Annotated in this window: 108 protein-coding genes and 1 pseudogene (1 of these 109 running past the window's edge); 72 read left to right on the top strand and 37 right to left on the bottom strand. The window is 45.5% G+C overall.

Features of this window, described 5'->3' with window-relative positions:
* Together ilvA and AC6CIF_RS24860 are read left to right on the top strand one after the other, a co-directional pair.
* Positions 1 to 192, top strand: partial view of a threonine ammonia-lyase IlvA gene (gene ilvA, locus AC6CIF_RS24865; protein WP_498201941.1) — the final stretch only. The gene continues 1,101 nt to the left of window position 1, outside the view; the window shows 192 of its 1,293 coding nt (coding positions 1,102-1,293); its start codon lies off the left edge, out of view; it ends in the stop codon at positions 190 to 192.
* Positions 193 to 206: 14 nt separating this feature from the next.
* Entirely contained in the window at positions 207 to 794 is a 588-nt protein-coding gene (locus AC6CIF_RS24860) for a GNAT family N-acetyltransferase (protein WP_498201940.1), read from the top strand.
* Positions 795 to 948: 154 nt separating this feature from the next.
* Here AC6CIF_RS24860 and AC6CIF_RS24855 read toward each other — a convergent pair whose 3' ends face one another.
* A complete protein-coding gene (locus tag AC6CIF_RS24855) occupies positions 949 to 1,917 on the bottom strand; it encodes a hypothetical protein (protein WP_498201939.1) in 969 nt (322 codons plus the stop codon).
* A 314-nt stretch (positions 1,918 to 2,231) separates the two neighbouring features.
* Between AC6CIF_RS24855 and AC6CIF_RS24850 the strand changes: the two genes are divergently transcribed.
* The gene (locus tag AC6CIF_RS24850) at positions 2,232 to 5,390 is read left to right on the top strand and encodes a stalk domain-containing protein (protein WP_498201938.1); all 3,159 of its coding nucleotides are present in this window, start codon (positions 2,232 to 2,234) and stop codon (positions 5,388 to 5,390) included.
* Positions 5,391 to 5,771: 381 nt separating this feature from the next.
* Complete coding sequence (locus AC6CIF_RS24845) at positions 5,772 to 6,677, top strand: AraC family transcriptional regulator (RefSeq protein WP_498201937.1); 906 nt, start codon at positions 5,772 to 5,774, stop codon at positions 6,675 to 6,677.
* Positions 6,678 to 6,702: 25 nt separating this feature from the next.
* Here the strand turns inward: AC6CIF_RS24845 and AC6CIF_RS24840 are convergent, their stop codons facing one another.
* Positions 6,703 to 7,515: a hypothetical protein gene (locus AC6CIF_RS24840; RefSeq protein ID WP_498201936.1), complete on the bottom strand. Its 813-nt coding sequence runs from the start codon at positions 7,513 to 7,515 to the stop codon at positions 6,703 to 6,705.
* 412 nt (positions 7,516 to 7,927) lie between these two features.
* On the opposite strand from AC6CIF_RS24840, the gene AC6CIF_RS24835 reads away from it, so the two are divergent.
* From AC6CIF_RS24835 to AC6CIF_RS24825, 3 genes are all read left to right on the top strand, one after another.
* Positions 7,928 to 8,161 carry a hypothetical protein gene (locus AC6CIF_RS24835; protein ID WP_498201935.1) on the top strand — a complete coding sequence of 78 codons (234 nt, stop codon included), beginning with the start codon at positions 7,928 to 7,930 and terminating at the stop codon, positions 8,159 to 8,161.
* 254 nt (positions 8,162 to 8,415) lie between these two features.
* Positions 8,416 to 9,246, top strand: a complete 831-nt coding sequence (locus AC6CIF_RS24830; protein WP_498201934.1) for an alpha/beta hydrolase — start codon at positions 8,416 to 8,418, stop codon at positions 9,244 to 9,246.
* A 103-nt stretch (positions 9,247 to 9,349) separates the two neighbouring features.
* Positions 9,350 to 10,135, top strand: coding sequence for a DODA-type extradiol aromatic ring-opening family dioxygenase (locus tag AC6CIF_RS24825; protein WP_498201933.1), 786 nt, complete (start codon positions 9,350 to 9,352; stop codon positions 10,133 to 10,135).
* A gap of 172 nt (positions 10,136 to 10,307) precedes the next feature.
* On the opposite strand, the gene AC6CIF_RS24820 is transcribed toward AC6CIF_RS24825, so the two are convergent.
* Both AC6CIF_RS24820 and AC6CIF_RS24815 read right to left on the bottom strand, forming a co-directional pair.
* Positions 10,308 to 10,520: a hypothetical protein gene (locus tag AC6CIF_RS24820; protein ID WP_017690673.1), complete on the bottom strand. Its 213-nt coding sequence runs from the start codon at positions 10,518 to 10,520 to the stop codon at positions 10,308 to 10,310.
* A gap of 157 nt (positions 10,521 to 10,677) precedes the next feature.
* Positions 10,678 to 11,220 (bottom strand): DoxX family protein, encoded by a 543-nt coding sequence (locus AC6CIF_RS24815; RefSeq protein ID WP_498201932.1) that lies wholly within the window; start codon positions 11,218 to 11,220, stop codon positions 10,678 to 10,680.
* Positions 11,221 to 11,557: 337 nt separating this feature from the next.
* Between AC6CIF_RS24815 and AC6CIF_RS24810 the strand changes: the two genes are divergently transcribed.
* The 4 genes from AC6CIF_RS24810 (at position 11,558) to corA (ending at position 15,840) form a co-directional block, all read left to right on the top strand.
* A complete protein-coding gene (locus tag AC6CIF_RS24810; protein WP_498201931.1) occupies positions 11,558 to 12,634 on the top strand; it encodes a DUF3048 domain-containing protein in 1,077 nt (358 codons plus the stop codon).
* A 316-nt stretch (positions 12,635 to 12,950) separates the two neighbouring features.
* Complete coding sequence (locus AC6CIF_RS24805) at positions 12,951 to 13,568, top strand: DUF47 domain-containing protein (protein WP_076215091.1); 618 nt, start codon at positions 12,951 to 12,953, stop codon at positions 13,566 to 13,568.
* Between the two features lie 14 nt (positions 13,569 to 13,582).
* Positions 13,583 to 14,572, top strand: a complete 990-nt coding sequence (locus tag AC6CIF_RS24800) for an inorganic phosphate transporter (RefSeq protein ID WP_076215088.1) — start codon at positions 13,583 to 13,585, stop codon at positions 14,570 to 14,572.
* 308 nt (positions 14,573 to 14,880) lie between these two features.
* On the top strand, positions 14,881 to 15,840 hold the full coding sequence (gene corA, locus AC6CIF_RS24795) for a magnesium/cobalt transporter CorA (protein ID WP_036668386.1): 960 nt from the start codon (positions 14,881 to 14,883) through the stop codon (positions 15,838 to 15,840).
* 292 nt (positions 15,841 to 16,132) lie between these two features.
* Here corA and AC6CIF_RS24790 read toward each other — a convergent pair whose 3' ends face one another.
* Together AC6CIF_RS24790 and AC6CIF_RS24785 are read right to left on the bottom strand one after the other, a co-directional pair.
* Positions 16,133 to 17,221 (bottom strand): DNA alkylation repair protein, encoded by a 1,089-nt coding sequence (locus AC6CIF_RS24790; RefSeq protein ID WP_498201929.1) that lies wholly within the window; start codon positions 17,219 to 17,221, stop codon positions 16,133 to 16,135.
* Positions 17,222 to 17,353: 132 nt separating this feature from the next.
* On the bottom strand, positions 17,354 to 17,989 hold the full coding sequence (locus AC6CIF_RS24785) for a tyrosine protein kinase (protein ID WP_498201928.1): 636 nt from the start codon (positions 17,987 to 17,989) through the stop codon (positions 17,354 to 17,356).
* A 452-nt stretch (positions 17,990 to 18,441) separates the two neighbouring features.
* Here AC6CIF_RS24785 and AC6CIF_RS24780 point away from each other — a divergent pair, with 452 nt between their 5' ends.
* Together AC6CIF_RS24780 and AC6CIF_RS24775 are read left to right on the top strand one after the other, a co-directional pair.
* A complete protein-coding gene (locus AC6CIF_RS24780; protein ID WP_017690665.1) occupies positions 18,442 to 18,732 on the top strand; it encodes a YerC/YecD family TrpR-related protein in 291 nt (96 codons plus the stop codon).
* A gap of 1 nt (position 18,733) precedes the next feature.
* Positions 18,734 to 19,519 carry a sirohydrochlorin chelatase gene (locus tag AC6CIF_RS24775; protein ID WP_498201927.1) on the top strand — a complete coding sequence of 262 codons (786 nt, stop codon included), beginning with the start codon at positions 18,734 to 18,736 and terminating at the stop codon, positions 19,517 to 19,519.
* A gap of 146 nt (positions 19,520 to 19,665) precedes the next feature.
* Here the strand turns inward: AC6CIF_RS24775 and AC6CIF_RS24770 are convergent, their stop codons facing one another.
* On the bottom strand, positions 19,666 to 20,235 hold the full coding sequence (locus AC6CIF_RS24770) for a TetR/AcrR family transcriptional regulator (protein ID WP_498201926.1): 570 nt from the start codon (positions 20,233 to 20,235) through the stop codon (positions 19,666 to 19,668).
* Positions 20,236 to 20,403: 168 nt separating this feature from the next.
* Between AC6CIF_RS24770 and AC6CIF_RS24765 the strand changes: the two genes are divergently transcribed.
* Both AC6CIF_RS24765 and AC6CIF_RS24760 read left to right on the top strand, forming a co-directional pair.
* Positions 20,404 to 21,330, top strand: a complete 927-nt coding sequence (locus AC6CIF_RS24765) for a ketopantoate reductase family protein (protein WP_498201925.1) — start codon at positions 20,404 to 20,406, stop codon at positions 21,328 to 21,330.
* Positions 21,331 to 21,401: 71 nt separating this feature from the next.
* Positions 21,402 to 21,818, top strand: a complete 417-nt coding sequence (locus AC6CIF_RS24760; RefSeq protein WP_498201924.1) for a DUF4395 domain-containing protein — start codon at positions 21,402 to 21,404, stop codon at positions 21,816 to 21,818.
* A 104-nt stretch (positions 21,819 to 21,922) separates the two neighbouring features.
* On the opposite strand, the gene AC6CIF_RS24755 is transcribed toward AC6CIF_RS24760, so the two are convergent.
* Positions 21,923 to 22,639, bottom strand: coding sequence for an NPP1 family protein (locus tag AC6CIF_RS24755; protein ID WP_498201923.1), 717 nt, complete (start codon positions 22,637 to 22,639; stop codon positions 21,923 to 21,925).
* Between the two features lie 525 nt (positions 22,640 to 23,164).
* Between AC6CIF_RS24755 and AC6CIF_RS24750 the strand changes: the two genes are divergently transcribed.
* Together AC6CIF_RS24750 and rlmD are read left to right on the top strand one after the other, a co-directional pair.
* Positions 23,165 to 24,046, top strand: coding sequence for a diacylglycerol kinase (locus tag AC6CIF_RS24750; RefSeq protein WP_017690659.1), 882 nt, complete (start codon positions 23,165 to 23,167; stop codon positions 24,044 to 24,046).
* 28 nt (positions 24,047 to 24,074) lie between these two features.
* The gene (gene rlmD, locus AC6CIF_RS24745) at positions 24,075 to 25,820 is read left to right on the top strand and encodes a 23S rRNA (uracil(1939)-C(5))-methyltransferase RlmD (protein WP_498201922.1); all 1,746 of its coding nucleotides are present in this window, start codon (positions 24,075 to 24,077) and stop codon (positions 25,818 to 25,820) included.
* Between the two features lie 128 nt (positions 25,821 to 25,948).
* On the opposite strand, the gene AC6CIF_RS24740 is transcribed toward rlmD, so the two are convergent.
* Positions 25,949 to 26,887 (bottom strand): ketopantoate reductase family protein, encoded by a 939-nt coding sequence (locus AC6CIF_RS24740; protein WP_498201921.1) that lies wholly within the window; start codon positions 26,885 to 26,887, stop codon positions 25,949 to 25,951.
* Positions 26,888 to 27,037: 150 nt separating this feature from the next.
* Here AC6CIF_RS24740 and AC6CIF_RS24735 point away from each other — a divergent pair, with 150 nt between their 5' ends.
* Positions 27,038 to 27,619, top strand: a complete 582-nt coding sequence (locus AC6CIF_RS24735; protein WP_498201920.1) for a TetR/AcrR family transcriptional regulator — start codon at positions 27,038 to 27,040, stop codon at positions 27,617 to 27,619.
* 109 nt (positions 27,620 to 27,728) lie between these two features.
* Here the strand turns inward: AC6CIF_RS24735 and AC6CIF_RS24730 are convergent, their stop codons facing one another.
* The 3 genes from AC6CIF_RS24730 to AC6CIF_RS24720 form a co-directional block, all read right to left on the bottom strand.
* The gene (locus AC6CIF_RS24730) at positions 27,729 to 29,492 is read right to left on the bottom strand and encodes a leucine-rich repeat domain-containing protein (RefSeq protein WP_498201919.1); all 1,764 of its coding nucleotides are present in this window, start codon (positions 29,490 to 29,492) and stop codon (positions 27,729 to 27,731) included.
* 284 nt (positions 29,493 to 29,776) lie between these two features.
* Entirely contained in the window at positions 29,777 to 30,655 is an 879-nt protein-coding gene (locus tag AC6CIF_RS24725) for a GNAT family N-acetyltransferase (RefSeq protein WP_498201918.1), read from the bottom strand.
* 283 nt (positions 30,656 to 30,938) lie between these two features.
* Complete coding sequence (locus AC6CIF_RS24720; protein ID WP_076215046.1) at positions 30,939 to 31,145, bottom strand: DUF2536 family protein; 207 nt, start codon at positions 31,143 to 31,145, stop codon at positions 30,939 to 30,941.
* Positions 31,146 to 31,529: 384 nt separating this feature from the next.
* Between AC6CIF_RS24720 and AC6CIF_RS24715 the strand changes: the two genes are divergently transcribed.
* On the top strand, positions 31,530 to 32,504 hold the full coding sequence (locus tag AC6CIF_RS24715) for a tRNA dihydrouridine synthase (RefSeq protein WP_498201917.1): 975 nt from the start codon (positions 31,530 to 31,532) through the stop codon (positions 32,502 to 32,504).
* A 112-nt stretch (positions 32,505 to 32,616) separates the two neighbouring features.
* Here the strand turns inward: AC6CIF_RS24715 and AC6CIF_RS24710 are convergent, their stop codons facing one another.
* On the bottom strand, positions 32,617 to 33,672 hold the full coding sequence (locus tag AC6CIF_RS24710) for an ankyrin repeat domain-containing protein (protein ID WP_498201916.1): 1,056 nt from the start codon (positions 33,670 to 33,672) through the stop codon (positions 32,617 to 32,619).
* 255 nt (positions 33,673 to 33,927) lie between these two features.
* On the opposite strand from AC6CIF_RS24710, the gene AC6CIF_RS24705 reads away from it, so the two are divergent.
* Both AC6CIF_RS24705 and AC6CIF_RS24700 read left to right on the top strand, forming a co-directional pair.
* Complete coding sequence (locus AC6CIF_RS24705; RefSeq protein ID WP_105602096.1) at positions 33,928 to 34,497, top strand: SF0329 family protein; 570 nt, start codon at positions 33,928 to 33,930, stop codon at positions 34,495 to 34,497.
* A 114-nt stretch (positions 34,498 to 34,611) separates the two neighbouring features.
* The gene (locus AC6CIF_RS24700) at positions 34,612 to 35,778 is read left to right on the top strand and encodes a cobalamin-independent methionine synthase II family protein (RefSeq protein ID WP_076253801.1); all 1,167 of its coding nucleotides are present in this window, start codon (positions 34,612 to 34,614) and stop codon (positions 35,776 to 35,778) included.
* Positions 35,779 to 35,969: 191 nt separating this feature from the next.
* On the opposite strand, the gene AC6CIF_RS24695 is transcribed toward AC6CIF_RS24700, so the two are convergent.
* Together AC6CIF_RS24695 and AC6CIF_RS24690 are read right to left on the bottom strand one after the other, a co-directional pair.
* Positions 35,970 to 36,548 (bottom strand): GNAT family N-acetyltransferase, encoded by a 579-nt coding sequence (locus tag AC6CIF_RS24695; RefSeq protein ID WP_498201915.1) that lies wholly within the window; start codon positions 36,546 to 36,548, stop codon positions 35,970 to 35,972.
* Positions 36,549 to 36,589: 41 nt separating this feature from the next.
* Positions 36,590 to 37,351, bottom strand: a complete 762-nt coding sequence (locus AC6CIF_RS24690) for a TVP38/TMEM64 family protein (protein WP_498201914.1) — start codon at positions 37,349 to 37,351, stop codon at positions 36,590 to 36,592.
* 159 nt (positions 37,352 to 37,510) lie between these two features.
* On the opposite strand from AC6CIF_RS24690, the gene AC6CIF_RS24685 reads away from it, so the two are divergent.
* Together AC6CIF_RS24685 and AC6CIF_RS24680 are read left to right on the top strand one after the other, a co-directional pair.
* Positions 37,511 to 38,203: a response regulator transcription factor gene (locus tag AC6CIF_RS24685; protein ID WP_340902105.1), complete on the top strand. Its 693-nt coding sequence runs from the start codon at positions 37,511 to 37,513 to the stop codon at positions 38,201 to 38,203.
* On the top strand, positions 38,196 to 39,539 hold the full coding sequence (locus AC6CIF_RS24680) for a sensor histidine kinase (RefSeq protein WP_498201913.1): 1,344 nt from the start codon (positions 38,196 to 38,198) through the stop codon (positions 39,537 to 39,539). Before AC6CIF_RS24685 ends, AC6CIF_RS24680 begins: the two co-directional genes overlap by 8 nt.
* 129 nt (positions 39,540 to 39,668) lie before the next feature.
* Here AC6CIF_RS24680 and AC6CIF_RS24675 read toward each other — a convergent pair whose 3' ends face one another.
* Positions 39,669 to 41,204 (bottom strand): carboxylesterase/lipase family protein, encoded by a 1,536-nt coding sequence (locus tag AC6CIF_RS24675; protein WP_498201912.1) that lies wholly within the window; start codon positions 41,202 to 41,204, stop codon positions 39,669 to 39,671.
* Between the two features lie 81 nt (positions 41,205 to 41,285).
* Here AC6CIF_RS24675 and AC6CIF_RS24670 point away from each other — a divergent pair, with 81 nt between their 5' ends.
* Positions 41,286 to 42,095: an AraC family transcriptional regulator gene (locus AC6CIF_RS24670; RefSeq protein ID WP_498201911.1), complete on the top strand. Its 810-nt coding sequence runs from the start codon at positions 41,286 to 41,288 to the stop codon at positions 42,093 to 42,095.
* 2 nt (positions 42,096 to 42,097) lie between these two features.
* Here the strand turns inward: AC6CIF_RS24670 and AC6CIF_RS24665 are convergent, their stop codons facing one another.
* A complete protein-coding gene (locus AC6CIF_RS24665; protein WP_498201910.1) occupies positions 42,098 to 42,301 on the bottom strand; it encodes a hypothetical protein in 204 nt (67 codons plus the stop codon).
* The gene (locus AC6CIF_RS24660; protein WP_498201909.1) at positions 42,302 to 43,465 is read right to left on the bottom strand and encodes a glycoside hydrolase family 27 protein; all 1,164 of its coding nucleotides are present in this window, start codon (positions 43,463 to 43,465) and stop codon (positions 42,302 to 42,304) included.
* Positions 43,466 to 43,979: 514 nt separating this feature from the next.
* Here AC6CIF_RS24660 and AC6CIF_RS24655 point away from each other — a divergent pair.
* Positions 43,980 to 44,687, top strand: a complete 708-nt coding sequence (locus AC6CIF_RS24655) for a DNA alkylation repair protein (protein ID WP_498201908.1) — start codon at positions 43,980 to 43,982, stop codon at positions 44,685 to 44,687.
* Between the two features lie 96 nt (positions 44,688 to 44,783).
* Here the strand turns inward: AC6CIF_RS24655 and AC6CIF_RS24650 are convergent, their stop codons facing one another.
* Both AC6CIF_RS24650 and AC6CIF_RS24645 read right to left on the bottom strand, forming a co-directional pair.
* Positions 44,784 to 44,987, bottom strand: a complete 204-nt coding sequence (locus tag AC6CIF_RS24650) for a putative holin-like toxin (RefSeq protein ID WP_498201907.1) — start codon at positions 44,985 to 44,987, stop codon at positions 44,784 to 44,786.
* Positions 44,988 to 45,265: 278 nt separating this feature from the next.
* Entirely contained in the window at positions 45,266 to 45,841 is a 576-nt protein-coding gene (locus AC6CIF_RS24645) for a TetR/AcrR family transcriptional regulator (RefSeq protein ID WP_339786290.1), read from the bottom strand.
* Between the two features lie 199 nt (positions 45,842 to 46,040).
* Here AC6CIF_RS24645 and lpdA point away from each other — a divergent pair, with 199 nt between their 5' ends.
* The 4 genes from lpdA to AC6CIF_RS24625 all read left to right on the top strand — a co-directional run bounded on the left by lpdA (position 46,041) and on the right by AC6CIF_RS24625 (position 51,021).
* The gene (gene lpdA, locus AC6CIF_RS24640; protein ID WP_498201906.1) at positions 46,041 to 47,444 is read left to right on the top strand and encodes a dihydrolipoyl dehydrogenase; all 1,404 of its coding nucleotides are present in this window, start codon (positions 46,041 to 46,043) and stop codon (positions 47,442 to 47,444) included.
* A gap of 221 nt (positions 47,445 to 47,665) precedes the next feature.
* Positions 47,666 to 48,298, top strand: a complete 633-nt coding sequence (locus tag AC6CIF_RS24635) for a biotin/lipoyl-containing protein (RefSeq protein WP_076215007.1) — start codon at positions 47,666 to 47,668, stop codon at positions 48,296 to 48,298.
* The gene (locus AC6CIF_RS24630; RefSeq protein ID WP_498201905.1) at positions 48,282 to 49,454 is read left to right on the top strand and encodes an ABC transporter permease; all 1,173 of its coding nucleotides are present in this window, start codon (positions 48,282 to 48,284) and stop codon (positions 49,452 to 49,454) included. Before AC6CIF_RS24635 ends, AC6CIF_RS24630 begins: the two co-directional genes overlap by 17 nt.
* A 364-nt stretch (positions 49,455 to 49,818) precedes the next feature.
* The gene (locus tag AC6CIF_RS24625; protein ID WP_498201904.1) at positions 49,819 to 51,021 is read left to right on the top strand and encodes a DUF4317 domain-containing protein; all 1,203 of its coding nucleotides are present in this window, start codon (positions 49,819 to 49,821) and stop codon (positions 51,019 to 51,021) included.
* 146 nt (positions 51,022 to 51,167) lie between these two features.
* Here AC6CIF_RS24625 and AC6CIF_RS24620 read toward each other — a convergent pair whose 3' ends face one another.
* Both AC6CIF_RS24620 and AC6CIF_RS24615 read right to left on the bottom strand, forming a co-directional pair.
* On the bottom strand, positions 51,168 to 51,380 hold the full coding sequence (locus AC6CIF_RS24620; RefSeq protein WP_498201903.1) for a hypothetical protein: 213 nt from the start codon (positions 51,378 to 51,380) through the stop codon (positions 51,168 to 51,170).
* Between the two features lie 78 nt (positions 51,381 to 51,458).
* The gene (locus AC6CIF_RS24615) at positions 51,459 to 52,406 is read right to left on the bottom strand and encodes an AraC family transcriptional regulator (protein WP_036606012.1); all 948 of its coding nucleotides are present in this window, start codon (positions 52,404 to 52,406) and stop codon (positions 51,459 to 51,461) included.
* Positions 52,407 to 52,577: 171 nt separating this feature from the next.
* Here AC6CIF_RS24615 and AC6CIF_RS24610 point away from each other — a divergent pair, with 171 nt between their 5' ends.
* From AC6CIF_RS24610 to AC6CIF_RS24570, 9 genes are all read left to right on the top strand, one after another.
* Complete coding sequence (locus AC6CIF_RS24610; RefSeq protein WP_498201902.1) at positions 52,578 to 53,597, top strand: glycoside hydrolase family 88/105 protein; 1,020 nt, start codon at positions 52,578 to 52,580, stop codon at positions 53,595 to 53,597.
* Between the two features lie 13 nt (positions 53,598 to 53,610).
* Entirely contained in the window at positions 53,611 to 55,791 is a 2,181-nt protein-coding gene (gnpA, locus tag AC6CIF_RS24605) for a 1,3-beta-galactosyl-N-acetylhexosamine phosphorylase (protein WP_498201901.1), read from the top strand.
* Between the two features lie 210 nt (positions 55,792 to 56,001).
* Positions 56,002 to 56,850 (top strand): GNAT family N-acetyltransferase, encoded by an 849-nt coding sequence (locus AC6CIF_RS24600; RefSeq protein WP_498201900.1) that lies wholly within the window; start codon positions 56,002 to 56,004, stop codon positions 56,848 to 56,850.
* A gap of 199 nt (positions 56,851 to 57,049) precedes the next feature.
* On the top strand, positions 57,050 to 58,852 hold the full coding sequence (locus tag AC6CIF_RS24595; RefSeq protein WP_498201899.1) for a cache domain-containing sensor histidine kinase: 1,803 nt from the start codon (positions 57,050 to 57,052) through the stop codon (positions 58,850 to 58,852).
* Positions 58,853 to 58,863: 11 nt separating this feature from the next.
* Positions 58,864 to 60,438 carry a response regulator gene (locus AC6CIF_RS24590; RefSeq protein ID WP_498201897.1) on the top strand — a complete coding sequence of 525 codons (1,575 nt, stop codon included), beginning with the start codon at positions 58,864 to 58,866 and terminating at the stop codon, positions 60,436 to 60,438.
* Positions 60,439 to 60,613: 175 nt separating this feature from the next.
* A complete protein-coding gene (locus AC6CIF_RS24585; protein ID WP_206537064.1) occupies positions 60,614 to 62,287 on the top strand; it encodes an extracellular solute-binding protein in 1,674 nt (557 codons plus the stop codon).
* A gap of 136 nt (positions 62,288 to 62,423) precedes the next feature.
* Positions 62,424 to 63,398, top strand: a complete 975-nt coding sequence (locus AC6CIF_RS24580; protein ID WP_498201894.1) for an ABC transporter permease — start codon at positions 62,424 to 62,426, stop codon at positions 63,396 to 63,398.
* 15 nt (positions 63,399 to 63,413) lie between these two features.
* On the top strand, positions 63,414 to 64,313 hold the full coding sequence (locus tag AC6CIF_RS24575) for a carbohydrate ABC transporter permease (RefSeq protein WP_036668326.1): 900 nt from the start codon (positions 63,414 to 63,416) through the stop codon (positions 64,311 to 64,313).
* Positions 64,310 to 65,887 (top strand): glycoside hydrolase family 43 protein, encoded by a 1,578-nt coding sequence (locus AC6CIF_RS24570; protein WP_498201892.1) that lies wholly within the window; start codon positions 64,310 to 64,312, stop codon positions 65,885 to 65,887. The genes AC6CIF_RS24575 and AC6CIF_RS24570 overlap by 4 nt, the downstream gene beginning before the upstream one ends.
* Positions 65,888 to 65,996: 109 nt before the next feature.
* Here the strand turns inward: AC6CIF_RS24570 and AC6CIF_RS24565 are convergent, their stop codons facing one another.
* Positions 65,997 to 66,941 carry an alpha/beta hydrolase fold domain-containing protein gene (locus AC6CIF_RS24565; RefSeq protein ID WP_498201890.1) on the bottom strand — a complete coding sequence of 315 codons (945 nt, stop codon included), beginning with the start codon at positions 66,939 to 66,941 and terminating at the stop codon, positions 65,997 to 65,999.
* Between the two features lie 194 nt (positions 66,942 to 67,135).
* Here AC6CIF_RS24565 and AC6CIF_RS24560 point away from each other — a divergent pair, with 194 nt between their 5' ends.
* From AC6CIF_RS24560 to AC6CIF_RS24550, 3 genes are all read left to right on the top strand, one after another.
* Entirely contained in the window at positions 67,136 to 67,465 is a 330-nt protein-coding gene (locus tag AC6CIF_RS24560) for an ArsR/SmtB family transcription factor (protein WP_017690603.1), read from the top strand.
* Between the two features lie 166 nt (positions 67,466 to 67,631).
* Positions 67,632 to 69,407 carry a SulP family inorganic anion transporter gene (locus AC6CIF_RS24555; protein WP_498201887.1) on the top strand — a complete coding sequence of 592 codons (1,776 nt, stop codon included), beginning with the start codon at positions 67,632 to 67,634 and terminating at the stop codon, positions 69,405 to 69,407.
* A gap of 167 nt (positions 69,408 to 69,574) precedes the next feature.
* A complete protein-coding gene (locus AC6CIF_RS24550) occupies positions 69,575 to 70,564 on the top strand; it encodes a phosphotransferase (RefSeq protein WP_498201885.1) in 990 nt (329 codons plus the stop codon).
* A gap of 119 nt (positions 70,565 to 70,683) precedes the next feature.
* On the opposite strand, the gene AC6CIF_RS24545 is transcribed toward AC6CIF_RS24550, so the two are convergent.
* The 3 genes from AC6CIF_RS24545 to AC6CIF_RS24535 all read right to left on the bottom strand — a co-directional run bounded on the left by AC6CIF_RS24545 (position 70,684) and on the right by AC6CIF_RS24535 (position 73,825).
* Positions 70,684 to 71,673, bottom strand: a complete 990-nt coding sequence (locus AC6CIF_RS24545; protein ID WP_498201883.1) for a DUF4003 family protein — start codon at positions 71,671 to 71,673, stop codon at positions 70,684 to 70,686.
* Between the two features lie 72 nt (positions 71,674 to 71,745).
* Entirely contained in the window at positions 71,746 to 72,111 is a 366-nt protein-coding gene (locus tag AC6CIF_RS24540; RefSeq protein ID WP_498201881.1) for a DUF6713 family protein, read from the bottom strand.
* Between the two features lie 34 nt (positions 72,112 to 72,145).
* The gene (locus tag AC6CIF_RS24535; protein ID WP_498201879.1) at positions 72,146 to 73,825 is read right to left on the bottom strand and encodes an AraC family transcriptional regulator; all 1,680 of its coding nucleotides are present in this window, start codon (positions 73,823 to 73,825) and stop codon (positions 72,146 to 72,148) included.
* A 232-nt stretch (positions 73,826 to 74,057) separates the two neighbouring features.
* Between AC6CIF_RS24535 and AC6CIF_RS24530 the strand changes: the two genes are divergently transcribed.
* Together AC6CIF_RS24530 and AC6CIF_RS24525 are read left to right on the top strand one after the other, a co-directional pair.
* Positions 74,058 to 75,047: an ABC transporter substrate-binding protein gene (locus AC6CIF_RS24530; RefSeq protein ID WP_498201877.1), complete on the top strand. Its 990-nt coding sequence runs from the start codon at positions 74,058 to 74,060 to the stop codon at positions 75,045 to 75,047.
* Between the two features lie 89 nt (positions 75,048 to 75,136).
* Positions 75,137 to 75,725: pseudogene (locus AC6CIF_RS24525) on the top strand (hypothetical protein); the annotation flags it as partial.
* On the opposite strand, the gene AC6CIF_RS24520 reads toward AC6CIF_RS24525, so the two are convergent.
* Positions 75,635 to 75,862, bottom strand: a complete 228-nt coding sequence (locus tag AC6CIF_RS24520; RefSeq protein WP_498201959.1) for a hypothetical protein — start codon at positions 75,860 to 75,862, stop codon at positions 75,635 to 75,637. The pseudogene AC6CIF_RS24525 and the gene AC6CIF_RS24520 overlap by 91 nt on opposite strands.
* 61 nt (positions 75,863 to 75,923) lie before the next feature.
* Here AC6CIF_RS24520 and AC6CIF_RS24515 point away from each other — a divergent pair, with 61 nt between their 5' ends.
* On the top strand, positions 75,924 to 77,453 hold the full coding sequence (locus AC6CIF_RS24515) for an alpha/beta hydrolase family protein (RefSeq protein ID WP_498201875.1): 1,530 nt from the start codon (positions 75,924 to 75,926) through the stop codon (positions 77,451 to 77,453).
* Positions 77,454 to 77,479: 26 nt separating this feature from the next.
* On the opposite strand, the gene AC6CIF_RS24510 is transcribed toward AC6CIF_RS24515, so the two are convergent.
* Positions 77,480 to 78,463, bottom strand: coding sequence for a MerR family transcriptional regulator (locus tag AC6CIF_RS24510; protein ID WP_498201873.1), 984 nt, complete (start codon positions 78,461 to 78,463; stop codon positions 77,480 to 77,482).
* Positions 78,464 to 78,676: 213 nt separating this feature from the next.
* Between AC6CIF_RS24510 and AC6CIF_RS24505 the strand changes: the two genes are divergently transcribed.
* Both AC6CIF_RS24505 and AC6CIF_RS24500 read left to right on the top strand, forming a co-directional pair.
* Positions 78,677 to 79,579: an SDR family oxidoreductase gene (locus tag AC6CIF_RS24505; protein ID WP_017690578.1), complete on the top strand. Its 903-nt coding sequence runs from the start codon at positions 78,677 to 78,679 to the stop codon at positions 79,577 to 79,579.
* Positions 79,580 to 79,835: 256 nt separating this feature from the next.
* The gene (locus tag AC6CIF_RS24500) at positions 79,836 to 80,831 is read left to right on the top strand and encodes a cysteine peptidase family C39 domain-containing protein (RefSeq protein ID WP_498201871.1); all 996 of its coding nucleotides are present in this window, start codon (positions 79,836 to 79,838) and stop codon (positions 80,829 to 80,831) included.
* Positions 80,832 to 80,901: 70 nt separating this feature from the next.
* Here AC6CIF_RS24500 and AC6CIF_RS24495 read toward each other — a convergent pair whose 3' ends face one another.
* Entirely contained in the window at positions 80,902 to 83,424 is a 2,523-nt protein-coding gene (locus tag AC6CIF_RS24495) for a transglutaminase domain-containing protein (protein ID WP_498201869.1), read from the bottom strand.
* 304 nt (positions 83,425 to 83,728) lie between these two features.
* Between AC6CIF_RS24495 and AC6CIF_RS24490 the strand changes: the two genes are divergently transcribed.
* Both AC6CIF_RS24490 and AC6CIF_RS24485 read left to right on the top strand, forming a co-directional pair.
* Entirely contained in the window at positions 83,729 to 84,148 is a 420-nt protein-coding gene (locus AC6CIF_RS24490) for an ester cyclase (protein WP_498201867.1), read from the top strand.
* A gap of 129 nt (positions 84,149 to 84,277) precedes the next feature.
* A complete protein-coding gene (locus tag AC6CIF_RS24485; protein ID WP_498201865.1) occupies positions 84,278 to 86,650 on the top strand; it encodes a GH36-type glycosyl hydrolase domain-containing protein in 2,373 nt (790 codons plus the stop codon).
* A 139-nt stretch (positions 86,651 to 86,789) separates the two neighbouring features.
* Here the strand turns inward: AC6CIF_RS24485 and AC6CIF_RS24480 are convergent, their stop codons facing one another.
* The gene (locus AC6CIF_RS24480; protein WP_076214944.1) at positions 86,790 to 87,416 is read right to left on the bottom strand and encodes a response regulator transcription factor; all 627 of its coding nucleotides are present in this window, start codon (positions 87,414 to 87,416) and stop codon (positions 86,790 to 86,792) included.
* Positions 87,417 to 87,581: 165 nt separating this feature from the next.
* Here AC6CIF_RS24480 and AC6CIF_RS24475 point away from each other — a divergent pair, with 165 nt between their 5' ends.
* From AC6CIF_RS24475 to AC6CIF_RS24440, 8 genes are all read left to right on the top strand, one after another.
* Positions 87,582 to 87,698 (top strand): lariocidin family lasso peptide, encoded by a 117-nt coding sequence (locus AC6CIF_RS24475; RefSeq protein ID WP_433748117.1) that lies wholly within the window; start codon positions 87,582 to 87,584, stop codon positions 87,696 to 87,698.
* Positions 87,699 to 87,794: 96 nt separating this feature from the next.
* The gene (locus tag AC6CIF_RS24470; protein WP_076214942.1) at positions 87,795 to 88,064 is read left to right on the top strand and encodes a PqqD family peptide modification chaperone; all 270 of its coding nucleotides are present in this window, start codon (positions 87,795 to 87,797) and stop codon (positions 88,062 to 88,064) included.
* A complete protein-coding gene (locus AC6CIF_RS24465) occupies positions 88,061 to 88,525 on the top strand; it encodes a lasso peptide biosynthesis B2 protein (protein WP_076214939.1) in 465 nt (154 codons plus the stop codon). Before AC6CIF_RS24470 ends, AC6CIF_RS24465 begins: the two co-directional genes overlap by 4 nt.
* A complete protein-coding gene (locus AC6CIF_RS24460; protein ID WP_498201862.1) occupies positions 88,522 to 90,528 on the top strand; it encodes an asparagine synthase-related protein in 2,007 nt (668 codons plus the stop codon). Before AC6CIF_RS24465 ends, AC6CIF_RS24460 begins: the two co-directional genes overlap by 4 nt.
* Positions 90,529 to 90,574: 46 nt before the next feature.
* On the top strand, positions 90,575 to 92,524 hold the full coding sequence (locus tag AC6CIF_RS24455) for an ABC transporter ATP-binding protein (RefSeq protein WP_498201860.1): 1,950 nt from the start codon (positions 90,575 to 90,577) through the stop codon (positions 92,522 to 92,524).
* Positions 92,524 to 94,326 carry an ABC transporter ATP-binding protein gene (locus AC6CIF_RS24450; RefSeq protein WP_498201957.1) on the top strand — a complete coding sequence of 601 codons (1,803 nt, stop codon included), beginning with the start codon at positions 92,524 to 92,526 and terminating at the stop codon, positions 94,324 to 94,326. The genes AC6CIF_RS24455 and AC6CIF_RS24450 overlap by 1 nt, the downstream gene beginning before the upstream one ends.
* Positions 94,327 to 94,340: 14 nt before the next feature.
* On the top strand, positions 94,341 to 94,802 hold the full coding sequence (locus tag AC6CIF_RS24445; RefSeq protein ID WP_498201858.1) for a GNAT family N-acetyltransferase: 462 nt from the start codon (positions 94,341 to 94,343) through the stop codon (positions 94,800 to 94,802).
* Between the two features lie 23 nt (positions 94,803 to 94,825).
* Positions 94,826 to 96,034 carry a clostripain-related cysteine peptidase gene (locus tag AC6CIF_RS24440; RefSeq protein ID WP_498201856.1) on the top strand — a complete coding sequence of 403 codons (1,209 nt, stop codon included), beginning with the start codon at positions 94,826 to 94,828 and terminating at the stop codon, positions 96,032 to 96,034.
* A gap of 88 nt (positions 96,035 to 96,122) precedes the next feature.
* Here AC6CIF_RS24440 and AC6CIF_RS24435 read toward each other — a convergent pair whose 3' ends face one another.
* The gene (locus tag AC6CIF_RS24435; protein WP_498201855.1) at positions 96,123 to 96,890 is read right to left on the bottom strand and encodes a GNAT family N-acetyltransferase; all 768 of its coding nucleotides are present in this window, start codon (positions 96,888 to 96,890) and stop codon (positions 96,123 to 96,125) included.
* A gap of 149 nt (positions 96,891 to 97,039) precedes the next feature.
* Between AC6CIF_RS24435 and AC6CIF_RS24430 the strand changes: the two genes are divergently transcribed.
* From AC6CIF_RS24430 to AC6CIF_RS24420, 3 genes are all read left to right on the top strand, one after another.
* Positions 97,040 to 97,702: a M48 family metallopeptidase gene (locus tag AC6CIF_RS24430; RefSeq protein ID WP_498201853.1), complete on the top strand. Its 663-nt coding sequence runs from the start codon at positions 97,040 to 97,042 to the stop codon at positions 97,700 to 97,702.
* 140 nt (positions 97,703 to 97,842) lie between these two features.
* Complete coding sequence (locus tag AC6CIF_RS24425) at positions 97,843 to 98,229, top strand: iron chaperone (protein WP_498201851.1); 387 nt, start codon at positions 97,843 to 97,845, stop codon at positions 98,227 to 98,229.
* A 42-nt stretch (positions 98,230 to 98,271) separates the two neighbouring features.
* Complete coding sequence (locus AC6CIF_RS24420; protein ID WP_498201849.1) at positions 98,272 to 98,805, top strand: isochorismatase family protein; 534 nt, start codon at positions 98,272 to 98,274, stop codon at positions 98,803 to 98,805.
* A 184-nt stretch (positions 98,806 to 98,989) separates the two neighbouring features.
* Here the strand turns inward: AC6CIF_RS24420 and AC6CIF_RS24415 are convergent, their stop codons facing one another.
* Entirely contained in the window at positions 98,990 to 99,070 is an 81-nt protein-coding gene (locus tag AC6CIF_RS24415) for a putative holin-like toxin (protein WP_373888078.1), read from the bottom strand.
* A gap of 96 nt (positions 99,071 to 99,166) precedes the next feature.
* The gene (locus AC6CIF_RS24410) at positions 99,167 to 99,454 is read right to left on the bottom strand and encodes a DUF6809 family protein (protein ID WP_076253750.1); all 288 of its coding nucleotides are present in this window, start codon (positions 99,452 to 99,454) and stop codon (positions 99,167 to 99,169) included.
* 142 nt (positions 99,455 to 99,596) lie between these two features.
* On the opposite strand from AC6CIF_RS24410, the gene AC6CIF_RS24405 reads away from it, so the two are divergent.
* The 4 genes from AC6CIF_RS24405 to AC6CIF_RS24390 all read left to right on the top strand — a co-directional run bounded on the left by AC6CIF_RS24405 (position 99,597) and on the right by AC6CIF_RS24390 (position 103,533).
* Positions 99,597 to 99,806 (top strand): helix-turn-helix domain-containing protein, encoded by a 210-nt coding sequence (locus AC6CIF_RS24405; RefSeq protein ID WP_036605982.1) that lies wholly within the window; start codon positions 99,597 to 99,599, stop codon positions 99,804 to 99,806.
* 198 nt (positions 99,807 to 100,004) lie between these two features.
* Positions 100,005 to 101,588, top strand: a complete 1,584-nt coding sequence (locus AC6CIF_RS24400; RefSeq protein ID WP_498201847.1) for a glycosyltransferase family 39 protein — start codon at positions 100,005 to 100,007, stop codon at positions 101,586 to 101,588.
* A 4-nt stretch (positions 101,589 to 101,592) separates the two neighbouring features.
* Positions 101,593 to 102,141: a hypothetical protein gene (locus AC6CIF_RS24395; RefSeq protein ID WP_498201845.1), complete on the top strand. Its 549-nt coding sequence runs from the start codon at positions 101,593 to 101,595 to the stop codon at positions 102,139 to 102,141.
* Between the two features lie 405 nt (positions 102,142 to 102,546).
* A complete protein-coding gene (locus AC6CIF_RS24390; protein ID WP_498201844.1) occupies positions 102,547 to 103,533 on the top strand; it encodes a phosphotransferase enzyme family protein in 987 nt (328 codons plus the stop codon).
* A 143-nt stretch (positions 103,534 to 103,676) separates the two neighbouring features.
* Here the strand turns inward: AC6CIF_RS24390 and AC6CIF_RS24385 are convergent, their stop codons facing one another.
* Together AC6CIF_RS24385 and AC6CIF_RS24380 are read right to left on the bottom strand one after the other, a co-directional pair.
* Positions 103,677 to 105,917, bottom strand: coding sequence for an S-layer homology domain-containing protein (locus AC6CIF_RS24385; protein ID WP_498201843.1), 2,241 nt, complete (start codon positions 105,915 to 105,917; stop codon positions 103,677 to 103,679).
* 235 nt (positions 105,918 to 106,152) lie between these two features.
* Positions 106,153 to 106,755: a hypothetical protein gene (locus tag AC6CIF_RS24380; protein ID WP_498201842.1), complete on the bottom strand. Its 603-nt coding sequence runs from the start codon at positions 106,753 to 106,755 to the stop codon at positions 106,153 to 106,155.
* 217 nt (positions 106,756 to 106,972) lie between these two features.
* Between AC6CIF_RS24380 and AC6CIF_RS24375 the strand changes: the two genes are divergently transcribed.
* From AC6CIF_RS24375 to AC6CIF_RS24365, 3 genes are read left to right on the top strand one after another with little or no spacing between them, the layout of a single operon-like run.
* A complete protein-coding gene (locus AC6CIF_RS24375) occupies positions 106,973 to 107,449 on the top strand; it encodes a GyrI-like domain-containing protein (protein WP_498201841.1) in 477 nt (158 codons plus the stop codon).
* 25 nt (positions 107,450 to 107,474) lie between these two features.
* Positions 107,475 to 107,924: a hypothetical protein gene (locus AC6CIF_RS24370; RefSeq protein ID WP_498201840.1), complete on the top strand. Its 450-nt coding sequence runs from the start codon at positions 107,475 to 107,477 to the stop codon at positions 107,922 to 107,924.
* Positions 107,921 to 108,361, top strand: a complete 441-nt coding sequence (locus AC6CIF_RS24365) for a tetratricopeptide repeat protein (protein ID WP_498201839.1) — start codon at positions 107,921 to 107,923, stop codon at positions 108,359 to 108,361. Before AC6CIF_RS24370 ends, AC6CIF_RS24365 begins: the two co-directional genes overlap by 4 nt.
* A 113-nt stretch (positions 108,362 to 108,474) precedes the next feature.
* Here AC6CIF_RS24365 and AC6CIF_RS24360 read toward each other — a convergent pair whose 3' ends face one another.
* A complete protein-coding gene (locus AC6CIF_RS24360; RefSeq protein ID WP_047840578.1) occupies positions 108,475 to 108,879 on the bottom strand; it encodes a CBS domain-containing protein in 405 nt (134 codons plus the stop codon).
* A 177-nt stretch (positions 108,880 to 109,056) separates the two neighbouring features.
* Between AC6CIF_RS24360 and pbp4 the strand changes: the two genes are divergently transcribed.
* Positions 109,057 to 111,144 (top strand): penicillin-binding protein PBP4(5), encoded by a 2,088-nt coding sequence (gene pbp4 / locus AC6CIF_RS24355; RefSeq protein ID WP_498201838.1) that lies wholly within the window; start codon positions 109,057 to 109,059, stop codon positions 111,142 to 111,144.
* A gap of 107 nt (positions 111,145 to 111,251) precedes the next feature.
* On the opposite strand, the gene AC6CIF_RS24350 is transcribed toward pbp4, so the two are convergent.
* Positions 111,252 to 112,007 carry a class I SAM-dependent methyltransferase gene (locus AC6CIF_RS24350; RefSeq protein WP_498201837.1) on the bottom strand — a complete coding sequence of 252 codons (756 nt, stop codon included), beginning with the start codon at positions 112,005 to 112,007 and terminating at the stop codon, positions 111,252 to 111,254.
* A gap of 278 nt (positions 112,008 to 112,285) precedes the next feature.
* Here AC6CIF_RS24350 and AC6CIF_RS24345 point away from each other — a divergent pair, with 278 nt between their 5' ends.
* From AC6CIF_RS24345 to AC6CIF_RS24325, 5 genes are all read left to right on the top strand, one after another.
* Positions 112,286 to 112,702, top strand: a complete 417-nt coding sequence (locus AC6CIF_RS24345) for a VOC family protein (RefSeq protein WP_498201956.1) — start codon at positions 112,286 to 112,288, stop codon at positions 112,700 to 112,702.
* 151 nt (positions 112,703 to 112,853) lie between these two features.
* Positions 112,854 to 113,030: a hypothetical protein gene (locus AC6CIF_RS24340; protein WP_498201836.1), complete on the top strand. Its 177-nt coding sequence runs from the start codon at positions 112,854 to 112,856 to the stop codon at positions 113,028 to 113,030.
* 36 nt (positions 113,031 to 113,066) lie between these two features.
* A complete protein-coding gene (locus AC6CIF_RS24335; RefSeq protein WP_498201835.1) occupies positions 113,067 to 113,243 on the top strand; it encodes a hypothetical protein in 177 nt (58 codons plus the stop codon).
* 195 nt (positions 113,244 to 113,438) lie between these two features.
* Positions 113,439 to 114,038 carry a TetR/AcrR family transcriptional regulator gene (locus AC6CIF_RS24330; protein WP_498201955.1) on the top strand — a complete coding sequence of 200 codons (600 nt, stop codon included), beginning with the start codon at positions 113,439 to 113,441 and terminating at the stop codon, positions 114,036 to 114,038.
* A gap of 33 nt (positions 114,039 to 114,071) precedes the next feature.
* A complete protein-coding gene (locus tag AC6CIF_RS24325) occupies positions 114,072 to 115,292 on the top strand; it encodes an MFS transporter (RefSeq protein WP_498201834.1) in 1,221 nt (406 codons plus the stop codon).
* Positions 115,293 to 115,343 lie beyond the last annotated feature (51 nt).

Genomic DNA, 115,343 nt, shown 5'->3' with positions numbered 1-115,343 from the left:
CTAGGGAAAAATGATGATATCACTCGGTTTGAATATACGAAAAAGCATGATAAGGAAAATGGCCCTGCCTTGGTGGGCATCGAGCTGATGTACAAGGAAGATTACCAACCACTCATTGAACGCATGAACCGGAAAGGTATCGCCTATACCGAACTGAACAAAAATCTAAATCTGTTCAACATGTTAATCTGATGAATCATTCCAGTATGCAATCAGACCACCAAGAAACATCTCCTCTGATCAGACCTGCGCGCATAGAAGATGCAGATCAGGTCATTCCGTTACTGTATCAGGCGATAGGGGATATAGCTTACTCGCTAGCGGGTGAGGCGGATCATGAGAAGGCGATGCAGATTTTGCAGGCGTTTTATGTGCAGGAAAACAATCGGATTAGCTACCGTCATGTGACAGTGATGGAGCAGGATGGGCTGATTGCGGGGATTCTGGTAGCCTATGATGGCGGTGAAGCAGATCGTCTGGACCAGCCGATTCTGAATCGAACTGGACGAAGCCGGGATGAGAAGTATGCTTTGGTTAAAGAAACCCGTCCGGGGGAGTATTATCTGGATACTCTCTCGGTAAGTGAAGCTTATCAGGGGCAGGGCTTCGGCCGGGCACTGATGGCTGCTTTTGAGCAGCAGGGCAGAGATCTGGGTCACTCGCAGGTATCCCTGATTGTAGAACGGGACAATGGCCGTGCGCTAATGCTGTACGAACGGCAGGGATATGTCAAAGACGATGTGATTGTCATCGCTGGACATGAGTATAATCATATGGTCAAACCGATTCAATAGTGCAGGGAGCTGACGGGTTGAGTCAGTTTTGACTATAGAAACAAAGAAGAAACCGCCATAGGGGCGAATCCTGTGGCGGTTTTTGGTATGGTGATATGTTGGATGGAACTTAGCATGAACTTGAACCGGATATTAACCATGGGAGCGGATTAACTCAATAATTCGCATAGTCGCTGACCGGCACATTCTGTTCCAGCCATTTCTCGACAGCAGCGGTTTTCTCGAATTTGGCTTCGTTTACGATGTCCATGAACTTTTCGAGTTTGGTCAGGAAGGCACTGTCTTCGGATGAGTTACGTTGTAAGACAGCTTTGTAACCTTTCTGGGCATTGGCAGTCATTTTGTTCGTTTCATAGTCAAATAAAGGCGTATTATTCAGGCCATAAAACGTATACAAGGTATAGTTATTCATCAGGTTCTTCACCTGTTGTACCCGATTGGACTTGGGATATTCGTTCAGGAATCGTTCCTGATTCATAGCGCGATTGAGTATCTCCTGATAGCCAATGACGAGTGCACCATCGTCCGCGGCAAGGTTACTGGTTTCAACTGCCATGATATTAATGTATTGTTTGATGTCTGGTTTCACGTACGAAGTATATTTCTGAAAAGCCATATAATTCATGATCGGATAGAGGGAACCTTCCAACATAACCAGGCGATAACCGCTATCCCGTGCCTGTTGAAGTAGTGCACGCAGATGGGTGTCTTTGGTGCGCGATATGAGCTGGGTGAAGCTGTCATTCCACTTGTAGGCCTTGATCATCTTGTCCTGAACATTAGGTACAAGTAAGCGGTCCGTCATGGCTGTTAGCGCCTTATTGCGGGCATTCTCCAGTTGTAAGACCATCAGGGTTGCATGATGAGTGGTGACTTGATTGATATGAGATTCGAGATAAGTATCCGCGGCAGGCAAGCCGTTCTTTTTGTAGAGCATGGACTGAAATGTTTTATATATCGTTGTTGAACTGGCAGTTGTGACTTTGGTATCTGTACTGGAAGATGCGGCAGCAGCAACTCCGGATAATGGACCGACAGCTGTTTGGAGCAACATGAGGATGGCCGTAACTGTAATGAAGGTGCGCATGCCTTTACGATTGGCAGATTGGAACAATGATGTCATAGATATGAACCTCCCGTAGTTGAGAAAATGATAGGTGTTGTTCACTAGTCACTATACATTAACCCAATTGGTGCAGAATGTGGTTGCGGAATGGTGACAAATTCTTCTGTTATTTTTAACTTTTGGAGGGTGGAAGATAGAGGGAGATTTCTGCGAAAATATTTTTTGTACAACTGGAAACCTTTGAGCTTATCAGAACGTCTTAGTTGTGCATAGGAAAATACAGGAATAATGAAATGAACAGCGAATCTATTTCGATGTTAACTAATTGCGAGAATGGGGATATGGATATGAGGAAAGCGGGAGGAAAACAAGTGAAGAAGGTAATGTCAGCGCTGGCTGTATCGGCCATGCTGATGTCCGCACTTCCAACGTCGGTTATGGATGCAGCTGCGAGGATCAGTATATATATTAATGATGCAGAGTTATCATCTGCTCAGGCACCTGTGATGAAAGGTGGACGCGTGCTCGTTCCGCTTCGGTCCATTTTTGAAGGATTGGACGCGAAGGTATCATACACGAACAGAACCAAAACGATTGTTGCAACTCGCGACGATCAGGAAGTTACTTTGAAACTTGGTTCCAAAACGGCATACATCAACGGGGAAGCGATATCGCTGGATGTACCTGCAAACACGATTAAGGGCAACACAATGGTTCCAATTCGCTTTGTCAGTGAAGCTTTTGGAGAGAAAGTATTCTGGAACTCGCGCAATCAACGTGTAGATATCAAGACAACGGCAACGCCACCAGTGGATGAGACACAATATGCTGCATGGAACATCTACGGTTCGGTATCCGGAAGTAACGGAGATGGTCGTGACTTGACCGTGAGCTTCACACGTCCAACTTCAGAGAAGGCGGTATCTGCTTACCGGATTATGCTGGTGAAAACTCGCGATGTGAATAGCTTCACGGAGTCCTCAGCCACTGCCGTACCTTCTGCGAACTATACATCGGTTACACCGAATGGCAACAACCCGAAACTGACACTTAACGCGCAGACACGTGACGTGAACGGGGATTTGCTTAACAGCAATGAAACGTATCGTCTGTATGTACTGACTGTTGGTAACAGCAGCAATAATTATAAAAATGCATTGAACTGGTCTTCCCAAGCATTGAAGCTCAATAATGTGAAATCCACAGTACAGGCGGTTACAAGCCTGCGTGCCGCAGATATTAGTGACTATGGCGATGGCCGCGATCTGGAGATTAACTTCACGCAGCCGAGCACAACATCGAACATTACGTATTATCGTGCATTTGTTGTTAAAGCGAAGGATTCTTCTGCATTCAATCTGGCTGCAGCGAACAAAGTGTCCAGTTCGAACTCCACGATCATATACAAAGGCAACACGGCTGCGGTCAAAAGCAAGCTGACTTCTTCGACACGGGATACGTCCGGCGAATTGATCAAAAGTAACACAGCGTATGTGGTCTACATCCTTTCGGTAAGCACAAATACAACAACAGACAGCAAGCTGTCCGCAGCATCATCTTCACTTACGCTGTCGGTGAACACAGCAACGTCTCCGGTAATTACACAGGTGAAGGATAACTCGGATTATGGAGATGGTCGTGATATTCAGGTGACTTTCAACCGTTCATCGGATGAGTCCAAGGTGGCGAATTATCGCGTCTTTGTGGTGCGTAACTCGGTTGCCAGCAGCTTTAATCTGACAACGGCAAGCAATCTGTCCTCCAGTCTGTACTATACGGTGAACAAAACAGGCAACAACATTACAACGACTTTGCCTTCATCCATGAAGGACACAAGCGGTTATAACGTGACGAATCTGCAAGATTATCGCATCTTTGTGATGGCGGTGGGCAATCAGCAAAATGGATACACCAATGCGCTGTCAACTTCCTCCACTGTGCTGAGACTAACAACGAACGGTAACGCGGGAATTATTAGCAACCTGGCTGTTGCGGATATTAGTGACTACGGTGATGGGCGTGATCTGCGGGTTTCTTTCAACAAAGCTGCGGATGAATCCAGAATCTCTGCCTACCGAGTATATGTAGTTCGTTCCGCTAATGTGGGCAGCTTCACACTAAGCGCAGCTAATGCGTCGAACAACTATACACAGGTGAACAAAACGGGTGGTAACCTGTCCGTTACGCTTCCAAACTATGCGGTAGATACGAATGGTTATACCATTACCAATAACGTTGCTTATCGGGTATTCGTGCTGTCGGTGAATAACAACGGAAACTCCAGTCAGAATGCTTTGTCTGGTTACTCTTCCCAAATTACACTGTCGGCAAACGCGGCTGTAACCGCTCCGAGCAGTGTGATGCCATCTGATATTGGGGATGCTGGAAATGGTAGTGATCTGCGTGTGAGTTTTAATAAATCCGCAGATGAGACGAATGTGAATCATTATCGGGTGTTCGTAGTGAAGGCGGGCAGCGCGTTTAATTTGAACACAGCGAATGCATTGAACAGCGCGTATTACAGAACCGTCAATAAAACGGGAGCTAATCAGAGTGTTACTTTAACAAGTATTTCAAAAACAGTGGATAACGAACCGATTCGTAATGATGTGGCCTACCAAGTATATGTGATGGCTGTGAATAACAATGCTTCTCTGGCGAATGCATTATCGTCTGCCTCCGGAACAATTACACTGACTTCGAATGCCACTGTAGAGGCAGTGAGCAAGGTAGAGGCAACTGTGAAAGATGCATCGCAAGCTGCAGGCAACGTAACTGATATAACAGTTAAATTTACGAAGCCTGGTAACGAGACAGGCATTAAACGGTATGTGCTAATGGTTGTGCCTGCTGCAACGGCATTTGATCTGAATGCAGCCAAAACAACTGCAAATTCAAATTATGCAACAGTTGTTACTACTACTCCGACAGACTTGCCACTTTCATTGAAGGATAGCAATGGCGGTGATATCAAAGCAGGAGTTTCATACAAGGTGTTTATACTATCGGAATCATCAGATAGTAAACGGGAATCCAATTTGGCATCGTCCCCTGCTTTTACAATTAACGCAAAAAATCAGGCACCCACACCTGTTGAGAAGGTAACGGGTGTAAATGCAAGTGTAACGGAGAATACAATCAACTTAAGTTTCACTAAGCCAACTAATGAGGCAGGCATTGCTCGTTACGATGTGTACATTGTTAAAGAAGGGGGCGGTACAGGTACTTCTGGTACAGTTCTAGCTACAGTAAGTACGGGTACTGCTCCAGGGACAGCAACAGTGGGCATTACAGCTAAGGATTCAGATAATGTAGATTTTGGAGCAGGGAAATACCGGGTATTGGTAGTCGCAGTGGCTGACACAACGTTAAATACATCAGTCACTTCTGAAGGGACTTTGACCATTCCGCCAGTTTCTTCTGGTGCTGATCAGGGAAACGACAATGCAGGTACATCCTCTAATCCGGATAGCGGAGCAAGTGCTTCCGGTGGTACTGGTGCGCAAGCATCTGCTGGAAATACCCCATAAAACAAAGTTTAATGCATGAATCATACATCATCTTGATAAGAGTGACAGAATTAGTGAAGGGCACGGAATCGATTCTAAAGAAGCGTTAGCGTTCGCCTTTGTCTCCGAATTTCTACCTTTTAGAAATTAATGACGAAAATTTGGAGACAACAGCGATCGAAGGAACGATCCGTGACCGGAACGACCACTCAGTGAAGAACAATCTATTATTCAGTAAAGTAACATGTTAACTCCCTTTCTAAACGAGAAGGGGAGTTTTATATTTCCATTTTGAAAAATCTTGTCGCCAAAAAGGTTCCTTAGACCATTGCTGGAACAGGACAAACGGATGGATAATAGAAGGAATAAGCTAGAAGCCTATGAGCCGAAAGGAATGATGGAATGCTTGCATTTCGTTTGACGGGCCTGCCGGATTCCCGGTTGCCGCTGTACCTGTATTGTGTGGGCACGCAGGAAGAGAAAGTTCTGCATAGACCGGATGGATTTCCGGTGTATCAGTTGTTTTTGTCACATGGTGGTGAAGGGCAGTTAAAGGTAACGGGAAAAGGGATATGGACGATGGGAGCAGGGCAGTTATTCATCGTGGAACCCGAAGTTGCGCATGAGTATGTGCCTCATTCCAAATCCAAAGGAGAACTGGGTTATATCGGTATTGGCGGTGCATCGGCTGGATCGGTACTACAATGCGCGGGTTTGATTCAGAACGAGCCGTACCATATCTCCGGTTTTGAAATCATCTGGTCACGCATGACCAATCTCTGGCATGCGCTGGATCAAGGAGCAATGGAGATGTGGAACACATCAACCCTGATCTACCAGCTTATTTTGGATATAGCACAATCGAAAATTCCATCTGTTGCAGGTATTGGCGGTGATGAATCATCGATGGCACAGGGCGGCACTGTAACACGTTCCAATCGAGAGTCCGATCCGAGCAAGGATGCACTTGTCCGAGCAGTAGCATTGATGCATACGCACTACCAGGATGACCTGTTATTGAAGCATGTTGCTGACGCAGTGGGTTATTCGGTGCAGCATCTCAACCGACTATTTCACCAGCATTATGGCGTGACAGGGCATCAATATATGCAGCGATTACGTTTGCAGAAGGCTTCAGAATGGCTGGACAAGCATCCAAGAGCAAGTGTACGAGAGGCGGCAGAGACCGTAGGGATGGAAGTGAACTATTTTATCCGGATGTTCAAGCGGGAGTTTGGAGAGACACCGGGCAAAGGAATCAAACATCGGAACCAGCTCCAAATGGAAAAAGACCTCACGAATTCGTGAAGCCCCTTAATCGCTTATATACGTGTTATGCTGTTTTCTTTTGTCCAAATAAAGGCCTTACCGTTGCAAGTCCAACAACTCCGATCACGGCACTCACCCACGGAGCCAGTGCAAATACCGGAAGTTTATCACGCAGTGGATACCCGACAAACAGCACGAGTACCACGACCACGATGTAGATGACGATCCCCCGAATATTGACCTTAGGTATCTTATTTCTGTCGGCTCCTTCATCGTCCGGTCGTTCAGCAAGGCGGCGAAGCATCTCCACCAATGCGATCCCGCCAACTGCCGCAACGATCAGAGAGAACAGACTGATGTGTTGAAACGGCTCCGTATCTCCGCCAGTCCAACCCACGGACAATCCCACACATCCTTGAATCAACATGACAAAAGACAAAGCCGCCCAAGCGATCATGGCATACCACTTTGGTGTCCGTTTCACAGGCTCTGGATTCTCGGTTGGCTGTGGTTCTACAGCGTTAGCTTTCTTTTTCGATGAAGCTGTTGGACTATTACCGCGGGTTGGGCTGGATTTACCCAGCTCAACGGCAGCCGTCTTCTCCGGTGCTGTATTTGTTATCCCGAGCTGTGCATGGATGTCTTGTTCCAGATCAGGTCCGTATAACTCGCGAGCGGGTTTGTTATCCCGTTGAGCCTGTACGATCGCTTTTCCAGCGGAGAGTATCCACTCTTCCTGTGTTCTCTCGTCCACTGGCGCATGACGCGCAATTGTGCTGATCTCGTCATACAGTTTAACATGTTCAGGAGTCATTCGACTCATCTCAGTTATTTGCCGGTTCTGTATTTCTTTAAGCTTCTTATAGGAAATCCCCAATGATTGCTCCCCCTGTCTACACACGTTCTGATCTTCCAATTGTCTGAAGACCCTGACGGTATTTTAGTATACGGGAAGGGCTCACGTTTCGCAAAGTCATTCCTTATAAAAAAGCTGCTCATGGTGGACCCATATCCATACACAGGCCAGTATAACACAGGTGCATAACAGCACCAGTTTACCGTGATGTTGAATCCATTCCAGTAGATGTTCCATGAATTCATTCCTTTCGGCAGAAGGATTCCGAGGCATATGCTGCCTATGTTTGTTCGTTTATTTTCCCCTGTTCATGTAAAAAAATACCCTCAGACCTCCCAGATCTAACGATTGTGTGAAGGATGCATAAAGAGCAGCCGATTCCATCACAATAGTAGCATTTCCAACAGAAATCCAAGATTGGAGTGTGCTTGTTATGGATAAACAAACAGAATTGACGCGGAAGCTGCTACTGAACAGCAACTCCCGTGGAGTCGTGGACGAGGTTGTATCCTTTGAGGAAAATCTGGAGGATACGGAGTATGCAGAAGAACTGACAGATGGCAATTTGAAGGGAAAAAGTTTCTGGGACAATAGTGATTCGGGTCATGAACATGAATGGAATGGACGGGTGGAGACCCACGAGATGTTCCGTAGAAGCTACGAATAACGATCCTGCAACACTTGGTTAGAATTCCAAATGATATCCGGGCCAGCTGTCATCAGCGTGGCTCATTTTTTTGCGGTCATCAACCGATAAAATGTAGAATAACAGTCGACGTAGAAAGGGTTCTTACATACGTTGACTTGAAGGTTACGGGATGATAATATATGAATAACATCTTAATACAAACTAAACTTATCGGATTATATATATTTAATAAATAAAGCTCAACAGGTTAAGCGTGGAAAGGGGAAATCGGTATGGAACGTCAGATCAGTATCCGTCATGGACAGGAAGAATTAACAGCCACGATTCATTATCCGGTTGTGAAAGATATCAAGGAGGAGAAGAGTCAGCAGCGAGTCCCTCTGGCGGTCATCTGCCACGGCTTCGTTGGTAGCCGGATCGGCGTGGATCGTTTGTTTGTAAAGACTGCACGGGAGCTGGCTGAAGACGGTTATCTGGTCCTGCGTTTCGATTATATCGGTTGCGGAGAGAGCAGCGGGGAGTATGGAGTGGAGGGACTGGAGTCCATGGTGCTGCAGACTCGTTCGGTGCTGGATTACGCGGTGAATTGCAGTGATGTAGATCCTACGCGTGTTACGCTGATTGGTCATAGTCTGGGTGGTGCCGTTGCATTGCTAACTGCTGTACGTGACAAACGTGTCAAAAACCTGGTGATGTGGTCCTCCGTGGGTTATCCATTCAATGATATCGTGAAGATTACGGGACGGGAAGTATACGATGAAGGCGTGAAACTGGGTGCGGCTGATTATCTGGGATACAAATTCACACCGACGTTCTTCGAGTCTCTTGCTGAACAACAGCCATTCCAGGAAGCAGTTAAGTTTAGCGGTGATGTTCTCGTTGTGCATGGCACGTCAGATGAGATTATTCCTGTAGACTACGCATTCCTGTATCAAAAGGTATTCTGGATGCGCCAAGAGGGCCGCTGTGACAAGGAGATCATCTTCCAGGGCGATCACACCTTCTCTTCAGGTAAAGAGCGGGAACAGCTAATTACGCGTACCAGAGAGTGGCTGGGTGAACGTCAGAAGATCGAGCAGGATTGGCAGCACTGGATGATATAAGTGACAGGATTACAACTGTTTGGGAATGTCAGCTTGGAAAAGCGCCTTCTTAGGGGTAAAATAGAGGAGTAAGCATTCTATCCGTGTCTGGAGGTTGGCAGCAATGACATTACCCGCACTTTTCATTGCGCATGGTTCTCCCGCTCTGGCGGTGGAGAGCAATGACTACACTCACTTCTTGAACCAGCTTGGAGACAGGCTGCCGGCTCCGAAAGCCATTGTTGTATTTACGGCACATTGGGATTGTCCTGAACCGTCCGTGACGATGGATGATACACATCAGACCTTGCATGATTTTTACGGATTTCCTTCTACGATGTATACGATGGAATACCCTGCATCTGGGCAGCCAGATTTAGCGAACGAGATATGTGCTTTGTTCACCCGCAGCAATCTGGCACATCAGCCGATTCGTGGCCGAGGGCTGGATCATGGCGTATGGGTACCATTGCTCCATATGTATCCTGAGGCTAATTTCCCTGTGATCGCTGTATCTGTAGACTCGCTGCGTACGCCGCAGGAACAGTATGATATTGGCCGAATGCTGGAACAGCTGCGTCATGATGATGTGCTGATCATTGGCAGTGGTGGAACGGTTCACAATTTGCGATTGCTGGGCAATACGGATGAACCGCAAGAGTGGGCGGTGGAATTTGATAACTGGATCGGGGAGCGGTTGCAGCAGTGGAACACAAGAGAATTGTTTCAATATGAGAAAAAAGCCCCTCATGCACGCACGGCAGTTCCGTCGTATGGTACAGAACACCTTGCACCTTTGTTCTACGCCATGGGTACAGCGGATATGTCCCGATCAGCGAAGCGTCTATTCCAGTCTTACCCTTATGGAACACTCAGTTTGAACTGCTGGCAGTTTGGAGACGGCGTGTAACTTGGAACAAACAACAGCCTGATTATGGTGCTTGAAGCCAGTTTCGTACGGATAACATAACGTGTATTAATGCATACAATTACAATATATAAACAAAAGAAGGTTCCTGTACACCCTTGATGGGCTAAAGGAACCTTCTTTCAATACGAGGACTTATTCATGTAATAGGTCTTTATTTGCGGATTTCGAACAATTCACAGTCTGTACGCGAATGATAAGCGAGCTCACTGACACTGGATTGTACCACTACGGTGTTGCTGTCAAAACGGATAATGATGCCACCGGAGTCAATCTGGTGATTATCTTTGAAAACTCGAACCTTATACTTCATATTCATGGCTTCCTGGAAGTCCGCATCGGTCTCAAGACGTCGCTGGGTCGGCATATCGTGTACTCCTTTGATGTTCAACTTTATATTCATCATAATACGATTTTCTGTGACAGGGCAAGTCAGGCGGGGGCATCCGGGCTAATTTTGGAAAGCAAAAAGCCCTCCTCTCCAGGGGGATTGGGAGCAGGGCTGAGAATCTATGAATGATTGCTTAAGCTGTTTTTTGAGTTGGGCTAATCGTTGGTGTGTCTTTAGGCTGATTGCCTTTGTTGTTACGAGTGAACAATCCGCGAAGGTAAGGCAGTACCCAGTGATCCAGACCGATTTTACCTGCATTTGCACCAGCAACGACAATGAAGATTTCCATTACAACCAGTTGAGCATTCGTGCTTACTGTTCCCGAGAAGAGGAACGCGAAGTTCATGACCATAGCCATCAATGCTGCCAGTGTAGTGAAGCAACCAAGGATGAGACCCAAACCTACAAGGAATTCACCCAATGGGATAACGAAGTCGAACAGTCCTGCGTTTGGTACTGCGAATTTCTCAAGGAACGTTCCCCACCATGCTTGAACTGCTGGATGATCACCCGTTGTTTTTTCCAATGCCCCTGCAAGGAACCCGCCAGCTTCGAATCCGCCAGTCAATTTGCTCCATCCGTGAGTCATCCAATCATAACCGATATACACCCGAAGTACTGTCAAAATCCACATTGCTACTTTGTTTTCTCTAAGCCATTGGTTTGTGCTGAACATATGAACCACTCCTTCATGGAATTTAGTGTGTGTTGTTTTTCTTTTTCTAAGTGATCACCTTTGATGTCTTTATTGTATAGTCCAAGAGCCATCTTGTTTGTGATTAAAATCACAATCTAGTTTAAATTTTAAGTAAGGTTTGAGAAGTTCACATTTAGGACATATTTTTCTCGCAAATCGCTGTTTCAAATGTGGATTACACGCTGTATCAAGGCCTTCTGGGCGCAGACAAATCGGGTGGGGTGTGATTAAATGGAAAGAAATACGTGAAATGGTTGCCCACATGAGACATATATCACAACTTAGAACCAGGCCATATCGTTCAGGAGGTCCTATATTGAAGCTTTTTAAATGGAACAAAGCAGCATCGGCTGCATCCCTGTTTATTCTCTCATTGAGTCTTGTTGCCTGCCAAAACCAGGAGGCGACTCAAATGCCAATTCAACCAGAACCTGCTCCCGCACCTGTGCAAGAAGAACAGAACGTGGAGGAAACCAACACGTCTCTCTATACAGCACCTCTGACAGGTCTGCCTGTAGATGAAGCGATTACGCGTCGACCACTCGCCGTAATGATTAATAATGCACCAGCGGCTCGGCCCCAATCGGGTCTGAGTTCAGCCGATATCATTCTTGAAGTCCTCGCTGAGGGAGGCATTACCCGTTTCATAGCCATCTTCCAGAGTGAAGGTGGTGCTGAGACGGTTGGACCTGTTCGCAGTATACGCCCATATCTGATTGAGCTCGGTGAGAGTTATGATGGAGTACTTGTTCATGCCGGAGGCAGTCCGGAGGCGTATTCTATTTTGCAAAGGCAGCAGAAACAGCATATGGATGAAATCTCGAATGGTGGACCTTACTTCTGGCGTTCCTCGGATCGTAAAGCCCCACATAATCTGTATACTTCAGCGGACAAGCTGAGGGAAGGGGCAGATATCAAGGGTTATAGCCATGACTTCAAGTCTCCCGTATACATCTATAACGAAGAAGGCGCGACATCTGCAGGAGAGGCAGTGAAACAATTTGATATCCATTATTTATTGGATAGTTACCGGGTGACGTATGATTATGATGAAGTTAGCGGACGATATATGAGAATGGTGAATGGCAAGGCAGATCAGGATCTGGATAATGGTACTCAGCTTGGCGCAGCGAATATCATTGTGGCAGGTGCAGATCACAAGGTGCTCGATAGTGTAGGTCGGTTGTCCGTTAATTTGGAACAGGGCGGGGAAGCCATGTTGTTTCAGAAGGGCAAGATGATTCGTGGGCAGTGGGTGAAGAAGCAGGGGGATATTATACGATTTGTTCAGGGTGGTAATGAAGTTGCTCTTGTGCCGGGTAACACCTTTATCAGCATTGTTCCCAATCAACCGGAATTTTCCAGTCACGTGAAACTGGCTGTGCAGCAATAAAGGATGTAATGAAAGAAAACAATGAAACATGTATCCATTTTGTCGTCGAAAAGGCATTATATTTGTCCTTAGCGTGAAAAGTAGAATCGTGTCGATTCTGAATTTTGATGTCGAATTGTAAACGCAGTGTAAAATCTTGACTTGAATTTACCATTATTCCAAATAATTAAGATTCATTTCAGATTAATGTGATAAGAATATAAAAAATGATCACACCTTTTGTACAAACCATGAAACAAATATGATAAGATATCAAAGGTTGTCATTTCATGTTTCATCGGTTATCAGCAATTTTTCTCGTAAAGGGGATAGAGCTATGAAGCTTAAGAAGAAGAAGGATATATTTTTTGAGACACTGGAGAACATGGCAGATACGGTTGTTCAAGCGGCAGATTATTTCTCCCAGCATGTTTCCAACCTTCAGGATGTGACTCTTTTCGCTAATGAAATGAAGAAGTACGAGTCGAAATGTGATGATTACGTGCATACGATCATTACAGAACTCAACAAAACATTTATCACGCCGATCGAACGCGATGATATCATGGAGCTGACAACAACACTAGATGACGTATTGGACGGACTCGAAGCAACGGCTTCCCGTTTCTATATGTACCAACTGACGGATCCGGACGAATTTATCGTTCAGTTCTCTGAAATTTTGCGCCAATCGGCTTACGAAATTCAGAAGGCAATCCATCTGCTGTCACAGAAAAAATTGCTGGCCATCCGTGAATACACCATTCGTTTGAATGATCTGGAAAACCAGGGCGACGAAGTGCTGCGCATGTGTATCAAACATCTCTTCGCTACCGTGTCTGATCCGATTGAACTGATCAAACGTAAGGAAATTTACGAGCGTCTTGAGACAACAACGGATGCTTGTGAAGACGTGGCGAACGTGCTCGAATCCATCATTATGCGTAATTCTTAAGGAGCCAGAGAATAATGGAAACAACGATTTGGGTATTAGGTATAGTCGTCTTCCTTGCACTGGCGTTTGACTTCATCAATGGTTTTCACGACACGGCCAATGCCATTGCCACTTCGGTATCAACACGGGCACTAACGCCACGTCGCGCGATCCTTTTGGCAGCGGTGATGAACTTTGTCGGTGCGATGATGTTTACAGGCGTTGCGAAGACGATTGGGGGGAGTGTGACCGACCCCACCACGCTGGATAACGGGATAGAGGTCGTCATAGTCACCTTGATATCAGCGATTATCTGGAACCTGGTTACATGGTGGTTCGGTATTCCGTCCTCATCCTCACATGCACTTATTGGAGCCCTTGCAGGTGCCGTACTCGTTGGCGCAGGATCTGATAAAGTGAAATGGAGCGGATTCATTGATATCGTCGGAGGTTTGTTATTATCACCTCTGATCGCATTTGCCATCGGTTATGTGGTCATGACGATTCTCAAATATATTTTCGCCAAACGCAGTCCGCATAACGTGAACAAAGGTTTCCGTACGGTACAGATTTTCACGGCAGCACTGCAAGCATTCACGCATGGTACGAATGATGCACAGAAAGCGATGGGGATTATTACGTTTGCTTTGGTTGCAGCAGGTGTGCAGGATAATCTGGATGTTCCGCTGTGGGTTAAAATCTCAGCAGCAACTGCGATGGCTCTGGGTACATCCATTGGTGGTTGGAAAATCATCAAAACGATGGGTACCAAAATCTTTAAAATTGAACCGATCAACGGATTTGCCGCCGATCTGTCAGCTGCATCCGTTATTTTCACAGCAACGTTGCTTCACCTTCCAGTGAGTACAACGCACGCGATCACATCAGCTATTCTGGGTGTGGGCTCCGCGAAACGTTTCTCTGCGGTGAAATGGGGACTTGCTGGACGTATTATTATTACGTGGTTCATTACGATTCCGATTACTGCTGCACTGGCAGGATTGTTGTACTGGATTATTTTCTAAAAAGAGAAGTTATCCCGAACGAATTCGGAGTTACCAGACAATCTGTTCATAACTGTGTGAATATTGGGATATGTGGATAAATATACAACCAAAATCAAGAGACGCCTGTGCATGAACGTGTGGACAGGCTGGATATGTGGATAGCCATCCGTGGAATGATAAACCAAAAAGAAGATATTCCTGTGGATACAGGGAACTGTGGATAGGGAAATGAGAGAAGCCAACAGGGTTGGCTTTTTTTGTTGTCGAGTTTGAAGGTACCTGTGTACAATAACGTAAAGATACAGGACAAGGATGTGATCTGATTTATGATTCGTACACTCGCCATTACACGAGAACATCAAGTCTCCGTTAACGTACCACTTACACAGCTGGATCTGAACGATTACGCCTGGGTATGGGCGGATTTTAACCAGCCAACGGAAGAGGAAAGCCGTTTGCTGGATACATATTTTCATTTTCATCCATTAGCCATAGAGGACTGTCTGCATGTATTGCAACGGCCCAAGCTCGATTATTATGATAATCTGCAGTTTCTTGTACTGCATGCACTGAACCCGTCCACACTGGAAGCCGAGGAGGTTGACTTGTTTCTCGGATCAAACTTCTTGGTGTCTTTTCATCATGGCGTATTGGAGGAAGTGGATGAAGCGTGGGAACGCTTGTTGCACCATGCACATGAACGAACCATCTGGGCGCGAGGTCCGGTGGCAGCAGCCTATACGGTGATGGACAAGCTGGTCGATCATTATTTTCCGTCCTTATTTGCGATTGAGGATGAACTGGCTGAACTGGAGAACCGGGGTGGACAAGAATCGGTGGAAGACTTGATGAACCAGGTGTTTGATCTGCGGACTCGATTGCTGAAGCTTAGAAGAACCGTAGTACCGATGCGGGATCTGCTCTATCGGGTGGTGAACTCCCAGCATGTGCAGCGAACAGGTGAACATACGGCTTATTTTACCGATATCTATGACCATTTATTGAAACTGACGGACATGATTGAAGCCGATCGGGAGATGACCGCTGACCTGCGCGACAGTTATATTTCCCTGAACTCCAACCGGATGAATCAGATCATGAAGACACTCACGGTGATTACGACTGTATTTATGCCGCTCACACTGATCGCGGGTATTTATGGCATGAACTTTGCCTATATGCCTGAGCTGCAATGGAAGTTTGGTTATGGTGCGGTGCTGCTGTTAATGTTTGTGCTTGGCGGGAGCATGGTGGCCTGGTTTGTAAAACGGGGCTGGTTTAAGTGAGAATCGTACGCCTTACTGCTCCGTATGCAGTTCCATCTTTCGGTGATAAGCGCACGGTATTGCGAGCAGATCATCAGAAGAAGATTGCGTAGCTGAAGCAACGTTGTTTACATATGAAAAGGGCCACTGGACAAGGATCTCAGGCAGGAATGGAATAACCTGTCTGAAGATGATTGCCAGGTGGCCTTTCTGATTCTTCTATTAGAAGTACTAGAGGTATTGAAAGTATTCTATCCACATGTGAATAAGTTTTTGCTGAAACGAGCTGTGTATAACTTACGACGATTTCCTGTTACTCCACTTCAAGGATAAAAGAAGTTGTAGCTGCTTCTTTGCCATTCACAACAATGGTAAGCGTATGCAGACCGGCATAATATTTTCTCGTTGTGATGACTTTGAAAGATTGTTTGGTGGCTACCTTGGTTCTGCCTGTCGGGTACATTTTATCGGAGCATTTGAACCGTTTGGGGGCCTGTTTGCCGTTTGCCTTCATATAACCCATCTCATATTCAATTCGCAGCATCTGTGACTCGCCGCTCTCATTAACGACATCAAACGAAAAATGAAGATCCTCGCCAATGCTAATCGTATCCTGGACAAGCTGAAGCTGCTCAATGTGAATCGAATCCTGCTCGTTATAACCAAAAAGACTTAGTGCTTTGCTATGTCCTTTCTTCAGTAATGACCTGCTGGCATGCCGGACAATCCAGTCTGTGTGTACATGTTGTCCGTACCAGGTTGTGGCCAGATCCATAACCAGTTCAGGGTGGTCCTTGGAGATGTCATTCAGATGATTGGCGACACTCTTGCGAACATAGAGGGACTCGTCCTGTTTCAATGCATGGAGAATCGGAAGTACAGGCGTTGGATCAGTGATAAAGTTCTGGAGTTTCGCACCCCAAGGCAAACGTGGCCGGCTGCCCTCACTGGCAAGTCTGCGGATATGCTCGTTGTTGCTCTCTGCCCACGCCATCATATGTTTCATCGTTTGGATTGGATAATGTTCAATAAACGGGCGTACCGCGAACTCCGAGCTGGAATAAGGTGTGAAGAGGGTCAGATACTTCATGGATAACTCGTAATCTTCCGGGTCAAGTCCGTTTACTTCGATAAAATCCGGTACAAACAGATATTCAACGCCTCTCATCGTAGGAGCGGCTTGTTCGATAATATGTAATGCTTCCTCATAATTGTCCGGCAGTACCTGGGTCAAAGCCAGTGTGATTCTGCGAATGCGCGCTTTGAATTCCAACTGTTCCCAGCCTTCAGCGAAAACCAATTCATGAAATTGCTGTGTATCCAGCTTCGGGTAGAATTGACGCAACTGTTCGCCGGTCCGATCGATTAATGCGGGAGTGTATTTGTCTTTGATAAGTTCCATGGTCCGCCTCCTTTAGTTACTATCCAGTATACCTCAAATTACAGAAATAAGAACGTGAGTTCCTGAAATTTATTTGTATACGGATGAACGGTGTTAAGGCACCCACCTTCTGTATGGGGGTGCCTGAATTTTTTAACCTTTGCGACTTTTGGGACGGCGCTTGTTGGAATTGGATTTGCGGCGGACTGGAGTTGTATTGCGGCGACGTGTAGCATTCGTTGTTTTGTTCCGACGTTTGTTTTTACGTTTCCGGGGTGGCGTATATTCTTCATAGTCTGCATCAGCTGCGCTGTTATTCGATTTTCCTTTTCCAAAAGGCAGAATGCCCATAACAAGTTTCATCATCGGAGCCATCTGCTGGATCCCACCAACAACCTTCTGCATTTTGCCTATTCCACTCATGATTCCATCAATGCCGCCGAAGCGGTCGATCATTCCTTTTAACTCACCGATGTTGGCTAACGAAAAGCCGGAACTGCCAGTAGCAGGCGCCGTTACCGGAGCTGGGGGAACAACCTGAGCTGCACCTCCATAAAAGTTCCCGCCAGCCACACCTTGCCCATAGGGTACAACTGCAGAAGCTTCGACTTCACCGAAGCCCGGGTAATGGGGCTCTACTCCAGGGTACATCGGTTGAATCTGGGTTTCATTTAAAGACCGCGGAACCACACCGGGAGGGATATAGGCAGAAGTATGTGCCTGCCGATGAGCATGAGAAGACGGACGCTGCCTTGGTGCTGGCTGGCGGTGATAATAATGCTGTGGCATGAACGATCACGTTCCTTCTATTGGATTTCGGAATTGCGTTCCATGAGTTGTATGACAGATGTACATCATAGACCCTTGTGGAACTCCCTTTTGTTATACTGTATGTCATTCGCGGAGAGACGGCGTAGGCGGGTATCCCGGAAAACGGGATATTTGCGGATTTGGGCGCATGTATGATGGCAGGTTCACGAAGAGTAAAATGCAGTTTAGACACAAAATTGTAACATTTAGGAGGATTGAAATCCTACATAAGTAATCGGATATATACAGGTGAAAACTGGGAAATAGCGCGGTAATTTCGCCCGCTGTACGCGAGGGGAGGACAATGGTACCTTTTGTAAGCGGTAACATGTATTTTTATTCTGTAGTGCGTGAAATCGGTAACGCTTGAAATACCAACTCAGGGTGAGTACAATGTAGGTACACAGTAACCGCTAGGGGATGATGATGAAATGCAGCTGAAAAAGCTAAATGATAAAAGCATTGAACAACTATTCGAGGCTATTTTGACGCTAAAAGATATTGAAGAGTGTTATGTTTTCTTTGATGACCTCTGCACAGTTAACGAGATCCAATCCATGTCCCAGCGGCTGGAAGTGGCTCGTATGTTGGGTAAAGGCAATACGTATAACCAGATTGAAGCAGAAACAGGTGCGAGTACAGCTACAATTTCACGTGTGAAACGCTGCCTGAATTACGGCAATGATGGTTATAAAATGACGCTGGAACGCCTGGGACGCTAACATGAAGAAGCCGGGTGTACTCATCATCAGTCACGGTTCACAGGAGCAGACCTGGGTGGAATCCGTCGATGACGCGATCTCCCGGTTGAATCTGCCTGTTCCATTACCGGTTGAAGCCGGTTTTCTTGAACTTGTGGAAGGACGCCTGATCCAGGACGGTATCGACCGACTGGAAGCACAAGGCGTAACCGATATTCTGGTCGTACCTCTATTTGTTTCGTCCGGGAGTACACATGTGGATGAAATTGAATATGCCATTGGTGCAAAGGAAACACCTGATCGCGAAACGGATCTGGAACCGTTCGATGTAAAGGCTCGGGTTCACTTCGGTTATCCAATGAATAGCGATCCGGATATTGCCGTGATGGTGTGGGACAAAGTCCGATTACTGTCGCAGCAACCGGAGGAAGAAACGATTCTGCTGGTAGGCCATGGTAGTATTCATGATGGTTTTCGCGAGCGTTGGGAAGCCGGAATTTCTTCCCTTGCAGAGCGTGTGCAGGAAGTTAGTGGTGTAGCCCATACGGATTATGCATTGCTGAATCCGGAGAGTGTGTACGACAAAGTGAAGTACTGGAGCGAAGAGCGGGGGAACCGAGTCATTGTGGCGCCGCTGTTTTTGAGTGCCGGTTATTTCACGAGGAACGTTATTCCGGGTCGGCTGCAGGAACTGAGCTATGTGTACAGTGGTGAGACGCTGTTGCCACATCCATTGCTTGGGCAGTGGCTGGAGCGTCAGATCCAGATTTTGCTGGAGAGATGTATTGAGGTTAAAGCTTCTTCTTGAAGTGATCGCTTTGGCATAGGTGTGTAATCACTTCGCTCGCAGTAATGTCGCATCAATTGATTTGAACTCCATAGCTTCATAAACAATCAAACCACGTCGAAGGACGTGGTTTTTGTTTGTTGTAGATCACTTGAGCGAGGATTAGTTTATCCATTAATGGGTGCGTGCAATTGCAGATGTAGCTCCAGTAAACTTATTAATTGGTCAACGATCTCCTCAGCCGGATAAGGCATGGAATTCATAATCCACCACTCCAGAAGACCGACTGCAGCGGAAGCAAGAAACTGTATGGTGATCTCTTTTTTCATACCTTCCTGGATACCGCAGGCATCCATCTGTTCCTCCACCCCCTGGACCAACAATGTCATCAACTTACTACGGAATGCCGGAATACCTTTTTTGGTTAGAAGTGTGGTATAGGTAGAGGCATGCTGTTCCAGATAACGGAAGGTTCGGAGCAACGCATCCTTCGTCGTAACGGGTGTTGTAGTAGAGCTTTCGATCATACAGGTATCCAACAATTGCTGCAAATAGGTCTCAATGCATTGATCCAACAGATCGAACTTGTCAGCGTAATGCAAATAGATGGTTCCTCGGTTTACATTAGCCCGATCAGCAATATCGTTTATCGTAATTTGTTCAAAATTCTGTTCCTCCAGTAACCCCACAAAAGCTTCAATTATCGCCTTTCGTGTCTTGAGTACTCGTCTGTCCATGGCCCCTCCTATGATGGTTTTCAACAATAAGGAATCATTCGTTGATTATTCAACAAAAACGGATATTTTAACGATTGAAGCACAGTAGGTGCTTTGTTACTCTTATTTTATCAACACATGTTGATAAAACAACGATTATTTATAAACTATGAAATTGAGGGATAACCAATGAAGATATTAGTGTATGGGGCGGGGGTTTTGGGCAGTCAACTGGCACACGTTCTGGTGCACGGCGGCAATGAAGTCACCATTCTGGCTAGAGGGAAGCGGGCAGAGGAGCTGGAGAAGGATGGAATCGTCATCCGGCATGTTTTTCAATTCAAAACGACAGTTGATCCGGTTCGGGTAGCCAGAACGTTGGAAGTGGATGACCAATATGATCTGATTTTTGTTGTCATGAAATATAACGATTTTCCTTCAGTGTTACCTATCCTGGCAGAGAATCAGAGCAGTAATATTGTGATTGTGGGTAACAACGCAGATGCACGAAGCATGCAAAACTTTTTGGAGGAAAACAGCAGGGTAGCAAAACGGGTCGCGTTTGGATTCCATGTGAGTGGAGGGAAGAGGGAAAAGGACCGAATGTTATCGATCGGTGGAGGTAGCGGACAAATGGTAATCGGCAGTCTGGATGGAGAGATAGGCTTTAAACCTTTGCTGGATCAAGCTTTCCAACATGTGAAATACAAGTTGAATGTTCTGAGTGATATTGATGCCTGGCTGAAAAGCCATATTGTGCCCATTCTGATGCTTAATGCGGTGAGCTTTAATGAGGAGCGTGAGTTGATCAAGTTGGACGGGAACAGAAAGCAAATCCAACATATGATTGGGGCGATGGATGAGGGCTTTAGCGTACTTGAGGCTATGGGCATAACGATTATACCGGAGATTCAGGCTAAAATGATCCGCAAGCATCAACGGATGTTGTACCTTCTGTTGAAGATCTATAGCATGCTTCCGGTTCATAAGCTGGTCGCGGGTTCTTTTGGAGAGATTGAGGCGTTAAATAATGCATTTGACGATTGGAAAAAGACAACAGGAATCTCGACTCCCCATTGGGACGTGCTGAAAAGAGATTTTACTATCCTTAAATGAAGTGTTGCTCATTAACCCAATACGGACTACAATAAAACCAACTAATAAAATGGGGATAAGAAGATATACAGATGCGGGAAGTGCCCATGCGTTATGTGAAAGCAAATCAGGTCGGTATTGTATTGTTTGTTTTACTCTCGTTTGTGTTCAATCCAATTGTAGTTCTGGGAGCGCTGTGGAGCATTCAGGTGGTTGGTCTGGCTTCCAGTGGCAAACTTAATCTGTTTGTGCAAATTGGGAAAGCTGTGTTGACTGGTAAAGGTACAGAGACGCAGGCGGTGGAGCTGCAGCGATTCAACAATATTCTGGCCGTGCTCTTCCTGTCTCTGGCACTCATCTCGTTCTCGCTCAGCTGGGTAGCTGCAGGTTATGTATTCTCCGTCATGCTTCTCGCGGCTGCAAGCGCGGCACTGCTGGGTTATTGTGTAGGCTGCACCATCTATTTCTGGTATAAACAGCTGCGTGCAGGCAGAAAAATCGGATTTTGAGGTTGGCTGAAGAAGTGATACAGGTATCCGGAATACTACGATAGCTTCATAACGAAATCCCCCTCAAGTGAGCTGTTCACTTGAAGGGGATTTTCTTTTTTATCTTATCTGAACCAGGCTTTGTTTAAATTGTTGGTGAAATAGTTATCGTTGAAAGGCACGTTGGCGCTACCGAAGTCCGTCGTGTTGAGTGCATTTCGTGCCGCAGAAGTCAGATCGTCCCATCCGATCAAAGGCTGAGTTCCACCCACAGCGTTGGTGACCCCAAGCTCATGGTTCAGCGGCCAGGTACTATTATAGGAAATCAACGGATGGTTACCTTGTGTATTGTTATTGCTCGGTGTAACTTTGGTAAACTGGCCGTGACCGGAATATGCGATAGAGAGGATTTTGGAATTGGCAGCTGCCGGATTATCAACCCACACGACGATTCCTTCCCAATCATGACGATGGCCGAGTCCAGAGGAAGGGGAATCTTTGGGGAAATACCACGAATACATGATAGCCCACACCCCATTGTGCCATGCGGAGCGGGAGTAGATCTGCCCTGTATTTGAGCTACAGTTCCCGTTCGATGACCCGGACGTATTCAAGCCAGCGCTGGTATTGCCCTGTTGATCCACTGCGGGAAAAGGGACACAACCATGATAGACTTTTAGAAAAGGCTGAAAACGCTTGGCTGCTTGTTGTGTCACGGTGACTGGTGAGACTTCCTGAAATCCGACAACCTGATCATGATTAATTTCTGCCGCTTCAACAGTGGTAACCCAAGGAATACAGGCCATAAGCGAAACCATGAGCATTAATACGATTTTTTTCATTTACACTTCTCCTTCAAGGGTATGATGTGGTGCTAAGTAGAGGGTGCACTAAAACTATATTGGAAAAAGATTTATATTATTTATCTTTTTATCTTAAGATTTGTAAATTTGTAGCATATCTATGTCATAATCATATAAAGATCATCGAAATCGAAGACTAATTCCTGTCCAAGCGGGCAGAATGGTTGATTAATGAGACTATTTTACATAAAAGGTAGTGGGGAAGATTCAGGAGTGGTGCGTGAGGTTTATTGGGTAATAGGCAGATGAGTGGGTACGGATATGTTAAAATATACTTATACATTACAGACTAGGACATCTTTACATTTGATGATATGATAGGAGTTAAAGGCTTTGGAATGAGACGGAATTCCTGATGCATAGATATAGGTAAGACGAAAGATTAGAGCAGAATGAACGCAAGTTCATTATTGTGTAAAAAATATGCCCTTTTGTGGACTGATGCAACGTAAGAATATGAGGTCGTTTAGACTCATGGATAATGTGGAATAGGTGGCGTATGAGATGAAAAAAGCTCGTTTAATATATAATCCGACCTCAGGCCGGGAAGAAATGAAGAAACGTCTGGCTGATATTTTGCAGCGTTTGGATCAAGGTGGTATTGAAGCTTCATGTCACGCAACAACGGGTGAAGGTGACGCAACCCGGGAAGCTGAACTGGCGATTGAGCGCGGATATGACATGATTATTGCTGCTGGTGGCGATGGCACGTTGTACGAAGTGATTAACGGTATGGCTGAGCGGGAGAACCGTCCTCCGCTGGGTGTGTTTCCTTTGGGAACAACGAATGATTTTGCACGTGCACTCGGCATTCCGAGACAGTGGGAAGATTACGTGGATCTGGTCATTAACCAGCAGCTTCGCCCGCTCGATCTGGGCAAAGCGAATGATAAATATTTTATCAACATCGCTGGTGGTGGCTCATTAACTGAACTGACCTATGAAGTACCGAGTCGTCTGAAAACGATGATTGGGCAACTGGCCTATTATATGAAGGGTATTGAGAAAATGGCGAGCCTGTCTCCACAGGAGCTGATTATTCGCGCCGACGGTCAGGAAGAGATCCATGATGAATTCATGTTATTCCTCATCGCCAATACCAATTCGGTCGGGGGCTTCGAGAAGTTGGCTCCGGGTGCAACCATTGATGATGGTCTGTTCGATGTGATCGGTGTCCGCAAGTGTAATCTGGCCGACATGATCCGCCTCGTAACGCTTGCGCTGCGTGGGGAGCATCTTAACGACAAGAAAGTGGTCCATTTCCAGACGAGTCATATGGAAGTTACGTCCCCGGGATATGTGCAACTTAACCTCGATGGAGAGTTGGGCGGCACGCTGCCAGCTACATTTACGAATTTGCGTCATCATCTGATGTTGTATCGTTAAATACTAAAAAGAAAGAAGTGAATGTACGTTGTCTAATACGAACCGCAGCGGTCGTGGAAAAAACCGCCGGAATTCGGCTGCCTCTCAGGGGCAAGGGAACGCTTCAGCGTCCCGTCAGCCAAGTCAATCATCTCGTCCATCTACACGTCAGCAGGGAAAAGAGGTGCGGCCACAAGGCGCATCTCTTTCTGCCGTTCGTCCAAAAGGGAGAGCGCGGGAATCTGCACCAATCGAAGGACTGCCCGTTAGTAAAAATGAAGAGACGGTCATCGACATCATTGGCATGAATCATGACGGTGAGGGTGTAGGTCGTGCGAATGGATACACGCTCTTTGTGCAGGGTGCGCTTCCAGGTGAAACCGTGCGTGTGCGCGTGATGAAAACCAAGAAGCAGTATGGCTACGCCAAATTGCTGGAGATCGTGAAAGCAAGCCCGGATCGTGTGTCCGCGCCATGCCCGATCTACGATCAGTGCGGCGGCTGCCAGATCCAGCATATGAGCTATGCCGGACAGCTTGCGTGGAAACGCCAGTTGGTAGTCGATAATTTGCAGCGGATTGGCAAGCTGAACGTGATAGTGGAGGATGCAGAGACGTTGGCATCCAACGCGCTGGATGATAAAGAGGGCGCCGAACAGCGCGTGCAGAATGACGCTTCAGTTGATGAGGCGAATGAAGCACAAATGATTGGAAGTAATCGTATTCGTTTCCTTCTCGAAGGTGTCATGAACGAAGAGGATACAGAGCAGGGCATTCGTGTGCTGCCTACGATGGGTATGGACGAGCCATGGCGCTATCGGAATAAGGCACAGGTGCCGATTGGTGTGACCGAGGGTGGTCTGGTAGGTGGTTTTTACGCTAAAGGAAGCCATCGGATCATCGATATGGAGACTTGTCTCATTCAGCACGAACATAATGATGAAGTGGTTGCGAAGGTGAAGGAGATCGGCAGTCATTTTGGAATTAGTGCCTATAACGAAGAGACAGGACGCGGCTTGTTGCGTCACGTGGTCGTGAAGAAGGCGTTCCGTACAGGTGAGATGATGCTTGTTCTGGTTACGAATGGTCGAGACATTCCGTACAAAGACGAATGGATTGGCAGTATCCGTGAAGCGATTCCGCATGTAGCGAGTATCTGCCAGAATGTGAACAAAAAACAGACCAACGTCATCTTTGGCGATGAGACCCGCGTACTGTGGGGCCGTGATGTAATTTATGATTATATCGGTGATGTGCAGTTTGCGATCTCGGCTCGTTCGTTTTATCAGGTGAATCCGGTGCAGACGGAAGTACTGTATGGGAAAACGGTAGAGTACGCAGGACTGAGCGGCAAAGAGACGGTAATTGATGCCTATTGCGGCATCGGAACGATCTCTCTTTTCCTCGCGCAACATGCGGATCAGGTGTATGGGGTAGAGATCGTGCCTGAAGCGATCGAGGATGCGCGGAGCAATGCGCTCTTGAACGAGATGCGTAATGTGAAGTTCGAAGTTGGCGCATCCGAGGACGTTATTCCACGCTGGAAAGAACAAGGTATCGAAGCAGACGTGATCGTTGTCGATCCGCCGCGTAAGGGCTGCGATCCACGCTTGCTGGAAACAATCCTGGAGATGAAGCCGGAGCGCGTGGTGTATGTGAGTTGTAATCCGAGTACGCTGGCACGCGATTTAAGAGTACTGGAAGATGGCGGTTATCGGACGGTTGAGGTAACGCCGGTGGACATGTTCCCACATACGGTCCATGTGGAGAGTGTAGCGATGTTGGTTAGGGTGTAGTGTTTTGAAGCTACATTTACCTGTTTTAATAAATAGCTGCTTTGCCCGAAGCTTCTAAAGCTCGGGCTATAGTTGTTATAACCATTACTAGAGTTGATGTTGGTCTGAATAATATCAAGTTTTCCAGTTTATCCGTTTTTAATAGCTGTGTGTTGTTCAGTGTTTTCTAATGCCAAGGTAAGACGTGGCAAAGGTATACCTAACTTTTTGGCTTCTCTCACAACTTCAAGTACTGCAAAACTGGACTTACTATTATTGTATTCAATGAAAAGTCGTGGTAAGTTGCCCTTTGCAAAAATAACCTTGTTAAACAGCGTGCCGATAAGTGCCGGTGGGATCTTGGTCAACAGTAGAGTAATCCCGTCCATCTTTGCGCCTCTTGCTTTAAGAACAGGCTTCATTTCCCGCATACTCTTGCCTACATTTGCGAATGAGTCACTATGATTCAAGAGTGCTGGGAAGCTTCCCCGTTTTAACACCTCGGTCTCCATCGCCGCATTCATGGCATAGTGATTCCATAACCAGCTTTGCATATCCTTGATCCAATTGATTTTAAAATGTGCGCTTTCAAATAGTTCTTTGACCTTGTTGTTTATCTGTTCCGTGCCTACCCGTGGTTTTTCCAAAAATATCATTTTTAAAAAGCCGCCCCTAAGCTTATTGTCCTCAATGCCGCCTCCTGCTCCTGGGAACCCAAAGACAACATTGTTCATAGACAAGGGCAAGATCGATGATTTTAAATCTTGCCAAATATTATTGAATATTAGGATCGGGGTGTTACCAGCGGTAGTCGATAGTAATTGTGCTGCTTCGGGAAGTTGCTCCGTGTTGACACTCGCAATAATGAGATCGTAATTTGGGCTTATCTCCTCATGCAGCTTGACTTTCCAGCTTTCCTGGATTAACTGTTTCCCTCTTCGTGCATCCCACATTTCAAGCGCTATATGACTTCCGAAGCTTTCTTTTCTCCCTTTTCTAACGTAAAACTCAACGGTATGCCCTGCCTTCTCTAAAGCCCACGCGTATTGGGTCGATATTACACCTCTACCGAAAAATAAAATTCTCATCTTAGCCTCCTAATAATCCATATTCATCCCTTGTTGATGATCCAACAACGTGTTGTATAATGTTATTGTATTGATTCACTATACGGTCATCAACCATCAGATTATTAATATCTGTCGGATAATTGATCGAACAGCAAACGGAGGCAAATAATGAAAAAGCAACCTGAAATTACGGATAAAACAAGGCAGACATTCATAAATGTATTCTGCGATTTATATAGCCAAAAACCAATCGGAAAAATATCCATTCAAGAGATTGCTAACCAATCAGGATATAATCGGAGTACATTTTATCAATACTTTACAGATATCTATGAGTTGTTGGACTGCGTTGAAGAGCGTGTTTTGAAATCCATTAACGAGGAGATGGCAGGTAGAGAGTTTTCTACACATACGTTCCAGGATGCACTTCAATGCTTGGAAAATGCAGAGGACATTTCAGTTCTGAAAGCCCTCTTGGGCGACTATGGTTCTGTTCATTTTGTGGAACGCTTGAAAAGAGAAATTCCCTTTGAGCGATTGATTGTGGATTTTCCAACAGATGATGTCTTGGCACCATATATCATCGAGTTTTACATATCAACATTAATATCTATGTTTCGTCTTTGGATACACAGAGACAAAGATCTATCGTCAGAAGAATTGGTCAAGCTGATCGATAGTCTATTTGCAAAGGGGATAACACCGTATCATATTTTTGGCGCGGTCAATCCGCAGCGTTCTGGAGTGTAGCGATGTTGGTTAGAAGCTAAACATAGACATAAGGGGTTCGAGAATTGATACATGATTCTCGAACCCCTTTTTTGTCTTTGTTTCAATATCATCCATTAATTATAGTAGTCTAATATACGTGCACACCCGTGCCAAGCACGGATTTGTTTTGTACGGAATTTCCGGATAGATATACCTTTTGCAGATTAGGCAGCTGACTTAGGGCCTCGATATTGGAAATAGCATTGTTCTCGATATGAAGCTCTTCTATGGCCTGCCAGTTGCTCATGAATTCTAAAGAATCCAAATTGCTATCCTGCATGGTGAAGGAACGCAGAGCGGACATTTTGGCAAAGTAAGGCATCATTTGATCAATTTCAGTAACAGAGGTATTGTTCATGCTGAAATATGGCTGGTCTAAGATCAAATGTTCAAGTACGCTGTTCTCCGCGGCCTTTTGTTCAAAATTGAGTCTGCACTCGGAGCACATCAGAGATTTGATCTGCTTCAAACGAAATAAGGCGTCGCTTTCCTTGAACAGTGACGAGTCGTAAATGTTTAAGGTCTCTAGGCGGGACAAGCCGTCCAGGGCGACAAGATGGGTTATTTCACTGATCTCCCAGAGGGAAAGCTCCTTCAGCTTCGGAAATTTCCCCAACGCCGTCAAATTTAACTCTCCGCTTCCGCCACGGAGCGTCAGACTGGTTGTAGCCGGGGCCTTTAGCCCGGGGAGAAAGGAGCTTGGAATTTCCACTCGCTCTACTTTAGGCAGTGTCAGCGCTTCTGCATTCTCGTAGTAGCCGGACAACGTTAATTCCCGCAAAGAGGACAGGCTATTGATAGTCTTTACCGAACCAAGTTGACTTAGAGAAGCCAGGCGTAGTGTAGTAATGGAGTTTTTGCCGGTCAAGCGCTCCAGGCTCGAGATGTTTACATTTTCAATATCTAGCGTTTGTAGAGCAGGCATATTTTGCACAAAGTCGATGGACTTTACATTCGTTAAATAGGACAACTGAAGCTCCTGAAGCTGGGTCAAGGCATACAGCGGCTGCAGGTCTGTGGTTTCACTGTACTGTATAGACAAGGATGATAACCCGGTCATGGACGACAACCATCCGAGTTCATCGACAAAGGTGAGCGACAGGGACTTGATTGGCAATTGGTTTAACAAGTGAAAATCTGTTACGGACTCATCCACATAGGTAATGGATAAAGAGTTCAGATTGGGGAATTCCAGCAACATAGCCAATTCCTGATTGCTGCGAAGCTGAGTGGTAAGCTCCGTAATTTTAGACTTGTCGCCAAAGTAGCCCGAAAATGTACTAAAGGATTCGTTAAAAGCGCCACCATAACTTTTTAATCCGGGCATATGGGCCAAAGTGGTTTGGTCCGTCTGGGATATTTCATAGGTATTCGTCAGGTCCAATGCCGTCAGTCCCTTAAAAGCTTCAAAATCACGCTGATCAATCCGCTGGCTATTCAGTTTCTTGTCCTGAGTAATATAAGTGATCTTCTCGGCCTGTTCATCGCTGAAGGGATCGGAGAGGCTATATGTAAACTTCCACTGATCATTCTCCGAATGCTCTACGGTTAAATAGCGAATACGAGCCAATTCCTCCTCTGTTGGCAAGGCAGACCCTTTATCAAAGATATCTCGCAAAAAGGAGAGCAAAACCTCGCTTTCAGGCATCTTTCGTACAGGCAGATTGGCTTCTGTTTTTGGATAGGTGGAGCTGTTGCTATAATAAAAATATGTACCGATCGCGCCAGTTAGGACTAACATCAGTATCAGCATTACCTTTACGGAGGCAGTCTGCTTCAGCGGTGCTTTAGGGGGCGTTCCATGGTAATGATTAATAGTCTGGTCTACGTAATAGACATGATTTTGCTTCAATAAAAGCTCTGTTTCACAATAGGGACACTTTAAAACCTCATCCTTCTTGTATTCAATTCTTCCGTTGCAATTGGGGCAGTTTAGCGGGATAAACGCCACGAATGTCCCCTCCTTCATTATGATGGTCATAAGATTATGCTGAACGGTCATCTGATTTCATTATACCTTGTGAATTTACGTTTGATGAGAGAAAGAAGTTTCACATAACGAAGGAGCAGGGAAATCCTGCTCCTTTTTGATCTTTTTTTAATATGGTCAGGTGGTAGGTCTTATTAAATAAATCATCAAGCAATAGATGTAATCGGATGTTTAACGTGCAGAGGGTAGAGATGTTCACCATGGGTTCTTACAAATAAACCTTCATTGGTGATCGAACTTTTTAGATCAAGACCGTGATCATCTGGAGTGAAATGAAAGGTTATTTTCTCCGTATCTTCATCTGCAATCTTATCCAAGATATCTTTCATATTCATTTCTTTTAAGCTAATAACGTCGAAGAGCTCAATATGATTGTCTTCTTTCTGATAAATAACAATGACGTTTTCGTTTTCCAAGTAATAAATATCATCACTAAAGACATTCAGGCAATAAAACATGAGTATTCCTTGAGCATGATGGGTTGCGAAATGGCGAGAAACAGGTAATCTTTCCGATGCAAATTTTTGAATAAGACGTAGATCCTCCGCGTTAGTAAAATCAAGTTTCTGAACGTTCGCAGGCTCAGGTGATTTTTTTGCCGTATAATCCATTGAAAAAAGATGTTCTTCCACAGGCTTGAACCCAAACTTGGGGTAAAAATCAAGCACCGATTCATTGGCAAAAAGGTACATGTAATCGTACTTGTTCTTGTATTCCTCTAAAACTTTGTTCATTAAACGTGTAGAGAGTCCTTTCCCCCGATAATCAGGATGTGTCATCACCGTGCCGATTTGAATCGCTTTTTTCTTCTCGCCGTGAATGATGAGCTCAAGGATGTTAACAGAAACGTTGGCAATAACCTGGTCTCCATCGACATATGAATAAGGGATGTAACGCTCGCCCCAGTATCCTTGTCGATACCAATCTTCAAAATTGATCTCAAACGTGTTGACAGCAAGCTCGAAAAAACTCTTGCGCAGTACTTCATTGTTTTTATAATTCTTCATAAATATTAATTCTTGCATGGTATTACCCCCTTAATCCTCAAAAATGACTGTTTGTATAGTGATACGATTCTGGATTTAACTATGTAAAATATGATTGCAGGTGACAAAAATCCTCTTTTAACAACACGTTTAAACAAATCTGGCGGTGTTGGTTAAGCAAGATTTGTAATAAGAGAAAATGGAGTTAGATATGGAAAGAGACGCGAGCGAATTCGCGTCTTCTTTTTTGCATGCTTTATCGGATATGCTTAAATGCAATTGCGTCAGTGAACTGTTTTTCACTATTGAAAATCTTGGTCCATTAATCTACGTTAAAATGCACGATTGCACTATATAACATCTTGTTGCGAAAAGGGTCAAACGTTACTTGATGTTGAACTTGCTTCACGCGCAGCATTAATGCTTTGTTCATTCCGATTCGTTCTTCGATCGCTCGTTCCAGTTCACGGAAGTCATAAGCCTGCAAGCATTCGACTTTATCTTTAATCATATCCAGTGAAATTTCCATATATAATTCAGGCCTCCTTAAAATCTCGATTTGCAGGTTAAAAGCCTGTCGAGCTTCATTTTAGAGGAGCTTTTCCAGTTCGGCAAGTGCAATCGGGCTGAAAATCTAATAAAGACGTGATAAAATCGGGAAAAGGCAATTTTGAGATCATCGAACGTTCAATAATCTGAAGATCAAATGGAAGTAATAACAGATACTGCTGTTTGAACGAAGTTACAGTTGCATGGTATAAGTGAAGAAGCTAGGACACCATAATGTGAATTGCAACAAAAAAACGAATGATCATGTAAATGATAGCAAGCAGATGCATGAGTTACGAGTTTTACTATTTTAACTATTAATGAGGACAAAGACTGTCCTGGAATGTATAGAGGAGCTTTTGAGATGACAAAGGAAAACTTTTGGCGTGAATTGCCACGACCATTTTTTATACTGGCACCGATGGAAGATGTGACGGATGTTGTGTTTCGGCATGTCGTAAGTGAAGCGGGCAGACCGGATGTGTTTTTTACGGAGTTTGCGAACACAGAGAGTTATTGTCACCCGGAGGGGCACCATAGTGTGCGTGGACGGTTGACGTTTACAGCGGATGAACAGCCGATTGTGGCTCATATCTGGGGAGATAAACCGGAATTCTTTCGTGAGATGAGCATTGGTATGGCGAAAGAAGGCTTTAAAGGCATCGATATTAATATGGGCTGTCCTGTAGCGAATGTTGCGGAGAATGGAAAAGGAAGCGGCTTGATCTGCCGGCCAGCCCTTGCGGCGGAGATTATTCAGGCGGCGAAAGCCGGGGGGCTGCCGGTCAGTGTAAAAACGCGTCTTGGATTTACTGAGGTCGACGAATGGCGCGACTGGTTGACCCATATTTTGCAACAGGACATTGTGAATCTGTCCATTCACTTGCGTACGAGAGAAGAAATGAGCAAAGTAGACGCTCACTGGGAACTGATTCCGGAGATTAAGAAACTTCGTGATGAGATAGCTCCTAATACACTGCTGACGATTAATGGGGATATTCCTGACCGTGAAACAGGCCTGAGACTCGCTGAGCAATATGGTGTGGATGGTATTATGATTGGACGCGGTATCTTCCAGAATCCATTTGCTTTTGAGAAGGAGCCGAAGGAACACAGCAGTGAGGAATTGCTTGATCTGCTACGGCTACATCTGGATCTCCATGATCAATATTCCGAGCTTGAACCGCGTTCGTTCAGCCCGCTGGCCCGTTTTTTCAAAATCTATGTTCGTGGCTTCCGCGGTGCTAGTGAGCTGAGAAACAGCTTGATGAACGCCAAAACGACTTCTAAAGTACGTGAATTGCTCGATGAGTTTGAAAGTAATGAACAGGCGGAGTAGAGTAAGACGAAGAAAACGAATCGTTGTAATCATGGATATGGAGTATGATTCAGTTAGATTTAACAGCAAAAAAGAAGCGGTAACTCTTCCGCTTCTTTTTTTGCTTTGTTGTTTAACGCGTATACGCAGGCTTCTCCATAGCCACCGGCTGAGGATTGGCAAGCACCCATAACACAGCCAACTCGGATAATCTGGCAGGCGCATCAAAATCGTATCCATTGCGAAGCCTGCTGACCAAGTCTGCTGCCTCTTGGAGCAGTGCCGGGGCGAGTGGCGTACCAGAGCCCAGGTGACGAATCAGTGCATCCAGCATCTTGCGATACTCCGCATCCCAGTTTCCTCCGCCATTATCCAATACTTCATGGGACACACGCCCTGTGATGCGGATGACCTCTCCCTGCACCGTTTGAGCGTGGCCCTGAGCCGGAATGAGATATTCCCACAGCTCTTGGTGCTGTTTGGTCCAGGTGGTTGCCTTTACCTGAATGGGGGTAGTCCCATCGTGCATGATCCGATTCGCTACCGGCTCAACATCAAATAACTGGTACAGTTTGATCAGCGCGTCTGAAACTTCATCGACCTTGTCCTTATTGAACTTCTCACGGACGAATTCAAAATCCTTACCGATCCGCTTCACCGATTCTTTCATATCGGGGGTGACTGCTGCACCAGCATCCAGCAGAATCGCTGAAATCTTCGACATACTGACTATATCGCTATTCCTGCAATTGGCTAACCCCTTAGCTAATGGCGTATTTCCCTGTTTATTTTCTACGTTAATCGTAGCGCCTTGGTTTACCAACTCTTGAACCACTTTGGTTCTATACCCACTGACTGCTGCATGTAACGGTGTTTCATTTTGGTAATCCACAGCGTCCAGATCTGCACCTAATTCAAGGAACAGGGGTACATTTCCTGACCAGTGTGAGGCATGGGCATGTAAAGGCGTGCGTTGATATTTGTCGCGTGCATTAATATCTGCCCCTTGCGCTACCAGCCAGCGGACCACTTCATCCGATATTTGACGAAAGCTGAGGGCCGTACCTTTGCTGTAGCCCCCGCGGGCATCCCATTCGCATTGCTCGAAAACCTCTTTTACGGTAGCGATATCATTATCTTTAACGAGTTTTTCCATATGAGCAGGTAAGGTTGCCTTCTTCGTAGCCATTACACTCTTCCTCTCCTTTGTGAATAACAACGTATGTTCCAATGGTAGGCTATGACGATTTAATAGTAAGTAGATAATTTTCTGCAATTTTATCACATAGGGTTTTTTAAAACCAATAACTGGGTTTCTTCCATCATCAATTTGTTTGGCTGTGATATAATTTGAGGTGAATGTTGATATTGGAGATTGGATGAAAAAAATATTTAAAATGATCGCCGCAATTCATGCGGTAGGCTTTTGATAATAGGAGGATATATGTCCTGGAGCAAATTGAAGCAACAACTGGAGAGTTTTCTTAGTCCCGCGTTAGTTGGAAGGGTGGAGTACCGTGCTACCAGCTATCGCTATTCACCTGATAAATCAGGCAATTGTTATATTACTGTAGATAAAAAGAATGTACTCAACATGAGTGATACAACAACCCCAATACGATGGTATCAGACAGAGCAGGAGATCAAGAGCGACCCGGAGATCATGATTCCCGTGAGCGATGAAGAGATTGAAGCTATTCGAAAAGATTCCAAAGGACCCATTCCCGAGGAACGTCTTCAAGTCATGGCAAGAAGCAGAAAAATCTCCGTACATGCCAAAGAGCTTTTGCTGGCTCAGACCGCACTTAGTAAATCCAATTTTACCGTTGCAGCTACGACGTATTTATCAACTTCTATAGAGGATAATCTGGAGAGCAAGGATATCTTGTTTAATATTCTGGCTTTAATGGACAGACGAGTTGGCAAAAAACGAATTCTGAACATGTCGGAGCAGGTCAAATTAAAGCATCCAGCGGTACAATATTTTTATGAACTGCGTCGTCGTACGGTGTGAAATTGAATAACATTTGATATAGCTTTTAACTATAACCAGTTATGGTTTTTAAGTATCCCTTCTAACTGCTCTCAGCGTGATATGATCATTGTATACAACGAGGGGGTTTTTTACATGACTGATAAGTTCCAGATCGTAGGAAGTTTATTGCGGCCGGATGAGCTGCTGAAATATAAAACACAAATTGAACATAATGATGATATCCAATATCCGTTCTATGAAAACTACGAAGGATATGAGAAGTGTGAGACAGAGGCAATCAAACAAGTTGTCGCAAAGGAAATCGAACATAACTTGTCCGTGGTTACCGATGGCGAATTTTCCAAATCGATGTGGCATCTGGACTTTGTATGGGGATTTGGCGGAGTGAAGCGTTACATCGCGGATCACGGCTATTTTTTCAGAGATGTGGATGGAACTTCGAAATATGAAACACGCAAAGATATTGGACTGCGCATCACTGATAAATTGAGTGGAAAGAACCATCATTTCATTCAACTGTTCCAACAACTGCAAGACACAGCTGGCGAGCAACAAACGAAACTTTGTGTACCATCGCCTTCCCATATCTTCGGTGAGCTTTCCTGGTCAGATAACATTGGCGGTACGGATGCTGTATATCAAAACATACAGGAGCTCAAAGAGGGTCTTGTGATCGCGTATAAGGAATTTGTGGAGGAATTCGCTGCAGTGGGCGGTAAAATTCTGCAATTCGATGATTGCTTGTGGGAGCTGTTTGCAGACGACAACCCGAACTCTCCGTTTACAGGGGAAAATATTAATCAAGATGAAGTAAAGGGTCTCGCTACCGAATTCATTGATATTAATAATACCGTGATTGACTTTGGTCATAGCCTTGGCTTGAAAATGTGGACACATAACTGCCGCGGCAATTATGATTCCCGCAACATGGGTGGTGGATCGTATGCCAAAATTGCAAATCTTTTTCTGAAGCAATTGAAGTATGATCGTTTCTTCCTGGAGTGGGATGATGATCGTGCGGGTTCAATTGAAGCTCTGGAAGTGTTCAAGGACAGACCTGAAACGGAAATTGTACTGGGTCTGTTGTCATCCAAAACGAGTACACTCGATGATGAAGCGCGCGTTGTCCGTTTGCTGGACGAAGCTTCCAAAATCATCGATAAGGATCGGCTGCTGCTGTCTCACCAATGCGGCTTTGCATCCTGTGATGGCGGAAACGAATTAAGCGAAGCTCAGCAATGGGCGAAGATTGATCAAGGGCAGAAGATTGCAAAGCAATATTGGGGCAGCACCGTCTAGGATTTAAGCTGAATATATTGTGACCTTATAAACACATTGCTCGATCAATAGTGTTCTGTGCGATAATAGAACGGCGACTTTCCCTCTGGAATCTATCCAGGGAGAAGCCGCCGTATTTGTTGTGAAACGTACGTATAGGTACGTTCTCATTTCTATAACTTTTTTAAACTAATGATGAGGCATGTCATTCTTTATTTCTGTAATTCACGCTGTGCCAGCCATTCCTTTTTCAACAAAGCATATTGATACGTATTCTCGTATCTCGGTGTGCCGTCCTCATTTTTGACAAATGAAATGAACTCCAAAAAAAGACCTTCCCGGCGCATGCCCAGCTTCTCACACAGTTTCTGGGAACGGAAGTTATCATCCTCGACATAGGCGTACAGTCTTCTTATTCCCTGTTCCATAAAGAGATTTTCGATGAAAGCACTGGCGCTCTCACTTGCGTATCCTTTCCCTTCAAATCTGCCATTAAAATTCCAACCAATACTATACGTATCTGAATTCGAATCCTTATCCGTATCGGAATCTCGATCTTCCCTCATACCAAACAGCTCACCGATCAACTCGTTACTGTCTTTCAGGCAGACCGCGATGTGGGAATCGTCACTGCTTCTTTTTGTGACCTCTGCCGCCGCATCTTCCAATGTTGAAATTCTTTGATCCATAAAACAATTCACTCTGGGATTTGTTGTGTATTCCAACAGTCCGGCTGCGTCCGTTACGGTGAAATTTCGCAGGATTAATCGATTGGTTTCAATTGTTTGCATAAGATATACCTCCGGTTTTCATATCAATAGATTGGCTATGTTCATGTTGTATCTCTTTTTATTTTACGAGACTCCCTATTCGTACTATAACTGGGTATAGCCTTGGGTTTGGCTTTGGTACTGTCTGACCGGGAGAACAATCCCACCAATTTCTCCCTATAGATATAACCGAGTACAAACCCGATTACAGCGATAACAGAAATAATAATGGCGATTGTGTATTGTTGCATATGAATCGTGGACCCTATAACGGTAGATGCGATGATCCACGGCAGACGACCAACGATAAGGATCGTGAAGAACCTAAACGAACTAATCGATGTAAGTGCGGCGACAAATACAAGCATGTCTTTGGGTAAGCCGGGAATTACAAAAAAGATGAATAAAAATGCGGAGAACTTCTTCTCATCATGAATTAACGACATCCACTTATTATTTTTCTTTTGCATTAGTCGTGAAATATAGGCGCGACCGATATAACGGGTGAAATAAAAGGCGATCGCTGAGCCTATAATCAAGCCTATTGTAGTATACAAGGACCCAATTGTAACCCCATAGATATAACCGCCTGCAACCTGTACCACTTCTCCTGGAATAGGTGCAACCACGATCTGAAGAATCTGGAATAAAATAAACATGACCGGACCCCAATGGCCTGTTGAATGAATATACGCTCTGAAGTTGTCCATGGAAGACATGATTTTAATAAGGGCAGGAGAATAATACACCAGTAGACCAATGGACAACATGATGAACAGACCCAACAATATGTTAATCATTACTTTTTTCGAAGTTTGTGGCATTCCTGACGACCCCTTTGTGTAATAACTTCTACATATTTACAGTATAAGACGAAATTATTAAGAGATACCTACATAACTTCTGAAGAATTCTTAAGTCGATTGTATTTGCTGGTAGTCGCTAATAGCGCATATTATACTGAAATTAGACGGAGGGATCAGATGAGCAAGAAAATTCTAATTGCTGATGATAACAGTGAAATTCGTGAAATTGTAAGGATTTTGTTAGAGAGTGAGAATTATGAAGTGTTTGAAGCAATAGATGGTCAAGATGCGATTGATAAAGTGAACGAAGAGACGGATCTCATTATTTTGGATATGATGATGCCCAATAAATCGGGGCTGAAGGCGTGTCTGGAGATTCGTGAAAAAACAAGCGCACCGATCCTGTTTCTCACGGCGAAAACGCAGGATTCTGACAAACAATTGGCCTTTTCCTCAGGCAGTGATGACTTTTTGTCCAAACCCTTTTCCTATACAGAACTTGTTTCGAGGGTGAAGGCTCTGCTGCGGAGGTATTATGTATATCGGGGCAAGGAGAAGACCGAAGAACAGGACCAAATTATCGTTAAGGATCTTACCGTCCATCAGGATTCAAAAGCCGTGTTTGTTGGAGAGAAGGAGATTGCTCTAACTGAAATTGAATACCAGATCTTGCTGCTGTTGGCTAAGAAGCGACGAAAGGTATTCTCGGCAGAAAATATATATGAGAGTGTTTGGGGGCAACCCTACTTTTATACGTGTAATAACACGGTCATGGTTCATATTCGTAACTTGAGAGGCAAACTGGAGGATGACCCGCAGAACCCTAAATATGTGAAGACCGTTTGGGGGAAGGGGTACAAAATTGAATAGATTATTAATCGGAAAAAAGCTGAAGATTAAACTGGTTCTGGCGGTTATCATTTCTTTGGTCATTTCCATAAGTGCACTTGTTATTTTACAAGTTGTTGGCGAGACTGTATTGGATAGTTATTTAAGCAAATCCACTTTTGTAGAGAACAGGCAGCAAGATGCGCTGGATCGATTCGAAGCATTTGTGAATAACCAGAACGTGTCAACCCGTGATCATGAGGAATTGTCTGCTTGGATAAGACATGAGCGCTACTTAAATCTGTATATTTTTGCAAAAGACAAATTGATATTTTCCTCCAACACGGAGATTGATCCTGCCATTAATGAAGAGTTGTTAACTCAATTCGTGCCATCGAAAATACCCATCACCACCATCCATTTTGCAGATCAGGATGCCCAGATTTACTTGGTTAGCTTTTATGAGTATCAATATTACAACCTCATTCTGATTATTGGTGTTTTCATAGCGGCCATTGTGTTCATTGTTTCCTTTCTACTGATGATTAATAAGAAAACATCTTATATTGGCGTGCTTGAACAAGAGATCAAAATACTCGAAGGTGGAAATTTAGATTATTCGATCACGATATCGGGAAAGGATGAACTGTCATCTCTGGCCCAGAGTATTGATGAGATGAGGAAATCATTTGTGGAGCGGCTGGACAGCGAGGAGAGGGTCAGGATGGCCAACCGTGAATTGATCACGGCGATTTCCCATGATTTGCGAACGCCACTCACGATTCTATTAGGATATATGGATATCATAGAGCTCAACAAATATAAGACACATGAGGATCTGTTGCAGTATATTCATAATAGCCGGGAGAAGGCCTATCAGATCAAAGTGCTGTCAGACAAACTATTCGAATATTTTACGGTATCCTCTGCCGCTGAAGAAGAGGAAGTAGAATTTGAGATGTATGAGGGCAGAGCGCTTATCGATCAACTTATAGATGAGCAATTAGTGGTTTTGGACGATATAGATGTGCAGGTTCAGACAGATGCTCATCATGAGGAGTTTTTGCTGGAAATCAATCTGGTCGCCATGCGTCGCGTAATGGATAACATATTTTCAAATATTCGAAAATACGCCGATCCAGTGCATCCCGTTCATATCCAGATTTCTTTGAAGCAACAATGGGTCATTCTTGGGGTGGAGAATAAGATTAAACATGTTGGCAAAAAGAAAGATAGCAATGAAATCGGGCTCGTTAGTTGTCAGAAAATGATCCAGCAGCACAACGGGACGTTGACGGTGTCGGAGGAAGAAGATACCTTTTCGCTACAGATTAAGCTACCTGTCATCTTCAACAAACCAACACAGACTCATATATAATGGATCTCTTGAAATGATGCGTTAAATAGGTATAGGCGAATGAACTTCGCTTTACCATTCACACTATACAAAAAGAGCCATGCAACAGCATGGATCTTACATATATCGCGAGAGGGCAAGCCTCATGTTTTAAACAACAGGTGCATTCTGTTTCTTGAAATATTGTTCAATTAAAAACGCGAGCATCGGTCCGGGCTCAGCCTGCTGTAATTGAGCCTGATCGCCGAATTCCATGAGATACGGCTGTTCCGTAGTACAAGGAATCCAATGAGGCATCGGCTTTCCGGTGGAGTCCGAGCCGTTTGGGTCACCTGTAGCAATAAAGTTGGATAAATAATTACACATTTGGCGAGCCAAATCATAATGCTTGCCTGTGAAAGGCCGCCAGCATTTGGCAAGTGTTTCGAAGAAAAACCACAGATCGACGGAGTGAAAAGTGCCTGGCTGATCCCAGCCCGGAATCTCGGCGTCGAAGTTATAATAGTAGAGAGGCGTTTCAGACGGATGACCGCTGTTCGCGCGGATGGCGAGCAGAATGGCATGTTGGATCATGCGGACCGATGCTTGTTGCAAAGCATGTTCGATTTGTTCGGTATCAGCCTCACATAGCTGTAAAAAGGCAGGAGCATCTTCGCCAAACAACTCCACAGCCATCTGCTTCAGTTCTTCCAGATTGGCTGCGGCGGGACGGGTCCAAAATTCAGAAGACGTATGCCCCAGCATTACGGGTATCGCCTCGCGCTCCTGCTGAACAAAACGAGTAAACGGATCGCCTGCGCAGAATTGTTCGTCGATGACGGTTCCCCAGAAGCTTTTGTATTCGAGTGCTTTGTCACGGAGATATTCAGCTTCCAGTTGTCTCGCCTCAGTCAGGGAAGATACGCCCAGGAAGCCGAAAAACTCAACCCCTGCTTGCTCTGCATCCCTTAGTGTGGAACGGACAGAAGGCACGCGGACCTTCGGGTACAACTCGGTAGCTATACCGCTCATGATGACGGCTCGCTGGAACAAGCCTTTATTTTGCGGAGAGGTCATCTGGCTGAGTACACTTCCTCCGCCTGCCGACTGTCCGCCGATGGTGATCTGGTCTGGATCACCGCCAAAGGCGGCAATGTTGCGTTTGACCCACTGGGTACCTGCTTGCTGATCGAGATGACCAAAGTTGGCGGGTGCATGGGGGGATTCGGCACTAATCTCAGGATGGCACAGGAAGCCAAAGGCATTAAGCCGATAATTAATCGTCACAACGACAATACCTCTACGAGCGATTCGCTCACCATCAAATTCCATTTCGGCCGTATGGCCGACTTGTAGGCCCCCGCCAAAATACCAGACAAAAACAGGCAGCTTCTCGTCCGTGCGCTTGGCTGGTGTCCAGACATTCAGATACAGACAATCCTCGTCCATGGGCAGGTCGGGATCAACGGCCCATTCGCGGGTATAGATATTGTTATCATCTATGACTGTTGGGGCTTGCATGGAGATGGGGGCAAAATCAAATGCTTGCAGTACACCTTCCCAGTTCGACTGCGGCTGCGGAGCTCGCCAGCGCTTCTCACCTACAGGAGGTGCGGCAAAAGGAATTCCCTTGAAGCTGGTAATCCGCGGGTCCGCCGCGGGCAGTCCTTGCACTTGTCCATGTTCTACCGTAACCATTCTAAGCATACAACATTCTCCTCTCTGGATTTAGCGTGTAAGCATTACCGAACATCTGATCAACGTGGCATTAGAAAGGGGGAATCAAGGTTGAATCCGATTTGGCATGAGAGCAGTAGAGCCAGTAATTTGTATTTTATCAGCGGTGGTCACAAACCAGCCAACGCTCACCAATGGGGGCCAGGCGTACGTGACGTTTATGCGCTGCACTATGTTATCCGCGGCCAAGGGACGCTGGAGACGGGCGGCCACGTTTTTCGGCTCGTTACGGGGGAAAGCTTTATCATATTTCCGCAAAAGGAAATTTACTATTATCCAGACCCGCAAGATCCATGGGAGTACGTCTGGGTGGAGTTTAGCGGTGAGGATGCCGGGCGGATGCTGGGGCTGACACAGCTCTCAGAGATACAACCCGTGGTGACGGTGTCGCCGGAGACACTGCAGCCTTTTTTCCACCTTGCCTGGAACGCGGGTGCATCATCCTATGAATTACTACGGGCGGATGCGCGTTTGCGTCTGCTGCTCTCCTACTATATGGAACATTATCCGAAGGAGCCGCAGGTAGACGCCAAGGATTATGTTTGGCTGGCGAGAAAGTACATCGAGCAGAACTACTGGAAGCCGACATTGACCGTCACCGAGATTGTAAAGGCAGTTAATCTGGAGCGCAGTTATTTGTTTCGTCTGTTTAAGGCAGCAACCGGCAAGTCTGTTTTGGAGTACATTACATCCTGCCGAATCGGACGCGCCTGTGAACTGCTGAAGACGTCGGATCTACCGATTCAATCGGTAGCCTATTCTGTCGGCTACAATGACCCGTTATATTTTTCCAAAGTATTCAAGAAAGCAACTTCACACACGCCAACATCGTTCATGATGCTGCACCCGACAAAGGCATAACGTTAACGGAACAGGGCGCAGTTCCCAGACTCTCGGAAATAACGGATCAGCTTCTCAATAGGCTCACGTCCACAGTTAAGCTTCACTCCTATACAATCGATGCACAGAAATTGCTGGGCAGGGCGCGAGATCAATTTGAGGTAGATGCCCACATCGTCTGAAGAGAGCGGAACCTGACAGGAGGTGCACAGGCGATGTTGAGTCATCTATTTCACCAGTTTGGCACGCACAATTAAACAATCATGTGCTGCGACAACGGGAGCGAAGCGTTCACGGAACACACCAAGCTCTTTATGTTCCCAGCAGTCATACAGGGACAGAGCATAACCGGCAGCGTAAGGCAGACCCATATCCCAAAATTGCAAAGACAATTCCCGCTGGCTGTCGCTCAGGTTGAAGAAGCCAATAGCCAGATCACCATCTGTGAGTACCTTCACCAGCATAAATACATCGTCTGTGTGAAACCATTGTGGTTCTGGTTTAATGCGGTAAGCTCCGCGAGCTTCTACATCCTGATTGATAGCGATCAGGTCAGGATTCAGGAGAATATCCTTTGTAATCTGGTTAGCCTTACGCACGTCACATCCGATCATTAATGGGGAACCCATGATGGACCAGAGAGAGAAGTGGGTTTTATATTCGATGTCGTTGCATCCGCCGATGCTGCCAATATAATCATTGTTGCTTCCACCGTACATACCTACAATCAGCATATCCATGTCGTTATGGCAGAAGGAGCCGGTGTAGCTTTGTTTTCCCAGTTGTGACAGGGCAAGTTCCTTCACTGAATCCCAATTGTCGCGGATATCGCCGGTGGAGCGGTACATATGAGCGCCCGATTCCCGAATCCAATCGTATACGTCGTCGGCTCCCCAGTTGCAGGCGGAGAACAGGATATCGCGTCCGCAGTTTTTGAGCGCAAGGCTCATCCGTTTGTACAGCAGCTCTCCTGAGATATGGCGCGGCTTGAAACAGTAATCATACTTCAAATAATCAACGCCCCATTCGGCAAAAAGGGCAGCATCCTGGAATTCATGCTCGAAGCTGCCTGGATACCCGGCACATGTATGTGTACCCACGCATGAATACATTCCGAACTTTAGTCCTTTGCTATGGATATAATCGGAAAGCGCTCTCATTCCACTCGGGAATTTATCCGGGTCAGCCACCAGATTGCCGCTCGCATCACGTTCCTTCAGGCTCCAGCAATCATCAATGACAATGTACTCGTAGCCAGCAGCCAGATAACCTTCCGATACAAACACATCAGCGACATCCCGAATTAATTGTTCGTTAATATCCCACGTAAAGGTATTCCACGAATTCCAGCCCAGGGCAGGGGCAAAGCCTAACACTTGATTGTTGCTCATGCTCTCGCATCCTTCCTCATCTCGGTTTGGTTAACAATACTAAACTGAACATAAACGATGAGCGACGTATCCCGCCATAGCTTAACGTTGCTTGGACATGGACATATGTTGCTCTGCTTGTGCTGGTGGAATTAGCTCTTTCAATCAGGCTCTCGGCAGGTATCAGAAGTTGCCGGTAGAAGCATAAGAAAGGAAAAATGTCTGTCTGCGAAGAAGTTATATCTATCTTTTCAGGGATCTGTGCGAAACAATGGTATAGATGTTATGGTCGGTGATAATGCTCGAACAGGTTGTCAGAGCCATAGGGAAATTTGAATAGTATTCTGTTCTTTTAGGGAAAATACTCCAGTGGTAGTCTATGAGAAAGGTAACAATCTCTCCAGAATGATTATGTAGGGCGGCAGAATGGTTCGAATAGGATAATGAGCGATGTTCCTGTCCGGTTTTTCGTTAAACATAAGTGTCTGTTTGATTGGATCAGATATATAATTGATAGGATGGGAAGTGTCGCGCAATGAATTTAGATGAAGTGATGCAAGAGCTGGAAGTGCTGGGTAAAGAACGAACGAAAAAAATCTACTTGTCCAATGGTGCGCATGAGCCGCTATTTGGCGTGGCAACCGGGGCGATGAAACCAATGGCGAAGCGGATCAAAAAGGATCAACCTTTGGCGGAGCAACTATATGCAACGGGGAATTATGATGCGATGTACTTTGCGGGTGTGATTGCCGATCCTCAAGCGATGACGGAAGCCGATTTTGATCGTTGGATTGATGCTGCGTATTTTTACATGATCTCTGACTTCATCGTTGCCGTTACGCTGGCGGAGACGGATATTGCTCAAGAAGTTTCGGATAAGTGGATCGCCAGCGGAGATGAATTGAAAATGTCAGCAGGATGGAGCTGTTACTGTTGGTTGCTCGGCAGTCGAAAGGATGCTGAATTTTCGGAGAATAAACTGATGGAGATGCTAGAACAGGTCAAAAAGACGATTCACGAATCTCCGGAACGAACGAAATATTCGATGAACAACTTCCTGTATACCGTTGCAACATCCTATCAACCGTTGCACGATCAGGCGGTGGAGATAGCCAAGGCTGTGGGAACTGTCGAAGTGAACAAGGACATGCCAAAGAGCAAGCTGCTGAATGCTTCTGAGAATATCCAAAAGGCAGTGGATAAAGGGCGGACGGGGTTCAAGCGTAAATATGTAAGATGCTGAAATTTTTGCTGTATCATCAGTTTCAACATACGGAACATATGGTTATCGTGGGATTGAAATCCACAATCTCCATGTTATAATGAGGACAGAAACAGCTTATAATGCAAAGAGAGCCGTGCGGTAACACGACTCTCTGACGCAATAGCCGCTTTTAAGGGCGGTTGGCTTAACAAGAGGATACACGATCAAGTAGACCGCAACCTTTGCAAGGGTGGGCGGTCTACTTGTGTTATTGGACAGCAGCGCTACAATCAGCGAACCGAAGGTAAGCATTAGCATAATCGCTTCAAATACTGTCACAAGGCATCACCTCCCTTCCGGGAGATTAGCCGACCGCCCATATAAGCCTTTCCATTGCTCTGTGAGTATACCATATTTTTCTTGGAGCTAATAGATGAACAATAATTCGTTTTTATAAAAGTTTTGGAATGTTAATGACCTCGTACTTTATATGCGATAAGAGCGTTACGGTGGCTAGTATGGAATTTATTAAGTTGTAAACAGATAAGAGAAAACACGCCATTTATAGGCGTGTTTTTTGTTGACAGCTAGATAATAAGCATATAGCAACATCAAGGCTACATATCGTTCCTTTTAACCATTTCTTTGGCCTGCTGCCTGCCCGCTGAGAGAAAGCTGTCGCTAAGCTCAGGATCACTAACAGAGCGTGCAAGTACAAGCGAGCCAACCATTGTACTGAACAGTGCACGACCTCTGGACACATCGATCTCAGCCAGATTGGAGATAAAAGTGATCATCCGCTCCAATTCATGGGTGAACACCTGCCGAACTTCTTCGGACGAACGGGATATTTCGCTGGAAAGGGCGGGGAAAATACAGCTCATTTCCGTTTGGTCGCGGTGATACGGACTCAAATAATAATCGATTACTTTATTAATTTTGGAATTCTGCTCTTCCTGATCAGCCACGTTCTGTAGAAGTGTAATGGTATCACTAATGGCATATTCACAGGCTTCGGCAACCAATTGTTCCTTGTTGTCAAAGTGTGAATAGAAGCCTCCATGGGTTAATCCAGCTCCCTTCATAATAAACGGGACACTCACCTCTTGGATACCATTGGTGCGAAAAGCTCGAGCCGCACTCTCAACAATCTTACCTCGTACTTTTATTTTATGTCCTTTGGGATAGGGCATGATCATTCACTCCATAGTTTCATCATTATGCTTTTTAAAATATTATAGTCATCATAATAAAGCCTGTCAATTTGGTAACTGGATATCTGTTCATTTTCAAAAGGGCCAATACGATTGTTGACGGTCTTAAAATATGATGGTTATAATATATTATGGTCATCATATTTTAAATCGACTTTAAATCGGGAGGTATCAGAATATGAGCAAGCTTGAATCTGTGGATACGTTAGTTATTGGATCAGGTCCAGGTGGATATGTGGCGGCGCTTCGTTCTTCGCAGTTGGGGATGAAAACGGCAATTGTTGAACGTAAACAGCTCGGCGGGGTCTGTACACATGTGGGTTGCATACCATCCAAAGCCTTAATTGCGGAATCGCATCGCTATGATTGGTTTAGACAGTTCAATCAAGCTGACGCGGCAGCGACATTTAAGACTGTTCAGCATTTTAAACAGGGGGTTGTGAATAAACAGGCAGGTGGTGTCCACTATTTGTTAAAGACTGCGGGTGTGAACATTCTGGAAGGAGAGGCCAGTCTGGTGGATGAGCACACAGCCATGATCCAGCAAGCTGGGCAGGAGCAAAGCATTTCTTATAAAAACCTCATACTGGCAACGGGGTCTCGTCCAATTGAGCTGCCAGCATTTCCAGTTGGAGGTCGCATCTTATCTTCCACTGAAGCACTGTCTCTACAGGAGGTTCCGAGTAGTCTGATTGTGATCGGCGGAGGGTATATTGGGGTGGAGCTTGGACAGATGTATGCCAAATTCGGAACCAAGGTAACGATTCTGGAGGGAGGCGCACAAGTATTGCCTGGATTCGAGGCGGAACTTGCTGCCCCTGTAGTCAAACAATTAAAGGCGGACGGCATCCAGATCGTAACCGGAGCGATTGCCGAAAAGGTGGAGCACAAGGCGAATTCCATTACACTTCATTATTCAAAAAATCAGGAGCAGCATCAGGTTACAGCGGAATATGTAATGGTCACAATCGGCAGGAAACCCAATACAGACGGCCAGTTAGGACTGGAACGCATAGGCTTGCCCGTAACAAACAAGGGACTGGTTGAGACGGATGAACAGTGCAGAACGGTTATCCCGCACATTTATGCCATTGGAGATATTACAGCCGGTCCGGCGCTCGCTCATAAGGCTTCCTATGAAGCCAAAGTAGCTGCAGAGGCCATTGCGGGTCTTACCTCCAAAGTGGATTACAAGGTGATTCCGCTTGTTGTCTTTTCGGAACCGGAGCTATCCAGTGTTGGGGTAAGTGAGACGGAAGCCAAAGCACAGGCCGTTCCGGTGATTATTGGAAAATCTTCTTTTGGAATCAACGGAAGAGCATTGGCGTTAAGGGAAACCGAAGGTTTTGTGAAAATAGTGGCTGACCCGACTTCAGGAATTGTCATTGGCGCGCAAATCGTCGGCGTGGAGGCATCCACACTGATATCGGAGCTTGCACTTGCGGTCGAGATGGGGGCAACCGTGGAAGATCTGGCCATGACGATTCATCCTCATCCGACTTTGGGAGAAGTGATCATGGAGGCAGCCGAGAACGCAGTCACCAAAATGATGATGAAAAGTAAAAGTGCACAGCAAATTTAACTATATAAATTGAACTAAACATTTACACGAAACGGAGAGGACAGAAAGAACCTGAAGAAGCGGAGCGTTCGCCTTTATCACTGGATTTACCCTTTATAAAAGGAATCAAAAAATCTGGGGATAACAGCGATCGGAAGGTTGTTCTGTCATCGGAGTGTCCAGTGTAAATATTTTTAGTTCAACTTGTATACACGAGTATTGGGAATGGGAGAGATAAAAGAATGAAGATAAAAGCGGGTTTGTATATTGGAATTGCGATGGTGCTCATTGTTGGAGGTTCACTTTTGGCTGTTAAAGGGAAGGATGCTGTAAGTCAGGCCGAGAGCCGGAAACAAGGCATACTTGAGGCAGAGCAAACGACATTGTTTTATCAGAATAGTCCTGGGGCGATTGCAGAGGCGGGCGCGTCTGCAGGTGACTCCGTGAGAGAGGGAGAGGTGCTTTTCAAAGTGAAATCAGCCGGGGAGGGAGATAAGGAGGTACTCGCACCGTATGACGGATTGGTTGACCGAGTTAATGTAGAGAAGGGGGATCAAGTTCAAGCAGGAGTCCCGCTGGCAGTTGTACAAAAGAATACGTATTACACCGACCTTTACATACAGGAAAGTGAAATTCAACAGCTTGAAGTGAATCAAAGTATTGATGTTCATTTTCCGTATTTGGATCAGCCAATGCAGGTGAAAGGAACTGTTAATTCTATCTCATCTGCTCCTCTGTTCGCAACCTTGCGAATGTCACGGGAAAAAGGGCAAGCCGATTTAAGTATGTTTCTGGTCCGAATATCGATGGATTCGAATACCGATTTGCTTCCGGGGATGACGGCAGAGGTGAAACTTGATGAAATCACTGATTGACGAATGGAAGTACGTCGCGGGCAGTAAGTATATACAGCTAATTTTTATTGGGCCAATGATTGCAGCCTTATTTTTCGGATTAATGTTCTCGCAGAATCAACTTAATAAATCACCAGTTGTGGTCATTGATGAGGATCATAGCGAATATTCACGGCAATTGATCTCCAAAATAAATGCGTCACAATACATGAGTGTCAAAAGCGTATATGCGAGCCGAATGAGTCCTGAAACATTGCTTGCCAACGAGCAGGCTGTAGCGGTCATTATGCTTCCCAATCAGTTAGGATTGCGTCAACAACAAGGGAAATCGACAAATATCGGTATCTTGATGGATAACACGATGCCCTCGGGGTTAACCGGTATTCGCACTGCGATTCAGGAGATCATCCAGACGGAAAATATGACCCTTTCCATGACACGTCTGGTCCAAAAAGGGATGGATGCCGAGACAGCTAAAGGAATCGTGTCACCGTTATCCCTTCAGCAGCGGATGCTGTTTAATCCAACCTCCAGTTATGTCGGTTTTATGGTGCTTGGATTTGTGAATATCGTAGTATTGATGATTACAACAAGTGCAGCGGGCTCAATTGTACCCCGGCTTCGTCAGGAAGGGAAACTGTTTGCAAACGGAAAGTCACCTTTTCAACTATGGGTTCGGAGTGTACCTTACGCTGTGTTGAGTTCCCTTTCGCTGCTTCTATCTTATGGATTGTTAAAGCAGGTGGGGGGAATGCGGTTTGAAGCAGAGCCTTATCTTTTTATCATTCCGTTAGTTGTTTATGCTTTTGCTTTGTCACTCATGGGTATGCTGATTGGATACACTGCCAAAGACTTATCCAAAGTCAATCTGCGGACCAGCTTGGTATTATATCCGTCCTTTCTGGCTACGGGAATTCAACTAACGCCACTGGCGTTCCCAGAACCGTTCCAAATGTTCGCATGGGCATTACCCATGAACTGGCTTAACCGTCTGATTCGTGGAATGGCGTTTAGGGACGGGGCGCTGACAGCCTACAGTCAGGAGTTGGGGGCATTGCTGATTATTATTGGCGGAGTGTCCTTGTTCATGGGATTACTGTTTCTGCGGGAAACAAGGAAAGTTTCTTCCAGCAGAGCACCCCTGTTGAATGCGGATATATTGCCGAGCAGTAATTAATTATTTAAGAATCGTTAAACAACGAAAAAAGACGCACGGGAGTCATTCCTGTTGCGTCTTTCTGTTTTCTTTTTAAATCTCATTCGTGCTCCCATACGGTGAGCTATTTTCCATATTCAAAAATGGATCGTGATAAAGAGGGAAATACCATAGATTGTTTCTCATTAATCGTCATCATTATATGATATAATTTCTCACTGAGAGTGCAGAAATGGAGAGCAAGAACGGCTTGATCCAGCTACTCCATAGCTGAGCCCATTTGTGACCTACTGCTCAGATGAAAACTTCCAAGGGAGCACTGATTTTTAGGATATAGAGCTGCATACAGATAAAATTATTTATTATGGGAGTTGTCTAACGAATCATGAATAAAAAAGAAGTCGCGCATATACGCAAGCAGTTTAAACTCGATCACGATCTACTGAATATTTACGATATTCTCAACGTGTATATTACGAAGGAAACCAATGAGGTCTATCACTGGGAGCGTCACCCGTTCGAACTGGTGGACAGAGAGAAGCAAGAGCTGTACATGGGCAATTTTAAAAAATTGCTGACAGGTGATTTGGATCAGAAGTTGTTTGAATTGAAGTTCCAGGAAGCGGCGGAGGACCCGGCACAGGTACTGCTTCACCAGGCTCTGGTCACAGGTGATCCGGATGAATGGCAGGATCTGATGCTGCTGCTCGTGGATCGAATGTTGGTGGATACGAAGTTTGAGCGGGATATGGTAGCTACGTTTGTGCGTGGACAATATTATCTGCCGACCAAGGCTAGAAACGAAGCTACGGAAGAGAGTGAGAAGAATGAGGTGTTCGCTCATCCGTTCATTCTGTGCAGCGTGAATTCCACGGAGAAACAGCGGAAAACGCTCTTGTTTGATTACGTGGAGAGAGAATTCAAATACAACATCATTGTAGATCCGATTATCAAATTAAGCACGCCAGAGCAAGGATTCTTGTACCCTAGCGTAACGGACAACTACTCCGATGTGAATCGTGTACTGTATTGTACAGGGAAATCCAATTTCCCGGATCCGCATTTTGTTGAAAATGTACTGAATGGAGAAAGATCCGTAACCGCACTGGAAGAACGGGCGATCTTCGAAGATATCGTGAAGGAAGTGGCCGGTGAACAGCTCGATTCAGCCACCATTGCACATGTATACGAGGAGATCAACCGAGTTATCGAAATTAACGAAGAGTCCCATGAGGAAGAACCTCCAAAGCTGGATTATAAAGATCTGGAACGTGTACTGACCGCAAGCGGTATAGAGGATCTGACAACGGAGAAAGTAGAACGTGCCTTCGAAACGATCGTTGATAACAAGAACTATGAGATGAAGGCGACAAGTGTTATGCCGAAGTTTACGTCCAAGTCCATTAAGATCGAGACCAAGGTTGCTACGATTTCGGTTAGCCCGCAAGACCTGAGATATGTGAAACAGGTGAATTATCAAGGCAGACGTTGCATCATGATTGAAGTGGACGAAGATGTCGTGATTGAAGGCTTTACCCTTAATACAGAAAAACTTATAAATGATCTAGACAATGATGATGTAAAATAATCATCCGACCAGGACGAATGAACGTCCATCTATATTGCAAAAAGCCCAAGCCTAAAGTAACAATGAACTGCTCCCTGTCATAGTAGACCGTAGAAGACTACGATAGGAGCAGTTCAATATGCCAAGGCATGGGCTTTTTTGCTGTTTCATGACTGCCGCAACAGTTGTTTGATATCCGCTGCCGGACTGGAACCAAGCTCCTCTTTGAGCAATTCCTCCAGCACCAGATACGACAGGATGATCTGGCGATGAATATCTTCCCGAATCGAATCAATCTGGAGGATACGTTCAAAATAATATAGCGCCCGTAACGGCTCGCCTGCCTTCGCGTAATAGTGGGCCGCAGTTTCCATCGTCATGATGAAATCCAGCTCCAGCTGTCTGGACCACGCGAAAGCCCACTCATAATTTTCTTTTTATTGATGTTCTACGTGAATTCATACCCACCCTGTAAATTCCAATATCGACGCTTTTGCAGACTGTGCTTCTGTATGAGCGCCTTTGCGCCAGGCTTTAGGCGATTCGCCCATCAGTTTGGCGAAGCAGCGGTTAAAGCTGGAGATGGATCGGAAGCCGACCTGCTCAGAGATAGACAGAATGGAGGCCTCGGTGCTTTTTAATCGTTTGCATGCCTCTTCAATCCGGGTACTGTTCAGAAAATCAAGCGGTGTGGTTCCCATAATTTCATGGAACTTGCGGCGAAAATGCGTTGTACTCAGATGACACAGTTCAGCGAGGTAATCGATGGTCACAGGCATCATATAGTTTTTGGTGATAAACTCCAGCGCAGGTGAGATGACCAAGTCCCCTTGGAGGTCTCGTTCCCGTTCCTGATCCTGAGATGACAAGCGTTCGCTGCTCGCATGAATTCGAAGCAGTTCGATATATAGAGACATCAACAAGCCGTACGCGCTCTCCCGATAGTAGGGGGACTGCTGCTTCATTTCTTCAACGATTGAAGTTGCGAGCATATGAATTTTGGGATGCTGTTCCTTATTCAGAATGCAATTGGTTCCCTGAATCGCCCATAGATTCGGTTCAATGTGAGTTTGTGCTGTTTTGAGCGAATGGCGGAAGAGTTCTTCCGGTGAAAAAAAGATATAAGCCCACAGGCTGGCGTTATTAGGCGAACTGTATGTGGTATGCGGAAGGTATCGGGGAATGAACGTGATGTCGCCTGCACGAAAAGGCACAGATTCTCCCTTAATCTCCATGATGCCTCCATCTGAATAACAGATGCCAATCTCCATGTGGTTATGGAAATGAAGATGCTCACTCTTGATATCGGATATTCTCCAGCGGTCTCCACTGAGTAACAGGACAGGAAAATCAATGGGCAGGCTGTAGTGACGATATTCAATGACAGGTTTCTTCGGTTTGGGCATTTTCGAGGACTCCTATGTATAAATGATTGAAATTGCGCAGTTTTGTTATGAATATGCTTAGATTGAGACTATTTTACTGCGTACAATGGAATAAGTAAAGCGTTTACAAAAATGGACGGACACCTCTCAGGGCGCACTTGGGGGCGTGTGCGCAGGGAGAGGGGAATAACAATGCTTCAAGTGAAATATGACAGGGAACAGATTCTACACATAATCGAGAACGTTACCAAGAAAACACTGGATATGGATCTGACATGGGATTGGCCAGGCGGGGTGGCTTATTATGGTGTATCCAGAGCCTATCAAACGACAGGCAACCAAGAGATTTTGGACAGGCTGGTGAAATGGGCAGACGAATATATCGAGCTGGGTCTGCCAAGTTGGACGGTTAATACATGTGCCATGGGCCATGTGCTCATCACTTTATATGAAGAAACCGGGGATCAGAAATATTGGGACATTGTCCTCAGCAAGGTTGATTATCTCCAGAATCATGCGCTTCGCTTTGGAGGCAATGTGCTTCAGCATACGGTATCGGTTTCCAATGATTTTCCGGAACAGGCTTGGGCGGATACCTTGTTTATGGCGGCATTTTTCCTGCTACGCGTAGGTAGCAAATTAAAAGACGAAGCCATGATTCAGGATGCGCTGAATCAGTATTACTGGCATATCAAATACCTGCAAGATCCGAGCAGCAGTCTGTGGTATCACGGTTATAACAATATCAACAAGGACCACATGTCCGGATTTTACTGGGGAAGAGCAAACGCTTGGGGAGCCTATACGATGTCTCAAGTGAAACCGCAATTGAACGACTGGTATTTGTACCCGCAGTGTATGGATGTAGAATGTGCCCTTCGCGATCAATTGGCGGCTCTCAAACTGGTGCAGACCGATAACGGCTTGTGGCGTACGGTTTTGGATGACGAAGAATCGTATGAAGAGGTATCAGCTTCCGCTGGTATTGCAGCAGCCATGATCAATAATGGTAATCCACTGCATACCAAATATGTGCAAAAAGCACTGGAAGGCATCCTTAACAACATTAGCGAAGATGGACGCGTGCTTGGTGTATCTGGCGGTACGGCGGTGATGAAGGATCGGGATGGCTATCGCAATATTCCAAAAGACTGGATTCAGGGCTGGGGTCAGGGCCTGGCACTCGCTTTTCTGTCCGATATGTTGAGATAGGGAGGGAACCCAATTGTCCAAATTAACCAAAGGCTCCTTTACACTACCGGGAGAATCCGGTTATGAAGCACTGACGCTGGAACTTGCCGATCGCTGGGGTGCCGATGTGATCCGTGACAGTGACGGTACAAAGTTGTCTGATGAGATTATCAATGCCGGATACGGCATCTATTCAACCATTTGCATTATTCGGGATCATAATGAGTGGGCATCCCGTAATCTGGATAAGTTGCAGCAATGTTTTCTCATTACGAATCCGAAGGTTGCTGTGCAAGATTATGTATCTATCTATCTGATGGAGGACTTCTTTGCTGAACAATTCAGGGTGAATGATTCCAAAGAAGCGTTTAAATATTGGCAAGTTTATGATAGAACGACTGGGGAAGAGGTACCTAGAGGACAGTGGAATTATGAAAGGGAATCTGGCAATGTTGTCATTACTGGCGTTGCTCCTTGGCATAAATACACGGTGAGTTTCATGGTTTATCGGATATGGGAAGAGATCTCTATGTACAATCACACGACGAATAATTGGGACAAAGAGCATCTGATGCAGATTGACCCGATCTATACAGACACCCAAACCTATTTGCTGGATTGGATGGAAAAGTGGTGCCAAGACCACCCGGAAACAACGGTTGTACGTTTTACGTCCCTATTTTATAACTTCGCCTGGATCTGGGGCAGTGATGAGCGGAATCGCCATCTGTTCTCAGATTGGGGTTCATACGATTTCACGGTGAGTTCGAGAGCGCTGGATCTGTTTGCTCAAAAATTTGGGTATTCACTCTCCGCCGAGGACTTTGTAAATGGCGGTAAATATCAGGTCACTCATATGCCTGCGGATCAGCGCAAACTGGACTGGATGGCATTTATCAATGATTTTGTCATTGAATTCGGTAAAAAGTTGATTGATATTGTCCACAAACATAACAAGCTGGCGTATGTCTTCTATGATGACAGCTGGGTGGGCATGGAGCCGTACAATGATCGCTTTGAGGAATTTGGATTCGACGGCATGATCAAATGTGTGTTCTCCGGTTACGAGGCAAGAATGTGCTCAGGCGTTAAGGCTGGTACCCATGAGATTCGCTTGCATCCCTACTTGTTCCCAGTTGGCTTAGGCGGGCTTCCTACCTTCAAAGAGGGAGGAGACCCTACCCTGGATGCCAAGAAATATTGGATTAATATCCGGCGTGCGCTGCTGCGTGAGTCGATTGACCGGATTGGACTGGGTGGATATTTGCATCTGGTTGAGCCTTACCCGGACTTTGTGGATTATATCGAGAAGATTGCCCATGAATTCAGGGAAATGAAAGAGCTGCATCAGGCTGGAAAGCCTTATCAGATCAAGACAAAGGTAGCCGTGCTGCATAGCTGGGGCAAGTTAAGATCGTGGACCTTGTCCGGTCATTTTCATGAAACGCATATGCATGATCTGATTCATGTGAATGAGGCATTAGCCGGGTTGCCTGTTGACGTGCAGTTTATTGATTTTGATGATATTCGTCAGGGCGCATTGAAGGATATAGATGTCGTCATCAATGCCGGCTCTGCAGGTTCAGCATGGAGCGGTGGAGAGCATTGGAGTGACCACAAGTCTGTGGACTTATTGACCCAATGGGTGTATGAGGGTGGTACCTTTATTGGCATTAACCAGCCTTCGGCAATGGACGGGTACGACAGCTATTTTAGAATGGCTCATGTGCTTGGGGTGGATGAGGATACAGGCGCCAGAGTTGTTCATGGAAAATGGTCGTATGAGGTTAATGATGAGTATGGTTTGGTGCCTGAGGGGGCCAGCATACTTCCGAAAAATAACATTTATCTTACGGATGGATCAGCAGCTGTAGTGAGTGAAACGGATGGTCAGATCACACTGTCCACACATGCTTTTGGAAAAGGAAAAGGGATCTACCTGCCTTCCTTCGAATTCAGCTGGGAAAATACAAGACTACTTCTGAATTTGATTCGATTTGCGGGCAATGAATTCCATGAAACAAAGTACATTACGGATAACTTGTATACCGAGTGCGCCTACTACCCTGAGAGCAACATATTGGTTGTGATCAATAATAGTGATCAAGCTCAAAACACGACAATCAATACAGAGCATGGAAAACAGACCGTGGAATTGGACCCGTATGATACGGTGATCACCAAAATTGGTTTAACAAAATCGGTATCCCCATAGAATAATGATTCAATAGACCGTATTCCTTAACCAGGAAGCGGTCTATTTTAGTTATTAGGGCGTGTCTGAAAACACCGAAGGAAGCAGATTTTATCATACGGATTTTACTGTATGGTGTTAACACTATTTGGTAGAATATTTAAATAAGGATAGGGATCATGAGCCCTAATATATTATTGTTTTCATCTTTTTAAAGGAGAGAATGCCCTAATGTACAGTTATAAAATGTTGGACAAAATAAGCATGGCAACACTTCACGAGGCGTTTGTGGATGCGTTCTCCGACTACCAGGTTAAAATGGATTTGCCTTTTTGGAAGTTTCAACAAATGCTCCAACGAAGGGGGTATCACCCCGAAATATCTATGGGAGCCTTTAAAGATGAGAGAATGGTCGGATTTGTTATCAATGGACTTCGAAGCTGGAATGGAAAGGCAACTGCATATGACCTGGGGACAGGCGTTGTAAAAGATTGCAGACGGCAGGGCATTACAAGCGAGCTGCTCTTGAATATTCAAAAGCTGTTAAAAGAAAAAAATGTAGAGCAATATTTGCTCGAGGTCATCCAATCCAACGAATCTGCAGTTCAGCTGTACAGTAAACAAAACTTCAAAATTCAAAGGGAATTTTCATGTTTCCAGTTGCAAAAAGATCAATTCATACCGCAAACGACCTGCACGGTGGAATGTGTGGAGAGAATCGATTTGGAGCCGTTTAAGGAATTTTGGGATGTGGAGCCCTCATGGCAAAATTCAATTGATTCCATCTACGCTGTACCGGAGGCTTTTATCTATGTCGTTGCACGTCAGGATCACAGCATTGTTGGCTATGGCATTATAGATCAAAAAACAGGTGATGTTCCACAGCTTGCAGTGAACCAAAATTACCGGGGCAAAGGTATTGCAAGCAGCATCCTGACAGAGATGGTCCAACGCACAGAATCGCCTAGAATCAGTGTCCTCAATGTGGAGTCTCATCTGAAACCGATGCAAGATTTCCTCCTGGTCAAATCAGGTTTTGCATATCATGTGGGCCAGTACGAAATGCTCTTGAAATTATAAAGAGATACCCGTTTCGACTTAAGATCAGATCGGGTTCATACGAAAATATGTGGGGTGTTAGTGTCTGTCTTGTTGGGCCAGTTGAACGGGAGATTGATTAAAGGCTTCCCGGAAATCCTGGGTTGCAGTATCCAACCGATCCTGTACTCGTTATAATAATGTTGATATATGACATGGTTAGAGGAGACAAAGACATAACATGAGCCGAAAGATATACTGTAAGCGTATTCAGTTTCTGGATGATTGGAGTCTCAAAACCAAGTTGTACATATTGTTCATTTTTTGTGTGCTGGTCCCGGTCCTGGTCACAAATACGGTGTTTTACCAAAGCATCAAAGGTAACATTGAAGAGAAGGAGCATAGCCGATTCAATGAAATGCAGCAAAGGATCAAGTTCAACCTGCGGAACAGTATAGACAATAGCTTGTATGTGTCCAATTTTCTCTATACCGATGGAACGCTGAACCGGTTCATGGAGTTCAAGTATCGCGATCAGGAAGACTATTACTCTGCTTACTATGATATGCTTAGCAACAACAATCTGGTCCGGTACTATTACAGTTACCAGCAGGTGAATCAAATTACGTTTTATGTTGGCAATGATACCTTCGTCAATGGAGGAAACTTCATTAAGCTGGATGATGAGGTGAAGAAAAGTGATTGGTATCAAGCGCTGATGAACACGAGCGACCATATCATGATCTATTCGTATTTTGACAAACAGCAGGCGGAGATGTCGCAAAGTCAGGGAGGACGCAAAGTTAGCATTATTCGTAAGCTGGATTACTTTGGGGAGCAGCAGGTTGAAAAGGTGTTAAAGGTTGATCTGGACTACGCTTTCATCAACAAATCGCTTAAAAATGAGGGAGCAAATGGGAAGGTGTATGTCGTTTCGGATGGCAGGGTCATTTTCTCGAACGATTCAAAAATGAATCAGACGCGCAAGCCATTTAATCTGATTGCGAACAGTCCAATTGACCCTGTTCAATCCATGCAATCGATTCCCGTTGTATCCGAGGATTGGCAGATTGTCGTCAGCACGGAGAAATTGGACGTTCTGTCGGAGATTGTTAATTCCAAGCTTAATTTGACTTTACTAATCATTCTTAATCTGTTGGTGCCGACACTGCTAATCTGGTTGATATCCAGATCACTGGTCATCAGAGTGGATCGGATAGCGAAGCACCTGGATCAAGTGAAGCATGAGAAGTTCGAGGTGATCTCGGGACCTGTGGGCAAAGACGAGATCGGCAGCCTGATCCATAGTTATAACATGATGGTCATCAAGATCAAGAACTTGATTGAGATTGTGTTTAAGGGTCAGGTGGAGCGGCAAGCCCTTGAGCTCTCCAAAAAGCAGGCGGAGCTGAAGGCCCTTCAGAGTCAGGTGAATCCCCATTTCATGTTCAACACGCTTGAAACGATCCGTATGAGGAGTTTGATCAAGGACGAGCTTGAAACCTCTGATGTCATTCATAAACTGGCACTGCTGTTACGTCAGACGATCAATTGGGGCGATGATCTGATTACAATTGCAGAGGAAATCAATTTTGTGGAGAGTTATCTGAGTATCCAGCAGTATCGCTTTGGTGAAAAGCTGCAATTTGCAATCCGGATCACAGACGAATCCATTGTTGCCATGATGATACCCAAGCTAACCGTTCTCACCTTTGTGGAGAATGCTTGCATCCATGGCATTGAGGGGACGTCGAATGATGGGGTTGTGGAGGTATTATTCGAAATTCGAAATAATGAACTGTACATTTCCATTCGAGATACCGGAGTCGGTATGGATCAGGACAAGCTGGCCTCGCTCCGCAAAATGATGCAAGACCCGAGTATGGATCGGATGAGCGAGCTTAGCAGCATTGGTATGATGAATGCATATATTCGGCTGCGGATGTATTTTGATGATTTCGTTCAGGTGCACATATTCAGTGAAAAGGGGAAGGGAACAACGATTGGCATTCAAATTCCTCTTATGCAGGCATCTCAAGAATAAGGAGCGAGGATATGATCAACGTGCTGATTGTGGACGATGAGCCATTTATTCGCCAAGGACTTCTATTGTTAATTGATTGGGAGTCTTACGGGTTTCAGATTTGCGGTCAGGCTTCCAATGGCATGCAGGCATTGGAGTGCATACGCGCTATGCAGCCCGATCTGGTGATTTCCGACATTAAGATGCCGGAAATGGACGGATTGCAGCTTGCCAAAACCTTGTACGAGCAATATGGCGGTGACATCAAGCTGATTCTTCTAAGTGGATTCTATGAGTTCGGATATGCCAAGCAGGCTATTAAATATCAGGTGGATGACTACATTCTCAAGCCTATTGTGAAGACCGAACTGGTTCAGGTGCTTGAGGAGTTCAGGGTCGCATTTAATGCGCGGACGGAAGAGAAGCGATATCAGCAAAAAAAAGATCGGATTATTATGGCCCAGCATATGCAGTCAATCTTGCTTGGGGTGGCTGAGGAGGATGCTGTTACGAGTCTGCAGCCCCACTATCAAGATGCCGGCATACTGCGTTGCATCCTGATTGAGGCGGAAGCTGGTCCAGATCAAGGAACGGATTGGTGCGCTCGGGTTGAAGCGTGGGTGGGCAAGCCCTTGCCGGGACAAATTTTGAAGCCGTTCACAGGTGATAAAAATGCGGTTTTGCTCATTGTTACGGACCTGATGGTGAACTGTGAGGCAGTGACCTTGGAGCAATATTTGACCCGATTACATGCCGATCTGAGCCATGGTCAAGAGGCGGCTATTGCTTGTTATGTCGGGAAGGAAGTACATGAGTTGGAGGCGCTGCACGAGTCTTATCAATCCTGCGGCATAATGAAAAGCTTACGTTTCTTCACCACTTGCAGGCCCATTTATTACTTCGAACTTATGGATACGACCCTATTTGTTAATCGGCCGGGACAGTTCGAAAAACAACTGTTTGATGGGCTAGTCAAGTCTATTGAGGAACAGCAGACGGATGAGTTATACAGTCATGCAAAGGCAATTTTTCAATTTTTTCTGGATGAGCGAATCGAGCCTGGTATTGTCCGCATCCACTTGCATTATTTGGCATACACATTGCTGGATCTTGTGAATAACGATACGGTCACTCTAGATTCCGGGCTGATGGAATCGACTTTTCTGAAGGTGAACTACGCGATGTTATCCATGGAGGAAAACATTGAACATTTATGCGAATTCTCGCTCATATGCGCAGAGAAACTGAAGGAACAGCAAAAGTCAAATGCGATGGGCGTATTAGCCAAAATTGAGGCCTTCATTCACGAGCATTACAGAGAAAATATCAGCCTGAAATTGCTCGGGGAGCAGTTTTACATGAATAGTGCATATCTGGGTCAGATTTTCAAAAAGCATTTCTCGATCAGCTTCAGTGATTATTTGAATCAATTGCGTATTGAGGAAGCCGCCCGGCTGTTGCGCAGAACAGATCAAAGAGTATACGAAATCGCAACAATGGTGGGATATCGGGATTCCGATTACTTTATTAGCCGGTTCGAGAAACTCATGGGGGAGACTCCTGCACAATATCGTAAAAGTGCCCATGCTGCGTACTCTCTTGATTAACATCCTGCACTCCTTGACGGAGCGGCGGGATATTTTTTTTCGCAGATGCTGGAATTAGTGGGATTCCATCTATAGTTTATCCCGTTGAGAGGGGCATGGAAGCATGATAATTTTAAGTCAGCCTTTGGAAAGCGCTTTCCAAAAAGCTTCTGTCAATATAATCGATGGAGGGGTCATGATGAAAAAGGATGTTAGAAAAAGAATCAAGTATAGTGCTCTGCTCGCTTTAATACTGGTCATCGCACTCACTGGATGTACACCGGGATCGTCCTCGAAAGGGGAAAAGACAGCAGATGGAAGGGAATTGAAACAATTTTCCGCATTTTTTGCCGTACCGGGAAAAATTGCGCCTGACGATAATCGGGTGTTAAAGGCTATTGAGGAGAAAACAGGTGTCAGAGTCACGATGGACTGGCTTACGGGCCAAACAGCCAAAGAGCGGATTGGTGTACTCATTGCAGGCGGCGAATATCCCGATTTTATCGATGGGAGTGATGGTACTCAGCAACTGGTAGCAGCAGGAGCGTTAGTACCTCTTGAGGATTACATCGATAAATATCCAAACATCAAAAATTACCTGGGCGAAGACTGGAAGAAGATGAAAAATACGACGGATGGACATATCTACTTCATTCCTCAATTCGGCAATATACAAGAAAAGTCGATGAAAGTATCCCATGACGGAGAAGCATTCTGGATTCAGAAGGCCGTACTGGAGTGGGATAATTATCCGACAATCAAAACGCTTGACCAATACTTCGACTTGATTGAACGGTATAAAGCAGCTCACCCGACCGTTGATGGTCAGCCAACCATTGGATTTGAAATTATCTCCTATGACTGGCGTTATTTCGCACTGGAGAACCCTCCGCTCTTCATGGCTGGTTATCCTAACGAAGGCGCAGCCATCGTTGATAAAGAAACGCTGACGGCCAAAAACTATAATACCATTCCGGAAGCGAAGGCATATTTCAAGAAAATTAATGAGGTATATCATCAAGGCCTCGTCGATAACGAAACCTTTACAGCAAACTATGATCAATATATTTCCAAAATTTCAACCGGACGTGTGCTGGGCATGGTGGATCAAGGATGGCAGTTCCTTGACGCCGAGGCATCACTCGTGAAGCAAAAATTGTATGACAAAACCTATGTACCGTTGTCCATTACACTCTCCGAGGATGTTAAAGGGCGTTATCAGAACAATCCAATCCTTAACGTAAATGGTGGCCTGGCCATTACAAAGAGTTGCGAGGATATCGAGGGAGCACTTCAATATATTAATGATTTGCTGGACCCTGAGATGGAGGTATTGAGAACCTGGGGACAGGAAGGCGTGGATTACCAAGTCGATGACAAAGGTGTGTTCTCCAGGAATGAAGAGCAACGTGCGAATTCCAAAGATCCGGACTGGGTGCTGGCAAACACGGGAAGCCCGTTGGTCTATTTCCCGCATCATGAAGGCATGACCGCTGACGGGAAGAATGCCCTTGACCCTAAGGAGCAGCCGGAGGAGTACCTTGCCACATTGAATGACATCGACAAAAAAGTGCTGAAGGCTTATGGATATACGAAGTTTACCGACTTCCTTGAGCCTGCGGAGGAAAATGAACCGTGGTTCCCAATCTATACCTATAATTTTGAACCAAATAAACCGGAGACCATCGCCAGACAGAAAATGGACGATGTAAAACGCAAATGGCTGCCAAAAGTGATTATGACTTCTCCAGCAGAATTTGATAAGGCTTGGGAAGAGTATCAAGCTACGCTCAAGGAAAGCGCAGATATTAAAGCGTATGAAGACGCGCTGACGGAAGAAGTCCGCAGACGCATGGAACTGTGGGGATAAAGGCCTGTCACACAGAAAGGCTATGGGGAACCCCGTAGCCTTTCTTACACGCTAGATTGGGAGATTGGATAGGAATGGAATCGATTCACTCAGACTGGGTGATATAGATAAACTCGTAAGCAAGGAGAGAAAAAACATGGCCAAAAAGGAGTTGCAGCCTTCGTTAAAAACCAGCCATATCCCAGCGGGAACAAGCTGGATCGGGTACAACCTGTCCAGAATGAAAAGTCAGCGACAACTAATGTGGATGTCATTTCCGTTTATTGCGTTTATCGCTATTTTTGCGTATGGACCATTATGGGGCTGGTTGATGGCGTTTCAGAATTATAGACCGGGCATTGGTTTTATGGAGCAGGATTGGGTGGGGATGGATCATTTTCGAACGTTATTCACGGACCCTACATTTTTACGTGTCATTCGCAATACGTTGGCGATGAGCCTGATCAGTCTGTTTCTGGGATTTGTCGGCTCAATTGGTCTGGCGCTCTTATTGAATGAACTGCGAATGGTATTGTTCAAACGCGTGGTACAGACGGTATCCTACCTTCCACATTTCCTGTCGTGGATCATCGTAACAGGTATTGTTGCGAATGTATTATCAACGGAAACAGGAATAGTGAATGTGCTGTTGACGAAATTGGGCCTGATTGATGCACCGATCAATTTTTTTGCCGAACCAAAGTACTTCTGGGGGATTGTAGGTCTGTCCAGCATGTGGAAGGAAATTGGCTGGGGCACGATTATTTATCTGGCGGCCATGGCGTCGATTAATCCGAGCTTGTACGAGGCAGCTTCCATCGACGGAGCCGGACGGTTTCGTAAAATGTTCAATGTCACGCTTCCAAGCATCAAACCAACGATTATTATCCTGCTTATCATCAACGTTGGTAACGTACTGAACGCGGGTTTTGAGATTCAATACTTGCTGGGGAACGGACTTGTGCAGGATGTATCCGAGACGATCGACATTTTTGTTTTGAAATACGGGATTAATCTCGGCAACTACTCACTTGCCACCGCAGCAGGCATTTTCAAAAGTGTGGTCAGTCTGGTGCTCATATTTATCGCCAACGGGATTGCCAAGTCTCTTGGTGAAGAGCGATTGATATGATAAGGGGGCAGAGCTGTGAAACGATTTAGTAGAAACCGAAGCTTGGGAGACTCTATTTTTTCTATCACCAATGGAATATTTATGTTGCTTGTCATGGTTGTTACGTTATATCCTTTTTTAAACACCATTGCCGTATCTTTCAATAACGGGCTGGATACGATCCGCGGGGGTATCTATCTCTGGCCGAGGGAATGGACGCTGCAAAATTACGTTTCCGTATTCCAAAACCCGAATCTGACACAAGCCGCATTTGTTTCGGTCGCCAGAACCGTGGTGGGAACGGTTGTACAGCTGTTCTGTACAGCCATGCTGGCCTATGTACTGAGCCGCAAGGAGTATATGTTTAACAAATTGGTCACAACGCTGTTTGTCATGACGATGTATTTCAGCGGTGGTTTAATTCCGGGATACATGCTGATCAAACAAGTGGGGCTGCTGAACAGCTTCTGGGTATACATTATTCCCGGCTTGATCGGGGTGTTCAACATGATCGTCATTCGTACCTACATTCAGGGACTGTCGGAGGGATTGATTGAATCCGCGAAGATGGATGGAGCCGGAGATTTTCGGATTTTCATGCGTATCGTGCTTCCCCTATCCAAACCGGTTCTGGCTACGGTTGCACTGTTTATTGCTGTAGGTCAGTGGAACTCCTGGTTTGACTCCATGTTGTACACGGCGGGAAATCGGAATTTGACCACCTTGCAGTATGAGCTGATGAAATTGTTATCCTCTGCGACCTCACAGGGGGGGACCGTCAACGTGGATTCATTCAAAAATGTAACCAACATGGTGACGCCTGTATCCATTCGGGCAGCAATCACGGTTGTGACGGCAATGCCGATTGTTTTACTGTATCCGTTCTTGCAAAAATACTTTGTGACTGGACTAACCATTGGAGGGGTAAAAGAATGAAGAATGCAAATCAAGGCGAAAAATGCACGTATAACAATCCGATTATGCCCGGGTTTTATCCAGATCCATCCGTATGCCGGGTGGGTGAAGATTTTTATCTGGTGACATCAACATTTGCCTATTTTCCTGGCGTTCCGATCTTTCAGAGCCGTGATCTAGTGAATTGGAAACAGATTGGCAATGTGCTGGACCGCCCTTCACAATTAAATCTTCAGGGAGCAGGCCATTCACAGGGGATATTCGCTCCAACGCTTCGGTATCATGAAGGCACCTTCTATATGATTACAACCAATGTATCACATGGCGGCAATTTTGTTGTAACCGCTACCGACCCGGCTGGGCCATGGTCTGATCCTTATTTTATTGAAGGCGCAGAAGGCATAGACCCTACGATTTTCTTCGATGACGGCAAAGCGTATTATCTTGGTACACGCCCTTGCTCTGAGGGAGTTCGTTATAATGGCAATTGGGAAGTTTGGCTGAGAGAGCTTGATCTGGGCAGTATGAAGCTGGTGGGAGATAGTTACGTTCTGTGGCGCGGGGCGATGGTGGATGTCATCTGGCCGGAAGGCCCGCATCTGTATAAGATTGATGAATATTACTATTTATTGATTGCAGAGGGAGGCACAGGGCCAAACCATGCCGTGACCATTGCTCGTAGCAAAAGTTTGACCGAAGGATACGTCGGGAATCCGAATAATCCAATCATTACGCATCGCCATTTGGGTAAACGTTACCCTGTTGTTAATGTAGGACATGCCGACTTGGTGCAGGCTGCGAACGGTCAATGGTTCATGGTCATGCTTGCTTCGCGTCCATATGGAGGGAGCTATAGCAACCTGGGGCGGGAGACGTTCCTTGCTTCTGTCGTTTGGGAGGACGGATGGCCTGTTGTCAATGAGGGCCGCGGAATCCTGGAGGAGCAGGGCACGTTGGATTTGAAGCCTGTTCCGGTAGAGCCGCAACTGCGTTTTGACCATTTTGACAGTGATAAACTGGGCTTGCAATGGATGTTTCTGCGTAATCCACAGGAAGACCTGTATTCATTAACCGAACGAAAAGGATACTTGCGGCTGAAACTGAAACCGCAAACATTGAAGGAAAAAGAAAATTCCAGCTTTGTATGTCTGCGTCAAAGGCATATGGATTATGTCGCAGCTACAGCGATGGAATTTGTGCCCGGGAATGCCAATGAAACGGCTGGTCTTGTCGTCATTCAGAACGATCAGTATCACGTACGGATTGAGCGTGCTCTGGCCGAGAATCAGCAGGTGCTGCGTGTGGTGACCGTTATAGATGGTCAGGATAGCCATATTGCGCAAATCGCGCTGGAGGATGAAGTATCGCGAGTGTATATCAAACTGGCTGCGACAGGTCAGCAACTCAACTTCTATTACAGCACGGATGGAAGTCAGTATCATCTGGTGGCAGAACAGGTGGATACAAGCAGTTTGAGCACCGAAGTAGCCGGCGGCTTTGTTGGCTGTTGTATCGGAATGTTTAGCAGCAGCAACGGTACTTCTTCCGATCAGGTAGCGGACTTTGACTGGTTTGAATATGGTTCATATGAATAATATTTAGATGACAGAATAACAGCCAGAAAGCTCAATCCGGTGGCGGTAGTCCAGGGATTGAGCTTTTTTCCGTTCTTTTTGCCAAATGGCTATGGGGAGGCGTTACAGTCTATTGTTGAGTTTCATGTGCTGAGCTTTTTATGATGTTAACTATTTTACGCTGAGCATCCCTGGCTTCCGGAATCGGATAGAGGACAAAGACATGGTTCATTTTGGGGTAAACGTACGTATGATGATCGATTCTTTGGTCCGTAAGCAGCTTGTCGAGCTTCATATTATCAGGAAACAAACCCTCGTGAGTCCCGATAAAGATGCTGATTTTGCCCAGACCGGCGAAATCTCCGTAGATTGGACTGATTAACGGATCGTTTAACGGTTTGTCAGCTGCCCAGATCCGCCGGATGACATCATACCCTTCGACAGCGAGCATAGGGTCGCGGGTCTCGTAATCAAATATGACCGGATTGTCCAGCACCATATCCACACAAGGTGATAACAAGATGATATCTTTGGGCTGCGGGAGATCATGCATCTTCAGATAATGGGCCAAGGCAAGGGATATGTTCCCGCCTGCCGAATCGCCCATAATGGTCAGTTGTGCCGGGTCGTCCACAGAGGCAAGCAGATCCCGGTATAGATTGAGCAGTTTCGGATACGTGTGCTGATAATTAAAATGAGGAACCTTTGGATAGATGGGAGCAACAACTTTGGCATTCAGAGCCTGAGCCATGCGGTCCATGAATTTCCAGTGTAAAGACAGCGGCTGGTGTGTATGCGCCCCGCCATGAATGTAGAGAATGACCCTCTGTTCACGGGAATGCTGATCGTTTAAGGTGAACACCTGCATGTCTTCAAGGGAGCGCTCTTTGATGGAAGATGACAGTTTTGTTTTACCCAAGGTATAAGGTTTAATGTTTTCCAAGCCCATATGATCCAGGTGTTTGCGGGTAAGCTCGCGTGTTGAAAAAAATTTCTTGGTATCCAACGTTCCGATATATTTCTCGAATAGAAAGCTCGTGAGCGAGCGTTTGTGATTATGGATATACATGTTCATTGAGGAATCACCCTTCCTGATGGAGTTCAGATATACGATCTGTGGAGACTGTAAGTAAAGTATAAAGGTTGAAGTGTACTTCAAGGTCAATCTTAACTTTTCCATCAAACCGTTTACGGTTAGAGTAAAGCATGGTACCCGTTCTATGTTATGATATTTGCATCTTCAAAAGTTCGATTGAAGGGGCATAGCGTATGAATCAGAGCATACAACAGTTTAAAGCGGATTTTTTCAAAGCGTTGGCACACCCCATGCGGATTCAGATTCTGGAGCTGCTGAGTGAAGGAGCCAAGAATGTGAATGAACTGCAAAGCATTCTGGGATCGGAAGGCTCTGCTGTTTCACAGCAACTGGCTGTATTGCGCAGCAAAAACGTTGTCCACGGAATAAAAGAAGGGACAACCGTCACATATTCGCTGCGTGATCCGCTGATAAAGGACCTGCTGGCAGTCACCAAACAGATTTTTGACAATCATCTGGTTGATGCCATTTCCATGTTGGAAGATATTCGTAAAGAGTCCTGACACAATAAACAAGAGCAACGGGGTGTAATCGCCGGAGGTTCTTGTTTTTTTGTGTTAGGTTCCTGCTGGGGTTGTGCGTAATCCGATTGACAGGACGTATGCAGGGGAGTAGTCTTTTAAATATATTCAAATATTCAAATATATAAAGAAAAGAAGGTTTTTGTACATGAGATGGATGGGGAGATATGCAGGGTACAATGCTGCCGCTTTTCGCAAGGATCTGTTATCAGGACTGATTGTAGGTATCATTGCAATTCCACTCGGTATGGCCTTTGCCATCGCTTCCGGGGTCAAACCGGAGTATGGATTGTATACCACAGTAATCGCAGGGATTCTCATTTCCTTGCTGGGTGGGTCCAAGTTCCAGATTGGCGGGCCAACGGGGGCATTCATTCCGATCCTCTTTGCCATTGTGATGCAGTATGGATATGAGAATCTGCTGATCGCCGGAATGATGGCCGGATTGATGCTTGTACTTATGGGCGTATTCAAGCTTGGGGCGTTAATTAAGTTTATTCCAAGGCCGGTGACTATCGGTTTTACGGCAGGGATCGCCGTCATTATTTTTAGCGGACAAATTACGAACTTTCTGGGACTTCGAGGCATCGAGAAACACGAGGATTTCTGGTCCAATATGAAAGAAATCGGGATGCATATCTCGACGATTAATATATACAGTGTGCTTACAGCTGGAATCTGTCTGGCTGTTCTTCTGCTTGTGCCCAAGTTTGCACCAAAGGTGCCTGCATCACTGGTGGGGCTGGTTCTTTCGACGGTAGTCGCGGCGTTCTTTTTTGAAGGGCAAGTGGCTACAATTGGTTCGTCCTTTGGCGCGATACCTAACGCTTTGCCTCAGTTTCATGTGCCTGAGATCACTTGGGAGCGTATCGTGAACTTGCTGCAACCCGCTTTTGTCATCGCCATGCTTGGTGGAATTGAATCGCTGTTATCCGCAGTTGTTGCTGATGGCATGACTGGAAGTCGGCATAACAGCAATCGAGAGTTGATTGGGCAGGGGATTGCTAATATGGTGACTCCGTTATTTGGTGGTATTCCTGCAACAGGAGCGATTGCACGTACAGCAACCAATATCAAATCCGGCGCAGTATCGCCATGGTCTGGCGTGATTCACGGTGTGGTGGTTTTGCTGGTACTTGTTCTCTTTGCGCCATATGCATCCCACATTCCTCTTGCCAGTATGGCTCCCGTTCTCATGGTGGTTGCCTGGAATATGAGTGAACGAAGATCCTTCGTCCATGTCATGAAAACCAAAACGAGCGATTCACTCGTTCTGCTGATTACCTTTTTGCTGACCGTATTTACAAGTTTAACAACGGCTGTAGAGGTTGGGTTGATTCTTGCTGTCCTTTTATTTGTTAAACGGATGAGTGAGATGTTGAAGGTTGCCAAAGTACTACCCGATCCCGATCATAAACATGAGAAAGTCATGGCCCACATGGTTCGGGAAGGACATGACTGTCCGCAAATAAGCCTGTATACAATTGAAGGGCCACTTTTTTTCGGTGCAGCGGATATGTTCGAGAAGTCGGTCATGGATTCGATTCATCGGCGACCAGGCACTCTGCTGTTGCGGATGGGCAAGGTGCCTTTTATGGATACGACAGGTGAATCCAATCTGGCCCGTGTTGTCAAACATATGGAGAGATCCGGGGGCAGGATTTTACTTTCAGGCATTCAGGCGCAACCGTTGGAGATGTTGAAGAGAACAGGTTTGATTGAACGGATTGGTCCGGATCATATGTTTGAGCACACAGGTGAAGCCATCAATTATGCATTAGTGCATCTGGATGTTCAGAAATGCAGGGGGTGCAAACATTTTGCCTTTCGTGAATGTGCTGCATTGTCGAGTGTTGGCACCGACCCAGCGTGTAATAACCTGCTGAAATCTGGAAAGCGGGCCAATGCAAATAACCTTATATAATCCTGCTGATGCGAGATGGAACTATAGGAGTCTAAAGAGTATTTGTTTATCAAAATATATATTCTGGAAAATAAACGAAAAATATACTATGTTATAGGTTGATAGGTGAAAGGATTACATCGTTCATCAGATGAGAAATAATCATATTAAACCGAAGGAGCAACCATATGTCCATTCAACCGACTGCTTTACGTTCAGTGCTTAACCCCAGGTACCTGGAGTCTGCATTGAGTAATCAATATGACATTGGAACATGGGAAGAATGTTTGTTTTGGCTTAGAGGATTAAATGATACCTACCGGGTTCGCACGTCCAGTGGCATGTATATTCTCCGTATCTACCGTACTGAAATTACGGAGGAAGATGTTCAGTATGAGCTTTCGTTATTGTCTCAACTGAAGAACGTTCTAGGTTCTGCGGAATATACCGACATTGGAGAATACATCGAGAAGAAAGATTATACGGGATATACGGTGTTGGAGGCTGCGGAAGGCAAGCGGGTTGCTGTGATGTTTCGGTATATTGAGGGTACGGAGAACAACCTGGAGGATGAGGAGTCTTGTTACGCCTTTGGCCAATCTGCGGCTGAATTGCATAAGGCTATGGATCAGGTGAACATGGAGCTGCCACGATATGAGCTGGATCTGAAGTTACTTATTGACGAACCCCTTGAGCGAATTATCCACTATATCGGTGAGGACAATGAAGCAGCAGCATTTCTCCATACGTTTGCGGCAACGTTAAAAGAACGCATCGTTGCCACTTCCAGACAAGACCTGGACTTTGGTCTGTGCCATGGCGATATGCATGGGAATAACAATGTGTTTCAACAGAAACATCAGTTTATCCATTATGACTTCGAGTGGGCAGCCAAAGGCTGGCGTGCCTATGATTTAGCTCAAGTGAAAGTTCGAAAAAGGCAGTCTGATGAGCGAAAAGTAGCATTATGGGATGCGCTAATGGCAGGATATCGTTCAGTCAGAAGTTTCTCTGCCGAAGATGAGCAGGCGGTTGATCTCTTTATTGTTGCTCGCCGATTTTGGGTGATGGGACTAGATGTTGCATTTATTGAGAGTGATATGGGTGCGCTGGACTATGGCTCGGATTGGCTGGATAGTTTCGTGGAAGAATTCCGGGATACGGGGATTATATCCTAGCGAATGATGAACATTATTTTGGTGTAGGTTTGAATGTTTTAAGACCCTTCCGAGTGAACTTGAACTCGGGAGGGTCTTTTTCATCTTATATTGAAGGTAACAGGGTCACTTGTTACTTGTTAGTTCGATGATGAAGAAGCGGCAGCAGCCGATGCTGCGGCAGTTGCGGCCATGGCGGCCTGCTGGGCGATGATAATATTTGTGATACTGGTTGAGATTGCTGTCGTAAGCACACCGTTTCGCAGATTCTCCACATGTTGAATGGCTACCAGAGCAGACGAGAACAGGAGCAACTCCTGTTTGTCGATTGACCAGGCACCGAAGCCTTTTTGAGTCCGTAACCAGTCATTTGTTTCCGCGACTTCATCCACTAATGACTCTCTGTCCGAAGGCAGTAGAGAAAGTATTCCGAGAGAGGCTAACGTATACGTTTTGTCCATTCGAAGATTCCTTTTGCGAAAAGCTTCATTTAAGGCAATCACACGAGCACCTGCATCCGGGGGATCATCTCCAAGAACCAGTACCTGTGTTAACGCCTGCACACTGTTTCTGGAAGAGAACTCCGGTTTTAATTCGCCATAAAGTTGTTCCATACGTGCCACACCAGTATCCACCACGAGATCGGAAAGTGCTAACATGGCAGCGAAAATGTAGTCATCCTGTCCAGTGAGGAAACGATGCTCTGCTTTCATGCCGTCATAAAATGATTTGGCCCGCTCCACCGTAGGTTGAAACTGGTCAGCTGATGTCTGAGTAGCGATCTGATAGGCGGCAATAACCAGATAATCGGAGTTGCGGAACTTGATCTCTTTCATCAGATCATAGACATGCAAGGTGTCTGCCAGTCTCGTCTCTTCATCCGTTGTAAGGGAGAGCATGGCAGCAATGCTAATGGCCGAATTACCTCTGAATGCAGAGAAGAGTTTTGTGTTTTGCTTAATCAACTCATGGCTTTGAAGAATAGCTTCCCCATCCGCTGTTTTATTCTCCGCTGCATAGAGCAGGGCAACCAGACGTTGCATCATCGCATGTTGCCATTTGAACGATTTCTTGATGATCTGGGTGTTGGAAACAAATAATTCAACTCGTTCTGCATGATGTTGTTGCATAGGCACACCTCCATATTCACTGTTATTCTACAATACCCTTCCAGCTTCCTTCATTCCGTCGGTGTAAACAGATTAGATGATTAGGAATATCAAATGAATTAAAGCGATTATTCCCATAGGGTAGATCAATGATCTGGAGAACCCGTTTTTAAATTCATTTCGAGGATGCTTTTCGAAAAAGAAGTGTAATACGGTATGTATGATGAAAAAGATATCCAGCACCCAAAATGTAATGGTTTGATACGAGCTAAAAAGAAGAGAGAGGATGATGGTATACATTGGCAGGTGAATCCAAGTGAAATACCTGTAGGCTTTATCATCTTCCAAATCTTTTAACACGATAAACAATTTCCACTCGGACCGCCTGATGGCATCCATTTCGTGAAGCAGGAAGAGAGACAAGTTAAACAAAAATAAGACTAACAACAAGTCAGGCATGTAAAGCCTCCCATTTTCAGTTTATACAAGCAGGTCAATTCTTCATTACAGATCCACGCAATAGTTCTGGCAAAGCATATAACACATGCATACGTTCCAGCGCACCTTCCATGTTCCAGTGTAGTCCTACGTGATGAACTTTTCCGTTACACACCGCAGAAAGTTCGCTCCATTGATGGCTATTCATACCACTCCTCTCCCGCTCATAAGAGGCAGGGTCATCGACATCCCCATCTCTGGTTGCAGAAATTATAAAAATACGATCGCCCATATAACGCTCAAGCTCTCTTTCTTCAATAGAAATAAAAGCTTCGCCTTGTTCTATTAATGCAGTAACTTCAAGAGGAGGTCTGAATCCATTGGCATGGTAAAGTGTGTTTGGGAGACCGTGAGAGGCCATAACATAGAGTCTGCCATTATCACCATGGACAAGAACGGAAGCACTTTCGCCGGGTACGAATGCGTCTTTGCACATTGTCCACATGTATTCGGCCATAGCGTCATATCGGATCATCCAACGTTCTGCTTCGTGTTCTTTGCCGAAAATTTGGCCTAAGGTCCGCAAACGGCTATCCAATGTCTGCTCACGATCCAACACAATGGTTGGAGCAATGGTAGTCATTTCATCAAGGGAGATACCGTAGTAGTTGGCAACGAGAATAAGGTCGGGCTTCAGCTTTCGAATCTCCTCAGGCTGGGGTGGAAAGCTGATTTCGGTTGTGTTTTTCATTGGGACGGTATCGATGGATTGGCCCGATAGATTCTTGGGACTGCCGACTGGAAACAAATTCAGAACGATTAAGTCACTCACGGTATTGCGATCCAGATATACAATACGTGATTTGTCCATTGGAAGTTCCAACAGCCTACCTGTAGAGTCACGGAAAAGAATGTCCCTGTCGCTGTGCTTATACATCGCTGCATACTCCCGAGGGGGCAGTCCGGTCTTTTGACGAAACCGTCTGACAAAGTAATAATGATCATTGAATCCAACTTGATGAGCAATGGACTCAATGGTTTCTTCTGTCTGTAAAAGCAATCCTTTAGCTCGATTCAAACGAATCTCAGTTAGATATTCAATCGGAGTCTTGTCTGTCAGTGAGCGGAACAGCTCATTATATTGCCATAAGGAGACCCCGGATAAATCGGATAGTTCCTGAACTTTAATTTTCTCGGCGTAGTGTTCCTGCAGATAGATAAGGGTACGTTTAACGGCATCTCTGGCATTTTCCAAGGATGGCCATTTCGTATTATGTTCAGAGAGAGACAGCATCAGCATATGGAACATAGGTTGATAGGCATTGCTTTCTGCTTTGTTGATATAGGGGCGTTGACGAATCATATCTTGAATAATGGTGTGCACGCTGGAATAGGAACGATCGGATCGCAACGTACTTCTATTAAAGGCAGCACTTGTATCGAACCGTACCGCAGCATCCTGAACTTTGATTACATGAAAAGAAAACATATAGACGGCGAACGGCTCATGATCCTGTCTGGTTAGTACAATGTTGCCTCCGGGTCGAATATAAAAACATTGTTCTTCAATGGCAGTATGGGTCTCTTCCCTCAGATGCAACCTGAAGTTTCCCGAAACGACGATGAGGAGACGGTGCTCTTGCGAAGGCATGATGCTGACGGGTTCTTCCATAAAATCAACCTCGCTAAGTGAATAGATTTCATGTTCCTGATCTGTATGCAATAGAAGCTTCATGCCATAATCCCCTTACTAATTGATAACGATTCTCATAAATTAGCATAGTGTAAATACACTTTTTTATCAACCAATTCACAGGAAAGATAGAACACAATTTGGTCGTACGCCTGCTAAGTATTGTCTGAAAAGCCCTTGAATTGTCCATTGATGCGCCTGTGCGGGATCGTTACTATAGGTAGAAGATAGTGATAATGATTATCATTAAAATAGAGTGAATGGGGAGAGCGTCATGTATAGTGTTAAACGATGGGGATGGTCTATTGGTGCGGTTCTAGTGCTAAGTATCGGTCTGAGTGCATGTAGTAGCAATGAAGGTGGGTCGGTAAATGAGGGAACAACGCAACAGACAACTGTCAAAGAAACGGAAGCTGCTGCGGAGAAACCGGAAACCAAAGAGTACGTGGATTATCTGGGACGTAAAGTAGAGATCCCGACGAATCCGCAAAGGATCGTGTATTATGATAACAAAACCTTTGGAGATATGCTGGTACTTGGAGCAGATGCAATTGGTCAGGATGGGCGCTTATTATCAGACTCCATATACGAAGATCAGGTGAAGGATATTGATGATCTTGGTGCGCCGCTGAATCTGGAGAAGCTGGTGGAGCTCCAGCCTGATCTGATCATCACAGGGCTTCACGCTCAAGGGGATGAATTGGACCAGATTGCCAAAGTGGCGCCAACGGTTGGAGTAAACGTGGATGCTCCGCTGGAGGAACGTTTGCCTGTGCTTGGTCTTCTAGTGAACAAGGAGAAAGAAGCTCAGCAATGGTTGTCTGATTATGAGGCTCAATCGGAGCGGGCGTGGAATGAGTTCAAAGAGAGCGTGAACATCAGTCCAGATGAGACGGCCACGGTATTTCTTAACGTAAATCGCAGTCTGTATGTGATGACAACAGGACTTGCAGGTGATCTATATTCTCCCCATGGATTCAAGATTCCCGATGAGGTGAAGAAAGTAACCATGGATGAGAATTTGCCGTGGGCGCAGATATCGCTTGAGAATCTTCCGTCCTTTGCGGGGGATCACGTATTTCTGATCGCTGCTGGAGCTGGACAAGATTCTGCGGAGAATGACGAGTTAATGCAGTCAGCCATATGGACGGATCTACCCGCTGTAAAGAATGGTCATGTGTATGTAGTGGAGAAAAAGTGGAATAAACGTGATGCCTATACGATGCGTGAATTGTTAAATGAACTACCTACTATTATGAAGTAGCACTGGTTTGGAGATAAGTAGTAGTATTGAGAGAGCCTCCTGTTAAAGGGGGTTCTATTTGTTCCCTCGACTTCCTGTACAATTAGACCTCACTTCATCTGTCTTATTTATTGGCGGGTATCGTTATCTTTTTTGTCATGCGCATTATGGGGGAAATGTTGATTCAGGAGCCGGTCACGGGTTCGTTTGCAACATTTGCTCACAAATATATTAGTCCGCTTGCCGGATTCCTGACAGCCTGGAGCTACTAGTTTCTGTGGGTTACGGTGGGTATGGCGGAAGTTACGGCGATTGGCATCTATGTGGGGTATTGGTTCCCGGATATTCCGCAGTGGCTGCCTGCACTTGCTGGGGTGCTCATCATTGCGGCGGTGAAGTTCTATGGGGAATTTGAATTCTGGTTTGCGATGATCAAAGTGACGGCTATTGTGGCGATGATCGTAAAATCGGAACAGGTCTGATCTTCTTCGGTTGGGGGAACGGAGGACAGCCAATCGGGCTGTCGAATCTGTTTAGCCATGGCGTATTCTTATTTTCTACGTTGGTGCCATATTTGTTATCGTAACTCTGTACCCTTGGAACGAGGTCTACAGTGCAAGTGTTCTTCCGGGTATGGTTCCATGGTTCGCGCTGGCATTCAGCCAGTTCCGATTCAGAAAGCGTTGGGGCAACGAGATGGTGGCGAAGACGCTAGTCTCGTATTCAAAAATCAACTTATAACGTAATTTCATACGTGCATTCCTTGAAACGATTGGAGAACCTGAGGGTGATTCAGCGTCATTCAGGGAGTGCATTTTTTTATCTGAAAAAATCATGCTTGAATCTCCTGTAACTGGAGGTTTTAAGATTGGAGGCAGACAAGGGGGCATACATCTTATGAGAACAGTAGAATGGATTTATCTTATTTTCAACCTGCTTATGTTCGTGGGGGTAATCGGGATCGGGAAACAGAGTCAACATTTTCGAAAAATGGTATGGGGTGGATTCGTCATTTCAGGTGTGCTGTTGATCATCCATGGTGTGGTCGAAGGACTTCGTTGGCCGATGATTCCGGCGTATCTGCTCACGTTGGTTCCACTGGTTGTGTTATTTACAAAGGCAAGACGCCAGCAACAGTCAGGTGTAACCTCGCTGAACAGCAAAGGTTCCGGGGCATCTGCTTCCACATCGACTGTGACGAGGAAATTCGGACGTGTTCGAATCATCGCAACGTCTCTTCTGGTGTTGGTATACGCTATTGTGAGCATTGGCTTGCCACTGCTGTTCCCGGTGTTAACGTTTGCCAAGCCAGCAGGTCCTTATGGAATCGGAACGGTATCTTACGACTGGACAGATAACAGCCGTGAGGAGTTGCTGACGAGTTCTGTCGGTGATCAACGGGAGCTGATGGTACAGATCTGGTACCCAACGAATCCAGATGTACAGGGCGCAACAGCCCCTTATGTTAATAAGCCGGAGATCTACGGGACAGCCTTCAATGAAGTGCTGAAACTGCCAAAGCTTTTATTTTCCAGTCTGAGTCAGGTCAAAACACATGCGATACAGGAAGCTCAGTTGTCTGATGCCGAAGCCAAGTATCCGGTTGTTCTTTTCTCTCATGGTCTGCATGGGTATGAAAATCAGAATACATTCCAGGTCGAGCAACTGGTTAGTCAAGGTTACATTGTCGTAGGTATCAATCACACGTATAACAGTCTGGTGTCCGTATTCCCGGATGGACATGTGGCGCAGTTTGAATCCGAAGGAAAAGAAGGCTTTGAACAGTTACAGTTCAGTTACATGGACAAGTTGAATGAGACATGGGTGAATGATGCACAGTTTGTACTGGATGAGGTAGAGAAGTTGGGTACGGGAGATCCGAGCGGACGCTTTACCGGACGTATGGATCTGGACAACATCGGCATGTTTGGGCATTCATTTGGCGGAGCAACGACAGTGCAGATGTTAATGGATGATCCACGTGTGAAAGCAGGCATGAATATGGACGGTGTATTGTTTGGCGAGAAACGTATCCCTGCGGAAGGTGTGGGCAAGCCGTTCCTGATGATGAGTGCAGACTCAACCGTTGCAGGGACAAGTGTGATGAGTGACGAGGAAATTGCTGCGATGGGCACGACCCGTCCGGAAGCCGAGAAATATTACGAGGAAGTGTACGCCCGGTATGAACCGGTAACCGCAGGAGGGAACTTCTGGATGGAGCTGACCAACACCAAACATCTGAGTTTCTCCGACCTCTACCTGATCTCTCCACTGCTCGAATGGACGCAGGGTGTAGATGCGCGGGGGACGCACCAGTTGGTTAGCGAAACAACGATTGAATTCTTCAACCACTACTTGAAAGGGCAACCGCTCCATATGGACAAGGACGTGGGAGAACATGAATCCTATTCGTTGAAAAAAGGCTAAACGTATAAATGGAAGGAGACTGAAGCTCAGTCTTCTTCCATTTGTTTTAAGCGTAACCGCATGCCCTCCTGCAACAGGTTAATGCCATCTACAATCTGGCTCCATTCGGGATTCATCACCTTGCACAGCTTGTTAAAACGCAGAATGCGATCGGTCACAGAGTCCAGCATATATCGGGCCTGTTTGCTAAAAAATACGTCGGGTGTTTCGGCATGCTCGACACTTGCATACATCAACACAAAGTCCCACACCATGCTTTGCACAGCAGGGCTATCGATGGCCCAACGCTTGTCCAGCGCTTCGGTAGTGCGAATACGAATTGCTTCCATTTTTTTCACCCAGACATCCGCTTCGACTTGTGGCTGATTCGCCATAATGAAGAACGGAACCTCCAGCTGAGCCAGATCTGCCCAATATGCCGGATCATTGATCAGTTCCTGAATTTCCTTCCAGGCCAGTGTTTGCTGAGCCGTCAGTTTGGTATCTTTCATCATGTATTTATCGAAAAAGTGCAGAAACGACACTCTCCAATCCTGCGGAATGCTGTCCAGCAGATGGGATTCATCCACTTTGGCAGCAACAAATTGTTTTCGTCTGCTCGCATTGGCCGTCAGGGATTCTACCAGACTGGAGATGTAGGTAAGAGACTGTTCCGAGCGCAGTGAAGTTTCTTCTTCATGCTGCCTCGCTTGGTGTAAAACAGAGAGCATGGAATTCATCGTGCCGATCTGGGTTTCCAAGGCTTCAATCTGCAGATCCAATGCCTGTGCTACTGCCAGTTCACCCGACATGAGCTTTCGAATATCCGGTATGCTGAAATTCAGATAACGTAGTGTTGTAATGAGTTCGAGTTGCCACAGGTCTTGCGTTGTATAGAGTCGATGTCCACCTTCCGTATGACTGGAGGGTTGTAACAGTTCAATCTCATCGTAATAACGGATCGTTTTCACCGTGGAGCCGATCAGTTTAGCTGCTTCACCGATGGAATAGGGTTCTTTATTTGCATTCAACGAGATCACCTCATGTTCTATTATACAATCTCCAGTTAGAGGAGATTCAACACTGGAATTGTTGCCAAGGAAAATGTAGCAGGTCCAGTTTAAATTCCACCCATCTCGGTTACAAAGGAAAGAGTGCAACTTTTACGCAAACTAAATTCACAACAAATAAAAAATACGCTTATACGATGGGTATCGTGTAAATAACCAAGGAGGAAATTGAACATGGCTAATCAAGACCAGCACACCATGCAAGATCCAACGACCCAATATCCGAAGGCTACACCGGAGTGGAAACAGCAACAGGATGAGCCGGGGCTCCAGCGTGAGATGACACCTGTTCCCGATGCGGGTGAGAAAAGTTATAAAGGCAGCGGACGATTAACGGGACGCAAAGCAGTTGTGACCGGAGCCGACAGCGGAATTGGTCGGGCGGCAGCGATTGCGTTTGCCCGTGAAGGTGCAGATGTTGTTCTGGCTTATCTGCCGGAAGAGGAAGCGGATGCGCAGGAAGTTGTGAAGCTGATTGAGGAAGCCGGTCGCAAAGCAATTACGATGCCAGGTGACCTGAAGGATGAGAAATACTGTGAAGAACTTATTGAGTCTGCGGTAAAAGAGCTTGGCGGGATTGATATCCTAGCTAACGTGGCAGGTAAACAGCAGTTTGTGGAGCAGATTGCGGATCTGACTACCGAGCAATTCGATGCAACGTTCAAAACAAATGTCTATTCCATGTTCTGGCTCTGCAAAGCAGCTGTGAAACACATGAAGCCGGGCAGCTCCATTATCAACACATCATCGATTCAGGCGTACAAACCTTCGCCAATCCTGCTGGATTATGCGACAACGAAAGCATCCATTAACACGTTCAGCAAAGCGCTGGCACAACAGGTGGGTAGCAAAGGGATCCGTGTCAACGTTGTTGCACCAGGACCGGTATGGACACCGCTCCAGGTCGTGGGCGGACAACCGGTCGAGAAGCTTGCCGATTTTGGCTCCAACACACCACTTGGTCGAGCAGGACAACCTGCCGAGATGGCTCCGGCATTTGTGTTCCTGGCAAGCCAGGAATCCAGTTATGTGAGCGGAGAGACATTGAATGCAAATGGCGGTACGGTTAGTCCATAAATAGTCTTAGGTAATTCGATCATTGTATAAGAGGATACGGTCTCCATATTGGGGGCGGTATCCTCTTTTTTGTCGTTAAGATGAGAGAAATAAAATATTTTTATATATGAAAGCGTTCTTATATAAAACAGGAAAGGTACATGGTAATATATTCAAGAACATGTTCTTCGCTCCCAGCTCCGAGAGTGCGTTGCTTATACAATGAATCTGTTCAGATCAATACACTATGCCTAGGAATCGAAGGAGGAATTCTGTAATGGCCAAGAATGTACTTAAACTAGGTGACCCTGTCATAAGCACGTACACATCGTATGGGACATTAACATCCGTTATGAACGAAGATTTATGGCCATGGATTTTCAATAACTTTATACAAATCAGGTATGCACATGGATGGGGAATTTTTTCGTTTGATTCTCATCAGTTTCTGCTAAGTACCTGCCCGGGAATTTCCTTTTACAACCTGCCACAAGAAATTGTGATTAGCAAATGGGGAATATCACTTAAGCAAGTGATTACAGAAGCGATAGATATGGGATATTATCTATATATTTATGCAGATCGATACTACATTGCGTGTACAGACTATTATCAGAAAGAACATCTTATGCATGAATTGTTGGTGTACGGGTATGACCTGGATCAAAATTTGATATACATTGCTGATAATCTAGATGATGGTAAATTCATACAAACCACATGTAGTCTGGATGAACTTGAGAAAGGCTACTGGACCATGTCTAATGAATACAGTTTTTGGACAGAAGTGAGATTTCTTAAGCCTATCCAGAATATCAATTATGCAATTCATGTGGAGCAAATGATAACGGCGATGGAAAACTATCTTAACTCAAGCGAGACATATGACTTAGTGAGAGATCAGAAATACGATTTTGGAATGAAAGCCATTCAACGTATCTTTACCGACATTGAGCAGGCAGCCCTAGTTGGAGAAGCATTGGATTCACGAGTCTTTCATCTCTTGTATGAACATAAGCTACTTATGGAGTTACGATTATCTTACTTAATGGAGAAATCAATCATTGAACGAGATGCAACCTTCATGGAATTAAGCACTATTCTGAAACAGGACTACTTTAAATTGAGAAACATAGTTCTGAAATACAATATAACGCGTGATGCAAGTACACTTAGTAAAATAAGTGAGAGGTTGCAACAGAATCTCACAAAAGAGAAAGCATTTATTTCTTCTTTTATTACCAGATTGCAACAGGTTAAATCAATGGCTTGAAGTCATCTAATAATAGACAAAAAACCCCCTTTACTTGTGAAAAAGCAAAGGGGATTGCTGTGTAACTAAGTTACTTCTGCTCTGGTTTCGGGTCCAGAATGGCATAACTGCCGAGTGTGGCTAATTGTGCTGTATTCAGAAGCGCTTCATCCACTGCAGCGAGGGCTTCACCGGCAGCTGTCATCAGCTCATCAGAGTCAACAGGTGAGGCGAAACGGAGAATGACGCGGTTCTCTCCTTTTTTGAGTTCACTCTCAGCCTTGGTTTTGTACTCATTAATGGACGCGACTTCGAGATCATTCTGCACATAATAATCATTGGCATCGCTCTCGCCATTAAACATCGTGAGCTCGGAATCAAGCCAATAATCTTGATCCGCTATCGTTTTCTGACTTGCAGCAGTCTCATCATTGGCATTGTACAGGAAATAAGGGATGCCGGAGTTCGTCAGGTTGTTGGTGGCATCTACATGGAACCATTCGTTCCCGATTTTGACCTTGTTCCATGCATGTGGAACGCCGCTGGAAGCGCCCGTTACAACGATGCTTTCCAATCCCGAAAGATCGGAGAGCAATTTGTAAACGGAAGCATAGCTGGCACATACCCCAACTCCTTTGACCAGAATACCGTATGTGGTAAACGAGTCATTAAACTGTGGATCGACATTTTTGAAGTTGTTTTGCTCCGCATTTTCCAGCGCTGCATCATCATACTTTGCGTTATCGTTCAGATAATCGTAGATGGCTTTCCGTTTCTCGTCTTCGTTCATACCATTCTTGATAATGGAAGCCACAACTTCATTTGCTTTGGCAATAATCTCATCTTGCTTCTTCTGGATACCACTAGCCGATTCATTGTAATAAATGGAAAGGGTAAGTGTACCATAGTTGTATTCGAAACCTTCCACACCAAGAATCAATGGATTCTGGTACATCACTTTCAGAACAACATCTGAGAGTGTCGTGAAATTTTGAGCTTCGGGGAAAGCTTTTAACGAAATTTTATCTTGTGCCGCAATCATGTTTTTGGCTAAAACTTCTTCCAATGCGGAATCTGCATTGATCATTGCATCACCTGTAGCAGGCTGAGGCACGGTTTCCTGATTACCTTGTTCTACATTTTGCTGTGTATTCGATTTCTGCTCATCTACCAGGTTGTCTTCTACAGCTTCGGGAGCTGGAGCAGGTGTTTCATTGGAAGCTTCTTCAGAAGCCATATCTGAAGAATTATCAGAAGTATTATCGGAAGCCTCAGTAGATAGAGGATCAGTTGCATCTTCTGAAGTCTCAGTATCGGTTGTGGACTCTGTAGTTGGAGTTTCCGAAGCCGGTGCTTCTTCTGTTTCCGTTGCAGACTCAGGTTCATCATGATTGTTGATGATCGTTGGCACATCAGGTGCAGGGACGTAAGGTGTGTTATTCTTTGGTTCCACCAGTCCGTTGCTGGACTCGGCTACGGTTTGCTGAGTGAGTCTGTCCAGGTCTGCTTGGGTCACATTTTCTACACGTACGTAACTTTTCAGAGCTGTTCCTTTAATGTGAAAAGGAATATTCGTTTCATTGAACTCTGAAATCTCTACGTTAGCGGTATCATAGACAATGGTTTCACGGGCTAGAGAGCCGTCATTGTACTCAACTGTTGTTTTCTGAGGAAGTACATCTATATTCTTTAATTTCTCCATATACAATTGTTCTTTCAAAGCTGTTGGTAACTGGGAAGCAAGGGGAGCTGTAGGGACACCTCTGCTAAAATTAGATTCTTTGCCTCCACCAATTGCAGTGACGTAATATTCTCCTCGTATACCATGGTTCTGAGTGGTAGTTATCATTTCATTATAAGTGCCTAGCCCGCCTTTTCCGTCTCTCAAAAAATCATTGAAAGACGTCTCTGTCGTTACCGCAATATCTAAAGGCAGACTATTACTGAAAGCGTCCTCTGCGCCAGTTAGAGGTACATTTGTATCGAAGTTGGTTAGGTCAGAACGTTTATAAATTTTATATTCGGTGGCACCTTCAACCTTGTCCCAGACCAACTTGAACCGTCTATCTTTGTCAATTTCGTATCTTAGGTTGGGTACGGGTAACTCCGATTTCACTGTAAACGGAATAATGATGGGTTTATCGAGTAGTGTTAGTTTTTCTGCATCCGGATCATAGTTCAGGCGAATGTAGTAGATTGGGGCACCGCCCCAAGAACTTTGATCCTTGTTCATCATGGAATCTGAACTTAAAACGCCCCATCCAAGAGGCTTAATGGAAACACTATTGTCGTTTGTCTCTGGAATGGCATATACATCGCTTGCTTTGAGTGCTTTAATATCGGTATGTACACTAATAATGTCACTAGCTCGCAGGCTACTTTTACGTAAATCGGCTTTAAACTTGAACGTAAATTCTTCATCCTGAGCTACGTTGTACATCGGCATGATCGCTTGTTCCGATTCAGAGCCGTATTTCTGCTTCAAACTTAAAATGGTAGAACCTTCTACTACTTCTGTAGGATTATTCTCGGACGGACTGCTTTCCTGCTCAGTACTCTGGCATCCAGCCAGTAACAGGGTGAGCGCAAACATAATGAAAAATAGACGTTTCATGATACACCGCTTTCTTGTTTTTCTGAGTGACTCTAATGGCTACGTTCTCCACAACGAAAGATTATCAAAATTGGTTAAAACCCATACTCGAACCTCTTAACGGCCAAACCTCCTATTAATTTCCTAATATCCTTTGCTAGTTTATGGTCATATTGACGCATTGTCAAGGTAAGAGGGTAGGTTTTAAGTCCTGTAGAACAATAGAACAGTTGTAATTCCGTAGCGTGTGTTCCATGTTAAAATTCAAGAGTTACTACATATTTTTTATGTATAACAGAATAATTTGAGGAGGCTGGGATGGCGTATGACAGCAGAACAGATTGTCAGAACCTTTTTTGAAGAGGTCCGATCAGGCCGAAATCCTGATTATGCAAGCAAAGTGATGGCGGAACAGGTACTGGCCCATCAAGTGATATCTGAAGAAGAGGTCACGGTCACCCGAACACCTTCCGATTATGCGGATCATGTGCGAGAAATGATCGAAGCTTACGGGGAATTTTCACTCGAAATTCAGGAGTTACTGACGCAAGGTGATAAAGTTTATGTGCGCTGGAGACAAACCGGTACCCATATCGGCGAAGTGGACGGATACAGTCCAACCAACCTCCCGGTGATTGAAATTGCCAGTGCGGTATACCGAGTGGAAAAAGAACAAATTGCAGAGTATTGGATACAGATCGACAGGTTGGGCATCGAGAAACAATTGGAACGTAATCGGAGCTGAGTTTCTCAGCTCTTTTTTAGTTTTCAGTTCTTTGTAAGCGTTCCCGTGTTATAATGGACAAAGTTGTATACAAGTTACCTAAAACGTTTTCTGTCTTTTGACTCCAACATCTGAAAGTGAGGTTCAGTGATGATTAAAGCAACGGAAGATAATCAATATGTTGAACTAACAAGCCCGACAAGTATACCGAAGGCATCCGGATTCCTTTGGAACGAAAAGATGATGATTCATGTGAATTGCCGGGGGTACGCGGTGGCCCAATTCATGCAGCCCGAACCTGCCAAATACTCGTATGCGCCCAACCTGGAAGCCAAGACGTTTATGCAACCGGAGCAGCCATACTATGCCCACCATCCGGGACGGTTTGTCTACATTAAAGATGAAATAAGTGGCGAAATTTTCTCAGCCCCGTATGAACCGGTTCGCAAGCAGGCGGATAGCTATATGTTCGCTGTGGGTAAACACGATATTCATTGGAAAGTGATTCAAGACGACATATGCATCGAGATGTCCCTGCGTCTACCGAAGGAAGATGTCATGGAGCTGTGGCGTGTGAAGGTAACCAATCTGTCTTCGAGAAAACGCAAGCTGAGTATCTACCCGTATTATACGGTCGGTTATATGTCCTGGATGAACCAATCCGGTTCATATGTGGAAGATTTGCAGGGCATTGTCTGCTCGGCGGTTACGCCGTATCAGAAGTATCAGGATTATAGCAAAATTAAAAATTACAGCGACAAAACCTATCTGCTTGCAGATCACCAGCCGACCGCGTGGGAAGTGAATCATGAGAGCTTTGAAGGCGAAGGCGGGCTACATAATCCTTCGGCCCTTCAGTCGGAGACACTCGCAGGTGGAGATTCGCGGTATGAGACACCTGTGGCTGTATTGCAATATAGAGTCGAACTGGAAGCGGGAGCTGAGCAGGCATATCGATTTATTTTTGGCCCGGCTCATGATGAGACAGAGATTGAAGGCATCCGTCAGCATTATTTTGTGAAAAAGGATGGACAGGATGGTTTCACCGCAGCCGAGCAGGAGTATGCTGAGTATATTGCGGAAGGGCAAGGAAACATCCAGATCGAGACACCGGACAGCTGGTTAGATAATGTCGTAAATCACTGGCTGCCTCGCCAGATGTACTATCATGGCAAAACCAATCGTCTGACAACCGATCCGCAGACGCGGAATTATTTGCAGGACAACATGGGTATGAGTTATATTCAGCCGCAGATTGCGCGGGATGCGTTCTTGACAGCCTTGTCTCAGCAGCATATAAGCGGTGCGATGCCAGACGGCATTATTTTGCACCCGGACGCAGAACTGAAATATATCAACCAGGTTCCTCATACCGATCACTGCATCTGGCTTCCGGTCTGTATGAAGACCTATTTGGATGAAACGAATGACTATAGCATTTTGGAGGAACAGGTTGCTTTTACAGACAGTGAACAAAAGGTTTCCGTACTGGAGCATATGAATCTTGCAATGCGCTGGTTGATCCATGAGCGTGATGCGCGCGGGTTGAACTATATCAATCAGGGTGACTGGTGTGATCCGATGAACATGGTGGGATACAAAGGCAAAGGCGTATCCGGCTGGCTGACCATTGCGACGGCATATGCGTTCAATGTGTGGGCAGATATTGGTGAACAGGCGGGGCATGCCGAGGTTGCAGCGGAATTCCGTCAGGAAGCCAATCAGACCAATGCAGTAGCGAATGAGTACCTATGGGACGGTAACTGGTATGCGCGCGGAATAACGGATGATAACGTAGTGTTTGGCGTAAGCCAAGACGTGGAAGGACGCATCTATATTAATCCTCAGAGCTGGGCACTTATGAGCGGTGCTGCGGATCAGGAGAAACAGGAGAAGTTAATCCGTGCCGTAGAGGAGCAATTGGAGACGCCATATGGTGTCGAGAAGCTCGCGCCGTCTTTCACAGCGATGCGGGAAGATGTAGGCCGTGTTACGCAGAAACATCCGGGAAGTGCAGAGAATGGTGCAGTGTACAATCACGCGGCGGCGTTCTATATTTACGCGTTGTACCTGGTGGGCGAGAAGGAGAAGGCGTATCGTTTGCTGCGTAAAATGATTCCGGGTCCTGATGGCGAGGATATTCTCCAGCGGGGTCAGCTACCTGTATTTATTCCGAATTATTATCGTGGAGCCTATCGTCAATTCCCACGTACAGCTGGGCGCTCCAGTCATCTGTTCAACACCGGCACGGTGCCGTGGGTGTATCGTTGCCTAATCGACGGATTGTTTGGTCTGCAAGGTCATGCACAAGGGCTTCAGGTTCGTCCGCAGTTGCCAGAAGATTGGAACGAGGCGTTGGTCACGCGTTTGTTCCGCGGGGCTGAGTTGCATGTAAACATGAAGAAGGATGCATCTGTTCAGACGATTGAGGTGCATGTTGACGGCCAACGAATTGCAGGGGACATCATCAAGAATATACAGGCGGGCGTGAAATATGAGGTGCTGGTGAAGCTGCCATTGTAGAAAAGGTAAAGCGGTCACTTGTTTGATATACAGCATTCATGTGAAGGGACGAAGCAGCGGCATCTGCTTCGTCCCTTTTGAACGTATCGGTGTTATTACTCTTCACCGATATGCTTATGAGACACCTTCACTTTTGCATTTATATCAAGTTAAGAATCTTGCATTTGTGCACAGCATATGTTCTGGAGCTAACCCTCAGTTTTTTATAAACACGTCCCAAGTGATATTCGACATTTCGAGTAGACATGAAAAGAGACTCCGCGATTTGTTTATTGGTTTCACCTTTTGCCACCTGTTGTAGCAATTTTATTTCGAACTCTGTCAGCACAGTTTCAGGAGCATTAAAGGAAGCTGTCGGAGTGAAAATCGCTTTAAGGAAATCCAGGGAAAAGATAACCGCCTCTTCCATGCACATGGAAATGCTTGTGAGCACCTGCTGAGCTGAAAAAGACTTGTCGATAAATCCGCGAATGCCTGCCTGTACCGACATTTGAAACAGCTGAATCATATCCTCCTGGGAATAGAAAAGCATGATTCTTGCATCAGGAATGATCTCCAGTGTTTTGGTTGCCAGTTCAATTCCGTTAAGGTCCGGCATAGACAAGTCATACAGGTAAAGGTCTATCGCATTGGCCTGTTCTTTTATGAAGTCTAGCGTTTCAAGGGCTGAATGAAGTACGGTTACCTTCATGTTGTTTTGTTCCAAAATGAGCTTCATTCCACAGGTGAATGCTTTATGATCGTCTACCAGAATTACGTTCAGCATGATATACACCTCGTATGTATTATTTTCTTTCGGACCACAAAATAACCGTAACAAGCGGATTTGTGGAATCTTGGCGGGTTTTGGGGATTGATTGCGGTTAAAACCCATTATTTCTATGATATATTAAAAATGTAATATATTTCAAGTTGAGAGGTGGTGAAATATATGCGTAAAGTTCAAGTGGCTCCTTTGAAGAGTTATGGTGCATTCCTGACAGTAACTCTCTCCAAGAAAAGTAAGCCGGGAGATGGTAAAAACGGCCGTGGAGTAAAACGTGGTTAATTTCAAAGGCATTATATGTTCACCAGAGAGGGCCTTTCGGCTCTCTCTAGTCATTTCCATATACTATATATTACCTTGCAGAGAGGGGTAGCAGGCATGAAAATTGCCCGAAGCGAGGAAACCGCCACGACGTCATTAAGCGAGGAATGTATCGTGCTGGATATCAATAACGGCGAATATTTTGGACTTGAAGGCGCGTTGATGGAGCTGTGGCTGGAACTGGAGACTGGGACAAGGGAATTCGACCAAATTCTGAGTAAATGGAAAAGTGAATTTGATCAATCCGAGGCTGAATTAACCGATATTCTGCAAAACGCTATTCAGGAACTTTGGGCTAAAAATCTGGTCAAGGTCGATGCCTCATGAGCAAGTCGATCCCTGTCCATAACAAGGTTTATTTCACCACGGTCCATGCTTTTGTCCGCCTGTTACTGCTGGAGACGGATTTTGTAGATGCTTATGAAAAAATTGCAATACATATGTATCCGCTTCATGTAAGCGCAGGACGAAGGGAAGCGAATCGGATCGAGACGGCCGAATTGTGCAGACTTGGTCAGATGATGTATGAAATGGATGAAAATGATCATCTCATCACCTCGTGTGTTTCCATAGCTATGACAGTTCAGGCCATTTTGTTTAGTGCCGGCTATGAGAGTGACTTGTTGATCGGTGTGAAAAAGATAGATGAAAAATTGTTTTCTCATGCATGGGTGCGTTTGGAAGACGGTCGGACAATTGACCCCAATCATAAAGGAAATGATTTGAAGGTGTTGAAAACATATAATATGAGCGAATATGCCGAGAGGTGGGTGCTATCTCTGGGATGAAGATATGGATTGCTATGCAGGGCCAAAATCGAAATATTTGGTTAGAGTGGATGGATTCAATTAAAAGGTGGGCAAGGGTTACCGGTGTGGATGTATATACGGACGACACGTTCCATTTAGCAACCCTCTCCTATGGTTACGGAACGCAGGTTTCCAGTTCCTTCACGGATGTCCGTCTTGATTTTCCCATCATTCTGGATGGCTGGGCAAGCGGTGAGTTGCAAGCTCATGCCGACGATTTCCCGTCCCTTTCATTTCATCAGCAGGAGCAAGCTTACCGTCTGCTGCAAGAGAAACCTGAATATCAACTATGCAAGTCTCAAGGGGAATTTACACTGGTGTACTGGGACCAGAAACGAAGCAGCTTGATTGTTGCTACGGACAGCTATGCAACCCGACCTGTTTATTATTGGATAAGTCCAAGAAATGAATGGTTTGTTGCCAACGACCTACGTGTGCTTTTGCTGCTTCAGGATATTCCTTTTGAGGTTGATGAAGACGTGTGCCGAATGTATCCGACTTCAGGCTTTGCGGTGGGGGAGAACGGACTGGAGGAGCGCACTTTTTTTAAAGGCATTCGCAAGCTGCCCACGGCCTCCATTGCCTGGTGGAACAATCATCAGGTGAAAGTGCAAAGCTACTGGGGAATGCGGGAACTGACAAGCAGGCCACAGCTCACGGAGGATGCTGCCCCTCAATTTCGTCAATTGCTGAAGCAGGTGACCTCGGAACGTTTTAATGGTAGCAAACGAATTGTTGAACTGAGCGGAGGACTCGACTCGGCTGCGGTTGTAGCAGCCGCCATTGCCAGCGGGAACCGAGAGCAGGTTCTGGCTGTCAACATCTCTTTTGCCGAGCCGGATATGATGCCAAGCCATGATAAGGATCTTGTCAAAAAAATGATGAAGGATCTGCGCATTCCCGGCCTGATCATTCATGCGGACGCCACGGCGAGAATACCAAATGCCGAAATTGGCAGGGACCCGCTATGGTTCGTGGATGGTCCAGATCCCCGAGCCAATTCACTTGTGAACGAAACATTTACGGTGCTTGCTCGGCAATTTGGAACTGCTGCCGTTTTGACGGGTGAAGGTGGAGACTTCATATATAGCGGTGAGGCTGCTGTCATTGATTCCTATTTTCGGCAAAAGCGCTATCGGGAAGGCATTCGTCAGCTCCGAAAATGGACTGGCAATCGAGCGGGCCCCATGCTGAAAAGGGGTTTCCAATATGGTTTGGCGCCATTCATTCCTTATATTGGAGAAAAATTGTACTATAAGCTGTTATGGTCGGATACGGAGTACGACTTGCCAGAATTTTTTACAAACGAACATCTCTTGAGAGAACGGCAGATGAATGCGGGGGAGGTTCATCGATACCGAAAAAGCAGGCCACTAAATTACTGGGGAAAGCGTTATCATTATGACTTTCTGTGGCCGCGTGCAAGATACATGGACTCTGTAAGTGTTACTTTGCCTGCATATCATCCGTTTCTGGACCGTCGCATGATCGAATTTTCATTCTCGGTTCCGCCGGAGCAGCATTATGATCTCTTGAAGGGGGAGCAAGACAGCTATGCTGGTTCCAAGCTGCTGCTTCGAAAAGCATTCACAGATATCTTGCCTTCGTATGTCTATAACAGGTCGTCCAAAACAACTTATGCCCATATGGCCAGAAAAAGCTTTTTGAACGATCGCAAGCATATTTTGCAATTGTTCGCGAGCGGACAGCGTGTGCTTGTTACGGAACTGGGGATTATTGACCAGAAAACGTGGTGGAAACACTTGGTCGCCATGGCAATCCGTTCGGAGGACCCGAATAATGATCTGGGCATGGGTTACCAATATATGCGCTCTGTTATCGACTTGGAGATTTGGCTACAGGAGATGAGCCGGGGCAAAGAACATGTGCTCAACCGCTCCAGGCCGGCTCCGGCAAGGCTGCTCGGAGATATCGAGGAGGTTAATCTGAATGAGAAGAAACCTATGTATTTTCATGCCTGATTCAGGGCCATTTCAATCATAAAGGTGCAGACGAATGGAGAAACACATGGCTGATCATGAAGGACGGTGCAGCAGAGCAGAACGAACACGGCAAACAACCCATTTACTCGTGCGAATGTTGTGGAAATCCGGTCCGGTATTAACCGTGCTTATCGTATTGTTCATATTCATTGAGGGGGCTGTTCCAGCACTTCAGCTCTATGCTTCTAAACAAATTATCGATGGAATTGCGCCAAACGGTTCAGAATCATACGCGGCGCAGTGGGCTATTGTCTATGCTTGTAGCCTGGTTTTGCTCAGCCTCGTGAACGCCGCGCAAACCTGGCTTAAAATGCTGCTATCGGAGCGATCTATCATTACTGTGAATAGCGTTTTGCTGGATGCTTTTGAACGTATTCCCGGCATGCGCTTTTTTGAAGAGGAGGAACACCGAAACCGGCTGGAAGCCTTGCGGGATCGCTCCAATTGGCTACCAGCACAGCTCCTGAATTTCAGCGCGAATTTGTGCACATCTATTTTTTCGACGATTGGTATTATTATGCTGATAGCCGTGCTCTCTCCGATGCTGTCCATTATTCTGGTGCTGTCAACAGCTCCTTTTGCATTTATGCAGAACCGTTACAACGAGATGGAATGGCAGTATGCCAAAGAATATGCAGTTACAAGAAGAAGATTGGATTATACTCGAAGCCTAATGATTAGTCGACGTGCCGCCAAGGAAATTCGCCTGTTTGGTTTGGGCAGCCATTTCCATAACATCTATCAACACACGTTTGCTCGGCTGTATGAACAGTTTCGAATGATCCAGGCCAAAAGCGCCAAAGGAACGGTTTTCACCGGTCTTTTTTCGGGTATGGTGGCAGGAGGAGCATACTTTTGGGTAGTAAGTCAATCTGGATCGGGCTCGATTTCGCTGGGGGATATTGCTCTGTATTTAGGGGCTGTGTTTCAATTGTCTGTTTCCTTAAGAGAGATTGCCAAGGAAGGGGCAGACACGATTGATATCTGGAGAATGGGAAATGATTTCGTCTTATTTATGAATGCAGAGGAAGATATCCGGATGCCTTCACATCCCGTTCCAGTGAATGCTGGCCCCCTATCTATAGAATTCAAGGGAGTAAGCTTCAAGTATCCTTATCAGGATCAGGAGAGTGCTGCTTCCGAGGAAGCAGCTGATGATTTCGACCTGGACCTGGACAGTGAGGAAATTGATGACGAAAACGAGGACGAAGTCCACGACTATGCTGAGGATGTTAATGAGAGTGAAGATAAACGTTCCCCCTGGGTTCTTGACCATATCAGTTTCAGCATATCGCCCGGGGAGCGCATCGCGATTGTTGGCGCCAATGGGTCGGGTAAAACAACACTTGTCAAGCTGTTGTGCCGCTTCTATGAGTTTTGCGAAGGCGAGATTAAAATCAACGGTGTGGATATTCGCTCGTTTGATGTCAGGGAGCTGAGAGAGCATATCTCGGTTGTTTTTCAGGAATTCGGAAAATACGAGTTATCCCTGCGCGAGAACATTATGATAGGCAGCATGAACGCTAAACTGAGCGACAGGGAGATGAATCAAGTACTTCAAGATTCAAGGCTGGACCAGATCGTTTCGGCGCTGCCTCATGGAATCGAAACCCTCTTGGGTCCTGAATGGGGAGGTACTGATTTCTCGGGTGGACAATGGCAACGCGTGGCGTTAGCCAGAGCGATGGTTCGTCAAGCAGGTCTGGTCATTCTGGATGAACCGGCTGCGTCTCTTGACATCCGGGCTGAATATGAGATTTTCAATCAGTTTCAAAAAATGACAAAAGGTAAAACGGTGATCATGATCTCTCATCGGTTCAGCACGGTTAAACTAGCAGATCGAATACTTGTCCTGAAAAATGGTTGTATCGTGGAAGAAGGTAGCCATGAGGCCTTAATGTGCAAAAATGGGGAGTATGCTACCATGTTCCGTTTGCAGGGAAAATCTTTTCAAGGGGAGGAGCATATCCAGTGATGGCATTGCAACGAATCACAGCCAGGCGACGACAGATGGCCTCCTCCGTTTTGTTTGGACTGTCCTTGCTATGGACATGCTCACCAGTAAAAGTGTGTACCGTTTTTGCCATTAAAATGCTTGAGGCATTGCTTGGTCCGCTGCTTGTGTGGCTGAGTGCCCAGATCATTGACAGATTGGCTGAGCAGCCGTTTGTTCTTACATCATGGGATGCGCTGGCTTGGATGGTGCTGTTGTATATTGGTCTAACATTAGCTGTGGATGCCCTCCAACCCGTATCAGAGATGCACAAACGCCTGTTGACTGCCAAACTTCAAGCACATATTGATGAGTTGTTGATCAGCAAAGCAATGTCGATTCCGGATATTGCTCCTTTTGAAAAGGCAGGTTTCCATACAAAAACTCGGGTTATTCAATATAACGAATACTTCGTTACAATGTGGTTAACGATTATTTCTCAGACCATCGGAGGAGTGGTCGTGATTGCAGCCGGGAGTATAATGATTGGAACGATCGCTCCCTGGGCCCCGATTGTCTTGCTGGCATTGGTCGTTCCCAAGCTGTACTGGGAAGCGAAGCTCAACAACGTTACCTTTGAAGGACGCGAGGAGGTCCAGGAATTAAGGCGGCGTGCTGAGTATTACGCTGGTACGCCGCTCAGGCCTGAAACAGCCGGAGAGCTGAAGGTATTTGGTCTTGTTCCTTTTTTTAAAGAGAGATATCTGAACACATCACGAGAGCTTCTGCTTACACTTTCAGCCGACCAAAAGAAACTGGCTCTCCATCAATTATTGTGGTCTGTGCTCCAGTCGCTGGCCGCCGGTCTCATCATTATATATCTAGTTGGACATGCGCTTTCCGGTCACTTCACAGCAGGGGACATCTTTTTATTTATTGGTGCCACTATACAGTTGAATGAGGGAATGAATGAATTGTTTGCAGCTTTTGCGATCGGTCCTAGAGAAGCCAGACATCTGGAGAAGATTCGTTCTTTTCTCTATAGCGAGAATGAAATGCAGTCAGGTCCATGCCCTCCGGCGGTGTCCGTCAAAGAGGGCTTCCGGCTGGAAGGGGTCAGTTTCCGGTATGATGAAACCAAAGTTGTGCTGGATATCCCAGAGCTTATCATCCCTGCTGGAAAAGTGACCGTGTTGGTCGGTGAAAACGGGTCAGGCAAAAGCACGCTTGTCAAACTGCTCCTGCGCTTCTTTGATCCTAATGAAGGAGTGGTGTTTTACAACGGTATTCCGCTGGGCGAGTATGATATCGCTGCCTATCGGACACAGGCTACAGCCGTATTCCAGGATTTTGTGCGCTATGAAATGAATCTTCGGGACAATATTGGACTAGGTAATCTTGCGGCTGTTAACGAGCAAAGGATAATCGAAAGAGCTGCCAAGCTGGGCGGAGTAGACGAATATCTCCACAAGCTGGGGCAAAAATATGATACACAGCTAGGCAGGCTATTCGGAGGCAGAAGCCTTTCAGGAGGAGAATGGCAGCGGATTGCATTATCCCGTGCTTTTATGAGAAAGGATATTGCCGGATTGCTGATTATGGACGAACCTTCCTCTGCGCTTGATGTGTTCATGGAGGAAGACGTGTTCCAGCGAATGCGGGATTTAATGAAAAACAAGACGGTGGTCATCGTCTCGCATCGGTTAAGCACTGCACGACACGCAGATCATGTAGTCTATATGGAACAGGGCAGAATCATGGAGACGGGAACCCACGACCAATTATTGGAAAATGGGGTGGGGTATGCCGAACTGTACAATATGCAGGCTCAAAAATATAGATAAAGAGGTGAGATGAAATGAGCGTGATTGACAATTTGCGACCGTTTACGGTAAGAGATCTGGCGATGCTGGAGGAGTGGTTTAAGGATGCAGAGGTTCATCGGCGCTTGGAGGGAATGCTTCCTTTAGACGAGTGGCATCAGCACGTGCAGCAGCATCCTGGTTATGACGTGTGGGTAGCGTTCTCGCAGGGTAAAGCCGTAGGTGTAATTATGATTGAGCAGGAGGAGCAGAATACGGGAAGTATTGCCATCGTTGTCGATCCGTCGGTTCGAGGCAGGGGCTACGGTAGAGCAGTGATTGGAAAAGCTATGCAGCTTCCCAAACTGGAAACGATCCATAAATGGTACGCTGGAATTGAAGCCGACAACGCTGCTTGTTTGAAGTGTTTCCAGTCTACTGGTTTTGTACTGGAGAACGAAGCTCCCGATGAAGACGGTTATTTTTCTTTATGGCATATCGCTAATATTAAAGTGTAGAGCGGAAACAAGGAGGGATGGCAATGAAAAGAATAATACGGCTGCTTGTGTTCATTCTGCTTGTCTCGTTTCTTCCTATATCTGAACTAAAAGCATCCGATCGGCAGGCCGATTACACCTTTCTCATTTATATGATTGGTTCTGATATGGAAAGTGATTTTCATATGGCAAGTGATGACTTGAAGGAAATGATGAGTGTCGGCTCTTCCAGCAATGTAAATGTTGTTGTTCAGACAGGAGGGGCTCGAAGCTGGGACCATTCGTCCATTGATTCCGGTCTGAATCAACGATGGCGTGTGGAAAAGGGGAGGTTGGCCCTTCTGGATAACGCAGGCTCGCAAAATATGGATACATCCGATTCCCTTACAGATTTCATTCGCTGGGGAACCCGTGAATATCCAGCTCGGAAGCATGTGCTTATGTTCTGGGGGCATGGTCTTGGACCGATCGATGGATACGGCGGCGACGAGCACTATGGAAATAAAAAAATGAGCTTGACCGAGCTTCAAAAAGGAATTGGACGCGCCTATAACGAAACGGGAATTAAATTTGAACTCATTGGCTTCGATAATTGCAAAATGGCAAGTGTGGAGGTGGCCTATGCACTTAGGAACTATGGGGAATACATGCTTGCCTCTGTCGATTACACGAATCAGAATGGGTGGGATTATACAAAAATGCTGAAGGCAGTTCAAGACAAGCCCGGGATTTCCACCCTTGAGTTGGGCAGAACGATTGCTCAAGGATATCTGGAACAGTCGAAGGAAAACGGCGAAGAGGAGGACCTTCAGCAATCGATCATTCGACTGGATCGGATGGGAGAGGTTATGAAGGCAGTCGAGTCATTCAGCAAAAGATTGTTAAAGCCCCAAGCTATGACAAAGGGAATAAGTCATTTGAGACAAGCACGGGCTCAAGCCGAGGATTATGCGGACGAAGCCGATTTGGTGGATCTTGCTGATTTGTTTACCTTGATCGGGAAAAGAATGAAAGCTGAGACCGAGGCGGAGCGCGTCAAAAAAACAATTCAAAAAGCGGTTGTTTTTAACATGAGATCACCGGAGCATCCTAAGGGAGAAGGGATAAGCGTTTATTTTCCAGATAAGGATGTCAGCCGTTTTATTGAAAAGGCCAGTGCTTATCAGAAGCTGGACTTTGACCCGCACTATAAGGCTTTTATTGCTGAATACTCAGCATTGCTGTCACGGCTGCCTCAGAACACTCGCGACTAACATAGGGTTACACACCTTACTTGTTGGCAGGGTCAGCACCCTTCCAGAATACCAAACAAGTGAGGTGTTTTTTTGTTTAGGAAGCAGATCAGGACTCACTCGATTCTTTGACTCTGTACCAATAGCTATAAATCTCTGAATAACCCAGCTTGGCGTAAAGCTTCAAGGCAGGTGCATTATTCGCAACCACTTGCAGGTAACTGGAGGTAGCGCCCTGTTTTTTTGCCCAATGGAGGAGATGAAGGATCATCTGTTCAGCAAGCCCCCGATTCCGGAAGTTAGCGTCTGTAATGATGTCATATAATCCAATGTAGCCACGCTCGATCACACCGAACCCACAGGCGACAACTTGCCCGTCAATCAACAGCGAGATGAAACCTACCTGTGTGCGGATATTGTTCAACATTAATTCGGTCGTTTCCCGTTGCAGATCATTCACCTGATTCAGTCGGCAAAAGTGATCCAGCCACTCCCCGGTTAACTTCTCGTCAATCTGTACAGCATGGTGCTCAGGCTCTTTGATATGTTCCAGACTCCGAGTCTGGAGGTGGGTGAGATCCACAACAGCATACCCTTTGTCTTGCAAAAGTTGGTCGAGATGATCCGGCTGAATAAACGGCGTGATTTTAAATATGGTATTTAACTGATTGGAAGCATAGATGCGCTCACATTCCTCAATCTTTTCATGCACATCCAGCGTGGAGTAGTGGATCGGTTGAACGGAGTTAGCACGTTTGGTATATCCTTTGGCAAAACGCAGTACCCAACCGTCATATAGTAAGGTAGACAAGGGCTGCCAGTGGTTAAGCGATAGTTCTTCAATGGTTTTGTGTTCTGAATCTATGGTATGCGTCATATCCAACCTCCGATTTTATAATTAAATAATAATACATAATAATGTATAAAAATACAATATAAATAGATATATCGCCAAACAGTATGCATTATCATGGGAGATAGTATACAATTTGATTTGGTTGAATAACTTCAGAAGCGGAGCGCATTATGCTAACTATAGAATTAAATAATCACAGCATTAACTGTCATATCCAATACGGCAAACGCAAGAAAGTTTCCATCACGATGGACTTGCCTTATATGGTAACGATCAAAGCACCCAATGGTACCAGTGAAGACATGATCCGGCAACTTGTAGAGCAGCACGGGGATGTGATTTTGAAGAAATCCGCTCTGATGCAGCGGGCGCTCGACGGTCCTCAAGCCAAGGAATACGAAGATGAGGGCAAGGGGGAGTTTTTGCTTTTTGGCAAGGAGCATGCACTGCATGACTTAATCCCTGTAGAGGGGCTTACAGAAGAAGAGCTGCGAGCGAATCTGAAGAAGTTTTATTTTGCCGAGTGTAAACGCATGATTGGGGAGCGCATCGGACGTTATCAGCAAGAGTTGAAGGTGAAACCGAAGTCAGTAGAGATTGTAGATTCTCCCACCAAGTGGGGCAGTTGCAGCTGGGACAAAAAACTTACGTTCAATTATCGCCTGGCGATGGCACCACTGGAAGTGATGGATTATGTCATCATTCATGAACTTTGCCATATTCACCACATGAATCATGACCGCTCTTTCTGGCGGCGGATCGGCAGCATCATGCCGGATTACAAAACAAAAGAAGATTATCTGATGCGAAATGGTCGAGCCATGACGTTGTAATTTCAGGCTTAAGCTTTCAAAAACGATACATCCCTCAGTTGCAGTAAAATAGCTGTTCCGCTTGTCCATTTGAAGTACAATATAAGCAAATATGCCCGTACCACGAATCCATTGATTATCCGTGGTGGAAGGAGTCCAAGATGGCTGAGAGTAACCATTATTCGGTGCTGGTAGATAAATATATCTCGGAGTTTGCACCCGATGTACAGGTGAGATTACAGGCGTTAAGACAGATTATCCGCGAGTCGGCTCCGAACGCCGAAGAAAAGATCAGTTACAAGATGCCTACGTATGCACAGCATGGGAATCTGGTTCATTTTGCCGCATACCAGCATCATATTGGGTTTTACCCTGCTCCCAGTGGGATTCTGGCGTTTAAGGAGGAACTCTCCAAGTACAAAGGGGCTAAGGGATCTGTCCAGTTTCCGCTGGATCAGCCATTGCCGGAGGATCTGATCCGCCGGATTGTGGAGTATCGGGTGAAAGAAAATGTGGAAAAAGCTCGGGAGAAGAAGCAGAAGAAGTAGTAAATGGTAAAAACCTGTTAGTCTACTGAAGGGGAAGTACAGATGAACAAAGCACTAATCGTGTTGGATGTGCAGTATGGGATTACATCATTGAAGGATTTCACAGTTCAGTTGGGCAAAATTGAAGCGGTTATCGCTGATTTTGAACAGCAACATGAGCCAATCATATACATGAAACATGTAGATTACGATCAGGAGGGCTCTTCACTGTTCTATAAGAATACTGCAAACCTGGAGATTATAATGGGTACGGGTCAGTATCCCGTTATGGAGAAAAGCAAACCAAGTGCCTTCAGCAATCCGGAGCTAAGAACTTGGCTACAAGAGCATCAGGTAGAACATGTATTTATTGTTGGATTCAACATGGAATATTGTTGTCTGTTTACGGCAATTACTGCGGAACACGAAGGGTTTAAGGTAACCTTGATTGAGGGCGCAACAGGTTCGGTGAACACAGCGGAGACGTATGAGATGCCGGGTCTGGACATTCAGGATTTTGTCGGTTCGATTCTGAACTGGTCCAATTGTATTGAAGTTTTATATGTGGATGAGTATAAAGAAATGTATCGTATCTAGCGTGGTTTACATGTGACGCCGGAGATTTGAGTATGGTATAATAAGAGCAGATTAGACGTAAAATGCAAAGAGAGCCGTGCTGGTAACACGACTCCTCCGAGCAATAGCCGCTTTTAAGGGCGGTGGGCTCCGGTAACATAAGGGCACGATGAAATAGACCGCAATCCTTTGCTACGGGGGCGGTCTATTTGCGTTTATCGGACAGAATGGCAACGATGAGCGTACCAAAGGTAAGCATCAGCAAGATTGCTTCAAAAACTGTCACAGGGCATCCCTCCCTTCATGGCGAGGTAGCCGACCGACCCTTTAAGCCTATTCTATTGCTTTGTTGATTATAGCATATTTTGTAAGAAGCCAGTTGTTAGAAGCTGTTTATATGTAATTCGTTCATTAGCTGAAGAGCATCCCGAAACCCTTGTAAATAAATCTCTCTTTCCAGAAGTGTTTGCATAGAGAGTTGAGTATCTTCATATAGAAAAAGGGTTTGATTCAGTTGCTCCGGTAAAGCTTGGCGAATATTCTGAAAGTATTGATCAGATTCTTTAGATAGTTGGGTATAATCAGGCTGCGTGTGAGACAAATTGTTGTATAATAACTCTAAGCGCGTTCGGATTAACGGTTCTGCTAAAGATTCCAAGGATTCTTTCACTATATACACCTCTTTTTGAGTATTTGTAGATATTAAGTTTCCATTCGAACACTACAGTGTGCATTATGTTTATTTGAATATACAACTTGTAGTGTGCTTTGTCAACATCACAGTGTGCATTTTAGTTTGGAGGGGAATTCGTATGATCAAGGTTCATTTATCTCGTATTATGGGTGAGAAAAGAATTAATATTGCTGATTTATCCCGACTAACCGGATTACATAGAAATGGGATTGCCAAATTATATAATGAAGAAACCGATGGTGTGAAGTTCGATACGCTGAATCGAATATGTGAGGCTTTGGATTGTGACATCCAGGATATCATTGAGTTTATTAAGGACGAGAAGTGATCTTCAACAATTAGCTAAGGCCCTATACTAGTAAAAAATTGGACATATAGACCGTTACCTTATCGAAGGGACGGTCTTTTTCTGTTTGTATACACATACTGATCCGCACCGATTGCAAGCGTTACTCCCTTTCAGCGATTTTTCAGCCAGAGCCATTATAATACTCACGGAATCCTGTAATCGAAAAGGAGTTTTCGCATGTCTAAGGTGCTGCATAAGTCGTTTTATCTCATTTTGCTCGTGTTTGTTGCGGTGTTTATTGCCTCGTCCTTGTTGGTGCGGGCACAGTATAACTATGCATTGTATGGGGACAATCCCATTTTGGGCATGCAGCAGTGGAGTGTTTTTCTCCCGGTCATTCTTTTGCTTCTTGGTTCAGGTGTCGGGTTATACACTCTATGTCTGAAGCTGAACAAATACAGCCCAAAGATTGTCATTCCGATTGTGCTGTTATGTTCTCTGGTCATTCAGATCATCATCATTTTTGTATTTCCGAGAGTACCCACCGATGATTCACAGACCGTTCTCTCACTCGCCATGAACATGCTGTATGACCAAGACTACTCTTCGTTTGAAGTGGGTGGTTATCTGCACATGTTCCCGTTTAACTACTCGATCGTGTTGTACCTGAAGACATTGCTGTACCTGTTCCCGGACAACTATCTGGTCATCAAACTTTTTAATATTTTGTTTTCAACATTAACGACGTTCATGATTTATCTTATCTACAAACAAGTGAACGACAGATCCACGGAACGTGATTACGGTGTGTTAATCTTTGCAGCCACGTACCTGCCTTCCTTATTCCTGAACAACCTGATCTATAACGATGTGGTTGCTACAGCATTTCTGACATCTTGTTTATACTTTGTTATTCGTTTTGTACGTGAAAAGTCTTGGAAAACAATTGTTATTGCCGCCGTTTTTCTCACGTTGGGCAATTACTTCCGAAGCATTGGCGTGATCGTGCTAATCGCTGCCATCATATATATCCTGCTGAATATGCGGAGCATCGGAGCGAAGAAAGTTGTGATTTCCATCGGTGTGCTAGCTATGTTGTTTAATGTACCAACCTGGACTCAGAATGCGGTTCTTCAATCCTCCGGTGCTGTGAGCGACCCTGTCGGAGAGAATGCTGCACCGGTCTATATGTGGCTGAATATGGGGATTAATCTTGAGCGTTTTGGCTTCTGGGACAATATGGAGAGTTATCAGATCTATCAGAGGCAGGCTAACTACAGTAAGGCAGAGAGCGCAGTATTATTCAAACAAGAGATCAGCAACAAGTTGTCTGAAGCAAGTGCGAATGACTTGGTGCAGATGTATTACAAAAAGATTATATGGACCTGGACCGAAGGAACGTACCAGATGGACCGCTACGGAATCGGCAATGAAAGTTCCATGGGTGCCGGAAGAGGAAGGGGAGGCGGAATCGCAGGCTCCTACAGTTACACCAATGCGATAACAAAACTGTTACAAGGGGATTCGGTTTATCGGACAGGTTTGCTCTGGATCGTATATGTGATGAATTTTTTGATGTACTGTTTTATTTCCATCCGGTTGGTTGGTGGAATTCGTCGTAAACGGTATGATGAAGTCTCCTTAATCCTGGTCATTCTCGGATTCATCGGATTTTATATTCTGTGGGAGATTAAGTCGAGATACATCTACCCTGTATATCCGTTGTTGGTTGTGCTGTCCTATATGGGGTTCAAAGATACGTATGACTTCATATTCCATCGTAAAGGTACCTTTGGGCAATATTCCCTGAGAAAAAGGTGATCATATGCGAAAAAATAAATATTTCACATCGGTTACAATACTCCTTTTGCTGGGGTGCTCGATTATGCTTACGGCCTGTGATGTGATAACCGCTCAGAATATTACCAAGACCAGTTCTGTGCAAGGCATGAACGGTGGCGGTATGCCAAATGGTGGTGGCCTGGGAATGAATGGAGGAACACCGAGAGGTGGAAGAGGCACCGCGGGCATGAATGATCGAGCAGGCAGTCCTGGCATGACGCAGGGGATGATGAATGCCGACATTACTGGTAGAGTCATCTCCGTGAATGGAAACACAGTTACGCTGGCGTTACTTGAGGTGCAGGATACCTCATCTCCAAGCATGGAGTGGAAGGATACCGAAATGGAGATGAAGTTGAATATAGGTGATGATGTTGCTATCACTGAAGGCATCGGGACGCCGGGTTCGGGCAATTCCAGCCCACGTGCGAATTCGTCCATTCAAGTGTCTGATCTTCAAAAAGAAAACATCGTGATGGTGTGGTATAAGGACAACACCGAGACAGTGGAACGGGTGATGGTTGTCCAGTAAAAAATGATGGGATTATCGTCATTTTGTAATTGCTTACATTTGGCTTATCGGCTATTATGGTAACAACTGGTTTTTTGAAGGGAGTGAGCGTCATGAAACGACGGTCTAAGATGGCATGTTCCATTACTACAATGAAGGTAAGTATAAACTGAATAATTCCGGCAGATCATTCAGATACAGTGTGGGACACATCCAGTTTCCCAGTCGATCTGAGATCTGCTGATATATAGGGATATAACTGCTCATTTTTTCTGGCGTATGCGAGGTTTATTTGCTTGTGCAAATTTCTCATACACTCAGAACTTTTAAAAGCCGCAGGCATAGCCTGCGGCTTTTTGCGCGCAAAAATAGACATTCGTTGCCTACGAGCAATCCACATGAAATGATCAAAAAGGAGAAATACCCATGTTAACATTAAAATATTTATTTCAACATAATAATCTTGCCGAGATGATTCTAAAGAATTGGAGTTATGATCCTGAATCGCTGGACATGTTTCAGTATTATCGTATATCCTCCAATGCCGTGTATCCGTTCAGAGATCAGGGGGAAGTGCGATTGCTTCGATTTGCCCCGGTAGAGGAAAAAAATCGAAGCAACCTCAGCGCTGAACTGGAGTTCCTCCGTTATCTTCGAACGAATCAGTATGGAGCCATGGAGCCTGTACCTGCCCATTCAGGGGCAGAACTCGTAGAGGCTCACACGCCATGGGGAACGTACTTTTCTTCCGTATTCAAGCGAGTACCCGGATCGCAGTTAGGAAGCATTGATTTGAATGACTCCATCCTGTACAGCTATGGTCAGGCGTTGGGTGAGCTGCATCATTTATCACGTACATTCATGCCTGAGCAGAAGGAGAAACGCTGGACCTATACGGAGGTTTTGGATTGGATGCAGGAGATCCTGAAGGGTTTTCCTGGTGAAACGGCTGCTTTGAACGAGGTGGAGTTTCTCCGAACATATTTTGCGACTTGGCCGATGACCCAGCAAAATTTCGGACTCATCCACTACGATTTTGAATTGGATAATGTCTTCTATGACGAAGATAGCCAGTCTTGTTATGCCATTGATTTTGATGACTCGATGTATCACTGGTACGCGATGGACGTGGAACAGAGTCTGGATAGTTTACGTGAGGAGATCGAGCCTGAACAATGGGAGCAGAAGAAGCAATTGTTCCTGAACGGGTATTGGTCCAAGGCGGGAGAACGTTATGATCTGGAGAGTATGTTCCCCGCTTGTCGCCGTTTTGCCAACTTGTACGGTTATGTGCGTATGCTTCGATCTGTTGCAGAGCAGTGGTCACATGAGCCGGAGTGGATGAGCGGACTAAGAGCGAGGTTAGCGAGGATAATGAATGAAAAGGCAGAGCAATTTGGTCATCCGATTTAAAGTCTACACGTAAAAAGTTATATCCACCAACACATTGAACACTGAACATTGAACGTATGTCATGTCTCATACCATAATCAGTCCTCATAACAAACAAACCAGCTGGGAATTCAATGTAGAATTCCTAAGCTGGTTTTTACATGTTACTCGGTATAATCACTTATCGCAGTTCGCCCCGCCTCTACACTGATCCAGTAGGAATAATCTTCGCGTACGTCCACATAGAGGTTAAGTTCCTTTGCATCAAGGTTACTTACCGTGAGTTTAAAATTGCCATAAGCATCTGTTGTAACCTGCTGCGTCTGGATGTGCTCTACAGCAGGCGAAGGACCATGGATTTTAATTGGCATCGTCTGGTTGGCATACGCCGGGAATGTACCTTGAAGGACCAGCGTGTGATCGACAGAATATACTGCTTTCATGGTCTGATCCGGTAGTCCGCCATTCTTTTCATTCTCGGTAGCTTCAGTAGCATTCTTCGGTCTGCTCCATAGTTCGAAGCCTTTTTCCTTCAGGTTCTGGAGAAAAACAACAGCCTCAGCCCGGGTCAAGGATTCTTGTCCCGCATAACCTTGCACCGTAGCTGCAGTTTTGCCGGAAGAGTATCCCATGTTCAGCAGATACCGGATGGCATCTTCATCCTGGGTATAATTTTTACCGCCAAGCCCCGCCACGATTACGGCTACTTCTGTTCGGTTCAAGGCATGATTGCGCAGCTTCGGATTTTGTTTGCTGGCATCCAGTTTCAGATTCAACGCGGAAGCATAGGTATAATAACGATCACTCCAGATGTTTCCTTGGATAGCTTGTCCCTCTGCAGCATCAATGCTCTGAATGACATCGGAATTCGCATACAGCTTAAACAACATGGAGAGGAATTCGGCTTCACTCACCTGATTGTTGGGTTTGAACGTTCCATCCTCGTATCCACTGACCATCTCCTGTTGAACGGCCCATTGAATGGCATCTTTCGCCCAATGTGTACGGATATCAGTTAATTGGGGGATTCCCGTGACCGTAACAGAGACAACCACTTCTTTCCCTTCAAAACGAATCCGAATTTCGGCTTTACCAGCCTGAAGTCCAATGATTTTTCCATCCTTGATGGCAATGCGATCTGACGTCGTGGTGAAGGAAACGTTAGATTGTGGAACATAGGATGTTCCGTTATCATTCACTGCAGTGATTGAAGGTAGATCAATCTGTTCTCCTGCTCGGACGTTCAGGTTTTGTTGTCCTGGCGTTATACGGGTAAGAGTGGCATCTTGAACACCGTCAACATGGAAGAAACGTGTGGAGTATGAGATCTCCGCTGCTGTACCATTTTTCTTTTGCAGACCTGTAATTCGAATGTTGAACGTATCGCCGTTCTTTAACAATTGCACATCGTCCGGACGGAAGATGATGGCGTAGCCATATCCATATCCACCTGTCTCTACATTGAAATAGGCTTGATTAAACCATTGTTTATCCGCAGGGTCCACGTTGTAATAACCGGTTGGAAAGCCACTATTCTGATTCTTGGCATTAAAGGTCCACGTACGTTGATCGGAAGTTCGAGTCATCTCGACCTGTACCTCAGATAGTGATGGTTTCGCGAATACATCTGTATTCAGTTGAACAGACCAGGCCTGTGTACTGCCAAAGGCTTCGATTGGAAATGCGCCCTGATTCGGGAACAGGCTGTAGTTGAACGAAGTTCCCCCAGTTCTGCTTTTATCAAATACCTGCATGGCACTATAGTACTGATCATATGTCTTGCCTGCTTCACTACGAGTGGCGAGTCCAAAACCGATTCGTTGCAGTTGTGGACTCAAAATCCAGCGCCGATGACCGAGTCGATCAATATTGGAGGCGTCTGAATCATTCATGTAGGCCTGTATGCTTTTTGTCAGGACGTTATTCTTGGCACTGCTGGTAAGGTACAGATTGGAGCTGCTGGCAGACTTTAAACCGGTATCAAAGAAATCCTTTGGCATATCTCCTGGCTGCTCTGGATAATGGGACAGGTATCCACCCGTGGAGACCACAACAGCCCCATGCTGGGCTTGACGATTCAAGGTAGGATCAAGGACAAGATCGCCCTGTAGCCCCGTGATAAAACGATAAAAGTTGGCTGCGTTCAGCCCTTGTTCCAGATAGGCGTCACTTACCACACCAGCAGAGTAGGCAGCACTTGTCGAAGGTATCTCTGTATACAGGGGAGATGTATCATTGCCATTCATCCACTGATTCCACTTTTGAATGATCTCCTGCTGACTTCGCTCAGGTAACAAACTGTCGACCTGTTCCGCATGTGCCGCTTGAGCACCCCATAACAGAAACAGCAGCCCTGCCAAGGGCAGAGTGAACAGTGAATGCTTTTTATTTTTCCGGTAAACCATGTTTCCAACCCCTCTCATATCTGAACGTACGAAGAACATATGCATGTTCAGCATTATGGTATATTCATCGACATTACAGCTGGTTTTGCTTAGAGCCAGGCATGAGAGCATAAGGCCGAGCATATAAAGGAGGGTGTTTAAATTAGGGAGTTGGTGGTTCATTTGTTGAAAAAAGAGCACAGGCTACCCCGCTGATTCGGGACAGCTTATGCTCTTTCTACATATGTATCTACTTTTAGTCGAGACTCAGGTCGAAATCAGGCTCACACATATAATCTAATGGGTACAGATCATCTCGTGCCGAGATTAATGCACGGAAATGCAGATCCCTGATACCGTGCTCAGTTACGCTTTCATCTGAGCGATTGGAGACAAGTTCAGCTAACACAAATACGTCTTCTGCGAGGTTACATTTAAAAAGAACATTTTTCGGATGAATGACTTCCTCCAGGTAACTATACGTCATCACGTGAAATGTTTGTCCGCGCCAGTTTGTCTTGATCACTTTATAGGATTGCGTTCGCACCAGATCCAAATAACGTTCCAGCTGGAACGTATGCTCGAATTGCGTAATGTAACCTTTTTTGTCCACATCAATCGTAAATTCGACATCATAGCTCACATGCATTTCATCTTTATAAGTTCCGTTCATAACCTTCATGTTGTCAAAGTGTGATCCGAATTCCGGATCTTCCACATAGGGAATGGTAATGAGTTCGGGGTCAACATATTCTGTGATCTTACTGTTACTGGAAGGTGAAGTGTAATACTTCGATGGCTGAAGATCAATCGATCCAATCATGCTTCCTGGGAAACCGGGGCTGCAAGTTATTCGCATAGTCATCTCCTTAGTTGTTGGTCAGTAGTTAGACGAACGAGTAAGAATAAAGTTGCACCAGAATAAGGAAATGAACCCGGTAGTTCCATCTCCCAACATCGAGTCGGAACGAGTGGTAGGTAGTTTTCTTCTCATATGAACAGGAGTACTGGCACTATTTCCAATCTACCTACTCTTTTGATACAGTAACTGTAGGACTCGGAGAGGAGTCCATCTAATGAATGTGAATGAACATGTGATCGAACAACAGTCTCTTACCTTTGTAGGCATCAAACGAACGTTCTCTTGTGTGGATGGTGATAATTTAAGAGAGATTCCTAAGATGTGGCAGGATGCTTTGGTAGATGGAATTGAGGAACGTTTAAACGGGTTCAACAACGGAGCCATTCCCGGTTTGGTAGGCATCTGTGTAGATCAGCGAGAGCTGAAGGACAATCAGATGGAGTATTGGATTGCTACCTCTTACTCAGGTGAAGTGCCTGAAGGTTTGGTGTCCATCGAACTTCCCGCGTCCCATTGGGTTGTATTTGAAGCGGATGAATTAATGCCGGAGGCGATACAACGGTTGTGGCACTATATTATGACAGAGTGGTTTCCTTCCACTTCATATCAGCATGCAGGGATTCCAGAACTTGAAGTGTACAAAGGTGATGGCACACCTCCCCAAGTCTGGATACCTGTAAAATCTGTGTGAGCAAAATTGAATTAGGAGGTCTGCGATGTTATCCAATAAAGTAATTGATCATTGCCAGGAGCAAGGCTGGTGGCATAAAGATGTTCCAGCAGCCTACGAAGAAGCATTGCGGAAGCTTGGAATTGATCTTCAATCGGATTTTGCACAATTTTATCTACATGCAGAGGATGGACCGACTTTCTACAGCAGGCATCAGGAGTTGTATCAGATCTGCTGGTTTATGGAGAACACCGTGTATATGGAAGACATGAATGTAGCACAGCTTACACTGGGACTTCCCGAGGCGTATATTCCACTGGACAGTTTTGAAGGTGAAGGTGGATTTTTCTACAACCGTCAGACGGGAGAAGTGGTGCTGGTGGAACTGGGTGAATCGATTGAACGGTTTCTTAATGGTGAGAGTGAGCCGCAGTGGGCTGATTTCAATGCTTTTCTGGAGTGGTATTTCGTTCTAGAGGAGGATACGGTGCAATGAAAGATCTAACACCGGAACATGCCGAACTGGAGCGACAAATTGTAGAAACGGTAGAAGCCGGTAATGTACTGGATGAGACGCAGCAGCATGAACAAGCACTTATCTATTATGATCAGGCATGGGGCATGTTGCCCGAGCCGAAGATGGAATGGGAGATTGCAAGCTGGATCGCATCCTGCCATGCGAATGCACATATCGATCTGAAGCAGTATGAACTGGCGAAGCCGTGGGCTGAGATATCGTTAAGTACGCGGAGTTCAGATAGAAATACGAGTCCGTTGATCGATCTCGGCATGATCTGCATGAGACTTGAACAGCATGACGAGGCGTATTCGTATCTGCATCAGGCGTATGAGTTTGGCAGAGAGCGTGCATTTCAGGGAAGCCCAAGGGACGTGTTGAACTATTATAAGGAAGAGCGCGCCAAGAGAAAGTAGAGTGATTCCGACCCTACCATGAAACGAAAAGGGTACCCCGGTTTGGCCAAACATGACCACAGGAGTACCCTTTCGAGTTGAATATTCGTTTATTACAGGATGTTTGACTTCATCTAATCCGAAATGTTACGCGTATAGTATTCAATAATATCCTTACGACGGATAATACCGAGGAAGACACGATCGACATCCACCACGGGCACAAAATTTTGGTCTGCTGCAAGTGTCAGCATATCCTCCATTTCAGCCTCAATGAATACACATTCATTATATACCCGATTGTTAATCTCATGGACCTGAACCTGATCCATCGTATCAAAAGTCAATCCGGGTGTATTTCGCATTTTCCATAACAAATCGCCTTCGGACAGGGTAGCAACATATTTTCCATCCTGGTCAATCACGGGAATGGCGGTGTAGTGTTGCGATTCCAATTGCTCAATAGCATCTTTCATGGAAGCGGTAGACTTGATATAGGCCACTTCGGCTTTGGGGAGTAAAAAATAGCTGATTTCCATCATCGGGCTCCTTTTCAGCCTTTTGCATAGCAAAAAAGCTTTAGTATGTAATCTCACTCTCCTTATTTAAACATATTATGTGAGCTTTCGGCTATTTTTAATGATAAATTCATCAGATTTGTTTCATTGTTTAAATGGCTCTGGAAATCTATAGTGTATATTAGAGGTGATGTAACCATGAAATCAAAACGTAAATTAATGTACGGACTGCTGCCCATCTTGTTTGCAGGTGGAATCGGAATGTATCTATACATGCAGAATAACAAAGAAGCAGAGGCCAAACCCCAGACTACCGTGAATCAGTACATAGAGCATCTGCAAAAAAAAGAATTTGACCAGTTGTACACCTTGATGACACCTGCTTCGCTGCAAGAGTCGGGCATGAACAAGGAACAATTTGTTGAGAAATACAATGCGATCTATTCGGGTATGGAAGTATCCACCATCAAGGCGGAGGTTAAACCTGTGGATGTTGCCGAAACGGCTTCCGATGGCAGTAAGACCGATGCAGAGAAACAAAACCCGGATACGTATGAGGTGGATTATAATCTGCAACTGACAACTTTTTTGGGAGAAGTCAGTGAGACGCATACATTGAAACTGGTCCGGCACGAGCTTGAGGACGGGGGCAAAAACTGGCAAATTAACTGGCAGCCTTCGCTGATCCTGAATGACATGGTTAAGGGCAGTAAGGTACGAGTGAGGACACTGTTCCCGGATCGTGGAGACATTGTGGATCGTGATGGTTTGCCGCTTGCTACCAAGGGCACGATGAATGAATGGGGCATTGTACCTGAGAAACTTGGGGATAACCCGGATCAGATGATTGCCCGAATCGCGAGCCATTATCAGGTTTCGGAAGATGCCATTCAGAAGGCGCTTGCGCAGACATGGGTGAAGCCGGAGTATTTTGTCCCGATTGGTTCAACGGAGGAGTTTGACGTACCAGAATCTTTAAGCGGAGTTACGATGCAAAGCAAGGAAATCCGCTATTATCCACTCGGCGAGGCGGCTGCGCACCTGATTGGTTACGTGCGCAAAGCCACCAAGGAAGATCTGGATAAGGATACGGAAGGGTATTATCGCGCAGAGGATTGGATTGGTAAAGCGGGTTTGGAGCAGTCCATGGAGAAGCAACTGCGTGGTGAACGTGGTGGTCTGATCGAAATCACCGATGAATCCGGTAACTCCCGTTCTGAGCTTATTCGCAAGGAAGCTGTAGATGGACAGAATGTTCAGCTGACGATTAGCTCCAAACAGCAAAAGAAATTGTATCAGACTTTATCCAGTGGTGGAGACGCCGGTGCGATGGTACTGATGAATCCGACGGACGGCAACCTGCTGGCGTTGGTCAGTGCGCCTTCCTATAACCCGAACAAGATGGTTACAGGACTTACTCAGGCAGAGTGGGATGCTTATTCGGCGAATGAGAAACTTCCTTTTATCAACAGAGTCACTACCCGGTATGCACCAGGATCAACCTTCAAAGCGATTACTGCCGCAGCGGGACTGATGGAGAAGGTGACCAGAGCGGACAAAACCCATGATATCTCTGGCTTGCAATGGCGTAAAGACGATAGTTGGGGCGGTTATTATGTCAAGCGTGTGAAGAGTTTATCCCCGGTTAACATGGTCGATGCACTAGTGTACTCGGACAATATTTACTTTGCCATGGAAGCGATCGAGATGGGCAGTGCCAAGTTTATTGATGGGATTCAGAAGTTTGGTTTTGGCGATAACTTTGGACTGGATGAACTGTATCTGAAGCCGAGCCAATATGCCAACGAAGCGAATCTGAATCTGTCGTCCGAGGTGTTGCTCGCTGATACGTCCTACGGGCAAGGGGAGATGTTGATGTCCCCGATTCATCTGGCATCGTCATTTACACCTTTTATTAATGAAGGGAAGCTGGTGAAACCTGTTCTAATCGAGGGAAAAGAAAGCACTGACCCTGAGGTAATTATTACTCCGGAAGCCGCAAATACGGTTAAGGATGCTTTGGGAGAAGTTGTTTCCCGGCAGGGAGGTACCGCCCATACCTTGAATTCAATTCCTGGAGGACTCGCGGGCAAGACGGGAACAGCGGAACTGAAAGCAAAGAAGGGAGAGAAGGGGCAGGAAAACGGATTTTTCGTAGTGTTTGATACCGACTCTCCTACCTTCCTGTTATCCGCTGTCATTGAAGAGGTGAACGGCCGAGGTGGGAGCCACTATGTCGTGGATAAATTAAAGCCTTTTTTGGAAAAGTTGGAGATTACGCAGTAACTCTGATTTAATATATAGCTTCGCAAGCATAATAAATAGCCCGGTCACCATGTTATGGTTCTCACATGTGACTGGGCCTTTTTTTATTTTATTCAATATGGAATCATTTATTTCCTTGCAGTGATTATGAAGCGTGCCGAGTTGGTACGAATGCCCTTCTCGTCGTGATGTTCATTCACAAACTGCTGGAATCGCTCGAAGTCAGTGTCTACCTTCCCGAAATCAGGAATGATGGGTGCATGGGTTAGGAGAAACATCAAATCTTCGGGTGTAGCATAATGCTCCACCACATTATATTCACGGACCTGAATGTCATGGAAACCTGCTTTTTGAAGTTCATGCTTGTATCGTTCCATCAATGTGCCAGGTTGAATGCCAAGGCTCTGTCCACGGCCAAAAGCTTCTGAAAGGTTGGATTTATCATGTTCGCTGACCTGCTGGGTTAGAAATATCCCACCCTGAGCAAGAACCCTAAATACTTCTGAAGCAGAGAACCCAGAGTGTCTGGAAGATACCACATTAAAGAAGCAATCTGGAAAATGCAGTTTTTCTGCGTCCATATGAAGAAAGCGTACATTGGAATGACCCCCCATAGCCTGAAGATTATGCTGTGCGGTCTCAATCATTCCTTGAGCGAGATCAATTCCCACCAGCAATAAAGTTTCTTCCGCAATGGACAGAATAGCTTCTCCACCACCCGTTCCGATATCCAGCAACAGATCGGACGATCGCGTATGACGAACAACTTCCTCATAGAAGTTCCATCCGATTTTCTCCGAGACAACGTTCATGGAGCTGAAGTTCCAGCCATTCGTCCGGCCTACGCGCTCATAAAAGTCAGCGTAATCTATTTTGTTTTTCATTTTCATATTCCTCCAATGTGAGTTTGTTTGAACAGGACAAGAGAGTTGTGCTAATCGTTCTAATGTAAATGGTCGAATAGGATCAAATTGGACAGACGTAGCCCTTGATAGCTGGTACGCGTTTTGACCCAGCCCGACGACTAATTACTTCGAACAATTCGGAGCAACATCCATGTCACCTCACAAGTCGGAATGTCTCCATTATATTCAATTGACAGCGTATTCGCGAGGTGTTATTTTGAGGTGGAATCTATTCTATGAGTTCGAGGTGATCTATGGTGGCTATTCGTGCTAAGCAGATTTTTGTCAATTTACCTGTTCAAGATTTGAAGAAATCCGTTGAATTTTTTACCAAGTTGGGGTTTGAGTTTGACGCCAATTTTACGGACGAATCTGCTACTTGTATGATCATCGGGGAAAATATTTACGCCATGCTTCTGGTGGAGGAACGTTTCCAATCCTTCATCTCGAAAAAAATCTCCAATGCTGCCGATACAACCGAAGTCATCGTTGCCCTGTCTGTAGATAGCCGTGAGCAGGTAGATTTGATTGTACAAGCTGCCCTTGATGCAGGAGCGAAGCCATCCAACGAACCACAGGATCATGGATTCATGTATGGATGGAGTTTTCAGGATCTGGATGATCATCTGTGGGAAGTCTCCTATATGGATCTAAGCGCTTTTCCTTCGGCGTGACAAAATGAAAATAAGTAGAGCCTTCCTATAGTTTATAGGAAGGTTTTTTTGCATCCATTTATTATCGGAAGTATGCATTCACACATCCCCATGTACATGGACATGAATAGGATAACCCGAGCTTGTTAAAAACGATCACAGGGAGATGACCATGACTCGTTCAAACGTGAAAAGTTATCGCTATCGTATTGGTAAAAAGCATTATATCGTAATCCAGATTCACCAAACGGCGAAGGGCTATGCTGACTCAGGTAACGTACTTGCAAGTAATGCAGTTAACGTGCAGATCATGAAACAGAAAGGTCGCCGTTCTTCTCGCAGACGTTAGTCTGGCAGCAGAAAAGAGAAGTGGGGAGGGGGATGAATGATGAGTACACGCAGAAAGAAAGCAAAACAGGTTAACCGGGTGGACGTGGACAAAAGCCGTTTGAAATTCCAGGCACGACAGTCTGCCAAAGCTTCGGTTGGACAGGGCGGTAATGCATTCGCGATCAATGCCAACGAACTGGGCAACATCCGGGTGCGCGCAGGACAGCAATAATAAACTAGATAGAGGTACCATACGAGGATGGTCAGTTGAAGACATTGCATGGTCAAGGTAAAAAAAGTGAAATAATTGTAGAGGGAGGGTTGGCTTATGTGCCAACTCTCCTTTTTGATTGCTTATATTCGATGTATCTGTTAAAATACAGAACGAATGTTCAGTATGCATGGGACGGAGTGAAATGGAATGAATATGAATAAAAAGCAACTTCAAACCGAGCAGACCAAGAAAAAACTTGCGGATGCTTCCAAAGCCCTTTTTGTACAAAAAGGTTATAAAGCAACGTCCATCGAGGATATTGTAGCTGCGACGGGCAGCAGCAAGGGCAATATATATTACCATTTTAAAAGTAAGGAAGGTCTGTTCCTCTATCTCATCGATGAGTGGGACCGGGAGTGGGAAGAGAGCTGGGCGGCCAAAGAACATCTGTATCGCACCTCCACGGAGAAGATTTACGGGCTGGCTGAACAACTTGTCATGGATGACATGAATCACCCGCTGACAAAGGCTGCTGATGAGTTTTTCACAGGGGAAAAGAAAGAAAATGATATTGAGGAGCGGATCTCCTTAATGTTTGAGCGGCATATTCAATTTAATAAACAAATGATAGAACAAGGGATTGAGAGCGGTGAGTTCAAAGCAGACAATGTAAATAATCTCGCGCTTATATTGGAAAGTACCATTATTGGTCTTAGTCAGATGTCACGGGGGATGGAGCCTGATCAGGCTCTTGCGTTATACCGCCAGGCTGCCAGTGTATTCTTGCACGGGATTGCAAAAGATAAAGATTAAGCAACATTTTGACAACTACGGAGGATGGAATTCATGGCATTACTTACACGGAACAGGGGCGCACTGCTGCTGTTAATGTTTAATATTTTTCTTGTTTTTACGGGTATTGGTCTAGTTGTGCCGATCATGCCTGCGTATATGGATCTACTGCATATCACCGGATTCACGGTTGGATTGCTGGTAGCGGCATTTTCCTTCACCCAGTTTCTGTTCTCCCCGCTTGCGGGTCGTTGGTCGGATACATGGGGACGTAAAAAAATTATCGTTGGCGGCATGCTGATCTTTGCCGTATCGGAGTTTATGTTTGGTGCGGTCAATGCACCAGTCTTGCTCTTCGCAGCCCGGATGTTAGGCGGTATTGGTGCGGCAATGATCTTCCCGGCGGTTATGGCTTATACCGCAGATATTACAACAGAGGAAGAACGCGGCAAAGGTATGGGATTGATTAATGCAGCGATTACAACCGGCTTTATCATCGGCCCGGGAATTGGTGGATACATCGCGGACTTTGGCATTCGAATTCCGTTCTACGCCGCTGGGGTTGCCGGTTTGCTGGCATCCATCATTACATTGATTATTTTGCCGGAATCCACGCGAAGCACAGGAGAGCAAACTAAACCTGTGGCTGGTGCAGAGAAGGTTAAAGCTCCAGGTATGGTATCCCAATTGCTGAATTCGTACCGTGAACCGTACTTTTTCAGCTTGATTATCGTGTTTGTTATGGCATTTGGTCTGGCGAACTATGAGACGGTATTTTCACTGTTTGTGGATCACAAGTTTGGTTTCACGACCAAAGACATTGCATTTATCATTACATTTGGTTCCATCGCGGGTGCGGTTGTGCAAGTATCCCTGATCGGTTGGTTGCTCAATCGGTTTGGTGAAAAGATGGTCATTTCGGTCTGTCTGTTGTTTGTAGCCGTATTTGTACTGTTGACCTTGTTTGTGCATACGTACTGGCTCATTCTTGTCGTAACGTTTATCGTCTTTCTAGGTATGGACATTTTACGTCCGGCGATCAGTACACAGATGTCCAAACTAGCACAAGAACAACAGGGCTTTGTGGCCGGACTGAACTCGGCGTATACCAGTTTGGGGAATATCGCGGGTCCAATTGTAGCTGGAGCACTATTTGATGTGAATATTAACTATCCTTACGTCTCGGCAGCTGCCGTTTTGGCGATCTGTTTCCTGTTATCCCTGCGGGTACTCAGAGGGGCCAAAGCGGTGAACCAACCGAAGGCTGAAATGTAATTTTATAATTGGAAAAGAAAGCTTCCACATCAATGCTTCAACACCAAATAA

This window comes from Paenibacillus sp. GQ49 (genome assembly GCF_059759055.1).
Note: the sequence above shows the minus strand (reverse complement) of the source record. Positions and strands in the feature narration are given on the sequence as shown.

What these genes read in the sequence shown, in the direction of transcription:
- AC6CIF_RS24860 (WP_498201940.1), top strand. Translation starts at nt 207, where the DNA reads ATGCAATCAGACCACCAAGAAACATCTCCTCTGATCAGACCTGCGCGC.
- AC6CIF_RS24855 (WP_498201939.1), bottom strand. Translation starts at nt 1,917, where the DNA reads ATGACATCATTGTTCCAATCTGCCAATCGTAAAGGCATGCGCACCTTC.
- AC6CIF_RS24845 (WP_498201937.1), top strand. Translation starts at nt 5,772, where the DNA reads ATGCTTGCATTTCGTTTGACGGGCCTGCCGGATTCCCGGTTGCCGCTG.
- AC6CIF_RS24835 (WP_498201935.1), top strand. Translation starts at nt 7,928, where the DNA reads ATGGATAAACAAACAGAATTGACGCGGAAGCTGCTACTGAACAGCAAC.
- AC6CIF_RS24830 (WP_498201934.1), top strand. Translation starts at nt 8,416, where the DNA reads ATGGAACGTCAGATCAGTATCCGTCATGGACAGGAAGAATTAACAGCC.
- AC6CIF_RS24825 (WP_498201933.1), top strand. Translation starts at nt 9,350, where the DNA reads ATGACATTACCCGCACTTTTCATTGCGCATGGTTCTCCCGCTCTGGCG.
- AC6CIF_RS24820 (WP_017690673.1), bottom strand. Translation starts at nt 10,520, where the DNA reads ATGCCGACCCAGCGACGTCTTGAGACCGATGCGGACTTCCAGGAAGCC.
- AC6CIF_RS24815 (WP_498201932.1), bottom strand. Translation starts at nt 11,220, where the DNA reads ATGTTCAGCACAAACCAATGGCTTAGAGAAAACAAAGTAGCAATGTGG.
- AC6CIF_RS24805 (WP_076215091.1), top strand. Translation starts at nt 12,951, where the DNA reads ATGAAGCTTAAGAAGAAGAAGGATATATTTTTTGAGACACTGGAGAAC.
- AC6CIF_RS24800 (WP_076215088.1), top strand. Translation starts at nt 13,583, where the DNA reads ATGGAAACAACGATTTGGGTATTAGGTATAGTCGTCTTCCTTGCACTG.
- corA (WP_036668386.1), top strand. Translation starts at nt 14,881, where the DNA reads ATGATTCGTACACTCGCCATTACACGAGAACATCAAGTCTCCGTTAAC.
- AC6CIF_RS24790 (WP_498201929.1), bottom strand. Translation starts at nt 17,221, where the DNA reads ATGGAACTTATCAAAGACAAATACACTCCCGCATTAATCGATCGGACC.
- AC6CIF_RS24785 (WP_498201928.1), bottom strand. Translation starts at nt 17,989, where the DNA reads ATGCCACAGCATTATTATCACCGCCAGCCAGCACCAAGGCAGCGTCCG.
- AC6CIF_RS24780 (WP_017690665.1), top strand. Translation starts at nt 18,442, where the DNA reads ATGCAGCTGAAAAAGCTAAATGATAAAAGCATTGAACAACTATTCGAG.
- AC6CIF_RS24775 (WP_498201927.1), top strand. Translation starts at nt 18,734, where the DNA reads ATGAAGAAGCCGGGTGTACTCATCATCAGTCACGGTTCACAGGAGCAG.
- AC6CIF_RS24770 (WP_498201926.1), bottom strand. Translation starts at nt 20,235, where the DNA reads ATGGACAGACGAGTACTCAAGACACGAAAGGCGATAATTGAAGCTTTT.
- AC6CIF_RS24765 (WP_498201925.1), top strand. Translation starts at nt 20,404, where the DNA reads ATGAAGATATTAGTGTATGGGGCGGGGGTTTTGGGCAGTCAACTGGCA.
- AC6CIF_RS24760 (WP_498201924.1), top strand. Translation starts at nt 21,402, where the DNA reads ATGCGGGAAGTGCCCATGCGTTATGTGAAAGCAAATCAGGTCGGTATT.
- AC6CIF_RS24755 (WP_498201923.1), bottom strand. Translation starts at nt 22,639, where the DNA reads ATGAAAAAAATCGTATTAATGCTCATGGTTTCGCTTATGGCCTGTATT.
- AC6CIF_RS24750 (WP_017690659.1), top strand. Translation starts at nt 23,165, where the DNA reads ATGAAAAAAGCTCGTTTAATATATAATCCGACCTCAGGCCGGGAAGAA.
- AC6CIF_RS24740 (WP_498201921.1), bottom strand. Translation starts at nt 26,887, where the DNA reads ATGAGAATTTTATTTTTCGGTAGAGGTGTAATATCGACCCAATACGCG.
- AC6CIF_RS24735 (WP_498201920.1), top strand. Translation starts at nt 27,038, where the DNA reads ATGAAAAAGCAACCTGAAATTACGGATAAAACAAGGCAGACATTCATA.
- AC6CIF_RS24725 (WP_498201918.1), bottom strand. Translation starts at nt 30,655, where the DNA reads ATGCAAGAATTAATATTTATGAAGAATTATAAAAACAATGAAGTACTG.
- AC6CIF_RS24720 (WP_076215046.1), bottom strand. Translation starts at nt 31,145, where the DNA reads ATGGAAATTTCACTGGATATGATTAAAGATAAAGTCGAATGCTTGCAG.
- AC6CIF_RS24715 (WP_498201917.1), top strand. Translation starts at nt 31,530, where the DNA reads ATGACAAAGGAAAACTTTTGGCGTGAATTGCCACGACCATTTTTTATA.
- AC6CIF_RS24710 (WP_498201916.1), bottom strand. Translation starts at nt 33,672, where the DNA reads ATGGCTACGAAGAAGGCAACCTTACCTGCTCATATGGAAAAACTCGTT.
- AC6CIF_RS24705 (WP_105602096.1), top strand. Translation starts at nt 33,928, where the DNA reads ATGTCCTGGAGCAAATTGAAGCAACAACTGGAGAGTTTTCTTAGTCCC.
- AC6CIF_RS24700 (WP_076253801.1), top strand. Translation starts at nt 34,612, where the DNA reads ATGACTGATAAGTTCCAGATCGTAGGAAGTTTATTGCGGCCGGATGAG.
- AC6CIF_RS24695 (WP_498201915.1), bottom strand. Translation starts at nt 36,548, where the DNA reads ATGCAAACAATTGAAACCAATCGATTAATCCTGCGAAATTTCACCGTA.
- AC6CIF_RS24690 (WP_498201914.1), bottom strand. Translation starts at nt 37,351, where the DNA reads ATGCCACAAACTTCGAAAAAAGTAATGATTAACATATTGTTGGGTCTG.
- AC6CIF_RS24685 (WP_340902105.1), top strand. Translation starts at nt 37,511, where the DNA reads ATGAGCAAGAAAATTCTAATTGCTGATGATAACAGTGAAATTCGTGAA.
- AC6CIF_RS24675 (WP_498201912.1), bottom strand. Translation starts at nt 41,204, where the DNA reads ATGCTTAGAATGGTTACGGTAGAACATGGACAAGTGCAAGGACTGCCC.
- AC6CIF_RS24665 (WP_498201910.1), bottom strand. Translation starts at nt 42,301, where the DNA reads ATGACTCAACATCGCCTGTGCACCTCCTGTCAGGTTCCGCTCTCTTCA.
- AC6CIF_RS24660 (WP_498201909.1), bottom strand. Translation starts at nt 43,465, where the DNA reads ATGAGCAACAATCAAGTGTTAGGCTTTGCCCCTGCCCTGGGCTGGAAT.
- AC6CIF_RS24655 (WP_498201908.1), top strand. Translation starts at nt 43,980, where the DNA reads ATGAATTTAGATGAAGTGATGCAAGAGCTGGAAGTGCTGGGTAAAGAA.
- AC6CIF_RS24645 (WP_339786290.1), bottom strand. Translation starts at nt 45,841, where the DNA reads ATGCCCTATCCCAAAGGACATAAAATAAAAGTACGAGGTAAGATTGTT.
- lpdA (WP_498201906.1), top strand. Translation starts at nt 46,041, where the DNA reads ATGAGCAAGCTTGAATCTGTGGATACGTTAGTTATTGGATCAGGTCCA.
- AC6CIF_RS24635 (WP_076215007.1), top strand. Translation starts at nt 47,666, where the DNA reads ATGAAGATAAAAGCGGGTTTGTATATTGGAATTGCGATGGTGCTCATT.
- AC6CIF_RS24630 (WP_498201905.1), top strand. Translation starts at nt 48,282, where the DNA reads ATGAAATCACTGATTGACGAATGGAAGTACGTCGCGGGCAGTAAGTAT.
- AC6CIF_RS24625 (WP_498201904.1), top strand. Translation starts at nt 49,819, where the DNA reads ATGAATAAAAAAGAAGTCGCGCATATACGCAAGCAGTTTAAACTCGAT.
- AC6CIF_RS24620 (WP_498201903.1), bottom strand. Translation starts at nt 51,380, where the DNA reads ATGACGATGGAAACTGCGGCCCACTATTACGCGAAGGCAGGCGAGCCG.
- AC6CIF_RS24615 (WP_036606012.1), bottom strand. Translation starts at nt 52,406, where the DNA reads ATGCCCAAACCGAAGAAACCTGTCATTGAATATCGTCACTACAGCCTG.
- AC6CIF_RS24610 (WP_498201902.1), top strand. Translation starts at nt 52,578, where the DNA reads ATGCTTCAAGTGAAATATGACAGGGAACAGATTCTACACATAATCGAG.
- AC6CIF_RS24600 (WP_498201900.1), top strand. Translation starts at nt 56,002, where the DNA reads ATGTACAGTTATAAAATGTTGGACAAAATAAGCATGGCAACACTTCAC.
- AC6CIF_RS24595 (WP_498201899.1), top strand. Translation starts at nt 57,050, where the DNA reads ATGAGCCGAAAGATATACTGTAAGCGTATTCAGTTTCTGGATGATTGG.
- AC6CIF_RS24590 (WP_498201897.1), top strand. Translation starts at nt 58,864, where the DNA reads ATGATCAACGTGCTGATTGTGGACGATGAGCCATTTATTCGCCAAGGA.
- AC6CIF_RS24585 (WP_206537064.1), top strand. Translation starts at nt 60,614, where the DNA reads ATGATGAAAAAGGATGTTAGAAAAAGAATCAAGTATAGTGCTCTGCTC.
- AC6CIF_RS24580 (WP_498201894.1), top strand. Translation starts at nt 62,424, where the DNA reads ATGGCCAAAAAGGAGTTGCAGCCTTCGTTAAAAACCAGCCATATCCCA.
- AC6CIF_RS24570 (WP_498201892.1), top strand. Translation starts at nt 64,310, where the DNA reads ATGAAGAATGCAAATCAAGGCGAAAAATGCACGTATAACAATCCGATT.
- AC6CIF_RS24565 (WP_498201890.1), bottom strand. Translation starts at nt 66,941, where the DNA reads ATGAACATGTATATCCATAATCACAAACGCTCGCTCACGAGCTTTCTA.
- AC6CIF_RS24560 (WP_017690603.1), top strand. Translation starts at nt 67,136, where the DNA reads ATGAATCAGAGCATACAACAGTTTAAAGCGGATTTTTTCAAAGCGTTG.
- AC6CIF_RS24555 (WP_498201887.1), top strand. Translation starts at nt 67,632, where the DNA reads ATGAGATGGATGGGGAGATATGCAGGGTACAATGCTGCCGCTTTTCGC.
- AC6CIF_RS24550 (WP_498201885.1), top strand. Translation starts at nt 69,575, where the DNA reads ATGTCCATTCAACCGACTGCTTTACGTTCAGTGCTTAACCCCAGGTAC.
- AC6CIF_RS24545 (WP_498201883.1), bottom strand. Translation starts at nt 71,673, where the DNA reads ATGCAACAACATCATGCAGAACGAGTTGAATTATTTGTTTCCAACACC.
- AC6CIF_RS24540 (WP_498201881.1), bottom strand. Translation starts at nt 72,111, where the DNA reads ATGCCTGACTTGTTGTTAGTCTTATTTTTGTTTAACTTGTCTCTCTTC.
- AC6CIF_RS24535 (WP_498201879.1), bottom strand. Translation starts at nt 73,825, where the DNA reads ATGAAGCTTCTATTGCATACAGATCAGGAACATGAAATCTATTCACTT.
- AC6CIF_RS24530 (WP_498201877.1), top strand. Translation starts at nt 74,058, where the DNA reads ATGTATAGTGTTAAACGATGGGGATGGTCTATTGGTGCGGTTCTAGTG.
- AC6CIF_RS24520 (WP_498201959.1), bottom strand. Translation starts at nt 75,862, where the DNA reads ATGATTTTTTCAGATAAAAAAATGCACTCCCTGAATGACGCTGAATCA.
- AC6CIF_RS24515 (WP_498201875.1), top strand. Translation starts at nt 75,924, where the DNA reads ATGAGAACAGTAGAATGGATTTATCTTATTTTCAACCTGCTTATGTTC.
- AC6CIF_RS24505 (WP_017690578.1), top strand. Translation starts at nt 78,677, where the DNA reads ATGGCTAATCAAGACCAGCACACCATGCAAGATCCAACGACCCAATAT.
- AC6CIF_RS24500 (WP_498201871.1), top strand. Translation starts at nt 79,836, where the DNA reads ATGGCCAAGAATGTACTTAAACTAGGTGACCCTGTCATAAGCACGTAC.
- AC6CIF_RS24495 (WP_498201869.1), bottom strand. Translation starts at nt 83,424, where the DNA reads ATGAAACGTCTATTTTTCATTATGTTTGCGCTCACCCTGTTACTGGCT.
- AC6CIF_RS24490 (WP_498201867.1), top strand. Translation starts at nt 83,729, where the DNA reads ATGACAGCAGAACAGATTGTCAGAACCTTTTTTGAAGAGGTCCGATCA.
- AC6CIF_RS24485 (WP_498201865.1), top strand. Translation starts at nt 84,278, where the DNA reads ATGATTAAAGCAACGGAAGATAATCAATATGTTGAACTAACAAGCCCG.
- AC6CIF_RS24480 (WP_076214944.1), bottom strand. Translation starts at nt 87,416, where the DNA reads ATGCTGAACGTAATTCTGGTAGACGATCATAAAGCATTCACCTGTGGA.
- AC6CIF_RS24475 (WP_433748117.1), top strand. Translation starts at nt 87,582, where the DNA reads ATGCGTAAAGTTCAAGTGGCTCCTTTGAAGAGTTATGGTGCATTCCTG.
- AC6CIF_RS24470 (WP_076214942.1), top strand. Translation starts at nt 87,795, where the DNA reads ATGAAAATTGCCCGAAGCGAGGAAACCGCCACGACGTCATTAAGCGAG.
- AC6CIF_RS24465 (WP_076214939.1), top strand. Translation starts at nt 88,061, where the DNA reads ATGAGCAAGTCGATCCCTGTCCATAACAAGGTTTATTTCACCACGGTC.
- AC6CIF_RS24460 (WP_498201862.1), top strand. Translation starts at nt 88,522, where the DNA reads ATGAAGATATGGATTGCTATGCAGGGCCAAAATCGAAATATTTGGTTA.
- AC6CIF_RS24455 (WP_498201860.1), top strand. Translation starts at nt 90,575, where the DNA reads ATGGCTGATCATGAAGGACGGTGCAGCAGAGCAGAACGAACACGGCAA.
- AC6CIF_RS24450 (WP_498201957.1), top strand. Translation starts at nt 92,524, where the DNA reads ATGGCATTGCAACGAATCACAGCCAGGCGACGACAGATGGCCTCCTCC.
- AC6CIF_RS24445 (WP_498201858.1), top strand. Translation starts at nt 94,341, where the DNA reads ATGAGCGTGATTGACAATTTGCGACCGTTTACGGTAAGAGATCTGGCG.
- AC6CIF_RS24440 (WP_498201856.1), top strand. Translation starts at nt 94,826, where the DNA reads ATGAAAAGAATAATACGGCTGCTTGTGTTCATTCTGCTTGTCTCGTTT.
- AC6CIF_RS24435 (WP_498201855.1), bottom strand. Translation starts at nt 96,890, where the DNA reads ATGACGCATACCATAGATTCAGAACACAAAACCATTGAAGAACTATCG.
- AC6CIF_RS24430 (WP_498201853.1), top strand. Translation starts at nt 97,040, where the DNA reads ATGCTAACTATAGAATTAAATAATCACAGCATTAACTGTCATATCCAA.
- AC6CIF_RS24425 (WP_498201851.1), top strand. Translation starts at nt 97,843, where the DNA reads ATGGCTGAGAGTAACCATTATTCGGTGCTGGTAGATAAATATATCTCG.
- AC6CIF_RS24420 (WP_498201849.1), top strand. Translation starts at nt 98,272, where the DNA reads ATGAACAAAGCACTAATCGTGTTGGATGTGCAGTATGGGATTACATCA.
- AC6CIF_RS24405 (WP_036605982.1), top strand. Translation starts at nt 99,597, where the DNA reads ATGATCAAGGTTCATTTATCTCGTATTATGGGTGAGAAAAGAATTAAT.
- AC6CIF_RS24400 (WP_498201847.1), top strand. Translation starts at nt 100,005, where the DNA reads ATGTCTAAGGTGCTGCATAAGTCGTTTTATCTCATTTTGCTCGTGTTT.
- AC6CIF_RS24395 (WP_498201845.1), top strand. Translation starts at nt 101,593, where the DNA reads ATGCGAAAAAATAAATATTTCACATCGGTTACAATACTCCTTTTGCTG.
- AC6CIF_RS24390 (WP_498201844.1), top strand. Translation starts at nt 102,547, where the DNA reads ATGTTAACATTAAAATATTTATTTCAACATAATAATCTTGCCGAGATG.
- AC6CIF_RS24385 (WP_498201843.1), bottom strand. Translation starts at nt 105,917, where the DNA reads ATGGTTTACCGGAAAAATAAAAAGCATTCACTGTTCACTCTGCCCTTG.
- AC6CIF_RS24380 (WP_498201842.1), bottom strand. Translation starts at nt 106,755, where the DNA reads ATGCGAATAACTTGCAGCCCCGGTTTCCCAGGAAGCATGATTGGATCG.
- AC6CIF_RS24375 (WP_498201841.1), top strand. Translation starts at nt 106,973, where the DNA reads ATGAATGTGAATGAACATGTGATCGAACAACAGTCTCTTACCTTTGTA.
- AC6CIF_RS24370 (WP_498201840.1), top strand. Translation starts at nt 107,475, where the DNA reads ATGTTATCCAATAAAGTAATTGATCATTGCCAGGAGCAAGGCTGGTGG.
- AC6CIF_RS24365 (WP_498201839.1), top strand. Translation starts at nt 107,921, where the DNA reads ATGAAAGATCTAACACCGGAACATGCCGAACTGGAGCGACAAATTGTA.
- AC6CIF_RS24360 (WP_047840578.1), bottom strand. Translation starts at nt 108,879, where the DNA reads ATGGAAATCAGCTATTTTTTACTCCCCAAAGCCGAAGTGGCCTATATC.
- pbp4 (WP_498201838.1), top strand. Translation starts at nt 109,057, where the DNA reads ATGAAATCAAAACGTAAATTAATGTACGGACTGCTGCCCATCTTGTTT.
- AC6CIF_RS24350 (WP_498201837.1), bottom strand. Translation starts at nt 112,007, where the DNA reads ATGAAAAACAAAATAGATTACGCTGACTTTTATGAGCGCGTAGGCCGG.
- AC6CIF_RS24340 (WP_498201836.1), top strand. Translation starts at nt 112,854, where the DNA reads ATGACTCGTTCAAACGTGAAAAGTTATCGCTATCGTATTGGTAAAAAG.
- AC6CIF_RS24335 (WP_498201835.1), top strand. Translation starts at nt 113,067, where the DNA reads ATGATGAGTACACGCAGAAAGAAAGCAAAACAGGTTAACCGGGTGGAC.
- AC6CIF_RS24330 (WP_498201955.1), top strand. Translation starts at nt 113,439, where the DNA reads ATGAATAAAAAGCAACTTCAAACCGAGCAGACCAAGAAAAAACTTGCG.
- AC6CIF_RS24325 (WP_498201834.1), top strand. Translation starts at nt 114,072, where the DNA reads ATGGCATTACTTACACGGAACAGGGGCGCACTGCTGCTGTTAATGTTT.